The sequence below is a fragment of the Acuticoccus sp. I52.16.1 genome (assembly GCF_022865125.1).
Classification (GTDB): domain Bacteria; phylum Pseudomonadota; class Alphaproteobacteria; order Rhizobiales; family Amorphaceae; genus Acuticoccus.
In genome coordinates this window covers 4,848,135-4,962,582 of record NZ_CP094828.1, presented here as the reverse complement: position 1 = coordinate 4,962,582, position 114,448 = coordinate 4,848,135, and the positions used below count along the sequence as shown (strand labels likewise).

Sequence of the window (114,448 nt, the reverse complement as noted above, 5' to 3'; positions counted from 1 at the left end):
CGGGCGAAATCCCTTCAGTCGAACCTTCTGACGCATATCGTCGAGGTAGGCATTCAGACGAGCGTCGAGGGTCGCTGCGGGAACCGTCACTTTGAGTTCCCGCGCCAGACCCTCTGCACGGGTTTCCGTCACATCCATCGGGTTCACTTTCCGCAGCACCAATAAAAACGTTGTCGGGGAGGACGCTCCATGTCGCCCCGGGAAGCACCGGTGTCAATGCCGTTCGGTGCCATCGAGCCCGGCAAATCCAGCGCGGCGCCCGTCGGCGGGCCGAGCGCGGCGGCCACCCGGCCGCCCAGCACCTCCCGCCGCTCCTTTACGATGGAGCGCGCACCCACGGCAATCCACCCCCCGCCGATCGCCGAAACGTACACGAGCCCCGACCGATAGACGCGGCCGTTAGATAAAGCCGTGCTGACGAGCGCGCCACGCACAGGCATCAGACCCCGCGCCCCAGCAGGCCGAAGGCCGGTAGCGCACGCACCCGCGCTCATGCAGGCCGAAGGCCGGTAGCGCACGAAAAAACCAATCCACAGGATTGGTGCGGGTGGAGGGACTCGAACCCCCACACCTTGCGGCGCCAGAACCTAAATCTGGTGCGTCTACCAGTTCCGCCACACCCGCGCGCGGCTCACCTCTAAGGCCGGCGACCGCCTGCGGTCAAACATGATCGAACGCTGCGCGCGCGTGCCTCAGATTGGCGATGAGATCGGTCGCGATCAGCGCCGGGCCGACACGCTGGGCGAGATCTCCGTGGAGCCACACGCCCATCGCCGCGGCCTCGAACGGCGAGGCGCCCTGGGCGAGGAAGGCGGTGATCATGCCCGCCAGAACGTCCCCCGCCCCGGCCGTCGCGAGCCAGGGGGGCGCGTTCTCGGAGATGGCGGCGCGGCCGTCCGGCGCGGCGGTCACGGTGTCCGCCCCCTTCAGCACCACGGTGGCGCCGACCCGGGCGGCCGCCCGCCGCGCCGCTTCGAGCTTGCCCAGCCGCGGCAGCTCGTCCCGGCCGAACAGCCGCGCGAATTCGCCCGCGTGCGGGGTCAGCACCGCGCCGCGCCCACCCATCGCCGCGGCGAGCGCGTCGGCATCGTCGGCGAAGGCGGTCAGGGCGCCGGCGTCCAGCACCGCGGCGGCCTCGGAGGCGAGCGCCGCCGTGACCAGCTCGCGCGTCGCGACGTCGGGAGGGAGGCCGGGGCCGATGCACACCGCGTTGCGCCGCGTGTCGGCAAGCACCTCGGCGAGGCCCTCCGGCCCGTCGGCGCGGGTCAGCATCACGGCCGTCAGATGATTGGCGTTGACGAACAGCGCGTCGGGCGGCGAGGCGACGGTGACGAGCCCCGCCCCGGTCCGCAGCGCCGAGGCCGCCGCCATCCGCGCCGCCCCCGTGGCCGTCATCGGCCCCGACACCACCACCGCGTGGCCGCGATCGTACTTGTGGCCGGCCATCGCCAGGATCGGCCGCGCGCCGCGCCACAGCGCGGGCGTGTTGACGAAGGTCCGACAGCCGGCCGCTTCGATGATCGCGTCCGAAATGCCGATGTCGGCGACTTCGACCTCGCCGCACAGGTCGCGGCCCGGCAGCAGCAGGTGCCCCGGCCGCCGGCGCTGGAATGTGACGGTCCGGCGCGCCTCGATGGCGACGCCCCTCACCTCGCCGCTCGCCCCGTCGACCCCGCTGGGCACGTCGATCGCGACGACCTCCCGCGGGCGGGCGTTCACGCGGCGAACCACCTCGGCGAAGACCCCGTCGACCGCGCGCGACAGGCCGCCGCCGAAGAGCCCGTCGACCACCACCTCGGCGCGGTCGATCGTCTCGTCGTCCGCCGCCACGCGCGGGCCGTCGTAGACCGCGCGGGCCGCGGCCGCCGCGCCGTCCGGACGGTCGCCGGAGAGGTCGAGCACGGCGACGGCATGCCCGTCATCGAGCAGCTTATGAGCGGCGACGAACGCATCGCCGCCATTGTTCCCCGGTCCGGCGAGAACTAGGATCGGCGCACCGGCCGGGGCATGCTTGGCCACCACCTCGGCAACCGCGCATCCGGCCCGCTCCATGAGGGTTTCGAACGACGTCCCTTCCGCCACGGCCGCGCGGTCGCATGCACGCATCTCGTGCGGCGTCGGCAACTCAAAATCGTTGGAGACTTTCATGGGTGCACAAACGACGGGCAGTCCGCCTTCCAAATCAGCACTGGCGTTGCCCTTCTATGCGGCATCTGCTCGGAAACAGGACAATTCAAAGGTGGCGCCGTTGGCATGGTCCCTGCATCATCGCGCCAGTCCAGCGGGCCGGGTCGTCCGTCCGCCGCTGAGCGGGGTGTCATGAAGAAGATCGAAGCCATTATTAAGCCGTTCAAGTTGGACGAGGTGAAGGAGGCGCTGCAAGAAGTCGGGCTCCAAGGGATCACCGTCCTCGAAGCACGCGGGTTCGGCCGCCAGAAAGGCCACACCGAACTCTATCGCGGGGCCGAGTACGTCGTCGATTTCCTGCCTAAAGTGAAAATCGAGCTGATCGTTCCCGACAGCCTCCTGCCCGCCGCCGTCGACGCCATCCGCAATGCCGCTCAGACCGGCCGGATCGGAGACGGCAAGATCTTCGTCCTCCCCGTCGAGGACGCAATCCGCATCCGCACCGGTGAAATCGGTGAGGACGCCATCTAACCTGAGAAGCGCAAGAGAGAGAGCCCACTGCTAATGAGCACAGCGCAAGAAATCCTCAAGGACATCAAGGACAAGGACGTCAAGTACGTCGACCTGCGCTTCACCGATCCGCGAGGCAAGATGCAGCACGTCACGATGGATACGTCCATCGTCGACGAAGAGCTGTTTGCCGACGGCACCATGTTCGATGGTTCGTCCATCGCCGGCTGGAAGGCGATCAACGAGTCCGACATGATCCTCATGCCGGATCCGGAAACGGCCTACATCGACCCCTTCTTCGCCCAGACTACGATGGCTGTCGTGTGCGACATCCTCGAGCCGGGCACGGGCGAGGGTTACAACCGCGACCCGCGTTCCACGGCCAAGCGCGCCGAGGCCTACGTGAAGTCCGGCGGCTTCGGTGACACCATCACCATGGGCCCGGAAGCCGAGTTCTTCGTGTTCGACGACGTCCGCTTCGCGGCCGACCCGTACAACACCGGCTTCAAGCTCGACTCCACCGAGCTGCCGTCCAACATGGACACCGAGTACGAGACCGGCAACCTCGGCCACCGTCCGCGCACCAAGGGCGGCTACTTCCCCGTCCCGCCGGTCGACTCCTGCCAGGACATGCGCTCCGAGATGCTCTCGGTCATGGCCGAGATGGGCGTCGCCGTCGAGAAGCACCACCATGAGGTGGCCGCGGCCCAGCACGAGCTTGGTCTGAAGTTCCAGACCCTGACCAAGGTCGCGGACAACATGCAGATCTACAAGTACGTCGTTCACCAGGTGGCGAACGCATACGGCAAGACGGCGACGTTCATGCCGAAGCCCGTCTTCGGCGACAACGGCACCGGCATGCACGTCCATCAGTCGATCTGGAAGGACGGGCAGCCGACCTTCGCCGGCAACCTCTACGCCGACCTCAGCGAGAACTGCCTCTTCTACATCGGCGGTATCCTGAAGCACGCCAAGTCGCTGAACGCCTTCACCAACCCGTCGACCAACTCCTACAAGCGTCTGGTCCCGGGTTACGAGGCGCCGGTGCTGCTGGCCTACTCGGCGCGCAACCGCTCGGCCTCCTGCCGTATCCCCATCGCGTCCTCGCCGAAGGGCAAGCGCCTGGAGGTTCGCTTCCCGGATCCGGCCGCCAACCCGTACCTCGCCTATGCGGCGATGTGCATGGCCGGCCTCGACGGCATCAAGAACCGCATCCATCCGGGCGACCCGATGGACAAGGACCTCTACGACCTGCCGCCCGAGGAACTCGCCGGCATCCCGACCGTCTGCGGCTCGCTGCGTGAGGCGCTCGCTTCGGTCGACGCCGACCGCGACTACCTGAAGGCGGGCGGCGTGTTCGACGACGATCAGATCGATGCCTACATCGAGCTGAAGATGGAAGAGAACATGCGCTACGAGATGACCCCGCACCCGGTCGAGTTCGACATGTACTACTCCGTCTGATTCGCCGCGGGGCGTCCTCTCCGGTCGCCCCAAACGCCTCGGACAACCGGCCGGCCCATCCCCGATGGGCCGGCTTTTTCGTGTCCGCGGGCGGATCGTCCCTCCCGGCTGCGGCCCGGCCTCGTGCGGTCGCGCCGCGTGGGGGATCGCGGCTTGGAGGGGCGGCATCGGCGGCATAGTATCCGCGCCATGTACGCACGCTCCGGCCCGTCCTCGCCCTCGCCGACCCCTCCGTCGCCCTTCGCACCGCAGCGCGGCCTTGCCGTGCGTGCGCGATCGCCGGAGCGGCCGGCCCCGTGAGCGGCGTTCCCCACGGCGGCGACCTCGCGGACGCCGCCGCCCTCGCCGGCACGCCCGCCGATGACTGGCTCGACCTGTCCACCGGCATCAACCCTCACGCCTATCCGGCGACGATATCGCCGGGATCACTGGCGCGGCTGCCGCAGCGTGTCGCGCTCGACGCGCTGCTGGCCGCCGCCCGCGCCGCCTACGCCGTCCCGGCGGAGGCCGCCATCGTCGCCGCCCCCGGCACGCAGGCGCTGATCCAGTGGCTGCCGCACCTCCTGGCGCCCGAGCGCGTCACGATCCTGGCGCCGACCTACGCCGAGCATGCCGCCGCCTGGCGCCGGCGCGTCCCCACGGCCGAAGCGGACGGCTTGCCGCAGACGGGCCTCGCGGTCGTGGTGAACCCCAACAATCCGACGGGGACGGTCCTGCCGCGCGAGGCGATCGCCCAGGCCGCGGGACGGGCCCCTCGGGGCGGCGTCGGCGTCGTCGTCGACGAAGCGTTCGGCGACGTCGCACCCGCGACCAGCGTCGCCGGGATGCCGGGGACGCTGGTGCTGAAGAGCTTCGGCAAGTTCTTCGGCCTGGCGGGCGTGCGCCTCGGCTTCGCGATCGGCGCGCCGGAGGTGGTGCAGCCGCTGGCCGAGGCGCTCGGTCCCTGGGCCGTCGGCGGGCCGGCGCTGGAGATCGGCGCGGCCGCCCTCGCCGACCGGACCTGGATCGCGGCGATGCGCGCCCGGTTGGCGCACGAGCGTGCGGCGCTGGACGCGGTCCTCGCCGGCGCGGGGCTCGCGGTGATCGGCGGGACGGACCTCTTCCGGCTCGTCGCGACGCCGGACGCGGCCGGGCTGCACCGCGCCCTCGCCCGTCACGGCATCTGGACCCGCCGGTTCGAGACGGAGCCAGAGTGGCTGCGCTTCGGCCTGCCGGGCGCCGCGCTCCCCCGCCTCGCCGCCAGCCTCGCCGCCATCACCGCCGACGCCCGGCCGTGAGCCTCGCCGCCGTCCCGCTCGCACTGGCGCTGGATGCGGCCATCGGCGATCCGGCCGGGCTGTGGCGCCGCATCGGCCATCCGGTCACGTGGATGGGGGCGCTGCTGACCCGGCTCGAGGCGCGCCTCAACCGCGGCCGACGCCGTGACGGGGTCGTGGCCCTCGGCGCGCTGGTCGGGAGTTTCGCGGCCGGCGCCGCCGCCGTCTCGGCGCTGCTGCCGGACGGTGTCGTCGGCCTCCTCGCCGAAGCCGCAATCGCCTCCACCCTGATCGCCCAGCGCAGCCTGCACCAGCACGTCGCCGCCGTCGCCGCCGCGCCCGACCTCGCCGCCGCCCGGCACGCGGTCGCGCAGATCGTCGGCCGTGAGACCGCCGCCCTGGACGAGGCGGCCGTCGCCCGCGCCGCGCTGGAGACGCTGGGCGAGAACTGGTCGGACGGGGTGGTGGCGCCGGTCTTCTGGTTCGCCCTTGCCGGGCTGCCGGGGATCGTCGCCTACAAGGCGATCAATACGGCCGATTCGATGATCGGCCATCGCACGCCGCGCTACGAGAAATTCGGCTGGGCGGCGGCGCGGGTGGACGACGCGGCCAACCTCGTCCCGGCCCGTCTCGCGGCGGTGCTGATCGCGGCGGCGCGCCCGCACACCTTCCGCGCCTGGCGCACCGTCGCCGCCGGAGCGCGCGCCCACCTCTCCCCGAACGCCGGCTGGCCGGAGGCGGCGCTGGCGGTCGCGCTCGGCGTCGCCCTCGGCGGCCCGCGCCGCTACGGCGCACGCGTCGTGGAGGGGGTGCGTCTCAACCCCGGCGGCCGGCCCGCCCGCCGGCGGGACATCCGCCGCGGCCTGGCGTTGACTTCGGCGGCGGGACTGCTGCACGGCGCCGTCTACGTCGTCCTCGCGCTCCTCGCCTAGGTCCGGCCCCGGGCGAGCGCGAGCAGCCCGTCGACATCGAGTGCGGCGGCGACGTGTTCGGCCAGCGCGTCGAGGGTGTGGTCGACGTCCGCGTCGTAGGCGAGCGAGGCGGCGACGCCGAATCGGCCCAGCACGGCGGCGCGGAAGGCGTCGCTGGCGAAGAGGCCGTGCAGGTAGCACCCCATGACGCGCCCGCTCGGGGTGACCGCACCGTCCGCGCCCTCCTCCACATGCACCAGCGGCCGCGCGCGGTCCGGGCCGGTGGTGCGGCCCATGTGGATCTGGTAGCCGGCCACCGGGATACCCTCCAGGCCGGCCAGCGCGCAGGTGCCCTCGCTCTGGCGCGTCACCTTCGGCGCGGCGATCTCGGTCTCCACGTCGAGAAGGCCGAGGCCGGGGGTCTCCTCCGGCGGTCCCTCGTGTCCCGCCGGGTCCCGAATCACGCGTCCGAGGAGCTGGTAGCCGCCGCACAGGCCGATGATCATGCCGCCCCGCCGAGCGTGCGCGGCAAGGTCGATGTGCCATCCCGCGGCCCTCAGCGCCTTGGCGTCGGCGATGGTCGACTTCGAGCCCGGCAGGACGACGAGGTCGGCCTCCGGCATCGGCGCGCTGAGCGGTGCCAGGGTGAAGGCGACCCCCGGCTCCAGCCGCAGCGGATCGCAATCGTCGAAGTTGGAGATGTGCGGGGTGCGGGGCATGACGACGCGCAAGCCCGGCCGCACCGCGTTCGTCGGCAGGCCGAGCGTGTCCTCGGCCGGGAGCGCCTCGGCCGCCGCGAACCAGGGGACGACGCCGAAGGAGCGCCAGCCGGTGCGCTCCGTGATTGCGGTGAGGCCGCCGTCGAACAGGCGCACGTCGCCCCGGAATTTGTTGACGATGTAGCCCGCCACCATCGCCCGGTCCGCCGGGTCCAGCACCGCCGCGGTGCCGACGAGGTTGGCGATCACCCCGCCGCGGGCGATGTCGGCCGCCAGCACGACCGGCACCCGCTCCGCCCGCGCAAAGCCCATGTTGGCGATATCGTCGGCGCGCAGGTTGATCTCCGCCGGGCTCCCCGCCCCCTCGACGATGACGATGTCCGCCCCGTCGCAGACCCGCGCGAAGCTGTCACGCACCGCGGGCATAAGGCTGGGCTTGAGGTCGGCATAGGCACCGGCGCTGGCGCTCTGCCACAACCGTCCCTGGACCACCACCTGCGCCCCCGTCTCCGACTGTGGCTTCAAGAGCACAGGGTTCAGATGAACTGTTGGAGCGATGCGTGCGGCCCGCGCCTGCAACATCTGCGCCCGGCCGATCTCGCCGCCGTCGGGCGTCGCCGCCGCGTTGTTCGACATGTTCTGTGATTTGAATGGCTTAGCGACCAACCCGCGGTGATGAAAGTGCCGGCACAGGCCCGCCACCAGGAGCGATTTGCCCACATCCGAGCCCGTCCCCTGCACCATGATCGCGGCAGTGGCGGGTTTTCGCAGACCGCTCTGCTTCATTTCCCATTCATCCGCCGGCACTCTAGTCGAGAGGGCCGGAAGGCGTTCGGATTCAGGCGGATCAACTTGGAGTATAGCATGAGAAAGATCCTTATCGCGGTGGCGCTGGCCGCCGGTCTCGCGGGTTGCAACGCGAACAACTCGGGCGATCGCGCGCTGGTCGGCGGTGCGCTGGGCGCGGCGACGGGTGCGGGTATCGCGGCGATCGCGGGCGGTGGCGCCGGTGCCGTGGTCGCGAGCTCGGTCGTGGGTGGTGCCGGTGGCGCGCTCGTCGGCGCCGCGACGACGCCCAAGTGCGTCAACCAGTACAACGAGCCGGTGCAGTGCCCCTGAGGCACCGCCCGTCTGGCGCGGCCGGGGCCACCTGACCCCACGCGCGCCTCGCGATCACCACGCCGCCACGCCCCACGGGGTCATGGCTGCGTGATCCGCCCGCGACGTCGGACGACCCCGGCGCGCGGAAGGCGGACGACCGGGCCGCCATCCCCCGGGCCCGCGGCTAGAACTCGATCCCCGCCTGCGGCTTCACGCCCGAGCGGAACGGGTGCTTCACCTGCGTCATCTCGGTGACGAGGTCGGCGATCTCGATCAGCTCGTCCTTGGCGTTTCGGCCGGTGATGATGACGTGGACGTCCTCCGGCTTCTCGTCGCGCAGGAAGGCGACGACGTCCTCGAGGTCGATGTAGTCGTAGCGCAGGACGATGTTCAGCTCGTCCAGCAGCACCATCCGGTACTCGCCCGAGCGGATCATCTCCTTGGCCATCTCCCACGCGCCGGTCGCGGCGGCGATGTCGCGCTGGCGGTCCTGCGTCTCCCAGGTGAACCCCTCCCCCATGCGCCGCACGGTGACGAGGTCGGCAAAGCGGTCGAGGACGCGCTTTTCGCCCGTCTCGATCCGGCCCTTGATGAACTGCACGACGCCGACCTTCATGCCGTGCCCCACGGCGCGCATCACCATGCCGAAGGCCGCGGTCGACTTGCCCTTCCCCTTGCCGGTGTGGACGACGATGAGGCCCTTCTCGATCGTCTTGGTGGCGAGGATCTTGTCCCGCGCCTCCTTCTTCTTGCGCATCTTCTCGGCGTGGCGGGCGTCGAGGTCGCGTTCGTCCATAGTGCACTCCATCCGGCTGCCGTGCCGGCGGGCGCACCATAGACGAAGCGTCGGAGGTTGAGCGAGGGCCTCAGCCGGTCGCGGCGTAGCGCGCGCCGCCCGCCGTCTCGTTCCCGGAACGGGCGGGCGCGCGGTCGTCGTCCGGGTTCTCTTTAGCGAGGAGCGCGACCAGCTCGTCGTAGGGGACGGCCTTGGAGTAGTAGAACCCTTGCAGGAAGCGGCCGCCCATCTTCGTGATCATGCTCACCTGCTCGGCCGTCTCCACCCCCTCGACGATCAGCCGCAGCGACAGGGTGCGCGCCACGTCGATGATGCCGCGCAGCACCTTCTGCTTGCCGCCGTCGGTCTCGATACCGTCGACGAAGCGGCGGTCGACCTTCAGCTCGGAGATCGGCAGCGTGGAGATGTGGATCAGCGAGGCGTAGCCGGTGCCGAAATCGTCCAGCGAGAAGTTGATGCCCTGGGCGTTGGCGGCGTGGATCTCCTCGGTCAGCTTGCCGCTGGGGTCGTCCAGCACCACCCCCTCGGTGATCTCGACGGTGATCGGCGCGCCTTCCGCGCCCATGGTGGCGATCTGGCTGCCGATGCGTTTCAGGAAGCTCTCGCGCAGCAGCTCGCCCGCCGATGCGTTGACCGCGAGCGCCAGCTTCTCGGTGCGGCCGCGGTTGATCTGCGCCATCTCGACGATCGCACGGTCGGCGACCGCGAGGCCGATCTGCACGCCGAGCTCGTGGTCGGCCAGAGCGCAGGAAAAATCCGACGCGGTGCGAACGGCGCCGGTGTCGTCGATCCATCGCGCCAGCGCCTCGACGCCGACGATGCGCCCGCTCGCGATGTCGATCTGCGGTTGGTAGAAGGGCACGATCGCGCCGACCTTGATGGCCTTTCGCGCCGCGACCATCATCTCCGCCCGCTCCTGCTGCGCCTGGCCGAAGCTGGGGTCGTAGAGTGCCAAGGCCGAGCAGCTCTCCTCCTTCATGCGGTAGAGGGCGAGGTCCGCCGCGCAGGTGAGGTCATGCTCGTTGAGGGCGTGCTCGGGCGCCAGCGCCGCCCCGGCCGACAGGTTCACCAGCACCGTCTGCTCGTCCCAGGTGAGGTAGATGTCGAGATTGGCGCGCAGGCGATCCAGCACCGCCTCCAGCGCCTCCATCGATTCGACGTCCTCCAGCAGGATCGAGAACTCGTCCCCCCCGGTGCGGGCGACGGTGTCGTTGGTGCGCACGGTCTTCTTCAGCCGCTCGGCGACGAGGCACAGCAGGCGGTCCCCGGCGGCGTGGCCGAGCGTGTCGTTCACCTGCTTGAAATCGTCGACGTCGACCAGGACGAGGCAGACGTAGTTGCTGGTGCGCTTGCGCCGCTCGAGCGCGGTGTGGAAGCGGTCGGCGAAGAGGGCACGGTTGGGAAGCCGCGTCAGCGCGTCGTGGTTGGCGGTCCACCAGAGCCGCTCGTTGGCCTCGTGCGCGGCGGTGACGTCCTGCAGCACGCCGGCGAGGCGCTCGGTGCCGCTGTCGTCGGGGGTCTGGCGCTGGGCGATGACGCGCACCGTGCGGCGCCGGCCGGCCGCGGTCTCGATCGGCATCGTGACGTCGAGCGGGTCGGACGAGACGGCGGCCGACAGGAGCAACTTCTCGAGCTGCTTGTCGTACGGCGGGACGAAGTAGTGCAGCGCCTGGCTGACGCTGGGCATCGCCTCGCCGGGCGAGCGGTCGTGGATGCGGAACATCTCGTCCGACCAGAACATCGAGCCGGAGATGAGGTCGCACTCCCACACGCCGATATTGGCGGTCCGCTCCAGATGGTCGAACATGAGGATGTAGCGCTTGAGGTCCGAGCGGTAGCGCTGGGTGAGCGCGTTCTCGGCGACCTGGCGCTTGGCGGCGTTGACGAAGCGGGCGACGCGCCGCGGATCGAGCCCGCGCTGCGGCACGAAGACGAGGAAGGCGAGCCGGCGCCCGCCCCCGACCATCGGCAGCATGATGACCGCGTTCCACGGCGCCTCGAACGGCAGCGAGGCGCCCGCCAGCGGCAGGCCGAGGTCCTCGAGGTCGGCGGCGTCGACCGGGTCGAGGTCGCACGCCATCCGCACGACCTGCTCGCGGATCGTCATGGCATCGTCGCTGCACCCGATGACGGTGGGTGCGGGGGTGAGATCCACCAGGGTCACCGGCCCGGAATCGAGCGCGAGCTGGGCCATGCCGGCCAGGTGATCGAACGGTTGCGCGCGCCCCAGTTTGGTCAATGCGGCGTTGAAATACTTCAACATGTCACGCGCCCCAATGGCTGATCAGTCTGGCGAAAGGTATGTGAAATCGCAGGTGTCGGGCTTGCATCGAGCCGTCGTCGGACGTGCATGGAGGGACCTGCCGGGCAAATGGCCGTGTCTCCCTCCATGGTCGGCATGGGTCTTTTCCTCCATCAGCCTCGCGGCGGGGCCCGGCGGACGGCGGCTGCGGCCTGCGCGATCGGAACCCCGGTCCCGGCCGCCAGGTAGCCGCCGTCGACCGACAGGGTCTGCCCGCTGACGTAGCCCGAATCGGGGCTGGCGAAGAACGACACGGCGTTGGCGGTCTCGTCCTCCTCGCCGTAGCGCGCCATCGGAATGGTCCTGGCATAGTCGGCGCGCATCTCGGCGGTGTGGGCATCACGCGACATGGGCGTGTCCACCGGGCCGGGCGAGACCGAGTTGGCGGTGATGCCGTAGGGCCCCAGCTCCAGCGCGAGCTGCTTCATCAGGTGGATCGAGGCGGCCTTCGACGTCCCGTAGGCGGTGCGGCCGAAGCCGGCACGCATCCCCGCGATCGACGCGATCATGACGAAGCGGCCCGCCAGCCCCTCGTTGACGAGGTCGCGCGCGGCGAGCTGGTAGACGGTGAAGCCGCCCAGGAGGTTGACCTCGATCGACTTGGCGAAGGTGGCGAGGTCGACGTCGAGGAAGGGGGCGATCGGGGCGACGCCGGCGCAATGCACGACGATGCCGGTCGGACCCATCGCGTCGCGCACGGTGCGGTAGGCGTTGACGAGTTCGGCGGTGTTGGAGACGTCCGCGGTGAGGCCCATGCCGCCCGGCAGCTCGCCGGCCCGCTCGGCCGTCTCGGCGCCGATGTCGACGATGGCGACGCGGTTGCCGTCGGCGGCGAGGCGGCGGGCCACCGCGAAGCCCAGCGCGCCCGCCCCGCCGGTCACGATCGCGGTGCGCGGCAGGACGCCGGGCCGCACGTGGATGGCGCCGTTGCCGATCATGCGGCGCGCCCGTGACGGCGTGAGCAAGGCGAGCCGGACCCCATCGACGCAGCATGTCCGATCCAAGGAATAAACACGTAGGCAAGCACGATCGTGGTGGTCCTTTCAGGAGAGGAGCATGCCGGATCCGGTGGCATGGGGCGCGGCTGATCGAGGTGGCGCCTCCCGCACCGCTGGTGCCTTCGTCGGGCCGCACCGCCCCGATCACGGTGCAACCAACGTGACGGAACGGTGGCGACGGGGTCAAGAACTAAAGCCGTCTTACCGCGTCCGCCGGCCTTTACAGCACCATAATCGCGATCGCGCCTGCATAAATGATCAACATCAATGCGCTCTCAAATCCTATGTTTGCCACACCGTGTTCTTCGCGCCGGATCAGTCCGAGGAGCAGGACCGCCGTCATCAACAGCCCGACCAGCGCCCAGAACAGGCTCGCCTGATCGATCGCGTGGTAGATCGACCCGTCGCGGTAGGCGACGTCGGCGGCCGAGAGGAACAGGACGTCGAACACGTTGCCGCCGATGATGCCGCCGACGGCGAGCTGCAACGCCCCGTGGCGCACCGCCGCCACCGTCGTCACCAGCTCCGGCAGCGAGGTCGCGACGGCGGTGAACAGCGTGCCGACGACTGTCTCGCCCACTCCGGTCTCGTCGGCGATGACGATGCCGGAGCGTGCCACCGCGAAGCCCGCCGCGCCGATCACCGCGGCAAGGGCCATGAACGCGGCGAAGAGCTGCCACAGGGGGCGCGTGTCGTGCTCGTCCTCCGGCTGGTCGCGGCGGGTCTTGCTGGTGAGGGTCGGTTGCCACATCGGGTTGTCGCGGTCCCGCCCGGCCATGCGCAGGCCGGCGACGTAGGCCACCAGCAGCGCCACCGTCGCCGGGTGGACGCCGAGCACGGTGGTCGCCGGCGTATCTGCCGCCACCAGCGGGATCGCCAGCATCAGGATCAGCAGCGTCGCCTGGGTGAGGTTGGCCACGGAGGCGGCGGCGTGCTCCAGGTTGGCCCGGCGGTAGGCCATGTCGGCGATGGCGAGGAAGGCTGTCTGCGCCGCGATGCCGCCCAGCGCGTTGGACGCCGCGAGGTCGACGTTGCCGCTCGACGCCGCGACCACCGACGTCACCGTGCCCGGGATGGATGTGGTGGCGCCCAGGAGGACGGCACCGGCCATCGCCTCGCCGAGCCGGGTACGGTCGGCCAACCGATCGGCCAGGTGCGACAGGCGCGAGCCGGCGACGGCGATGACCGCGGCGGAGAAGGCGAAGACGGCGATTGCCGTGGTGACTGATAATACAAACATATTGTAGGAAGCTGGAGGCTCGAGCCGGTGGTCCCTTGTCGATTGCGTCAAGGCGGGCACATCTGTTCGAGACCCACCGCGCCCGAACGACGCGGCAACATGCATCAAGCTCGACGCCGGGCCCGCGGGACGGACCTTCGATGCACCGAGCGACACAGGACGGAGGCCTCATGGCGATCGCAACAATCAACCCCGCGACCGGCGAAACGTTGCAAACTTTCGCGGCGCATACCGACGCGGAGGTCGACGCCAAGCTCGCCGCCGCCGTCGAGGCGTTCGATCGCTGGCGCCTCGTTCCCATCGCCGAGCGCGCCGCGATGCTCAACACCGTCGCCGACGTCCTCACCCGCGACCGCGACGCCCTCGCCCGCCTCGCCACCCTCGAGATGGGCAAGACGCTGGCCTCTTCGTTGGCCGAGGTCGACAAGTGCGCCTTCGTCTGCCGCCACTATGCCGAGAAGGCCGAGCAATATCTCGCCGACGAGCCGATCGCCTCGAACGCGTCCAAGAGCTGGGTCAGCTACCAGCCGCTGGGGCCGGTGCTGGCGGTGATGCCGTGGAACTTCCCCTACTGGCAGGTCTTCCGCTTCGCCGCGCCGGCGACCGCGGCCGGCAATGTCGGCCTGTTGAAGCACGCGTCCAACGTGCCCCAGGTCGCGCTCGCCATCGAGAAGATCTTCAAGGAGGCCGGCTATCCCGACGGCGTCTTCCAGACGCTGCTGATCGGCGGCTCCAAGGTCGAGCGGGTGCTGCGGGACGATCGCGTTCAGGCCGCCACGCTGACCGGTTCGGAGCCGGCGGGCATGTCCGTCGGCAAGATCGCCGGCGAGGAGATCAAGCACGTGGTCCTGGAGCTGGGCGGCTCGGACGCCTTCATCGTCATGCCGTCCGCCGATGTCGAGAAGGCGGCGACCACGGCGGTGACCGCACGCATGATCAACAACGGCCAGTCCTGCATCGCGGCCAAGCGCTTCATCGTCCACGCCGACGTCTACGACGCGTTCGCGCAGGCGTTCGTCGCCGGGATGGAGGCCCACGTCATGGGCGACCCGATGGAGGAGGCGACCACCCTCGGCCCCCTCGCCACCGAGGCGATCCGCGACGAGCTGGCCGACCAGGTCGACGCCTCCGTGCGCGAGGGCGCCACGGTGCTGACCGGCGGCAAGAAGGTCGACGGCAAGGGCTGGTTCTACGCGCCGACCGTGCTCGCCGACCTCCCGGACGACAGTCCGGCCCGCAAGGAGGAGATGTTCGGTCCCGCCGCGATGCTCTTCAAGGTGACCTCGCTCGACGAGGCGATCGCCGTCGCCAACGAGACGCGCTTCGGCCTCGGTTCCGCCGCCTTCACCAACGACGAGGCGGAGATGGCCCGCTTCGGGCGCGACCTCGACGCCGGCTGCGTCTTCATCAACACGATGGTCGCCTCCGACCCGCGTCTGCCTTTCGGCGGGGTGAAGAAGTCGGGTGTCGGTCGCGAGCTCGCAGGGCACGGCATCCGCGAATTCGTGAACGTAAAGACGATCGCCATCGCCTGAACGAAAAGGCCGGGGGTCGCCCCCGGCCTCGCTCGCGGCCAACTCGGCAGCCCGGCCCCCGTCCGGCCCTCGCCCCGTCCCGCGGTCAGCTCGGGGCGAGATCCTTCAGGCAGCTGCCGAGCCAACGCTCGATCCGGGTGCGCTCCACGACCGCGGCGAGGCTGCGGTGGCGCTCCCGGCGCTCCCCTCGTGACATGGTGCGCGCGGCGGTGATGGCGGCGGCCATCTCGTCGAGATCGTGCGGATCGACGATCAGCGCGTCGACCATCTCCTCCGCCGCCCCGGCATATTTCGACAGGACGAGCACGCCCGGATCGTGCGGGTCCTGCGCGGCGACGAACTCCTTGGCGACGAGATTCATGCCGTCGGCGAGCGGGGTCACCATGGCGATGTCCGCGTTGGCGAGCATGTGGGCGACGCCCACCCGGTCGAGCGGCCGCGTCAGCAGCGTCAGCGGGCTCGACGCCAGGTCCCCGAACGCGCCGACGATGCGGCCGGTGATGCGCTCCACCTCGGTGCGCACCGCCGCATAGGCCGCGACCGCCTCCCGCGACGGGGGCGCGATCTGGGTGAAGAGGGTCGACCCCGCACGGCTGCGGTCGCCCTCGAGGTGGCGCTCGTAGGCAAGCAGGCGGTTGGGAATGCCCTTGGAGTAGTCCAGCCGGTCGACGCCGATCAGCTTGGTCCGACCGGCCGCGCGCGCCAGATAGGCCTCGACCTCGGCCGGCCGCGCCGTCTCGAGGCTGCGGCGGATTTCCGCCGGCTGCGTGCCGATCGGTTTGACCGTGATGTGCACGCTTCCCCCGCAAGCGTCGACCCGCAGGCCGCCGCGGCTGGTGCGGATGGTCCCCTCGGCGGTCGCGGCCATGCACTCGGCCAGCCGCGCGGCGTCGCGGCGGGTCTGCACGGCGATGGTGTCGAACGCGGTCAGCGCGCGCACGATGGTGCGGGCCTCGGCCAGTCGGCGGAAGACGTCGAGGGGGGGACAGGGAATATGGATGAAGAGGCCGATGGTTCCGGCAAGTCCGCGCGCCCGCAGCGCCTCGGCGAGGATGAGGAAGTGGTAGTCGTGGACCCAGATGGTGTCGCCGGGTTGCGCCGCCTCGGCGACGGCGTCGGCGAACTCGGCGTTGACCGTGCGGTAGGCGGCGAAGTCGCCGGGCGTGCGCTCGGCGAGGTCCGGGCGGGAGTGGAACAGCGGCCACAGCACGCTGTTGGCGTAGCCCTCGTAGTAGCGGTGATAGGTGTCTTCGGCGATGTCGACGAGGCCGAAGGTGATGTCCCCGTCGCGCTCGATCTCCAGATCGGATCCGGGACGGGCGAAGTCGCCGGACCAGCCGATCCACATCCCGTTGCTACCGCGCAGCGCTTCGGACAGCGCCTGGGCGAGGCCGCCGGGGGACGCCCCCTTGGCCGGCCGCGAGATCCTGTTCGATACGGCGATCAACCGCCCCTCGAACGTTGCCGGAACCACCGGTTGCGCGGGCAATTCCCCCCGCGCCTGGTCGAGCCACAACATAGTCCATGCCCAACGCGTTTCTGCTTTGTCGCAAAGGAAACGTCCCAGGGCGGGGTTCGGTTGCCGATTTAATGTGCGTTAAAGTCCGACTGCTTTCTTTCGCGCCGCCGTCAGACTCTGCCGCACATCCTCGATCCCCGCCCAGGGGTCGTCCCCGGCGATGTCTCCCACATGCACCGGCTGCGGGACCTGGAGCTTGTCGAGCGCGTCCCAGCCGACGGGCAGCGAGAACGGCGCCCCCTCGCGCGAGCGCACCGAGTAGGGCGCGACGGCCGAGGACTTGGTGTCGTTGCGCAGGTAGTCGAGGAAGATGCGGCCGGTGCGCTTGGACTTGGTCATCTTGGTGAGGAAGCGGTCCGGCTCGGCCGTCGCCAGCTCCTCCGCGAGCGCGCGCGTCCAGGCTTTGGCCTCGTCCCACGGCGTGCGCCGTTCGATCGGGACGACGACGTGGAGCCCCTTGCCGCCGGTCGTCTTGACGAACGAGACGAGGTCGAGCCGGGCGAGGCGGTCGCGCACGGTGTGGGCGGCGTCCTTGATCGCCTCGAAGGGGACGCCATCGCCCGGGTCGAGGTCGAAGACGAGGCGGTCGGGCTTGTCCGGCCGGTCGGCACGGGCGCCGCGCAGGTGGATCTCCAGGACGCCCAGCTGCACCAGCTCCATGATGTCGGCCGGCTGCTCGACGACGATGGCGGCCCCGTCCGCCTCGCCGATGTCGCGCCGCATGCGCTCCGGCATCCCCTCCGGGTGGCGCTGGTAGAAGCATTTCTTCGCCCGCCCCTGCGGGCAGCGCACCAGTGTCAGCGGCCGCCCTGCGACATGGGGAAGCATCCGCTCCATATGCGCCGCATAGTGCTGGGCGAGGGCCAGCTTGGTCACTCCCTGCTCGGGAAAGAGCATCTTGTCCGGATGGCTCAGCGTCACGCCGTAGGTCTCGACGTCCTGCGGGCGCAGGCCGAGGGGCGTCGGCCCACTCGCCCGCTCGGCGCGCGCGGGCGTCTTGGTCGGCGCGGCCGGCGGATCGGTGGCGCGGTCGGTCTCGGTGTCGGGGTGGTCGGACGGGAGGGCGACGTCGTGCGGGTCCATCTCGGTGAGCCCCTTGTAGGACGGATGCCGCAGCAGTCCGTCGTCGGTCATGGCGAGGTAGGCGACCTGCGCGACGAGGTCGGGCCGGACGAAGTGATGCCCCTTCCCCTCCAGCTTCCGCGAAAACGGCGACGACTTGCGCCCCCGCTCCCGCAGCTCGGCCAGGAGCCGGGTCGCCTCGCTGCGGTTGAAGCCGGTGCCGACGCGGCCGACGGGGACGAGCTTGTCCCCTTGATACGCGCCGAGGAGGAGCGCGCCGAGGCCGTGCGCGCCGCCCTCGGTATAGCCGCCGACGACCAGGGGGGCGGCGCGCACGGCGCGGACCTTCACCCAGCTCTCGTGCCGGCCGGAGCGGTATCGGCTGCCGGCGCGTTTGGCGATGATCCCTTCCAGCCCGTTCGCCTCCGCCTGCCGGTAGAGGGCCGCCTGCTTGCCGGTCGCGACGTGGTCGCCGTAGACGATCGGCCGGTGGCGCCGGGTCAATAGCGATTGCAGCTCGGCCTTGCGCGCCTCGATCGGCCGGTCGCGCCAGTCCTCGCCGTCGAGGAAGAGGAGATCGAACGCCACATAGGCGGCCTCGACGGCGCCGGCGGCGCGGAAGGCGCGCTGTAGACGTCCGAAGCTGGTGCGCCCGTCCTCGTCGAAGACGACGAGTTCGCCGTCCAGCACGAGGTCGCGCTCGGCGAGCGGTCGGGCGGCGGCGGCAATGTCGGGAAAACGGTGGGTCCAGTCCTTCTCGCCGCGGGTGAGGATCGTCACCGCACCGTTCGCCGCGCGCAGGATACCGCGGTATCCGTCGTACTTGACCTCCGCGATCCAATCGCCCGCGGGCGGCGTGGACCGGCTGGCGCACAGGGCCGGGGCGACGAAGGCCGGCACCCCCTCGCCGCTCTCGCCCTTGGCAGCGGCGCGTCCCGCCGCGGACCGCCGCTTGGCTTTCGCGGTCGGCTTTGCCGGCGCCGCGAGGGGCTTCAGCGCGGCGTCGGGCTGGTCGTCGGCCGGGCGGTCGGAGTGCCACACGCTGTCGGACCCGGCGATCTGCGCCATCGTGCGGCCGGTGGCGACGCTCTTGGCCGCGGCGGTCACGTCGACGCTCTCGCTCGCCGCCGCGTCGCGCGTCTTGATGAGGAGCCACTGCGGCGGGCGGCCCTTTTCGGCCTTCATCCGCTGCAGGTGCCAGCGGCCCTTCAATCGTTCGCCGTGGAGGTCGAACGTCAGCGCCCCGGCCTTCAGCCCCTCGTGGACGTCCTTGTCGTCGGCCATCGCCCAGGTGCCGCGGTCCCACAGCATCACCGTGCCGCCGCCATACTCCCCCGCCGGGATAGTCCCCTCGAAGCCGCCATAATCCAGCGGGTGATCCTCCGTCTCCACCGCGAGGCGCTTGTCGCCGGGGTCGAGGCTGGGCCCGCGGGTGACGGCCCACGACTTGAGGACGCCGTCGACCTCGAGCCGGAAGTCGTAGTGCAGCCGCCGGGCATCGTGCTTCTGCACCACGAACGACAGGCCGCCCGAGCGCCGGAACCGCTTCGCGGGGGCAGGCTCCGGCGTGACCGAGAAATCGCGCTTGTCGCGATAGCGCTGCAGGGTATCGGCCACTTAGGCGCTCTTCTTCTGCCGCGCCCCCGCGGTCGACTTCGCGGACGACTTTGCGCCGGAGGACTTGGTCGCGCCGCTCTTGCGGGTGGACGCGGCCGATGGCTTGGCGGACGACTTGCGCGCAGCGGTGGCCTTGGCGCTAGCGGCGCGGGGGCGCCGGGTGCCCGCCTCGCCCCCCTCCTCGCCCTTGCCGCCTTTGCCGCCCTTATCGTCGAGGCTCGCCTTCAGCGCGTCCATCAGGTTGATGACGTTGGAGGATTTGCTCTTGGCGGATTTCGGCGGCGCGGTGTCCTTGCCCTTCAGCTTGGCGTTGATGAGCGCGCGCAGCTCGGCCTGATAGTGGTCGACGAAGGTGTCCGGATCGAACGAGCCGGAGCGCGCCGCGATCAGCGTTTCGGCCATGTCCACCTGATCCTTGGAGACCTTTACGTTCTCGATATCCTCGAAATAGGCGTTCGATTCGCGCACCTCGTCGGCGAACCGCAGCGTCTCCAGCAGCATCCCGTCGCCGCACGCCTGGATGGCGACGATCCGCTCGCGCTTGGCCAGCACGATCTGCCCCAGCGCGACCTTCTTCGAGGCGCGCAGCGCGTCGCGGATGGTGACGAACGCCTCGGTCGCCATGTCACCGTCCGGCGCCACGAAATAGGGCTTGTCGAAGTAGATCGGGTCGATCTCCTTCAGATCGACGAAGCGGGAGAGGTCGATGGTGTGTTTGGATTCGACCTCGATCGACTCCAGCTCCTCCTCCGTGACCGGCACATATTTGTCCCGGTCGTATTCGTAGCCCATGACGATGTCGTCGCGTTCGACCGGTCCCTCGTCCGGCACCACGTTCTGCATGCGCACGCGCTCGTGCGTGTCCTTGTGGATGCGGTGCAGGGAAATTCGCTCGGTCGACGTCGTGGCCGCATAGAGGCGGACCGGGAACGAGACCAGTGCGAGGCGGACGTGACCCTTCCAATATGCGCGCGGGGCCATGGCGCTCAGTGACTCCGCAGCGCGTGAATGAGTTCGTCCTTGGACATCTTGGAGCGGCCGTCGATGCCGATCTCCTGGGCGCGGGCGTAGAGGTCGTGCTTGGACATGTCCTCGTAGGCGGATGCCTTGCCGCCCTTCTTGGACGGTTGCGAGCCGTTGGCCTTGGCGTTGGCGATCCGCGCCGCCTTCTCCTTGCTGGCGCCCTTGTCGCGCATCGCTTCGTAGGTCTCGTCGTCCTTCACGGAGGGGCCGGGATTCTTCCGTGTCGAGCTGGATTTCTTTGCCATCGCAACCTCCGCAGCGGGCGGACCACAAACGTTCCGCGGAACGAATCATCAACTGCGATTCGCGGCGGAAAGTTCCGGAGCGATGTCAACCCCGGCCGCGCGCGGCGAGCCGGGGCCAGGTCGGGACCGAAACGCCTCAGTCGACGGTGTCGACGAGGTCGCGGTCGAGGTGGCGGGCGAGGATGTCGCCGAATTCGCCGCTGGCACGCAGCGTGTCGAGGGCGGCGTTGATCTTGTCCACCAGCGCCGGGTCCTGTGCGCGCACGCCGATCGCGGCGGTGCGGGCGAGGTTGGTCTCGCCGTCGCTAGCGGCGGGGGCGAACTTGAACGTCTCGCCGATCGGGGTCGACAGGAACTCACGCCGGGCGGTGATGGCGGGGACGAGCACCCCGTCGAGCCGGCCGAGGGCGAGGTCGATCCACATGCCGTCGGCGTTGGAATAGAGCCGCACGGCGCCGGGCGACGTGTAGGTGCGGCGCAGGTAGGCGGCCTGAGCGGTGCCGCTGATGGCGCCGTACTGGGCGTCGTCGTCCTCCACGTCGCGTTGCGGGCGGCCGGGCGTGACGAACCGGACGCTGAGGCTGAGGTAGGGCTTGCTGAAGGCGACCGGGGCATTGGGCTGCGCGGTGATCGCCGAAGTGCCGACCGCGAAGGCGACGCGCCGGTCGATCAGCGCCTGCACCATGTCCTCGGCCGGCATCGGCGTCACCTCGCAGCGGGCGCGCAGGGCGCGGCAGAGCGCGTTGACGAGGTCGACGTCGAAGCCGGTGCGCACGCGGAAGCGGCCGGTGAAGGAGAACGGCGGCGCGTCGTCGAGGATGGCGACCTGGTAGATGGCGGCGACAGCGGCCGCGGCGGGTTCGGCCGTCGTCGGGGCGACGGTGATGCCGAGCGCGCCGGAGGCGGCGGCCGAAGCGTCGGGCGAGAGGGTACCGTCGCTGGACGAGGTCTCCGGCGGCGAGGTGATGCCGAGCGCCCCGGCCGCTGTCGCGGCGGCGTCGTTCGCGTCGTCCGGGTTCTCGGGCGGCGAGGTGAGGCCCAGCGCGCCCGCGGCGATGGCGGCGCTGTCGGCGGCGGCGTCGTCGTCCGCGGTCTCGGGCGGCGAGGTGAGCCCCAGCGCGCCGGCAGCCGTTGCCGCATCGCGCGCGGCAGCCGCGTCGTCGTCGTCCGCGGTAGCGGGTTTGTCGTCGACCGCGGTGGCGGGTGCGTCGCCGGTGCCGCCGGGTGCGGTTCCGGAGGGCGGCGACGGCGGGGCCCCCTCTTCGGCGGCCGGCGACGTGCCGCTGCTCCCCGCAGGGGGCGCGGAGGGCGCGGCAGGTGTCGTCGCGACCTCGCCGGCGCCGGCCGGCGCGGCGTCCGAGGTTGCGACGCCGGAGGTTGCGACGCCGGAGGGTGCGTCGCCCGGGGACACGTCCGTGGCGGGCGTCTCCGGCGCTTGCGACGGTGTGTCGCTGCTGGGCGCCCGCGTGCTCTCGGCCGGCTGGGAGGTGGCGGGGGCCGCGGCGGCGTCGCCATCCTCCTCGCCCTCGCCCTCGCCCTCGTCCTCGGGGGCGAGGTTGCGGTGGCTCTGGCTCGGCGGCCCGTCGATCCCGAGGGAGCGGGCGCCGATCGCCGCATCCTCGGACAGATCGGCGGTCTGGGCGTGCGACGAGGGGACCGGCAGCGTCAGCGCCACCGCGAGGATCGGCGAAAGGGTCAGGGCGACGAGGCCGGCACGGAAGCTACGCATCAATCCACCTGTCGGCTGGCACGGCGGACCGAGGCCTCGATGACCCGCGCCGTCGTCTCCGGGTCCGCCTCCCCGTTGAGCATCTTGCGGACCGCCGTGGCGACATCGTCGGCCAGATCCAGGTAGTTCACGCCGTAGCGTTTGATCGGCGGGGGAACCATCACGTCGATATTCTCGGCGATGCGGCGCACCACGGGGCTGATCTCCTGCACCTTCGGGTCGGTGTAGACCGCCTGCCAGGTGGGTGCGAGGCCGTGCTCCTCGGCCGCCCGGCGCTGCTCCGGCTCCGACGCGACGAATTGCGCCAGCTGGGTCGCTGCCTCCTGGTTGCGCGAATGACGCGAGACGCCGGTGAACCACGTCGTCACCATCATCGGCGCCTGGGGCGGCGCGTCGGCGGCTTGCGGGCGCAGCCTCGTCACCACGCTCTGCGCGATCGGCGAGCTGTTCACGGACTTCAGCGCCGTGGACCGGGCGATCAGGGCCGCGCTGGTGCCGCCGGTGAAATCCGCGATCGCCTCCTGCGGGCTCGCCGAGACGACGGATGCGGGCGCGATCGTCCCGATGGCGCCGTTCATCAGCGTCAGCGCCTCGACCAGCGGCTCGTGATCGTCGAGGCTCTCGGCGCCGAACGAATAGACCCAGTCGAGGAAGAGGGGAAAGAGCGTCGGCCCGGCGGCGCCCACGGCGAGCCCGTTCGCCCCGTCCGCCGGCGCGGCGAGGAGGCTCTGGCGCAGGTCCGACCACGCGTGCGGGTCGTCCGCCACCACGTCGCCACGCAGGAAAAGGAGCGTGATCGCCAGGTGCTGCGGCAGGCCGACGAGGCGCCCCGCGTCGCGCCCGGCATCGAGCACGGCGGGGATCACCGCCCCCTCCTCCGGCTCCGGCATGGTCGACAGGTCCGCACCCAGCGCCGGGATCCAGCTGTCGGGGAACTGCAGCACGTCGATGCGGCCGCTCTGGACGTCGAACAGGGCACGGTAGCGCTCCAGCGCGTAACGGCCGGTGCTGTCGGCCGAGACGACCCTGACATTGTGCCCGGTCGCCTCGGAGAAACGGGCGGCACTGTCGGCACAGGCCTCCACCGCCTCCCCGACGGACAGGCACACCAGCGTCAAATCCGCCGCACGGGCTGGCAAAGTGGCAAGAAGGAACGCGGCAAAAAACAGTACACGCACGCGAAGATGACTCCAATCCATCCGACGGGGACGGTCCCGGTCCGCAGCCCGCGGCACCAGCAATCCGACCGGCAGCAGTTGTATGTGGCGCGCTGTCGTCTTAGTCCCACTTTCGCCGTCGCCACAAGGTACCCGGCCCGCACCAGTTCTGATCGCGTCACGAGTTCAATATGATCGCCACTGCATTTCGAACGGGCATCGCGCTCGTGTTTTCCGTGCTCTTCATCGGCACGGCCACGGCCCAGACCGTCGATCTCGCAGGGCTCAAGCGCCAACTGGCGGGACTCGAACGCGACCTGCGCAACATGGACACCGCCATCGCGCGCCAGCAGGAAGAGAACGCCCGCCTCGTCCACGATCTGAACCAGGTCAACGACGAGCCGGCGAACGTCACCTTCGAGCACCTGCGTCAGGCCCAGTTCGAGGTCGACATCGCCCGCACGCGGCTCCTCACACTGGCCCACCGCATCACCGAGCAGAGCCAGCGCGTGGCGCTTCAGAACTCGGTGATCGTCAGCTCCACGGCGGCGCTGCGCTCCAATGAGCGCGACACCTTGCAGCGCCTCGTCGAGGTGGCGGCGATCGACTGGCGCGAGCGCATCCGCACCACGGAGAACACGCTCCTGGAACGGCTCCAGCGGTATGAGGAATTGTCGCAGGACTACCTCAACCTGCGTGAAGAACAGCTCGACATCCTCCAGCGGTACATCACCCTGGACGCGCTCGACGGGGTCGGCGACCAGGAGGAAAACCCGCTGGTGACCCGCCTGCGCCGGCTGGTGGACCAGTTGTCGCAGCAGGCGCTGACGCTTTCGAACGAGGCGTCCGAGATCGACGACGGCAACGCATCCGCGGTGCAGCGCCGCAACCTCCTGCGCCTGCGCTCGGACGAGGCGTTGCTGCGCTCCAACACGCGCCTGACCGATATCGCGATCGTCGAATCGCGCAACATCCTCGGGGCGCTGCGGCCGATCCGCACCGAGCCGGCCGTCCCCACCCGCCTCTTCGAGGACGCGATCGACGCGCTCGTCGCCGCCGACGCCCGGCTGGCGCAGCGGGCCGAGACGATCGAGCTCAACCGCGACGGGCTGTCGGACCTGACCCGCATCCTCACCGAGCCGACGCAGGACGTCGGCCAGGCGGAGGCGCTTCGCGAGCGGATCGCCAGCCTGCGCAGCCTGCTCGATTCCCAGACCGACGAGATCGACGACCTGCGCGAGGAACTGGGCAACGAGATCGCCGCCCTCGACCGCGAGCGCGGCGTGCGCGACCGGGCCGGCCTCCTCACCCGCGAGACCGCCCGGACCGACAAGGCCGCGCGCGCCCGCATCGCCGCCGAGGTGCAGACCATCCCCGGTGAGCTGCGCGACATCTACGAGGGTCGCTACCTCGAGGTCGTCACCGCGATCGACGTCACCCCGCAGCGCCGGCTCGTCGTCTTCGGCGTGATCTGCGTGGTGCTGTTCGCGCTGACGGTCTACCTGCGCCAGCGCCTGCTGCGCGCCTTCATCGGATCGGAGGCGACGCGGGCGACCGAAATCCCGCTGGAGGTCATCCGCCGCAACCTGTTCTGGCTGTACCCGGTCGCCGTCTGGTACGTGTTCGCGACCATGTTCGCGATCTCCAGCGACACCACCCTCGCGGTGCTGAAGCTGATCGCGATCCCGGCGCTCGCCGCCTCCCTGCGCGACTTCACGCAGGTCATCGTGTCGCGCCAGACCTACGGGCAGCAGCGGCGCATCGGGACCATCATCACCCGCGCGACCGAGATCGCGGTGGTGCTCTCGGCGGTGTTCGTCATCGCCTACGTCGTGCTGGGCGAGGTCGACCTCCTGCCCACGACCGAGACCGCCATCAACCGCCTCGCCTATTCGGTGTTCGTCCTCTCCGGACTGCCGATGCTGCTCTTCGTGTTCTTCTTCACCGCCTCGCGCGGCGGGGGCTCCTACGGGCGCATCCGGCGGGTGATCGCGGCCTTCCTGTCGCTCCTGCCACCGGCGGCGCTGATCGCGACCGGCATCACCGGGCTCATGGGGTACACCCAGCTCGCGGTGGTGATGCTGGAGAACCTCGGCCTCGCGATCCTCATCATCGCCGCGCTCGCCCTCACCATCGGCGTCATGAACGACGTGCTGGAAGGGATCACCGCCCGGATCCGGGCGAAGGATCCGGCCAAGGCCTACTTCGCCCGCGCCAACTTCCTGCAGCCGCTCAACCGCCTGGCGCAGGCCGTCCTCGTCGTCATCACGATCCTGGTGTGCGTGCGGGTCTTCGGCTGGACCATCGAGACACCGGTGATCCGCGAGGTGGTGGGGCTGTGGCGCACCACCGTCTTCACCGCCGGCAGCACCACCTACACGGTCGGCAAGATCCTCATCGCCGGGCTCGCCTTCGCGTTCGTCTTCTGGGTCGCCGGGTGGAGCCGCCGCGTCGCCTACACGGTCGTCTTCGGGCGGCTGAAGGACATCGGCATCCGCCAGTCGCTGTCGGTGTTCGCGCAATATGTCGTGGTGGTGCTGGGCGTGCTGCTCACCCTCTCGGCCATCGGCTTCGACGTCACGACGCTGACCGTCTTCGCCGCGTCGCTGGGTGTCGGTATCGGCTTCGGTCTGCAGAACGTCGTCAACAACTTCATCTCCGGCCTGCTCCTCCTGGTGGAACGGCCGCTGCGGATCGGCGACATCGTCACCGTCGGCGCCAACTCCGGCACGGTGATGCAGATCGGCATCCGCTCGATGCGCATGAAGACGTTCGACGAATTCGATCTCATCGTTCCGAACTCGGCGCTGATCTCGGACACCTTCACCAACTGGACCCGCACCAACTCGGTGATGCGCGTCCTCCTCATGGTGGGGATCGGCTACGAGGACGATCCGGATCTGGCGATCGGGCTCATCCACACCGCGCTGGATGAGCATCCGGGCGTGCTGCGCTCGCCGGCGCCGATGGTCACGGTCGAGGAGTTCGGCGACAACTCGATCAACCTGCGCATGTGCTACTACATCGATCTCTATGGCAGCTATTCGGGCTTCACGGTGAAGTCCGAGGTGCTGACCAGGGTTGTGAAGAGCTTCGCCGCCAACGGCGTGACGATCCCCTACCCGCAGCGCGACGTGCACGTGATCGCGCCGAAGGCCGCCCCGACGGCGCCCGAGGTCGCCGGCCCGGTGCCGGAGAACGTCTCCACCCGCGAGCGCGAGGGCAACGAGTGGATCGGCGACGCGATCGAGGCCGCCACCGGGAGCGAGGGCTCGAAGGATCCGTTCTGACGGATCCCGCCCCCGCGGCACGAACGAAAAAAGCCGCCCGGTCGCCCGGGCGGCTTTCTCGTTCGCGGGGTGGCGGTGGCGGTCAGAGGCTCATCAGCATCCGGATGGCGGTGATGGCCAGGAAGATGGCGAAGAGCGTGCTGAGCCATTCGGACGGGATCGTGTGGGCGAGGCGGGCCCCCAGCGGCGCGAAGGCCATCGACAGCGGCGCGATCAGCGCGAAGCCGATGAGGTTGACGTAGCCGACGCTCCCCGGCGGCAGTCCCGGCACCCCCCACCCGCCGATGGCGAAGCCGATCACCGCCGGCACCGCGATCACCAGGCCGATGGCCGCCGCCGTCCCCACCGCACGGCGGATCGGGATGCCGCACAGGGTGAAGGTCGGCACCGAGAGCGAGCCGCCGCCGATGCCCATCATGGTGGAGAAGCCGCCGATGACGACGCCGATGGCCGAGATCCACGGCTGGCCCGGCAGGGCCGACACGAACTGCTTGCCCTTCAGGAACGCCATGTGGCCGGCGACCAGCAGCGCCACGCAGCCGAACACCGCCGTCAGCACGTCGCCGCCGACGCGCGAGCCGATCACCGATCCGATCAGCGCGCCCACGACGACGCTGGGCGCGATGTTGCGCAGGAGTTCGACGTCGACGCCGCCGCGCTTGTAGTGGGAACGGGCCGAAACGATGGAGGTTGCTATGATGGTGGCCAGCGAGGTCGGGACCGCGACGTGCATACGCAGTTCGTCGGGGACTCCGGCGAACGGAAGAAGGTAGAAGAGAACCGGGACGATGACGATACCACCGCCGACGCCCAGAAGGCCGGCAATGATACCAGCCAGCGAACCGGCGACGGCGAGGATGACGGCAAAGAAGAGTAAGTCGAGCACATGGACCTCAAACGGCGGGCGTTTCGCGTTTTGCGCCCGAGCCTCCAACGGCGCAAGGACCAGAAAGACATTTACTGGACTGGATTGACAAACGCCGCGCTCCCGGACGGCGTCCGCGTTTATGCCATCGGTGACATCCATGGCCGGATCGATCTGCTGGAGCGCCTGCTCGACGTGATCGACACCGACCTCTCCGTCGCCCCGGCGCAGAGCGTCGTCGAGGTCTTCCTCGGCGATTATGTCGACCGTGGGCCCGACTGTGCCGGCGTGCTGAAGCGTGTCGGCGAAGAGGTTCCGGGCCGCACCCGCGTGCGACTGATGGGCAATCACGAGGCGGCGATGAACGCCGCGCTGGTCGACGGGACGGCGATGGGCCGGTGGCTCTCCTTCGGCGGCGACGCCACGCTGCGCTCCTACGGCATCGAGCCGAACGAGTGGGCGCACGACCTGCAGGCGCTGCAGCCGGTGGTGCAGTCGCTCCTGCCCGAGCGCGATCTCGCCCTCCTCGCAGGGCTCGATTATTCGCACCGCATTGGCGACGTCTTCTTCGCCCACGCCGGCATCCGGCCGGGGGTGCCGCTGGACGAACAGTCGAGCCACGACCTGCTCTGGATCCGCGAGGAGTTCCTCAACCATCTCGGGCGGTTGCCGGCCTTCGTCGTCCACGGCCACACACCGGTCGAGCGTCCGCAGATCGGACCCTGGCGCGCCAACGTCGACACCGGCGCGGTCTATGGCGGGACGCTGACGGCGCTGGTGCTGGAGAACGGGCGCTACCGCCTCCTCAGCGTCGCCGGAGCCTAGCTGGTGCTCAGGTGATCGCGCCGAGGGCCACGAGCTTGCGCCGCACCGCGAGGAGGTCCTGCCAGGCGCGCCGCTTCTCGCCGGGGGTGCGCAGCAGGTAGGCGGGGTGGAACATCGCCACCGCGTCGATCGGGTGTCCGTCGGCATCGAACGTCACCCAGTGGCCGCGCTGGCGCATGATGCCGGTGTCGGTGGCGAAGAGGGTCTTGGCGGCCGACCCGCCCAGCGCCACCAGCACCTTGGGCCGCACCAGCGCGATCTCGCGCCGCACGAACACCTCGCAGGTCGCGGTCTCGATCGGGCTCGGGGTGCGGTTGGCGGGCGGGCGCCAGGGGATGACATTGGAGATGTAGACCGCCTCGCGCGACAGACCGATCGCCTTCAACATCTTTTCGAGGAGCTGGCCCGAGCGGCCGACGAAGGGGCGCCCCGCCTCGTCCTCGTCGCGTCCCGGCGCCTCGCCGACGAACATCACCGGCGCGCCCACCGGCCCCTCGCCCAGGCAGGTGGTGCGGGCGAGCTGCTTCAGCGGGCAACCGTCGAAACCCGCCAGCAGCCGGTGCAGCGTGGCGACGTCCGGCGCCGTGCGGGCGACCTCCCGTGCCGCCTGCACCGCGTCGTCCTCGTCCGCCGGCGGCGGAAGGAGGTCGTCGTCGAGGTCGTCCGATTGGGCGAGGAGCAGGTCCTCCGGCTCCGAATCGACGGTAGTCTCGACCTCGGCGAATCGGTTCTGTGGCGTTTCGGCGAGGACGGCCGTGACTCCGCACGCGCCGAGAAATGCGGCGAGCGGATCGCGAAAATGTTGAGGCTCTTCCATCGCGGCCTACCTTCGACGTAGACAAAGCTAAATCATGATGACGCGGCCGGCAAAGCCGCGCCGACAGAAGGGGAGCCCATGGCCATCGAGCGCGAGCGCATGGACTACGACGTGGTGATCGTTGGCGGAGGCCCGGCGGGCTTGTCCACCGCGATCCGATTAATGCAGCTCGCCGCCGAACGCGAGGAAGAGCTGACCGTCGTCATCGTGGAGAAGGGCTCCGAGGTCGGCGCCCACATCCTCTCCGGCGCCGTGATCGACCCCTCCGGCCTCGACGCGCTGCTCCCCGGCTGGCGCGACGATCCGGACTGCCCGCTGAAGACCGCGGTGACGAAGGACGTCTTCCGCTATCTCGGCCCCGCCGGCAGCCTCACGCTGCCCGGCTTCGCGATGCCCTCCTTCATGCACAACCACGGCAACTACGTCGGCTCGCTCGGCGACCTGTGCCGCTGGATGGGCGCCAAGGCCGAAGAGATGGGCGTCGAGATCTACCCCGGATTCGCCGCCGCCGACGTCGTGCGCGGCGAGAACGGCGAGATCATGGGCATCGTCACCGGCGACATGGGCGTCGCCCGCGACGGGTCCGAGAAGGACAGCCACACCCCCGGCATGGAGCTGTGCGGCAAGTACGTCGTGTTCGCCGAGGGCGTGCGCGGCTCGCTGTCGAAGCGGCTCATCGAGGAGTTCAGGCTCGACGAGGGGCGCGAGCCGCAGAAATACGGCCTCGGCATGAAGGAGATCTGGCGGGTACCGGACGCGGTGTTCGAGCCCGGCATGGTGGTCCACACCATGGGCTGGCCGCTGGACAATCAGACCGGCGGCGGCTCCTTCATGTACCACTACGGCGACAATCTGATGGCCGTCGGTTTCGTGGTTCACCTCAACTACAAGAACCCGAACATGGACCTCTTCCGCGAGTTCCAGACGTTCAAGACCCACCCCGACATGGCACCCTATTTCGAGGGGGCGACGCGCGAGGCCTACGGCGGCCGCGCCATCTCCGAGGGTGGCTACCAGTCGGTCCCCAAGCTCGCCTTCCCCGGCGGCTGCCTCGTCGGCTGCGCGGCCGGCTTCGTCAACGTGCCGCGCATCAAGGGCAACCACAACGCGATGCTGACCGGCAAGATGGCTGCCGAGCACATCACCCAGGCCCTCGCCGAGGGCCGCTCCGGCGACACGCTGCAGAGCTACGACGACGCCTGGCGCGGCTCCGCCGTGGGCCGCGAGCTCTTCAAGGTGCGCAACGTCAAGCCGCTGTGGTCGCGCCTCGGCACGGCGCTCGGCGTCGCGGTGGCGGGGGCGGAGATGTGGGTCAACCAGCTCCTCGGCACGTCTCCGCTCGGCACGCTCAGCCACAAGGGGCCGGACTTCGCGCAGCTCAAGCCCGCCGCCGCGTGCAAGAAGAAGGTCTACGCCAAGGTCGACGGCACGCTCGTCTTCGACCGGCCGTCCTCGGTGTACCTGTCCAACACCAACCACGAGGAGGACCAGCCGGTCCACCTCAAGGTCCAGGACATGGAACTGCAAAAGAATTCCGAGCTGGAGGTGTACGCCGGGCCGTCCGCACGCTACTGCCCTGCGGGCGTCTACGAGTGGGATCTGGAGGGGCCGGAGCCGCGCTTCGTCATCAACGCGCAGAACTGCGTGCATTGTAAGACATGCGACATCAAGGACCCCAACCAGAACATCACCTGGGTCCCGCCCGAGGGTGGCGGCGGCCCGAACTACGTGGGCATGTAAGGGCTGTAAGGAACGGACGATGGCAGATCACGCGACCCCGCTGTTTCACAACACGATCGGTGTCCGGAAGGTGACGATCGGCGCCAAGCGCTTCATGTGCATGGGCGCCCTGCCCCCGTTCGACCACCCCCACGAGTTCCTCGACATGGGCGGCGATACCGAGGCGATCTGCCCCTATTGCTCCACCGTCTACGCCTACGACCCGGCGCTGGGCGAGCACGATGCCAACCCGCCCGAATGCATCACCGACGCCAAGGTCGCCCGCGGCGCCACCGTCTGACGGCGACGACGGTGACGGCCTCGCCGCGGTGCGCGATGCCGCGCATTGCCTCGGATTGAGGGGGCGTCCGCCATGTTCGTCGTCATCGGTGCCGGGATCGCCGGGCTCGCCGCCTCCATTGCCCTCGCGGAGGCCGGCCCCGTCGTCGTCCTGGAGCGGCGCGGCGAAGATGCGGCCAACGCCGGGGCGGGGATCCAGATCGCGCCCAACGCCGTCAAGGCGCTGAGCGTCCTGGGCGCGCTGGAGGACGTCGCCCGCGTCGCCACGGCGCCCGAGGCACTCGTCGTGCGTGCGCCCGAGCAGGCCGCGCCGCTGGTGCGCCTCCCCTACGGTCCCGCCATCGTCGCGCGCTACGGCGCCCCCTACTACACGCTCTCGCGCGCCGCGTTGCATGGCGCCCTCCTCGCCGCGGCGCTGCGCCGGGGTGTCGTCGTGCGGCACGACCACGCGGCGCGCCACGTCCACCAGACGGACACCGGGTGCACCGTCGCGGGCGCCGAAATGGACGCGGCGCTCGTCGTCGCGGCGGACGGCGTCAACTCCTCGACACGGCGCGCCTTGGTCGGCGATGCGCCGCGTGACACCGGCTGGATCGCCTGGCGCGGCACCGGCGACACCGCCGGCGGCACGACCGAGCTCGTCATGGGCAGCGGCCACCACCTCGTGCGCTACGCGCTGAGCGACGAGGACGCCAACTACGTGCTCGTCGCCCCGCAGAAGAGCCGCGGCCCGGCGGGGATCGCCCGCACGCCGACCGGCCGCCTCATCGCCGACGTCGCGCAGTGGACGCCCTGGCCGATCGCGGTGCGCCCGCGCCACGTCTTCGCCGCCGGCCGGGTCGCCTTCATCGGCGACGCGGCGCACGCGATGGTCCCCTTCCTCGCCCAGGGCGCGGCGATGGCGCTGGAGGACGCCGCCATCCTCAAGCTCGCCGTCGCCGCTCTGGGGCCGACGCCCGCGGCCCTCGCCCGCTACGCCGACGCGCGCCGCCCCCGCACCCGCCGCATCGCCGCGATGTCGGAGCAGCAGGGAAGCGTCTACCACCTGCCCTTCCCGCTCGACCGCGTGCGGAACGCCACCATGCGCACCCTCGGCCCCCGCGCGATCCTGCGCCGGGTCGACCCGGTCTACGCCTGGTCGGTGCCGGAGGACGGCATCGCCTGAACCCGCTTCGGCGATGCCGCGTCCACCGCCGCGACGCGGTCTTCACGCAAGGTTAAATTTCGTCCAACCTCGCTCGAGGCGCTGGTAATCCGCAGCGAGATGAGATTGTCTCGCCCTCCGCGCCGAGGACCGCATCGCACGACCATGCCCCGAGGCTGCCGGACGCCTCAAATTGCGATCGGGACGATGTCATGCCGACTTTTTATTCCAACTACCGCGGCATCCTGCTGGAGGATGGCGCCCGGCATGGCGACACCGGCCCCATCGGCACCGCGACGGCCGTCAGCTACAGCTTCCCCACCGGCGGCGATCTGCCGACGCGGGGCGAACTGAGCGACGGGGAGAGCGTCAACCGCGTCGCGGCGATCTCGGCGGCCGACCAGCGCGTCGTCCGTGCGGCGCTGGCCGAGTACAGCAAGGTGTCGGGCATCCAGTTCGTGGAGATCAACCGCGGCGGCACGCTGGAGTTCGTGCGCGCCGCCACCGCGGACAACGCCTCCTGGGGCGAGGAACCCTCCGGCGGCACGCAATACGTCGTCCTCGCCAGCGCCCTCGGCAGCCTCGCCCAGAACGACGGCGCGTTCGACGAGGTGCTCCGCGCGATCGGCTTCGCCAGCGGCCTGGGCGACCCCGGCACCGGCGCCAACCGCCTCGTCGAACAGCTCGACGACCGGGCCTACACCGTGATGGCCGAGAGCTACGGCGACCCGGACGACTTCACCACCGACCATCTGGAACGGCTGGACGTCGCCGCGCTCCAGCATCTCTACGGCTCGCCGATCGACGACGACCTCGTCGTCACCTGGAACGCGGCGCGCGGGGCCGTGGTCATGCGCGGAACCCCGGGGGTCGACACCTTCGCCGCCGCGCTGGAGCCGACCGCAATGGGCGGCCAGGCCGGCAACGACCGCTTCTACGGCAACGTCGGCGACGACACGATCCGCGGCGGCACCGGCAAGGACTATGTGGAAGGCGGCGCCGGCGACGATCAGCTCTTCGGCGACGGGGGCAACGACAGCGTCTTCGGCGGCAGCGGCGCGGACCGCATACTGGGTGGCGCCGGCGCCGACCTCCTCAGCGGCGACGATCCGATCCAGAGCGGCGACCTCGCCGCCTACGACGACACGCTCATCGGCGGCACCGACAACGACAAGCTGTTCGGCTGGGGCGGCGGCGACTTGATGGACGGCGGCACCGGCAACGACAGCGTCGTCGGCGGCGCGGGCAACGACACCATCAACGGCGCCGACGGCAACGACACCGTCGAGGGTGGCGCCGGCGACGACGTCGTCCGCTCCGGCGCCGGCAACGACGTCGTCTCGCTGGGCGCGGGCATCGACCTCTACGTCTCGACGCCGGGCGACGGGAGCGACGTGATCCGCGATTTCCTCGTCGGCGTCGACGAGATCAACGTCACGCGACACGGCATCGACCTCGCCGACGCGCGCATCGTCGGCCGCGGCGACCACACGTTGATCGCCTTCGACGACGGCACCCAGCTCCTGCTTCTCGACGTCGATCGGGCGGACTTCCTCGCCTCGCTCTGACGCCCCTGCCGCATCGCCGGCGGATGACGGACGGAACCGTGCAGGCGGCGCCGGTCCTGCCGCGCGCCGGGGCGCTCCGGTTGTTCCTGCGGTCGATAAATGGTTAGCTCGTGGCCGTTTGCACCGAAAGGACGACGGAATGACCCGCATTCTCGCCGCGCTGACCGGCGCACTGGCGCTGTCGCTCGCCCTCGTTCCCGGCGGTCCGGCGACCGCGCAGACCCCGCCCGGCGTCCTCGTCGTCGGCCAGGTGGCCGAGCCGAAGTCGCTGGACCCGGCCGCCGTCACCGCGGTCAACGACTTCCGCATCCTCGTCAACGTGTACGACGGGCTGGTGCGCTTCGCCGACGGGACGCTCGACGTCGAGCCGGCGCTGGCGGAGAGCTACGAGGTCTCGGACGACGGCCTGACCTACACCTTCGAGCTGCGCGAGGGGGTGGAGTTCCACGACGGCACGCCGTTCGACGCGGACGCGGTCGTCTTCAACTTCGAGCGCATGCTCGACGAGAACCACCCGTTCCACGACACCGGCCCCTTTCCGCTGGCCTTCTTCTTCTCATCGGTGGACACCGTCGAGGCGGTCCACCCGTCGACGGTGAAGTTCACGCTGAAGGAGCCTTACGCCCCCTTCCTGTCGAACCTCGCCTATCCGACCGGCCTCATCGTGTCGCCGGCGGCGGTGGAGGAAAACGGGGCGGACTTCGGGCGCAATCCGGTCGGCACCGGGGCCTTCGAGTTCGCGGAGTGGCAGTCCAATTCGCGCGTCGTCGTCGAGAAGAACGCCGACTGGTGGGGCGGTGAGCCGAAGCTCGAAGCGATCGTCTTCCGCCCGATCACCGACGGGAACACCCGGCTGGCCGAGATGATGTCGGGCGGCATCGACGTGATGGTGGAGACCCCGCCGGACGCGCTCGCCCGGTTCGAGAACGACCCGAACGTGAAGGTCTACGAGCAGGCCGGGCCGCATCTGTGGTTCCTGATCCTCAACACCAAGGAAGGCCCGTTCGCGGACAAGAAGGTGCGCCAGGCGGTCAACTACGCCATCGACAAGGGCGCGCTGGTCGATTCCATCCTCCAGGGCACGGCCGAGGTCGCCGCCGGGCCGACGCCGCCCGCCTTCGCCTGGGCTTACAACGAGAGCCTGGAGCCCTACCCCTACGACCCGGACAAGGCCAAGGCGCTTCTCGAAGAGGCGGGATACGACGGCGCGGAGCTGACCTTCTACGTCACCGAGGGCGGCTCGGGCATGCTGGACCCGGTCGCGATGGGCACCGCCATCCAGGCGGACCTCGAAGCCGTCGGCATGCCGACCAAGATCGAGACCTACGAGTGGAACACCTTCCTCGGCAACGTGAATCCGGGCCTGGAGGGCAAGGCCGACATGGCCGAGATGGCCTGGATGACCAACGACCCCGACACGCTCCCCTTCCTGGCCCTGCGCACCGACGCGATGCCCGACAAAGGCGGCTTCAACTCCGGCTACTACTCCAACCCGCAGGTGGACACGCTGCTCGAGGAGGCCCGCACAGCCACCGACCAGGCCAAACGCGCCGACCTCTACAAGCAGATGCAGGAGATCGTGCACGACGACGCCCCCTGGGCCTTCATCGCCAACTGGAAGCAGAATGCGGTGACGAGCGCGCGCGTCGAAGGCTTCGAGCTGCAGCCTTCGTTCTTCCTGATGCTGCAGGAGGTGGCGAAGAACTAGGTCGGTGCCGAGCCCGCTGCAAACCTCGACGCGTGCGCCGGTGATCCCGGCCACGTCGCCGGTCGGCGCCGCCGAAACGACGGACCGCTGATGGGCGCGACCATCCTGTGGCGGCTCCTCACCGCGATCCCGGTCCTCATGGGCCTCACCGTGATCGTCTTCACGATCATGGCGATGATTCCGGGTGACCCGGCGACCGCGATCCTCGGCTCCTACGCGACGCCGGAGAACGTGGAGCGGATCAACGCCCAGCTCGGCCTCGACCGCTCGTTGCCGGAGCAATATTTCATCTGGCTCGGCAACATCGCGCAGGGCGACTTCGGCCGCTCCTATTCCCTCAACCGCCCGGTGCTGGACGAGGTGCTGGAGCGCCTCTCGGCCACCATGCTGCTGGCCGGCACGGCGCTGGTGGTCGCCACCGTCGCAGGGCTCGCAGCGGGCGTCGTCTCGGCGGTGCGGCAATACGGGCTGACCGACAAGGTGCTGACGCTCTTGGTGCTCGTCGGCATCTCGATGCCGGCCTTCTTCCTGGGGCTGCTCTTGATCCTCGGCTTCGCGGTTCGCTGGCGGCTCTTCCCGGCGAGCGGGATGACGGCGATCTACGGCGGCGGCGGGCCGATGGACATCGCCCACCACCTGGTGCTGCCCGCCTTGACGCTGGCGGTGGTCGCGACCGGGGTGATCGCGCGTCTCACCCGCACCGCCATGCTGGAGGTGCTGCGGCAGGACTTCATCCGCACCGCACGCGCCAAGGGTGTCTCGGAAGGCAAGGTCATCGCCAAGCATGCCGTCAAGGCGGCACTGGTGTCGGTCATCCCGGTGATCGGCATCCAGGCCGGGTTCGTGCTGGGCGGCGCGGTTTACGTCGAGACGGTGTTTCAGTGGCCCGGCATCGGCTCGATGCTCGTGACCGCGATTTCCACGCGCGACATCCTGCTCGTGCAGGGCGGCGTGCTGATCGTCGCGGCGGCCTACGTCCTGTTCAACCTGGCGGCCGACGTCCTGCAGATGGCAATCGACCCGAGGCTGCGCGGATGAGCGTGACCGACGCGATCGCGCCCGCCACACAGCCGAGCCGCCCGTCCTCCTGGCAGCTCCTCTTCAACAACACGCTGGCGACCATCGGCCTCGCCGTCATCGTGCTGGTGCTGGCCGTCGCACTCGCCGCGCCGTGGCTGCCGCTCGCCGACCCCAACGCCACCGCCCCCGCCGCCCGCCTCGCCCCCCCGCTCACCGACGGTCATCTCCTCGGCACCGACGCGCTGGGGCGCGACATCCTCTCGCGGCTCGTCTGGGGCACGCGCATCAGCCTCGCCGTGGGGCTGACGGCGACGGCCATCGCCGCCTTCTTCGGCTCGCTGATCGGCCTCGTGGCGGGATATGCGGGCGGGCGGGTCGACGCGGTGCTGATGCGCGGCGTCGACATGGTGCTGGCCTTCCCCTACATTCTGCTCGCGCTCGCCATCGTCGCGGCGCTGGGACCGGGGCTCATCAACGCCCTGTATGCGATCGCGATTGTCAACGTGCCCTTCTTCGCCCGGAACGTGCGGGGGCTGGCGCTGGGCCTCGCCCGGCGCGAGTTCGTCGACGCAGCGCGCCTGTCGGGGCAGGGCAACGTCGCGATCCTCCTGTCCGAAGTGCTCCCCAACGTCCTGCCGGTCATCGTCATCACCATGTCGACCACGGTCGGGTGGATGATCCTCGAGACGGCGGGGCTGTCGTTCCTGGGTCTCGGCGCACAGCCGCCGCAGGCCGACCTCGGCTCGATGCTGGGCGACGGGCGCACGGTGCTGTTCAATGCGCCGCACGTGGCGATCATCCCCGGCGTGATGATCTTCGTCGTCGTCATGGCGATCAATCTCCTCGGCGACGGGGTGCGCGACGTGCTGGACCCGCGGCTGAAGTCCGGCGCGCTGGCCCGCCCCGGTGCCCGCACGCGCGTCGCTCGCGACCACGTGCCCGAGCCCGCCCGCCTCGGTGCCCTGCTCGACGTGACCGGGCTGCGGACGAGCTTCCGCGTCGGCCGCAGCCGGGTGCAGGCGGTCCGCGGGGTGGACCTTGCCGTCGGCGAGGGCGAGTGCCTCGGCGTGGTGGGCGAATCGGGCTCGGGTAAATCGGTCACCGGCATGTCGGTCATGGGGCTGGTCCCCTCGCCGCCGGGCGAGATCGTGGCCGGCGCGGCCTACTTCCGCGGCCGAGACCTCTTCGGCCTCGGCGACGGGGCGCTGCGGCGCATGCGCGGGGCGGCGGTCGCATACGTCTTCCAAGACCCGCTGTCGACGCTTCACCCGCAGTTCACCGTCGGTCAGCAGATCGTCGAGGCGTTGCAGGCGCATGCCCCGATCGGCCGGCGCGCTGCCCGCGAGCGGGCCGAAGCGCTGCTGGCGCTGGTGCGCATCCCCAACCCGGCCCGCCGGCTCGACGCCTACCCGCACCAGCTCTCCGGCGGCATGCGCCAGCGCGTCGGCATCGCCATGGCCCTCGCCAACGAGGCGGACGTGCTGGTGGCGGACGAGCCGACGACCGCGCTCGACGTCACCGTTCAGGCGCAGATCCTGGGGCTCATCAACCGCCTGCGCCGGCAGGAGACGGTGGCGGTGATCTTCATCACCCACGATTTCGGCGTGGTGTCCGCCGTCACCGACCGCGTCGCGGTGATGTATGCCGGCGAGGTGGTGGAGACCGGGCCGACGGCCGAGATCCTCGCGGCCCCGGCCCACCCCTACACCGAACGCCTCATCGCCTGCGTTCCCGTCCTGGGCGACCCGGACCGCAAGGTGAAGGCGATCCCCGGCCGTCCGCCCTCGCTGGTCGATCCGCCGCCGGGCTGCGCCTTCGCCCCCCGCTGCCTGCGCGCCGAGGACGATTGCCGCGCCGGGCCGATCCCGCTGCTGGAGCGTGCCCCCGGCCGCGCCGCGCGCTGCATCCACCCGCTGGACGCCCCGGCGTGACCGCGATGCTCGAGATCGACGGCGTCGTGCGCCGCTTCGGCGGCGGGCGCACGCTGCTGGGCCGGCATAAGCCGGTGGTGCACGCCGTGCGTGGCATCTCGCTGTCGGTCGCGCGGGGCGAGACACTGGGCGTTGTCGGTGAATCGGGCTGCGGCAAGACCACCTTCGCGCGGATGATCGTCGGCCTCGACAGTCCAACCGAGGGGACGATCACCGTGGCCGGCGCCGGCGAGGGCGCCGCCAGGCTCGCCACGGTGCAGTACGTCTTCCAGGACCCGGTGGCCGCGCTCAACCCGCGCAAGCGCATCCGCCAGCCGTTGGCGGTGACCCTCGCCAAACTCGCCGGCATCCACGGCAAGGCGCAGAGGGCACGTCTCGACGCGCTGATGGAAACGGTGAACCTCGACCCCGCCTTCCTGGAGCGCTACCCGCACGAGTTGTCCGGCGGGCAGGCCCAGCGCATCGGCATCGCCCGTGCCCTGGCGGCCGAGCCGCAGCTCCTGGTGCTCGACGAGCCGGTCTCCGCGCTCGACGTCTCGATGCAGGCGCAGGTGCTGGAACTGCTGGCCGACCTGAAGGCGCGGCTGTCGCTCACCTACGTCTTCATCAGCCACGACCTTTCCGTGATCGAGGCGGTGAGCGACCGAGTGGCCATCCTCTACTTCGGCAAGCTCGTCGAAATCGGTCCTGCGCGGGAGGTGTATGCGCGGCCGCAGCACCACTACACCTCGCTGCTCCTCGCCTCGGCACCGGCGCCCGGCCGCGCCCTCGCCCCGCCGGAGGAGGGCGACGGGACCCTCCCCGACCCGTACGACCCGCCGCCGGGCTGCGCCTTCGCCGCCCGCTGCCCGCGCGCCGAAGAGATCTGCCGGCGCGAGGAGCCGCCGCTCACCGCCCCCACCGCCGTCGCCGCGCACCGCAGCGCGTGCCATTTTCCGCTGAACGCGTGAGCAGCCGGCGCGTTGTCTCCTCGGGAGTGCGGTGGAACGATTGTATCGCCTCCGTCGCAGTTCCTGAATAATATGATCAGAACGACAACCCGAGGAGCATCGACATGAACGCATACGGCAAGGCCACCCTCGTCGCGGCGGCACTTCTGTTCACGGCGCCCGCCTTCGCGCAGACCGAGGCGGACTGCGAGGCGGCCGTGCAGCAGACGCAGAACGACGCCGACAACAACGCTGAGCTGCAGACCAATGACGGCCGCGCGGAAGAGCTGGCGACCAACCTCGCCCGCGCCTCCACCGCCGGCATCGACGGTGACTACGAAAAGTGCCTCGAGATGGTGCGCGACGCACGCGGCGCCGCCGGCCTGCGGGTCGACTGACCACCCGCCGCCCATCGGCAGGGACACTCGAAAATGGTCGCAGGGATGCGGCCATTTTTTATGCCGCGTGTCCCATGCTGCAACTCTAGGACGTTTCGTGGGTCTGTAAAAACTCTAAGGCGCTACCCGTCCGCGCTGAAACCACTAGCATGACCTTTGAGCGTCACGACCCGTCGAGAAGGCCCCTGTCCCATGATGAACCGTCCGGTTCGTATCGTCTTTCTCGATCGTGAGACGCTTCCGCCGCAGATCGTCCTGCGCCGGCCCGATTTCCCGCACGAGATCGAGATCCACCAGAGCACCGCCGCCGACGAGATCGCCCCCCGTATCCGCGAGGCGGACGTCGTCATCACCAACAAGGTGCCGGTGCGGGGCGCGGCGCTGGAGGGGGCGGCCAATGTGCGCCTGATCGCGATCGCGGCGACCGGGTACGACGTGGTCGACACCGAGATGTGCCAGGCGCGCGGGATCGTGGTCTCCAACATCCGCGACTATGCGGTCAACACGGTGCCGGAGCATACCTTCGCGCTGATCCTGTCGCTCAAGCGCAGCCTGCCGGCCTACCGCCCCTCGGTCGCGGCGGGCGACTGGCAGAAATCCGGCCAGTTCTGCTACTTCGCCGGCCCGATGAACGATCTCGCGGGCTCCACCATCGGCATCATGGGCGACGGTGCGCTGGGCAAGTCCGTCGCCCGCCTCGCCGAAGCGTTCGGGATGACGGTGCTGTTCGCGGCCTACAAGGGCACCACCACGATGGGTCCGCTCTACACCCCGTTCGAGGAGGTGCTGGAACGCGCCGACGTCATCACCCTGCACTGCCCGCTGCTGCCGTCGACGCGCAACATGATCGGCGCGGCCGAGTTCGCCAGGATGACCCGCCGGCCGATCGTCATCAACACCGCGCGCGGCGGGCTGGTGGACGAGGCGGCTCTGGTGGAGGCGTTGAAGGCGGGCCGGATCGGCGGCGCCGGGTTCGACGTCGTCACCACCGAGCCGCCGCCGGAGGACCACCCCTTCATGCAGATCCTCGACCGGCCCGATTTCATTCTGACGCCGCACGTGGCATGGGGCAGCACCGAGGCGATCCAGACGCTGGCCGATCAGCTGATCGACAACGTCGAGGCCTGGCACCGCGGCACGCCGACGAACCTCGTCGTCTGACCGCCGCCCTCGCCGGACGGCCGGGTCGACAGACGACGTCAACGCATGGAGAGCCGGCGAACGGCTCCCTGGGAGGAGCACCTTGAGGCACACATCGATCCACCGCCGTCAGCCGGACCCCGCCGCGTGAGCATCGAGGGCGAGTACGACTACATCATCGTCGGCGCCGGCACGGCGGGCTGCATCCTCGCCAACCGCCTGACGGCCGACGGCAAGAGCCGCGTCCTCATCCTGGAGGCGGGCGGGAACGACAACTGGATCTGGTTCCACATCCCCGTGGGCTACCTCTTCGCCATCGGCAATCCCCGCTCCGACTGGATGTTCCGCACGGTGGAGGAACCGGGGCTCAACGGGCGCTCGCTCGCCTACCCGCGCGGCAAGGTCATCGGCGGATGCTCGGCGATCAACGCGATGGTGGCGATGCGCGGCCAGAGCGCCGACTACGACGGGTGGCGCCATCTCGGCCTCCCCGGCTGGGGGTGGAGCGACGTGCTGCCGGCCTTCCGCTCCATCGAGGACAGCTTCCTGGGCGACAGCGAGCATCACGGCATCGGCGGCGGCTTCCGCGTGGAGGCGCCGCGCCTCTCCTGGGCGGTGCTGGACCGGATCCGCGACGCCGCGATCGAGATGGGCATCCCCGCGACGCCGGACTTCAACACCGGCGACAACGAGGGCGCGGGCTACTTCCACGTCAACCAGAAGGTCGGCCGGCGCTGGTCGGCCGCTCGGGGTTTCCTCAAGCCGGCATTGAAGCGCCCCAACCTGCGGCTGGAGATGCATGTCGAGGTCGAGGGCCTCGTGCTGGAGGACGGGCGCGCGACGGGCGTCGTCTACCGCAAGGGCGGCGAGCGGATCACGGTGAAGACGAAGGGCGAGGTGATCCTGTCGGCGGGGTCGATCGGCTCGGCGAAGATCCTGCAGCTCTCGGGCATCGGCGACCCGGCGTGGCTGGCCGAGGCGGGCATCGAGTGCAAGCACTACAGCCCCGGAGTCGGTCGCAACCTGCAGGATCACCTGCAGCAGCGCGCGATCTATACGGTGAAGGGCATCAAGACGCTGAACGAGGGCTACAACTCACTCGTCGGCCGTGCGCTGATGGGGCTCGACTACGCGGTGCGCCGGCGCGGACCGCTGACGATGGCGCCCTCGCAGCTCGGCATCTTTACGCGGTCCGACCCGCAGCAGGCGCGGCCCAACATCCAGTTCCACGTGCAGCCGCTCTCGCTCGACAAGTTCGGCGACCCGCTGCACACCTTCCCGGCGATCACGGTGAGCGCCTGCAATCTGCGCCCGACCGCGCGCGGCACGGTGCGCCTTGCTTCGGACGACGTGTCGGCGCCGCCGATGATCTCCCCCGCCTACCTCAGCACCGACGAGGACCGGCGCGTCGCGGCCGACGCGATCCGCGTGACGCGGCGGCTGATGGCGCAACCTTCGCTGAAGGACATCCACCCCGAGGAATACCTCCCCGGCCCGGCGGTGGGGGACGACGAGCAATCGCTCGCCCGCGCGGCGGGCGACATCGGCACGACGATCTTCCACCCCGTCGGCACGGCGAAGATGGGCGACGACGACGATCAGATGGCTGTCCTGGACGCGCGCCTGAAGGTGCGTGGCGTCGCGGGCCTGAGGGTGATCGACGCCTCCATCATGCCCACCATCACCTCGGGCAACACCAACACGCCGACGGCGATGATCGCCGAGCGCGGCGCCGCGCTGGTCCTGGAAGACCGCCTTTGACGGCCGCCCGGCACCGTCGTTGCGGTCCGCGCACCCCGGCACGGCGTTGCCTGCCCTTTGTTCCTCGGTGGGCTCGGAGCGCCTCTCGCGGCGCTGCGGTTCAGCTCTGCGCCATTCCGAGCCCCGGCCGCCATGCGCCCGGAAACGGGTTGCCGGCGACGTAGACGTGCTCGATCGCGTCGAGCTGGCACCAGAGCATGCCGCACTTGAATTCCAGCGCCTGGAGGGCGGCGCGTTGGGTCTCCGGCGTGCGGGCGTGTTCGGTCACGTAGCCGAGGGCAAACTCGGCGTCTCGGGGGGCCTGGTCGAGGCGGTGGCCGAAGTAGCGCAGGACGCTCTCGTCGACGAAATCGTAGTGGCGCAGCATCCCGGAGACACGCTCGGAGATGATCTGCGGCGAAAACAGCTCCGTCAGGGACGAGGCGATCGCCTCCAGCAGCGTACCCTTGGAGACGAACGACACGTAGGCGTCGCAGGCGAAGCGCACGGCGGGGAGTGCGCCCTGCATGCCCTCCACGTAGGCGCGGTCGAGGCCGAGACCGTCCGTCAGGGCGAGCCAGCGGCGCAGGCCCCCTTCCGGCGCGTCGCCGATCTCGCCGTCATGGTCGACGATGCGCTGGCGCCAGATGCGGCGCAGCTCGACATCGTCCATCCGGGCCAGGATCGAGGCGTCCTTCACCGGGATGATGCGCTGGTAGCAGTATCGATTGAGCGCCCAGGCGCGCACCTCGTCGATGGTGCATTGGCCGGAGTGGAGGCGGCGGTGGAAGGGGTGCAGGTTGTGGTAGCGCTCGGCGCCGATGCGGCGGAGCGCGGCGGCCATCTCGTCGGGGGCGAGGATGTTCATAGGGTGAGCTCCATGCCGTCGTGACCGATCTGCCAGCCCGCGGCCTCGGTCTCGGCCCGCTCCGGTCCGTCGCGCCACAACGGGTTGGTGTTGTTGAGGTGGACGAAGACGCGGCGTCCGATACGGGCCGGCGCCCAGGCGGCGACCGACCCCTCCGGCCCCGAGACCGACATGTGCCCCATCCGCCGGCCGGTCTTGGTGCCGACGCCGGCGCGGACCATCTCGTCGTCGACGTAGAGCGTCCCGTCGAACAGGAGCGCGTCGGCGCCGTCGACGCGGGCGCGCAGGCCGGCGTCCACGGCCGCGCAACCGGGAATATAATGCAGTGTCGCGCGCCCGTCGGAGATGGCGACGCCGACCGTCTGCTCGCCGACGAGGTCGGTCGCTACTTCGCCCGATTCCATGAACAGCGGCACCTTTCCGGGCACCGGGTAGACGGTGACCGAGAGGCCGGGCAGCGCCTCGAACGTGGTGTCGAGGTGGATCGGAGTGCGGGGGACGACCGTGGCGGCGAGCGCGTCGAACACCGGGTTGGCGGCGAGGACGCCGAGGATGGCGTCGGTGGCGTAGAGGGTGAAGGGCTGGCCCTCGCGCAAGGTCAGCAATCCGGCGATATGGTCGAGATCGCCGTTGGTCAGGAGGACGGCGGCGATCGGGCTGTTGCGCAGCGCAGTGCCGACCCGCGGCTGAAGCTGCGGCAGGGCGATGATCTGGCTGCGAAGGTCCGGCGAGGCGTTGATCAGGAGCCAGCGCTCGCCGTCGGCGCTGACCGCGAGGGAGGATTGCGTGGCCGCCGGGTGAGGCGGCGCACCGAGCCAGAAGCCGGCGCTGTTGGGGGCGGCGCAGTTCCACTGCGGCAACCCCCCGCCGGCCGCGGCGCCAACGACGAGCGCACGCATCACCCGGCCCCGTTGCGGCGCGTCACGCGGCGGGAGGTCACGCGCGGCGGCACGCAGGAGCGACGCGCACGCCTGCCGTTCCGCGCGGGTTCGCGGGCAGTGACGGCGCGGTGCGAGCCATGGTGCGGCCTCCTCGATACGGCTCGCCAAGGAATAGAGAACGCCACCACGCCTCGGCAAGCCGAATACCATGAGACAATGGTCGCACCGGCGCGCGGACGCCGTCCGGCATGGCGGCGCTTGCAAACAGGCAGTGGTCGCGGCCGGCGCGGCGCTACGCGGTTGGGGGCGCTGGGTGCCTGCGGTAACATACGACCAACGTCGCATTTCAGCGCGTAACCGCACAGGCCGATACTCGACCGACCGCTCGGCGCCGTGACGCCGGGCCCGAATGCGAGATCACGACGACTTCACAAACCGGCAGGGAGAGACGAATGGCAGGCAGCTCGTGGACCGAACGGCACACGCCGCGCCTCAATCGCCCCGCCTTGTCGCCAAAATGAACCAATCAGCGGGCGATCCTGTCGGGCTCGCTGTGACAGGCCCAACCGGTGTCCGCGGTATGACAATAATGCCTTCGCCAGAGCTGACACCCGCCCTCGCCTCGTTCTCCTCGGCCCTCATCGTCGAGGACCACCCCCTGTTTTCCGATGCGCTGGCGATGACGCTCCAGGCCGCCTGCGGCATCACCGTCATCGCCACGGCCGAGCGGCTGAACCAGGCCCTCGCCCTGATCGAGGAGGGTGTGGCCGCCGACGTCATCGTCCTCGATCTCCAGCTTCCCGACATCGAGGGGCTGGAGGGCCTCGCCCGGATGAAGGCGCTGGCGCCGCAGACGCCGATCCTCATCGTCTCCTCCGTGACGGACGCGCGCGTGATCGCCTCGGCGATCCGCATGGGCGCAGTGGGGTACGTCCCCAAACACAGCGCGCGCGACGTCTTCCGCGAGGCGTTCGACACGATCAGCCGGGGCGAGCCCTACTTCCCGGCCGAATCGCTGGAGCTGGCGCAGACCGCGGCGCACAAGGCGGACGGGATCGTCGCCAAGCTCTCGCGCCTGACGCGGCAGCAGGGACGCATCCTCGACCTGATGTGCGAGGGCAAGCTCAACAAGCAGATCGCCTACGACCTGTCGATCGCCGAGACGACGGTGAAGGCGCACGTCACCGCGATCATGCGCAAGCTCGGCGTGCAGAACCGCACGCAGGCGGTTCTCCTGGCTCGCGAGGCGGGGCACCCGCTCCACTTGCATGAAGGGCCAGACAAAGCTTAGGCTTGAACAAAAGATAAAACAGCAAGTCTGAGTGAGGAAACCCCGTGGACGCGGCCATTGGTCCGTCGATCAGGGAACGGACTGTCCGTCGGGCCACCGTCTTTTGTGACGACCCGGCGCCCGTGGCTCGGCTCAAGACCGGGCTGGGGCCAGGACCGTTCGCGCTGATCGCACTGTTCGTCTCGCCCCGAGCCGACTTCGCGCGGGTCGTCGCAGACGCTCGCGCCGCCTTCGAGGCGGCGGAGGTCATCGCCTGCACCACCGCAGGCGAGATCGCCGACGACGGCTATACCGACGGCACCATCGTCGCCGTCGGCTTCCCCAGCGCCAACTTCGCGGCGCGGGTCGTGGTGGTGCCCGACCTGTCGGATTTCTCGCACCCCGCGTTGATCGACCGCGTGACCACCACGCGCGCCGAGCTGGCCCGCGAGCACGCCCGCTTCACCGAGGAATTCGCCTTCCTCATGGTGGACGGGCTGTCGCGCATGGAGGACCAGCTCACCGCGACGCTGGCGATGGGCCTCGGCTCGACGCCGGTGTTCGGCGGATCGGCCGGCGACGGGGCGGACTTCCGCAAGACGCTGGTGTCGGCCGGCGGCCGAACGCTGCGCAACGCCGCGGTGGTGGCGCTGGTGCGCACCTCCTGCCGCGTGAAGGTCTTCAAGACCGACCACCTGCGTCCGACCGAGAAGCGCATGGTGGTCACCGAGGCCGACCCGGAACGCCGCCTGGTGCGCGAAATCAACGCCGAGCCGGCCGCGCGTGAATACGCCCGCATCCTGGGCAAGGATCCCGAGCAGCTCACCACGTTCACCTTCGCCGCGCACCCGGTGGTGGTGCGCATGGGCGGCCAGCACTACGTGCGCGCCATCCAGAAGGTGACCGAGACCGGCGAGCTGATCTTCTTCTGCGCCATCGACCAGGGTCTCGTCCTCACCCTCGCGGACGCCAAGCCCATGGTGGAGCACCTGGCGGGCGAACTCGGCATCCTGGCGGCGGAGGGGCGACCGGACATCATCCTCGCCGCGGACTGCGTGCTGCGTCGCAAGGAGGCGGAGGAGAAACAGCTCGTCGGCGCCATCTCCTCGCTGCTGGCCGAGCACGGCGTCGTCGGCTTCTCGACCTACGGCGAGCAGGTCAACGGACTGCACGTCAACCAGACGCTGACCGGCGTCGCGATCTATCCGCCGGTGCCGACATGATCGAGATGAGCCTCGACCCCGAGGCCCCGCTACAGCAGCGCTACGAGAAGCTGCTCAAGATCACCAGCGCGCTGATGGCGCGAGTGGAACAGTCAACCACCGGCAGCGGTGCGGCCTACGCGCAGTTCGAGCGGTCGGCGCGGCTGGAGAAGGAGGTCCGCGCCCGCACCAGCGACCTCAACAAGGCGCTCGACCTCCTGAACGATTCCAATGCCCGCCTCGCCCAGGCGACCGAGACGGCGCGGCGCGCGCAGAGCGACCTCAACAACGCCATCGAGACGGTGAAAGAGGGCTTCGGCCTGTTCGATTCGGACGACCGGCTGGTGATGTACAACAGCCGCTTCTGCGCCACGATCGCCGACGTGAAGACCCGCCTCGTCAAGGGTCTGTCGTTCGACGGATATGTCGACCTCATCGCCGCCAGCGCGCATCTGGCGCTGCCGCCGGGCGAGACGCCGGCGACCTGGGCCGCCAACCGCCGCGCGCGCCACAAGGACGAGCACGTCAACTTCTCGGTCCGCCTGATGGGCGAGCGGTGGATCCAGGTGAGCGAGCACCGCACCTCGGCCGGCGGCACGGTGATCCTGCAGACCGACGTGTCGGACATCATCCGCATCGAGCGGCGCGAGCGCGAACGGCTGCTCGACGATCAGGCCCGGATCATCCACGCCACGCTGGAGCACATCAGCCAGGGCGTGTGCATCTTCGACGCGAAGGCGCGGCTCGTCGGCTGGAACACGCACGTCAGCGAGCTCTTGGCGGTGCCGATCACGCGGCTGTGGCTGGGGGCGCCGTTCGCGGCGGTCTTCGCCGGAATGCTGGACGGCGCGCCCATCTCCCGCGGCGGCAGCCTGATGCGCCTGCAGGCCTGGATGGCGCACGAGCCGCGCGGCACCGGCACCCAGTTCGACGCGCGCTGCGGTCCGCTGACGCTTTCCGTCTCCGCCCAGCCGATGCCGGACCAGGGCTTCGTCGTCTCCTTCACCGACGTCACCGCCGAGCGCGAGGCGGTGCGCGTCACCACCGAGGCGAACGAGACGCTGGAGCGCCGGGTCGCCGAACGCACGGCCGAGCTGTCCGAGGCGGTCGCCGCCGCGGAGCGGGCCAATGCCACCAAGTCGCGCTTCGTGGCGGCGGCGAGCCACGACCTGTTGCAGCCGCTGTCGGCGGCCAAGCTCTACCTGTCGGCGCTGGAGGCGGACCCGGCGAGCATCAACGTGCGCGACGTCGCCCGCAAGGCGCAAGGGGCGTTGGGCAGCGTGGAGGCGATCCTCGATGCGCTGCTCGAGATGTCGCGCCTCGAATCGGGCGCGACCACGCTGGAGATCGGCAACGTCTCGCTTGCCTCGCTGATGAGCCAGCTCGCCGACGAGTTCGGCCCGCTGGCGGCCCGCAAGGGGCTGGACCTGCGCGTCGTGCCCTCCTCCGGCGTCATCCGCACCGACGCCAAGACGTTCCGGCGTGTGCTGCAGAACCTCATCGCCAACGCGGTGAAATATACCACCTCCGGCCGGGTGCTGATCGGCGCGCGGCGGTGCGGCCCGCTGTGGCGCGTCGAGGTGCACGACACGGGGCCGGGCATCCCCGCCTCGCAGCGGCAGAACGTCTTCAAGGAGTTCCGCCGGCTGAACGCGTCGGCGAGCGCCAGCGAAGGCATGGGGCTCGGCCTCGCCATCGTCGAGCGGGCGTGCAACCTGCTGCGTCATCGGCTGGACCTCGAATCGGTGGAGGGGCGCGGCACGTGCTTTGCCGTCAGCGCCTACGCCGCCGCCCCCGGCGTGCAGCCGGTGGACAAGGCCCGGCGCGACGACGCGGACGAGGAGTCCGACCTCTCCGGCCGCGTCGCCCTCCTCATCGACCCGCAGGCCGCGACGCGCGAGGCGCTGACCGCGCTGATGGAGTGCTGGGGCCTCACCACGCTGGAGGCCGCCTCGGGCGAGGATGCCGAGGCTCTGCTGGAGGAGATCGGCATCGTGCCCGACGCGGTGCTGGTGGCCGCACGGCACGCGGAGGCGCATTCGGCCATCCACGTCATCCGCCGCCTGCGGGCATTGGCGGGACCGGTGCCGGCCTGCCTCATCACCTCCGACCGCTCGCGCCCCAACCAGGACGCGTGCGCGGCCGAAAGCATCGTCTTCATCCCCAAGCCGATCGACCCGGAGGCGATCCTGACCGCGCTCCGGGCCGACATGGTCGAGAAGCTCGAGGTCGCCTGAGCCGCTCAGTAGGTGGCGCGCCCGCCCGACAGGTCGAATACGGCGCCGGTGGTGAAGCTGTTGGCCTCACTGGCGAGCCAGACGATCATCGCCGCCGCCTCGTCGACCTCCAGGAAGCGCCCGCGGGGGATCTTGGAGAGCATGTAGTCGATATGCTCTCGGCTCATCTGGTCGAAGATGCGCGTGCGGGCTGCGGCCGGGGTCACGCAGTTGACCGCGACGTTCACGTCCGCCAGCTCCTTGCCGAGGCTCTTGGTGAAGCCGATCACCCCCGCCTTCGATGCCGAGTAGGCCGAGGCGTTGGGGTTGCCTTCCTTGCCGGCGATCGACGCGATGTTGACGATGCGCCCGTAATTGCGCGCCCGCATCGCCGGTACCACCACCTTGTTGGTGTGGAAGGTGCCGAGGAGGTTGATGGCGCAGATCTTGGCGAACTCGTCGACCGGATAGTCCGCCACGGTGGCGTTGAGCCCGGCGACGCCCGCCGAGTTGACGAGGATGTCCACCTCCGCGAGCGCTGCGACCGTCTCGCGGTGCGCCGCCTCGACCGAGGCGTAGTCCGACACGTCCACCTGCACCGCGATCGCCTTGCCGAGGGTGGCGGCGTGGGTCTCGGCCAGGGTGCGGTCCATGTCCCAAAGGGCGATGGTGGCGCCGGCGGCGGCGAGCTGGGTCGCCACCGCGCCGCCGATCCCCTGGGCACCGCCCGTCACGACCGCGACGCGGCCGGAAAAGTCCATCTGCATGAGCGCTTCCTTTTATGGTTGGCCGCGATATCACCCGCCGCGGCCTCCCGGCACAAGGTCAGCGCGGGCGCTGGTACTTGATGAACGGCGTCAGCTCGCCGATCCGGTCGTAGAGCAGGCGCGCGGTCTCGTTGAAGTGCTGCGTGGTCCAGTAGACGCCCGGCGCCCCGGCCTCGTCCGCCGCGCGGTAGACCGCCTCGATCAGTGCTCGGCCGACGCCGTGACCACGCACGTCCGGGTCGGCATAGAGGTCCTGGAGGTAGGTGATGCGCTCCTCGCGCCATGTGTGGCTGTGGAAGAGGTAGTGGACGAGGCCGGCCGCGCGCCCGTTCACCTCGGCGATGAGGCCGAAGGGCTGCCACGGGTCGTCGCCGAGGATGCGGGCGAACGTCGCCGTGTAGACGGCATCGGTCACGCTGGCCTCGTAGAACACGTGGTAGGCCTTGAAGAGGCGGCGCCACTCGGCCTCGTCGGCCGCGATCACCGGGCGGATCGTCACGCGGGTTGCCATCGTTTCCCCTTAAGCTGCGGCCCGTCGGCGGACCGGCGCAAGGTCTGGGAGAATTGGCGGCGCCGATCAAGTCCGCGCGTGCCGTGACCCCCCGTTCACAATCGCGATGTGGCCCCTAGATCCCCACGGGGCCGGCGCCGCGTCGCGCCGGGCGCGTTCGGAGGGCGCACGATGGGCCGGAGTGACACATGGGCGCCGCGGCTCATGCCGCCGGGGCTGCTGCGACGGCTGGACACGGCGGTCGCGCGCCTCTCGCAGCCCGACGATATGGCCGCGATCGACTTCCGCGTTCCCCCTGGAGAGGCCGCGCTGATCGCTCCCGATTCGCTCTCCTGGAAAATCTTCAAGAACCCGGTGGCGCTCTTCACCGGGGGTGTCGCGGCGGTGATCCTGGAGCTGGCCGAACCCTCAGTCCGTTCGGGCGTGTGGGAGCATTCGTCGTTTCGCCGCGAGCCGGTGCGGCGATTGCAGCGGACCGGCCAGGCGGCGATGGTCACCGTCTACGGCCCGCGCTCGAAGGCGGAGGCGATGATCGCCGGCGTCAACCGGATGCACGCGCGCGTCACCGGCGAGACACCTGCCGGCACGCCCTACCGCGCCGACGACGTCGCTCTGCTCGACTGGGTACAGGCGACCGCCACCTTCGGTTTCGCCAGCGGCTACAGTCGCTTCGTGCGCCCGCTCGACGATGCCGCGCTCTCCCGGGCGTTCGCCGAGACGCAGGCGGCGGCGCGGCTCTATGGCGCGACCGGCGCCCCCGCCTCGCTAGCCGAGTGGGACGGGCTGCTCGAGCGGACGCGGCCGCGGCTGGAGGCTTCTCCCATCATCTTCGAGTTTCTTGAGCTGATGCGCACGTCGCCGGCGCTGCCGCGCGGACTGCGGCCGCTGCAGCGCCTGATGGTGCGCGGGGCGGTGGAACTGATACCGGGTGTGGTGCGCCACCGGGTGGGCCTCGGCGACGCGTACGGCGCGAGCCGCGCCGAGGTGGCCGTGCTGCGCCGGATCGGCGGGGCGGCCGAGCGCATCCTCCTCCCTTCGGCACCGGCGGTGCAAGCCTGCCGCCGCCTCGGTGTGCCGGTCAGCACACTCACCGAAGTGTGACGCGGCACCCGCGTCCGTCTTCCGGTAATTATCTAAATAATTTCAATAAGATAAAAGATTTTGAGCGTGGATTCGCCGGGATTGTGCCGGGATCGATGGGGCCGTATCGCAGGGCATCTCGGCCGCCGGTTCGAGCGCGGAGTCATCCTCATTTCACTCGATCTTCTCGGAGAGTCCCATGCCCGGTCCCGCTGACGGATCCGCTTTTTTCATCGCCTTCGTCGGCCTCGCCGTCGTCTTCCGCCTCGTCACCCTCGCCATTTCGATCCGCAACGAGGCGGCGATGAAGGCCGTGGGGGCGGTGGAACACGGGGCCGCCAACTCACGGGCGATCGCGCTGGCGCACATCGGGTTCTATCTCGCGGGGCTCGCCGAGTATCTCGTCCGCCCCGCCCCGTTCGACTGGGTGAGCGTTACGGGTCTCGCGATCTACGCCTTCGGTGCGGTGATGCTGGTGGTCGTGATCGCGCTGCTGGGCCGGTTCTGGACCGTGAAGCTGATCATCGCCCGCGATCACGACCTCGTCACCCACCCGCTCTTCCGCGCGGTGCGCCACCCCAACTACTACCTCAACATCCTGCCGGAGCTGGTCGGTTACGCGGTGACCTTGCAGGCCTGGGTGACGCTGGTGGTGGGGCTGGCAATCTACATGGTGCCGCTGACGGTACGAATCCGCCAGGAGGAGCGGGTCATGCGCGGAACGTTCGCCCGCTACTGAGCCGGCCGCCGCTCGCCCCCTACTCCCACTCGATGGTGCCGGGGGGCTTGGACGTCACGTCGTAGACGACGCGGTTGACGCCCCGCACCTGGTTGACGATCCGCGACGCGACGCGGCCCAGGAAGGCGACGTCGAAGGGGTAGATATCGGCCGTCATGCCGTCGGTCGAGGTGACGGCGCGCAGGGCGAGTACCTTCTCGTAGGTGCGCGCGTCACCCATGACGCCCACCGTCTCGACCGGAAGGAGCACCGCGAAGGCCTGCCAGATGTGATCGTAGAGGCCGGCGGCGCGGATCTCCTCGATGAAGATCGCGTCGGCCCGGCGCAGCACGTCGAGGCCCTCGCGGGTGATCGCGCCGGGGCAGCGGATGGCGAGCCCCGGCCCGGGGAACGGATGGCGGCCGACGAACGTGTCGGGCAGGCCCAACTCGCGGCCCAGCGCGCGCACTTCGTCCTTGAAGAGCAGGCGCAGCGGCTCGACCAGCTTCAGCCCCATCTTCTCCGGCAGGCCGCCGACATTGTGATGGCTCTTGATGGTGACGGACGGGCCGCCGGTGGCCGACACGCTCTCGATCACGTCCGGATAGAGGGTGCCCTGGGCGAGGAAATCGCCCTTCACGGCCTTGGCTTCCTTCTCGAACACCTCGACGAAGAGGCGGCCGATGGTCTTGCGCTTCATCTCCGGATCGGTGACGCCCTCGAGCGCGCCGAGGAAGGTCTCGGCCGCGTCGACCTTGTTGAAGACGACGTCGTTGCGGCCGGCGAACATGCGTTCCACCTCGGCCGCCTCGTTCTCGCGCAGGAGGCCGTGGTCGACGAAGATGCAGGTGAGCCGGTCGCCGATCGCCTCCGCCAGCAGCACGGCGGTGACGGTGGAATCGACGCCCCCGGAGAGGCCGCAGATGACCCGCCCATCGCCGACGATGGCGCGGATCCTGGCGATCGCCTCCTCGCGGAACGCGGCCATGGTCCAGTCGCCGGTGGCCTTGCAGATGCGGCGCACGAAGGATTCGATGAGGCGCGCGCCGTCCGGCGTGTGGACCACCTCCGGGTGGAACATCAGCCCGTAGGCGCGCCGCTCCTCGTTGGCGATGATGGCGAAGGGCGCGCCGGGCGAGCGCGCGACGATCTGGAAGCCCGGCGCCGGCTCGACCACGCGGTCGCCGTGGCTCATCCAGACGGTGTGCGTCTCGCCGGGGGACCAGATACCGTCGATGAGGGGGCTCTCGGAGACGACCTCGATCTCGGCTCGGCCGAACTCGCGATGGTCGCTGCCTTCGGCGCGGCCGCCGAGTTGCTCGGTCATCGCCATCTGCCCGTAGCAGATGCCCATGAGGGGGACGCCGGCGTCGTAGATTTCCTGCGGGGCTCTGGGGGAGCCCTCCGCGTGGGTCGAGGCGGGACCGCCGGAGAAGATCACCCCGCAGGGCTGGTGCTCGGCGAAAGCGGCCGCGGCCTCCTGGAAGGGAGCGACCACCGAAAAGACCCCGGCCTCGCGCACGCGCCGTGCGATGAGCTGGGTGACCTGCGAGCCGAAATCGACGATGAGGATAGTGTCGTGCGCCATGGCGTCTGATGGCACAATTCGCGCCCGTCCACCACGTCCGGAAGCGCATTTCCGCCCCGCAATCCCCGCCGAAACACTACGCGCGGCGGCTCGCGCTCGCGCGCCCGGTCGCCCGCCGGATACCGCGGACGCCTCCTGCGCCCACCGGTGTTTCGACGGCCGGCGGCGGGACAGCGTCGGGTCGTCAGTCCAGCCGGTCGAGGCGTTTGGCGGCCCACCAGAGGTCCAGCTGCGTGCGCCAGGAGGCGGGGCGGCGCTCCGACAGGGGTGCGCGGGTGGCGAGGGCGCGGCGAGCGGTCATGGCAGGGAGGAAGGCGGCGCGCGCCTGCGGTGCGACCGCGGCGAGGTGGCGGCGCATCGCCTCGTCGGCGGCGCGGCCGTGGGCGGCGACGGCGCGGGCGGCGCGGTCCGCCCCCTCGGGCAGGCGCCCGGCGGCCATCGAGGCGGCCTGGTCCTCGCCGGTCGCCGCACGCCAGGCCGCCACGGGGATGAGACTGGACCCGCGTGCGAAACGGCGGGGCACCGTGAGCGCGACATCCGCCGCGGCGAGGGCGACGCCGGCGTAGCCCGCAGCGGTCGCCGCGGTGCGGGCGGCGGCGAGGCCGGCGGGCTTGCCGAGCGCTTCGACGCACAGCGTCATCGCGGCGAGCTGGACGGGGGCGGCGCAGGCCTCGCCGGCGTACCCGTCGAAGGCGTCCCAGTCGGGCAGCGGGTCGGCGTAGAGATCGTGGATGAAGGCTTCGCTGACGGCGCAGAGCGTGTCCAGCGGCCACTCGTAGCGCCTGGCGCCCTCGCGCAGGGCGTCGACCAGCGGGACCGAGCGGCCGGCGCCGAAGCCTTCGTCACGGATGGCGTCGCGCCACCATTGCAGGCGGATCTCGGCGGCCATCGGATCGCGGACGGTCTCGACGATGCGGCCCAGCTCGACCCGGTAGGCGGCCAGCGCGTGAAGTGCGGGCCGGGCCGGCTCCGGCGCGAACAGCGCGGCCAGCCAGGCGGTGCGGTCGCCTTGGCGGACCGCGTCTTCGATGCTCATCAGGATACGGCGATCAGCGCGGCCGCCACCCGCCGTTCCTCGGACACCATCACGTTGAAGGTGCGGACCGCGGCGCCGGTGGTCATCGTGTCGAACCGCACGCCGCCCGAGCGGAGCGCCGCCGCCACCTGCGCTTGCAGCGGGAACGGCACGGTGCCGACACCCAAGAGCAGCACGTCGATCTCGTTGCGCTCGTCCAAGACGCGGGCGAGCGAATCGAACGTGATCTCGCCCGATTCCTGCGGCTCCCACCCGTAGATGCCGGACGGCACGCACATCAGCGAGCCGCGGTGGCTCATCTGCGCGAAGCGGAAGCCGCCGTTGCCGTAGGCATCGATCGGCGCCCGCCCCGGAAAGTGCGCGTCACGGATGACGAGGCCGGCCATCAGGCTGCGGACGGCTCCGCGTCCCCGGCCGCGGCCTCGTCGTCGCCGTCGCCCGTTCCGCCGCCCGGCGCGCGGCCGGGACGCAGGTTCAGCGTGATCAGCAGCGGCGCGGCGATGAAGATCGACGAGTAGGTGCCGACCACGATGCCCCAGATCATCGCGAACGTGAACGAGCGGATGACCTCGCCGCCGAAGACGAACAACGCCGCCAACGCCAGCAATGTGGTGATCGAGGTCATCAACGTGCGAGACAGCATCTGGTTGACCGACAGGTCGATCAGCTCCGACATCGGCAATCGCTTGTAGCGTCGCAGGTTCTCGCGCACCCGGTCGTAGACGACGACGGTGTCGTTCAGCGAATAGCCGACGATGGTCAGCACCGCCGCGATCGAGGTGAGGTTGAAGTCGAGCTGGGTCGCCGAATAGAGGCCGATCGTCAGTACCACGTCGTGCAGGGTACACAGCACCGCGCCGATGGCGAAGTGCCACTCGAACCGCAGCCAGATGTAGATCATGATCGCCAGGAGCGCGGTCACGACCGCGATGAGGCCCGCCTGGGCCAGCTCGCCGGAGACGCGCGGTCCGACGACCTCGACCCGCCGGAACTCGGCGTCGTTGGCGTAGAGCTCGCGCAGCTGGATCACCGCGAGCTGCTGCGCCTCTTCGCCGCCCGGCTGCTCCTCGACGCGGATCAGCACGTCCGTCGGCTCGCCGAACTCGACGATCTGCACGTCGCCGAGGCCCAGGTTGCCGACCTCCTGGCGGATGTCGGCGATGGGCCGCGGCTCCTCGAACCGCAGCTCCACCATGGTGCCGCCCTGGAAGTCGATGCCGTAGTTCATGCCGACCAGCGCGAACAGCGCCAGCGACAGGATGCACGCGATCACCGAGCCGATCAGCGCCGGCACGCGGTAGCGCATGAACGGGATCTTGGTATCGCTGGGAAGGTTGAGACGCTTCATGACTTACACCGGCACTTCGGTCGGGCGACGGCGGCGAACCCACATCGCCACCATGAGCCGGGTGAACAGGAACGCCGTGAAGATCGTCGTCAGCACACCGATCGCCAGCGTGACGGCGAAGCCGCGCACCGGGCCGGACCCGAGCTGGAACAGGATCACCGCCGCGATCAGCGTCGTGACGTTGGCGTCGAGAATGGTGGCGAAGGCGCGGCTGAAGCCCGCGTCGATCGCCAGGATGGGACTGCGCCCGGCCCTGCCCTCCTCGCGGATACGCTCGTAGATCAGCACGTTGGCGTCCACCGCCATGCCCATCGTCAGGACGATGCCGGCGATGCCGGGAAGCGTCAGCGTCGCGCCGAGCAGCGACAGCAGCCCCATGATGAGGACGATGTTCACCACCAGGGCGATGTTGGCGATGACGCCGAAGAGCCCGTAGACGAGGACCATCGAGCCGGCGACGAGCACCGCCGCGACGATGGCCGCGGTCTCGCCGGCGGCGATCGAATCGGCGCCGAGGCCGGGGCCGACGGTGCGTTCCTCGACCAGCGTCAGCGCGGCCGGCAGCGCGCCCGCGCGCAGCAGGATGGCGAGGTCGTTGGCGCTCTGGACCGAGAACGATCCCGAGATCTGACCCGCGCCGCCGCAGATCGGCTCGCGGATCGAGGGGGCCGAGACCACCTCGTCGTCCAGCACGATGGCGAACGGGGTCCGGGCGGCGGCCTCGCGCGTGGTCACGTCGCAGAAGCGCCGCGCGCCGCTGGTGGTCATCTGGAAGGTGACGACCGGCTCGTTGGTCTGCTGCTCGAACGCGGGCTGCGCGTCGGTGAGGTCCTCGCCGGTGATCAGCGGCGCCTCGTCGACGACGTAGGGCACGCCCGGCTCGTACTCGTTCTCTTCCGACGTCATCAGGAGCATCTTGCCGGCCGGGGCGCGGCCCCGCTCCAGGATCGAGTTCGGATTGACCGAGGTGTCGACCAGATGGAAGGTGAGTTGTGCGGTGGTGCCGACGAGGCTCTTGAGCTGCTCCGGATCACCGCCCGGCGCCTCGACCAGGATGCGATCCTCGCCCTGGCGCTGGATGTTGGGCTCGGTCGTGCCCAACTCGTCGACGCGGCGGCGGACCACCTCGATCGACTGGTCGACGATCGAGCGGATGCGCTGGGCGAGCCCCTCCTCCGTGAAGGACAGGCGCATCAAGCCGTTGTCGCCCTGGGTGAAGGCGAACTCGTTGACGCCGCCTTGAGAAAACACGCCCTGGCCCAGCGGGTTGCGCAACTGGCTGAGCCGCTGCGCCGCCTCGTCGATCCGGGTGTTGTCGCGGATGCGGACCTCGACGCCGTTGTCGACGACGCCGAGACCGGTATAGCCGATGCGCGGGGCCTGGAGCAGCGTCTCGCGGACATCGTTGGTGACGGTGCGCAGGCGCGACTGGATGTAGTCTTCCTGGTCGACCTGGTAGAGCAGATAGGCACCGCCCTGCAGGTCGAGGCCCAGGACGATGCGCTCTTTAGGCAGCCACGACGGCAGCGCCGCCACCCACGAACGGGGGACGAGGTTGGGGATCACCGCCGCCACGCCCAGAATGACGGCGAGTACGATGAGAACCGACTGCCAGCGTGGGAAGTGAAGCATCAGTCGTTGGCCGCCGCCGCAGGCTCGGGCTTGGCGCGGACTTCGGTGATGGTCGAGCGCACGACGCGCACCGGCTCATTGTCGCCGAACTTAATCTCGAGCTCGCCGTCGTCGACCACCTTCGTGACCTTGCCGATCAGACCGCCGGCGGTGACGACCGTGTCGTTGCGCTTCAGTGCGGCGACCATCGCCTGGTGCTGCTTCATCCGCTGCCGCTGCGGCCGGATGATGAGGAACCACATGATGACGAAGATCAGCAGGAACGGGGCGAGCTGAACGATGAAACCAGCGCCACCACCAGCGCCGCCGGGAGCCTGCGCAAAGGCTTCTGTGATGAACATGACCTACCTTATGAACGGATGGCCGCGCGCGGGATGAACGCCCGGCTCGGGGTTCCGCCGGAGTTAGACGTTCCGACATTGGATTGCAACGCGGGCGCGGCAAGCTGCTCCAGTTGTGCCGTCATGCGAGCGCTTCGGGCCGCCATCGGAGCTGCCGGGCGGAGCGATCCGTCATCCCGATGGGCCGCGCCTGCGTATCGTCCTGCGGGGCGCTCGGTGGGTCGATGCGGCGGTGGATGAAGCGCCGGCGCGACCCTCCCTGCCGATTGACCCCGGCGGCTGTCGGGCTATGTGGGGCCCGTCGAACAAGAACTGGAGACCATCGGTGCCCGTGGCCACCCTCGCGCTCGGTAGCAATCTGGGCGAGCGCGCGGCGATGCTCGACCAGGCGGAGGCCGCGCTGACGGACCTCCCCGCGACCCTCATCGCCGCCTCGTCGCGCCACGTCACGCCCGCGCTGTTGCCGCCCGGCGCGCCGAAGGAGTGGGACATTTCGTACCTGAACGCCGTCGTGCAGATCGACACCGCGCTGGCGCCGGACGCGCTGCTCACCGCCACCAAGGAGATCGAGCACGCGCTCGGCCGCCGCCCCGGCCCGCGCTGGTCCCCCCGCCTGATCGACATCGACATCCTCGCCTGGGGCGACACCGTGCTGGAGAGCGAGCGGTTGACCATCCCGCATCCCGAAATCGCCGGCCGGCTCTTCGTGCTGCGTCCCTGGGCCGAGATCGATCCGCAATGGCGCCACCCGGCGAGCGGACGCACCGTCGCCGACATGCTCGCCGACCTCGAGGCCGGCGCGTGACCCGGATCGTCGGCATCGTCAACGTCACCCCCGATTCGTTCGCCAACGCCCAGCCCAGCCTGGCACCGGACGCGGCGATCACCGAGGCGGCGGACCAACTCGAGGACGGGGCCGACGTGATCGACGTCGGCGCCGAGTCGACGCGGCCGGGCGGCTCCGCGGTGACGCCGGAGGAGGAGTGGGACCGGCTCGCCCCCTGCCTGCCGGAGATCGTCCGCCTCGCCCACGCCCGCGGCGCCAAGGTCAGCGTCGACACGCGCAATCCCGCGACCGCCGAGCGGGCGATCGGCGCCGGGGTCGACTGGATCAACGACGTGTGCGGCGGCGGTCCGGAGATGGCCGCCGTGGTCGCCGGCTCGGACGTCGCGCTCGTCATCATGCATGCGCTGTCGGTGCCGGTGGTGAGCGGAGAGACGCTGCCGGCCGGGACCGACATGATCGCACACGTCGATGCCTGGTTCGCCGCGCGGCTCGACCGGCTGGCCGCCGCTGGCGTCGACCCCGCGCGGGTGATCCTCGATCCCGGCATCGGCTTCGGCACCACGCCGCGGCACGCCTTCGATGTTCTGGCGCGCCTGCCGCTGCTACACGCCCTCGGCCGCCCGCTGCTGGTCGGCCACTCGCGCAAGTCCTTCATGGCGACGGTGACGGACGTGCCGGCGTGCGAGCGCGACGACGTCACCCTCGCCCTCTCCGGCGTGCTGATGCTGCAGGGCGCGGACTATATCCGGGTCCACAACGTCGCCCGGCACGCCGCGCTCCGGGCGCGGCTGCGGGCTGACGCCGGCTGACCGTGCCGGCTGACCCGCGCAGGCTGCGGGTGCGCGGTGCGCCGCCCCGGCGCGCGCGGCACGGCGATCTGCGGCGGCATCGGCTTGACCGGCTCGCGCTGCGGGCGCAGGACGTGGAGGGTGCCGCCCGGTACGCTTCCTCCCCACCGCCGAGACCGAACTGCGACGATGACGAACGACGCCCTTATCGACCGCCTTGACCGGCTGATCGCGACCCTCGAGCGCATGGCCCCTCCGGCCACTCCGACCCCGGACTTCGAGGCCGCCGACGCCTTCCTCTGGCAGGCCGAAACCGGTCGCCTCATGCCGGTTGCGAAGGTCAGCCGCGTCGGCCTCTCCAACCTTAAGGGGATCGACGCAAACCGCGACCGCCTGCTCGACAATACGCGCCGCTTCGCCGACGGCCTGCTGGCCAACAATGCCCTGCTTTGGGGCGCCCGCGGGATGGGAAAATCCTCGTTGGTGAAGGCGATCCATGCCGAGATCGAGGGACTGAAGCTCGTCGAGATCCACCGCGAGGACATCTCCGCCCTTCCCACCCTGATGAGTGCGCTGCGCCCTGCCCCCCACCGCTTCATCATTTTGTGCGACGACCTCTCCTTCGACGCCGGCGAGACCTCGTACAAGTCGCTGAAGGCTGTGCTCGACGGCGGCATCGAGGGCCGCCCGGAGAACGTTCTCTTCTACGCGACGTCCAATCGCCGGCACATCCTGTCGCGCGAGATGGTCGAGAACGAGCGCGGCACGGCGATCAATCCGGGCGATGCGGTCGAGGAAAAGGTCTCCCTGTCGGACCGGTTCGGCCTCTGGCTGGGCTTCCACAAGTGCACCCAGGACGACTACCTCGCGATGGTGAACGGCTACGTCGCCGCGTTCGCGATCCCGGTCGACGCCGAAGAGCTGCGCCGCGACGCGCTGGAGTGGTCCACCACCCGCGGCAGCCGCTCCGGCCGCGTCGCCTGGCAGTACGTCCAGGACCTCGCCGGCCGCACGGGCGTACGCGCCACGCTGTGACGGCCTCCGGTTGGTGCTCGCCCCTGTTCTTCGGCGAGAACCGTGAAAACGGGGCGCGCGTGCCGCCGCACGCCCGCGCCCCTCGCAACTGTGAAGCTTGGCGCGATGCTGGGCTGGCAAGGTCATGTAGGCCAGAACGTCCTCCTCTGCGGTATCCATGAGGGTGGCGAGCTTCGGCAGCTTCGGGCACATCTGGCCGGCGACCAGCAGCTACACCACCTCCCGGGACGTCACCGCAACTCGCAACTCCTGACTGACAGGAGTTTGAATCATGGGCGCGATCATTTGGGAATCCCGGACCATGAGTTCACGACACAGGGAACCGGTCCAATTTTCCGGGAGCACCTCGGCCGCGACTTGCACCGCTCGGCTGAACGCAGTAACCGGGGCCAAGCGCGCCTGTAGCTCAGCTGGTAGAGCATCCGACTTTTAATCGGCAGGTCCCGGGTTCGAGTCCCGGCGGGCGTACCAAATTTCGCGAGAGCCGCTCCGTCACGCGGGACAGGTTCCTGTCGCTCGAAGAGCTGGCGAAGGTGTGGCGTTCCTTCGGCGGCAGCGACGTCGCCCCGGTCATCACGTCCATCCTCGGCATCATCGCCATAGGCGGCATCCGGGTGGAGGAGGTGACGCGTCTGCGGCGGGCTCAGCCGGTGGATCATTGAGGCATAATAGTAGTTGTCGCCCGGCTGCGGCGGCGGCGCCTCCACTAGCCCGACCGGGGATCCGTCGTTCGCGCGAGGCCGGCGACGGGCGGCTGGTGGTGCCGGGTGGCCTCCGACCGAGTGGGGCTGCGATAGTCGAGGGGAACCGCCCGCTGGGCATCCTCTATATCGACGATCGGCTGCGCAGTGGGACCGGCTGAACGGCAGCTCTGCTCAGTCGTCGCCAAAAATCTCCTGGATGCTGTCGCCAGGGCTGTGCGCGGTCATCACATGGCCTACGCAGTTTCCCGCGTCGTCGACGGCGATCCAGGGATGGCCGATATAGGTCGGCTGCCGGTAGTCCTGTCCGTGGTCCAGCTCCTGGTACAGCTGACGCTGGCCTTCGTGGTCGATCCAGTAGATACGTAGCGGCCGGAAGCTGCTGTTGGCGATGTGGAGCGTGGCCGGCTGGGAGGACGGCGCGGATCTCAGGCTGCCGGGAGCGGGGCAACCGTCGGCCCGGGCCGCCGCCGTGCGGGCGGGGGCAGCCCGGTCGCCAGTACCGGCGTCGCGGCCGCGCTCCACGCATTCCTGCACCTTGAGGCTCGCCGCGGTCACCCCGGTGAGCGGGAAGTCGTAATCGAACTTTTCCACGCTCAACACGGCCTCGTTGCCCTTGCGCAGACCGTCGAGCTCGGCTCGGCCGAGCCAGGCGATCGTCCATCCGTCCATGGATGTACCGGAGATGTAGTCGCCGCCCCGGCCGTAGCCCTGACCGCTTCCGTTGCCGTCGATCCGCAGCGTGCCCTGCCAGTCCGGCCGCGAGGCGACGGGAACCGCGAGCTGCCACTGAAGCCCGTCCCACCCCAGCCGGACCGGCGATCCGTCGCGCCGGTTGATCTCGGCAACGCAATAGGCGTGTCCGCTGCGTGATCCCGCCGTAAACACCAGCCAGCCGCGGGTCTCCGCGTAGTCGATCTCGTCGCGCTGCATGGGTCCGACGATGTCGTGACCTCCGTACGCGTTCTGCTGGGCTTGTGCTGGGGCGGCGACGCTGAATGCGAGAGCGGCGAAAACGGCGAGGCAGCGTAGCGTCATGGGACCTTCTCGGCAGAGGATGGACGCGCATGCGGCGCGGGTGCGCTACATTTACGCACGCATGAAAAGTGTCCAATCACGTCGCGTATCACACGGGCTCCGATGTCCTTAGAGCGCCTAACAAAAGAGCGCCTCGTGCAGAATCGGAGTGTGACCATAGCGGCGGCGAGCTTGGTGAAAGCGGCGTGGATGTCGGCGCGTCGATCGCAGCGGACGGTGAGCCGGCGGAAGCGCGAGAACGAAGCGATGGTTCGCTCGACCACCCACCGGCGGCGACCGAAGGCTGCGAGCTCTCGATCCCCTTGCGGGCGATCCGGTCGCCGATGCGGCGTTGCCTCAGCGCCCGGCGGCAGTGCTGGTAGTCGTAGCCCTTGTCTGCGTGAAATTTCGCCGGACGCTTGCGTGGGCGGCCGATTGTCTGGCGAACGGGAGTGGCGTCGACCATCTCTTCCAGCTTTCTGCTGTCGACCACGATGGCTTCGGTGATCCGCGCGGCGAGGGGAATGCCGTTCGCATCGCAGATCACATGGCGTTTCGAACATGCTCGGCCGCGATCCGTCGAGTCGATCCGTTTGTTCCGCCCCAGGCGATCAACGAAGGCGCGGTGAAGCGCATCCCAGACCCCGACCCTGCCTCCAGGAGAGCAGCCGCCGCCAGCAGGTCTTCCCCGAGCACTCGCACACCTCACGCGGAAGGTGCTCCCACGGCGTTCCTGTCCTCAGAACGAACACAATCCCCGTCAGGATTGCCCTTTCCAAAGCGGGACGTCCCAACAGCGGACATGCCCCTACCGCGATGAGTTGGCAAAAAGCGGACACTCGGCAACGCTGTTGCTGATCGTCCAAGAGGGCAGCAGCCGCCGCTAACCATCAGAAGATAGAGGATATTATCGTATCCCGACGATCTCGGAATGAAGAGCGGCCAATCGTTATCTTTGTTGTTGTGGAAGAGGGAATGTAAGCGGTCAGCGAGACGTCGCAGAAATGTCACTTGGTCCAGACTTAGAATTCATGTATCCATGAATAATGGATCACGAACTTGACGCAGAAGCCCTCACTGCCCTCGGCCATCCCGGACGCCTCGCCGTGTTCCGGCTGCTCGCCCGTCGCGCACCCCATGGCGTGCGACCGAGCGAGATCGCAGAGGCGCTCGACCTCAAGCCCAACACACTCTCGGTCTATGTCACGACGCTCACGCGTGCTGGAATCCTCACGACGTGGCGAGAGGGGCGTTCGGTGTACTATGGCATCGACCTGAAACGGGTCGGCACGCTGGTCGACTTCCTGGTGAACGACTGCTGCCGCGGCCGGCCGGACCTGTGCGAGCCGCTCGCCGCGCGTTCCCTGCAGCGATTGGCGGCGGTCCGCGCGGGCGGTGCGCGCAACGTCCTTTTCGTGTGCTCGGGCAATTCTGCGCGTTCGCAGTTTGCCGAGGCGATCCTCAATCGCAACGGTAACGGCCGGTTCCGCGCCTACTCGGCGGGGACGAAACCGAACCGGAGGCTCAACCCGGAGGCGGTCTCTGTCCTTACGGCGAGGGGCCACGACACGGACGGCCTGAAACCGAAGGCGGTCGCGGACTTCGAGCGACCGGGCGCGCCGGTCATGGACTATGTGATCACCGTCTGCGACCAGGCCGCGAACGAGGATTGCCCACCGTTGCCTGGGCTTCCCCTCACCGCTCATTGGGGAATTTCGCGGCCGAGCGCCGTCGAAGGGGCCGATCGGGCTGCCGCGTTTGCCACCGCCTACGACGCGATCCAGCAGCGTCTGGAACGCTTCGCGGCGCTTCCGGTCGAAACTCTCGACGCGCTGTCGCTGCAGAGCGAGCTCGACGCCATCGGCGGCAGCCGCGCCGGCAAAGGAGCCTGACCTTGGCAAGGATTGCGATCAACGGCCTCGGCCGCATCGGCAAACTCGTCCTGCGCTCGCTCGTCGAGGATGGAATCGCCGGGGACATTCTCCTTCTCAATGACCCGGTCGGCGACCCGTCCCAACACGCCATGCTGCTCGAGTTTGACAGCGTGCATGGTCGCTGGCGACAGGAGTTCGGCCACGAAGCCGACGCGCTAGTCGTCGCCGGCCGGCGCATGCACTTCACACAGGCTCGCGGTATCGAGGCGCTGCCGCTTGGCGAGTTGGGCATCGACCTCGTCATCGATTGCACTGGCGTCTTCAAGACGGGCGCCAAGGTGGAGCCCTATTTCTCCGCCGGTGTTAAGAAAGTCCTCGTCTCCGCGCCCGTGAAAGACGGCGGCGCGCTCAACCTCGTCTACGGCGTCAACCACGACCTCTATGATCCGGCCGAGCACCGGCTGATCACGGCGGCGAGCTGCACGACCAACTGCCTCGCCCCCGTGGTGAAGGTGCTGCACGAGGAGATCGGTATCTCCCACGGCTCGATCACCACGATCCACGACGTCACCAACACCCAGACGATGGTGGACCGGCCAGCGAAGGATCCGCGCCGCGCCCGCTCGGCGCTCCTCAACCTCATCCCGACGACGACCGGATCGGCAACTGCAATCACCTTGATCTACCCCGAGTTGAAGGGCCGCCTCAACGGCCACGCCGTGCGCGTGCCGCTCCTCAACGCCTCACTCACCGACTGCGTGTTCGAGATGCAGCGTGTGACCACGGTGGAGGAGGTGAACGGCCTCTTCCGCGCCGCCGCCGCCGAAGGGCCGCTCCAGGGTATCCTCGGCTTCGAGGAGCGCCCGCTGGTCTCGTCCGACTTCCTGAACGACCCGCGCTCGGCGATTGTCGACGGTCCCTCGACCATGGTCGTCAACGGCACGCAGGTGAAGGTCTACGCCTGGTACGATAACGAGTGGGGCTATGCTTGGCGCTCGCCTACCTCTTCCTGCTTTACGAGTTCATGGGGATCGTGACGAACCTGTCGGCCGGCTGGATCGCCGCCCGGTTCGGCCTCACCTCCACGCTCTATGCCGGCTTGGTGCTGCAGATCCTGGCGCTCGCGGCGCTGACACAGCTCGACCCTACGTGGCAGGTGGCGGTCTCGGTCGCGTTCGTGATGGCGGTTCAGGGCGTGTCGGGCGTCGCCAAGGACCTCGCCAAGATGAGCTCCAAGAGCGCGGTGAAGATCCTCGCCCCGGCCGGGGAGAAGGGCGCGTTGTTCCGCTGGGTCGCGGTGCTGACCGGATCGAAGAACGCCGTGAAGGGCGTCGGCTTCCTGCTCGGCGCGTTGCTCCTCGGCGTCGTCGGCTTCACCGGGGCGGTGGCGGTGATGGGGGCGGCGTTAGCGGTGATTTTTGCCGCCGTGGCGGTCTTCATGCCCTCCGGCCTGCCGGTTGGACGCAAAGGCGTGAAGTTCCGCGAGGTGTTCTCAAAGGATCCCAACGTCAACCGCTTGTCGGGGGCGCGCCTTTTCCTGTTCGGCGCGCGCGACACCTGGTTCGTGGTCGGGATCCCGATCTACTTCTACAGCGTTCTGTCGGACGGGACCGTCGACGGTAACCGCGCCGCCTTCTTCCAGATCGGCACATTCATGGCGATCTGGATCATCGCTTATGGCCTCGTGCAGGCTGCCGCCCCCCGTCTTCTCAAGGCGAGCAATCGGGAGCTGCCCGAGATCGTCGGTCTCGCCCGCACCTGGGCTGGCATCCTGACGCTGATTCCGACCGTGCTCGCCGCCGCGGCCTGGGCAGGAGATGCCCCCGATCCTGCGAACTGGCTAACCGTCACACTGGTCGCAGGGCTCCTCCTTTTCGGCGTGGTGTTCGCGCTGAACTCCTCGCTCCACTCCTATCTGATCCTCGCCTTCACCAACGCGGCGCGGGTCACGATGGACGTCGGCTTCTACTACATGTCGAACGCCGCCGGACGCCTCATCGGCACGCTGCTGTCGGGCGTCAGCTATCAGCTCGGTGGCCTCACCCTGTGCCTTGCCACCGCCGCCCTCATGTCGGCGCTGAGCTTCGTGTTTGCCGAACAACTTCAACGAACGATGGTCCTCGCGCCCGAAGGTGCCTGACGGACCCTCGCTGCTCTCTGGGAGGAGCTCATGAACCGCATCGTGCAATACCTTGCACCTGCGCTCGTAGCGATCTGCGCCTTTACGACTGCGGCCGATGCCCGCGATCGTCTCCACATCGTGGGATCGTCGACAGTCTATCCGTACACAAACGCCGTGGCCGACCAGTTTGCCGAACACGGTAAGTTTCCGCGGCCGGCAGTGGAATCGACAGGGACCGGCGGCGGCTTCGAGCGCTTTTGTGTCGGCAGCGGCATCGACACCCCCGACATCACCGGCGCCTCACGACCGATGAAGCGGGTCGAATGGGAGCGGTGCCGCGCAAACGGCGTCTGGCCGATCTCCGAAGTGCCGATCGGCTACGATGGCCTCACCCTCGCCATCTCCAGTTTCTCGCCCGACGACTTACAACTCACCCGAAAAGACCTCTACGATGCGCTCGCCGCCACCGTGCCGGTCGACGGCGAACTGAAGGCGAACCCCTACCGCTCGTGGTCCGACATCCGACCGGAGTTGCCAGACGTACCGATCTCGGTCATCGGTCCGCCATCGACCTCGGGCACCCGCGACTCGTTCGTCGAGCTCGCGCTACATGCGGGATGCCGGCACTATGCCGCCCTGACGGGCCTTGAGGCGAGCGATCCCGCGAAGTGGCTGGAGGTCTGCTCCACAGTCCGCACGGACGGCGCCTACATTGAAGCCGGCGAAGACGATGAAGCCATCGTCGCCGATATCGAGAAGGCCCCGCATACGCTCGGCATCATGGGCTACGGTTATCTCTTCGAGCACGACGAAACCCTGAAAGCAGTGCCGATCGAGGACGTCGAGCCGGACTTCACGACCATCGCGATGCTGTCGCCCGCCCGCTCTTCATCTATCTGAAGAACCAGCACGAAGACCTCGTCCCCGGCATGGCCGAGTTTGTCCGAGAGTACGTGAACGGCATGGATCCGGGCGGTTACCTCTTCGGATCCGGTCTTGTCCCGTACTTCGACTACATGGATTTCGAACAAGTTGCCGGCGATGCGATCGACGGCAAGCCTATGGCTTCACCGAGCAACTGAGACGCGCCTGGTATTTTCACGGCCGGGCCTCGCGGTCGCACGATCTCAGCAACCCATCGAGCCGGCAGTCCAGCCTATCAGAATCAGACGGTTCAGTCTCCGGCGTGATTTGTTGTTTGGCAAAAAAGGCTCAGCATTACCTTGGGGGGATGGGTGACCGGTGGAGGATGACGGATGGTTGGACGGTGAACTGTCAACGCCGATCCAAATCTGACCCACTTTCGGCGATCGCGCCGATCGTAATCTGACCCACCCCTCGTGTTCAGGCCGCCTCCCTATTCGGGGCCGTTGCGGCGATGAGGCCGGCCTTGCGTTTGTCCTTCAGGCGATAGCTCTCGCCCTGGATCGAGACGACTGTTGTGAACTGCACCGGGAATTCCGGAGGCCAGTTTGTCTTAGCTACGCGGCCATGGGCGTTAGTTCCAGCGCTGCGTGGTAGTGAGCTTCGGCCTCGGCAGGCGAGATGTTTCCGATCGGCTCGAGAAGGCGGCGGTTGTTGTACCAATCGACCCATTCGAGGGTCGCGTACTCGACGGCCTCGAAGCTGCGCCATGGGCCGCGCCGGTGGATGACCTCTGCCTTGAAGAGGCCGTTGATGGTCTCCGCCAGCGCGTTGTCGTAGCTGTCGCCGACGCTACCGACCGAGGGCTCGATGCCTGCCTCGGCCAGGCGCTCGGTGTAGCGGATCGCCAGGTACTGCGACCCCCTGTCGGAATGATGCACCAGGCCTTTTCCCCTTACCGGCCGACGCTGGTGAACGGCCTGCTCCAGGGCATCGAGGACGAAGCCGGTATGGGCGGTCCGACTGACCCGCCAGCCGACGATGCGGCGGGCGTATGCGTCGATGACGAAGGCGACGTGGACGAAGCCCTGCCACGTCGCCACGTAGGTGAAGTCGCTCACCCAGAGCATGTTCGGAGCCGGCACCCGGAACTGGCGATTGACGCGGTCGAGCGGGCATGGCGCGGCCTTGTCGGGAATCGACGTTCGCACCCGTTTACCCCGAACAATGCCTTCGATCCCCATCTCCTTCATCAGCCTGGCGACGGTGCAGCGCGCGACTTGGAAGCCTTCTCGACGCATCTGCCGCCAGACCTTGCGCACCCCGTAGACCTGAAAGTTGGCGTCGAACACGCGCCGGATCTCGGGCCGCAGTTCGGCATCGCGGCGCGCCCGCGGTGAGCGGCGCGTCGGATCGGCCCGCTTCATCACATGATCATGGTAGGTGGACGGGGCGATCGGCAGAGCCTTGCAGATCGGCTCGACCCCGTGCTCGGCCCGGTGATCGTCGATGAACGCGATCATGTCTTCGACCGGCGGTCGAGCTCCGCCTGCGCGAAATACGCCGATGCTTTGCGCAGGATCTCGTTGGCCTGGCGCAACTCGCGGTTCTCCCGCTCCAGCGCCTTCATCCTCTCGGCCATGTCGCTCGGCACACCCGCGCGCCTGCCGTTGTCAACCTCGACCTTTTTCACCCACTCGTTCAACGTCTGTGCAGCGCAGCCGACCTTCGAGGAGATCGACAGGATCGCCGCCCAGCGGGACACGTGCTGGTGTTCATTGTCCAACACCATCCGAACCGCGCGCTCGCGTACTTCCGGTGAATATTTGTTCGTCGTCCTGCTCATCGGGCTCCATCCTACTCAGGAGTTGGAGCCTCCGGCAGACCCGGCGCGGTTCATGTTCTATCCGCCCGAGCGTTTCGGTGGCTCGGCGATCCCAGCCCCACCCCGATGCAGATGAACGACCTATTGAGACTTCACAGCCAGCCGCCCGCGCCGTTCCGCATCGACGACCGCTACCGCGGTCATATTGAGTACACCTCGTGCCGTGGATGATTGAGTGACGATGTGTGCCGGTAGCGCGGTGCCCAGTAGCATTGGCCCCACGTGAAGCGCGCCTGTCACTTCCTTAAGGAGCGTCATCGAGATATGGGCCGCGTCGATGTTCGGGAAAACGAGGAGGTTGGCCTCACCGTCCAGTGTACTGTCGGGCATCGCCCGTTGTCGGACGACTTCGTTGAGTGCGTCTTCACCGGTCATCTCGCCGTCGACGATGAGGTTCGGCGCGGAAAGGCTCAATCGTTCCAACGCCTCGCGCATGCGCTGGGCGGATTCGGTCTCGCGTGAGCCGAACCGTGATGCCGACAATAGCGCAACCTTCGGGATGATACCGAAAGCGGCGATCTGTTCCGCTGCCAGGACCGTCATTTCGGCGATCTGGTCCGCGGACGGCTCGACGCACACCTGGGTGTCGAGCAAGAACAGCGTCGAGCGATCCCCCAGCAGCAACGACATGGCCGCCAACTCGCTCACACCATCGGCGACACCGATCACGTCTCGAACGGCCTTCACGTGCTGGTTGAAGGGGCTCTCCGCCCCGCACAGCATCGCGTCGGCCTCTCCCCGGCGTACCGCGAGGGCTGCAATTACGGTCGCATTGGTGCGCACGACGGTTCGGGCTGCTTCCGGCGTGATGCCCCGCCGGCCGACGAGACCGAAATAGGTGTCGACGTAGTCGCGGTAGCGCGGGTCGTCCTCCGGGTCGATCACCTCGCAGGCGTCTGGGACCCGCTTCAGGCCGGCCCGTTTCGCACGATGCTCGACCACCCGGCGGCGGCCGATGAGGATCGGTGAGCAGATCCCCTCTTCCAGCGCGATCTCCGCGGCGCGCAGAACGCGTTCGTCCTCTCCCTCCGCATAGACCACTCGGCACGCCGACCCTACGGCCTTGGCAAAAATGGGTTTCATCACCGACCCAGAGCGGAAGACGAACCGGTTCAATTGATCGACGTATGCGTCCATATCGGTGATCGGCCGGCGTGCAAGCCCCGCTTTCTCCGCCGCGCGCGCCACCGCGGGGGCGATCCTAAGAATTAGCCGCGGGTCGAAAGGCGCCGGAATCAGATAGTCCGGACCGAAGGTCTTCGCCGTTCCACCGTAGGCCTTGGCCACCTCTTCGCTGGGCCGCTCGCGCGCCAGCCCCGCGATCGCCTCCACGGCCGCCTTTTTCATCGATTCGTCGATGCCCGCCGCGCCGACGTCCAGGGCACCGCGGAAAAGGTATGGGAAGCAGAGAACGTTGTTCACCTGATTCGGATAGTCTGACCGCCCGGTGCACATCAGAGCGTCCGGCCGGACGTCTGCGACCACCTCCGGCATGATCTCCGGGTTGGGGTTGGCGAGTGCCAACACCAGAGGGTTGGGCGCCATCTTTGCGACCATCTCCGGTTTGACGACCCCCGCCGCGGAAAGGCCGAGGAAGATATCGGCCCCCTCCATCGCCTCGGACAAGGTGCGCAACGGCGTCTCGCGCGCGAATTTTGCCTTCCAGGGATCCATTCCCGCATCCCGGCCGGCATAGACCACGCCATCGATATCGGTGACTATGATGTTCTCCAGCTTGGCGCCGAGCTCGACCAAGAGCTTCAGACACGACAACGCAGCCGCACCCGCGCCGGCCGTCACGATTCGAACGTCCGAAAGGCTTTTTTCCTGGATCAGCAGTCCGTTGCGGATCGCCGCCGAGACGATAATCGCAGTGCCGTGCTGATCGTCGTGGAAGACCGGAATGGCCATCCGCGCCTTCAGCTTCTCTTCGATCGCGAAACAATCCGGCCCGCGAATATCCTCCAGATTGATGCCGCCGAAGCTCGGCTCCAGTGCCGCCACGACCTCGACGAACTTGTCGATGTCCGTTTCGTCAACTTCGATATCGATCCCGTCGATATTGGCGAACTTCTTGAAGAGGACGGCCTTGCCTTCCATCACGGGCTTCGACGCGAGTGCGCCGATCGCCCCCAGGCCGAGCACCGCCGTACCGTTCGTCACCACGGCGACGATATTTCCGCGTGATGTGTAGTCGTACGCCGCGTCGGGGTCTTTGGCGATCCTGAGGCACGGCGCTGCTACTCCGGGCGAGTACGCCAGGGAGAGGTCGCGCTGTGTCGACAGCGGCTTCGTCGCCCTGATCTCGAGCTTTCCAGGGGGATTGAGCTTGTGGTAGGCGAGTGCTGCTTCTTCGGCAGCGGTCGGTTCGTCGGTCATGGGCCCTCCGTCTCCCCTGGATAAGCCCAGCCGCAGACGCCAGCAACACACGAACTTCCATCCGAGAGGTTTCATGCCGAAGATCGACGAGAGCATCCCTTTCGAGCCGGTCGGATTTGCGGTGGTCATCGTTTCCGATACGCGCGATGCGACCAACGACAAGTCGGGTGATCTCCTCGAGGCCCGGATTCTCGAGGCCGGCCACGAGGTCGTCGAGCGCCACATTGTGAAGGACGATCCCGAGGCCATACGCGTCGTGGTTGAATCGGCGGTGCAAAACCACGCGATCGACGCTCTGATCACTTCGGGCGGTACTGGGTTCACCGGTCGCGACGTTACACCCGAGACGATAGAGCCGCTCTTCGACAAGCGAATGGATGGCTTCTCGGCGGTCTTCCATCGTATCTCGTTCGATGTGATCGGAACCTCGACGGTGCAATCCCGCTGCACTGCCGGGCTAATCGGAACGACATTCGTGTTCGTTCTCCCGGGCTCGCCAGGTGCATGCCGCGACGCATGGGACCAGATCCTGAGAGACCAATTCGACATCCGCTTCCGCCCCTGCAACTTCGTCGAGATCATGCCGCGTCTGTCGGAACGTTGACCGATCTCGTGGCGCAAATCAAGAACAAAAGATGATTGACCGCTACTAGGGGTAGTGATATCTCGTCCGGATCGAGAGGGGTGTTCATGGCTGTAACGCTCTACGTTCCGCGAAAGGGCGCCGACGGTCGGCGCTTGGAAAAGCGCTCCCGCGGGGCGACCATCAATCCGACACCACGTTACGAGAAGGAGGCACGCGAGGAATTCGACGACGGTTGGACGACGGACGCGACAGTGCGTCCGATGACGACCGTGATGGAGGAGCGCGCCAAGACGATCATTACGCGCAATTCCTCGCCCGATATCGGCTTCGATCGATCGATCAACGCCTACCGCGGCTGCGAGCACGGGTGCGTTTACTGCTTCGCGCGCCCGAGTCACGCCTATCTCGGCTTCTCCCCCGGCCTTGATTTTGAAACCCGGCTCACTGCCAAGCCCGACGCGGCCATCCTGCTGCGAAGAGAACTGTCGAGTTCCTCATACCGCTGCCGCCCAATCGCGATTGGTACGAACACGGACCCTTACCAACCCATCGAACGCACGCGGAACATTACGCGGTCGATTCTGGAAGTTCTTGCCGAAACACGCCATCCGGTCGGCATTGTCACAAAGTCGGATCTCGTGGTTCGCGACATCGACATCCTGTCGCAAATGGCTGGGGAACAGCTGGCAAAGGTTGGTCTGTCCGTCACCACCCTCAATGCGCAACTGTCGCGGACTATGGAACCGCGGGCGCCGCACCCCGCAAAAAGGCTTGCGGCAATCGAAGCGCTGGCGAAGGCTGGGATTCCGGTCTCGGTGCTCGTCGCGCCGATCGTACCGTCGATTAACGATCATGAGATCGAAGCTATTTTGGCCGCGGTCGCAAGCCGCGGTGCGACCCATGTGAATTTCGTCCTGCTCCGCCTTCCGCACGAGGTGAAGGACATCGTACGCGACTGGCTGGCGCGCCATTTTCCCGACAGGGCGCGCCGCGTGATGTCGATCATGCAAGCAATGCGTGGGGGCAAGGACTATGATGCGGCCTGGGGTCTGCGGCAGCGGGGAGAGGGCCCGTTCGCCAAGGCTATTGCGGCCAGATTCGAGCTTGCGGCCAAGCGACATGCGCTGACGATCGGCACCGTCAGGCTTCGCACCGATCTCTTTTGTGCCCCGCGCACACCCTCCCCTCAGCTCGAGCTCTTCGGTTAGAGGACGATGCGGAGCACTCTCATTTCATTGCGGCCGACATACGTTGCGGCGCAACTCCCGGAGCGCTGTGGACGAGTTCGGGTTCAGCGGTGCGTGCAGAAAGACCCACGCGGGAGGCGTGGCCCAGGCCAGAGCTCCGGCCTGGGATTCGGGGCGGCGTGCAGCGGCGAAGGCACGTGCCGCGGTCGAGGAGATCGCAGGCAGCGATGCGCCGGGCCGGTCCACCACCGCAACCGGAACGGTACGCACGATGCGCCTCCATCCCTGCCACCGATGAAGCGTTGCCAGATTGTCGGCGCCCATCAGCCAGACGAAGCGGACGGCGGGATAACGTCTCGTCAAATACCCGATCGCATCTGCGGAGTAGCGCACCCCCGCCGCGGCTTCGAAGGCGGTGACGATCATCCGGGGATGATCGGCAAGCCGTTCAGTGAGCCGGATCCGCTCCAGGAGGGGAAGCAGTTCCTTGTTGGACTTCAAGGGATTGCCGGGTGTCACCATCCACCAGACGCGATCTACGCCGAGTCTGCGAAGCGCGGTGTCGGCCACTGCGCGATGCCCCGGATGCGGTGGATTGAACGATCCGCCGAACAAGGCGATCCGCTGGCCGAACCCGGCCCCAGGTGGCTTCAGATATGACCGCGGAACGTCCGCATACCCCGTCGGCAATAGCGCACCAGTCACGGACGGATCTGGCCCGCCCCACGGACGCGGTAGTTGAAGGTGGTCAGCTGCTCCACCCCGACCGGACCTCGGGCATGCATTCGGCCGGTCGCAATGCCGATCTCGCCGCCCATTCCGAACTCGCCTCCGTCGGCGAACTGGGTCGAGGCATTGACCATCACGATGGCCGAATCGACCTCGGCGAGGAAGCGTTCGGCGGCCTCTGCTTCACTGGTCAAAATGGCGTCGGTGTGATGCGAGGAGTAGCGCGCGATGTGCGAGAGCGCGCCGTCGATGCCGTCGACGACAGCCACCGAGATGATCGGCGCCAGATATTCTGTGGCGAAATCGACGTCGGTCGCGGGCGCCATGGGTGCGAGGCTTTGAGCGCGCGCGTCACCCCGGACTTCACATCCGGCGGTGGCGAGAGCCTCCACGATTGCAGGGAGGTGGGTCGCCGCACATGCCGTGTCGACGAGCAAGGTTTCGACCGCGCCACAGATCCCGGGGCGACGCATCTTGGCGTTCACGACGACCTCGCGCGCCATATCGAGGTCGGCGGTTCCGTGAACGAAGATGTGGCACAGCCCCTCGAGGTGCGCGAAGACCGGAACCCGGGCCTCGGACTGCACCCGCTCGACGAGGGATCGACCGCCGCGCGGTACGATGACGTCGATTCCACCATGGGCGCCGGCCAGCATGGCACCCACCGCGGCGCGATCCTTCGTCGGCACGAGCTGGATCGCGTCGGCCGGCAAGGCATGGGCGAGGAGACCGCGTCGCAGCGCATCGGCGATTGCCGCAGCGGTCGAGAGGGTCTCCGAACCGGAGCGCAGGATCACGGCGTTGCCGGCCAGCAGGCACAGCGCCGCGGCATCGGCGGTGACGTTGGGCCGACTCTCGTAGATCACGCCGACGACTCCCAGCGGGGTCGCGACGCGGTCGATCTTCAGCCCATTGGGCCGCTCCCACGAGGCCAGCACGTGACCGACCGGGTCCGGCAGCGCCGCAATGACATCGATCGCAGCGGCCATCGCTTCGATACGCTCGGCCGTCATGGACGCGCGATCTCGGAAGGCGCTGGCGGTGTCCATGTCGGCGATATCGTTGGCGTTCGCGGCCAGTATGGCGTCGGCCGCGGTCCGGACCTCGTGCGCCATCGCGGCGAGGGCTGCGCGTTTGGTGGCGGTCGAGGCGAGCGCGACCACGGCCTGGGCGGCGCGCGCCTTCCGGCCGAGTTCTGCGATGTGAGTGTCCGCGTCGAACCCGTCGCGGGCGAGAGGGATGACGGTCACAAATCCTCCGGAGGCGCGGCATTCAGCGCCATGTCGTCCCGATGAACCATGGTGCGGCGCATGCGTGGGCCCACGCGCTCGGCGATTGTTCGTGTTTTCTGGCCGGCGATCAAGCGCGCGTCCCGGGCATCGTAGGCGACGAGGCCGCGGCCGAACTCGCGCCCCTCGGAGTCCAGGAGCCGGACGGCATCGCCGCGCGCGAAGTCGCCGTCGACCGCGGTCACGCCGGCCGGCAAAAGGCTCCGGCCCGCACGAACGGCGGCGACCGCACCCTGATCGAGGTGCAGTGCCCCGGTGGCGTGCAAAGACCCGGCGATCCAGACCTTTCGCGCGGTCTGCGGATCGGAGCGCGGGCGGAACCACGTGGCACGTCCGCCGCGATCGACCGCGTCGAGTGGATGATCGACGTGGCCGGAGGCGATGACCATCGTCACGCCGGCTTCCGTGGCGATGCGTGCGGCGTCGATCTTCGTCTTCATGCCGCCGCGCGACAGGGCCGATCCCGCGTCGCCGGCCATCGCCCAGATCTCCTCGGTGAGGTGCGGGACCTCGGCAACAAAGGTGGCGGTGGGGTCGGTCGCCGGCGGGGCGGTATAGAGGCCGTCGACGTCCGAGAGCAGGACGAGGCAGTCGGCCGAGATCATCGCGGCGACGCGCGCCGCCAGGCGATCATTGTCGCCGTAGCGGATTTCGGTGGTCGCGATGGTGTCGTTCTCGTTGATCACCGGGACGACACCGGCGCGCAGGAGCTCGGCGATCGTCGATCGCGCATTGAGGTAGGCGCGGCGCTCCTCGGTGTCCCGCAGCGTCAGCAGGACCTGCGCGGCGCGCATGCCCTGCGCGGCCAGCGCGGCGGACCATTCGGCGGCCAGCGCGATCTGCCCGACAGCAGCGGCGGCCTGGCTCTCCTCCAGACGCAGCGGGCGCAGTCCGTAGCCGATGGGCCCTCGCCCCAGGGCGATCGCGCCGGAGGATACGATGACGACGTCTGACGCTGCGTGCAATTTGGCGAGGTCGGCGGCGAGGGTGGCGAGCCATGCGGCCCGTACCCCGTCTTTGCCGACCATCAGCGCCGACCCGAGTTTGACGACGATGCGCCGGGCCGTGGAGAGACGGCCGGCGGCGATCGACGCTTCGGGAGCGGTCAGGGCCGCCATGTGGTGTCCTCGGGCTCGTCCTCGGCGCGTTCGTCGGCCACGATACGCACCAGCGCGCGCAGGACCTCGGTCATCCCCTGCCCGCTCGCCGCCGAGATCAGGAGGACCGGCCGATCACTCGCCGCGGCCAGCTCCGCTACGGTTTGGTCCGGATCGGCGACGGCGTCCGCTTTGGAGACGACGACGACGCGGGGTTTGTCCGCCAGACCGGCGCCGTAGAGTTCGAGTTCGCGCTCCACCGTGAGATAATCGGAGGCGATGTCGTCCGACGTGCCGTCGACGAGGTGCAGGAGCACGGCGCAGCGCTCGATGTGGCCGAGGAAGCGGTCACCGATGCCGATGCCTTCGCTGGCACCCTCGATCAGCCCCGGAATGTCGGCGACGACGAGGCGCCGGCTGTCCACGGTAGCAATGCCGAGATGGGGATGCAGCGTGGTGAACGGGTAGTCGGCCACCTTCGGCTTGGCGGCGGAGACTGCGGAGAGGAAGGTGGATTTGCCGGCATTGGGCAGACCCACGAGGCCGGCGTCGGCGATCAGCTTGAGGCGCAGCCAGATCGCCAGCTCCTCGCCCTGAAGGCCGGGGTTGGCGCGGCGTGGGGCCTGGTTGATGGAGGACTTGAAGCGCTGGTTGCCAAAGCCGCCGTTGCCGCCGCGCAGAAGGCAGACGCGCTGGTCGGCCTCGGTGAGGTCGGCAAGGATCGTTTCCTTGTCCTCCGACAGGACGACGGTGCCGACCGGGACACGCAGCACCGCGTCCTGGCCGTTCGCGCCGGTGCGGTTGCGCCCTGACCCGCCTTCGCCGGCACCGGCCCGGAAATGCTGCTGGTAGCGGAAGTCGATCAGCGTATTGAGGCCTTCGACGGCCTGGACCCACACGTCGCCTCCGCGTCCGCCGTCGCCGCCGTCCGGGCCGCCGTGCTCGACGAATTTCTCGCGCCGGAACGAGACGGCGCCGTTGCCGCCGTTGCCCGAGCGTATGTAGACTTTGGCTTGATCGAGAAATTTCATGGCCGTCGAACCGATTGCCGTGCCGAGGTCTTGTGGCCCAACGGGGATCGGTTGGGAAGGACGCGCGGCACACAGGAGTTGAAATGATCGCCGAGCGGGCGACTGCGGGGGCGCCGGTGCGGCGCGATGTCGGGCATGGCGCGGCATGCCGCATTGGCCGCCACCCACCGCGGGTTTTCGGGGCGCTGCCGGGCGGCACACACGGTAGATCGCGCCGGTTCGTCCGCCGGATGCGGCGACACGCTCGGGCAACGGCTCGGTTCGGCCATCGCGTAACACGATTGGACGTGATTCCCGAGGCGGTGCACGTCGCGCGTCGGCGGGCCGAGAGAAGGACTGAAGGTGAGAGCGTGCTCGTGGCCGCCGTTGGGCGCCTTGAGCCGCGGGTCGCGATCCGGCGCCACCTCGGAGCCGTTCGACCCTTCAGGCCGGCATCGAAATCTCCGCTGTGGCCGCAGCTCCAGACATTGCCGAACACGGAGTCGGCCGCGGCCCGCACCTGGGGCGCGTCGGCGAGGCTGGCGGCTTGAGCCGAGGTCTGCGGATGCGCCGACCTGTGCCGCCGTGTCCCGACAATCGGGCGCGGGCGCAATGGTGGAGAGCGCAGGACGGGCGACCGGCCTCTCCGCCAGCCCGTGGGTCCGGACGGCGGGGGACGCGGCTGTCACATGTGCGTCGAGGTGTGCTTCGGGGCGGGCGACATGCGCCTGCCGTCGGCGGTGGTGCCGCGGCGGCATGAGGCCGGCGTCGCTCATGTGTGTGGAAGCGCTCGCCATCGGCCCGCCGTCGCGTTGCAGCGTGTGGCCGCTGAAGTGGGGGCGCAGGTGGCCCGTCAGCTCGCGGCGCCACCAGGCACCAGCGGGGCGGTGAGCGTGGATCCGCGGAGCACAGGCCCCACCGAACCGGTGCGACCGCTCCCAAAGTCCGGGGCGGCGCTGGGCGCGAAATGCGTCCCGTCGCGTCGTCCCGGCGATTTTGCTTCGTGTACCTTCGACGCTTATTCGGCCGCAGCCGGGACGTCGCCCGTCGCGCGTGCCGACGTCACCGATACGAACGTACGACCGAGGCGCTTGCGGAACGCGACATACCCTTCGGTCAGGGCGAACAGGGTGTGATCCTTGCCCATGCCGACGTTGTCGCCCGCGTGCCAACGCGTACCGCGCTGCCGCACAATGATGTTGCCGGGTTCCACGGCTTCACCGCCGAACTTCTTGAACCCGAGGCGTCGGCCCGCTGTATCACGACCATTGCGTGAGGAGCCGCCAGCCTTCTTATGAGCCATGTCGATCTCTTGAACTATGAGGAGCTCGCGCTCCAGGACAACTCTCGGGGCTCGCGCCCCGAATCAACGATCCGATCAGGCGCTCGCCTGAATATCGGTGATGCGAATCACCGTCAGCGGCTGCCGGTGACCGTTGCGACGACGGGAATTCTGCCGACGGCGCTTCTTGAAGATGATGATCTTCCGGGTACGGACGTGATCGACGATCTCCGCCTTCACCGACGCACCCGAAACATGCGGTGCGCCGACGTTGAGATTGTCGCCGTCACCGACCATGAGGACGTCGTCAAAGGAGATCGAATCACCAGCCGACCCCTCGACGGTCTCGACCTTGAGCTCGTCCCCGGGCGACACTTTATACTGCTTGCCGCCGGTCTTGATTACCGCGAACATATTCCCTCTCGTTCGGCCCACGCCACGCGCAATTGCCCGCCCTGCGCGGCGTCGCCATGTGGCGCAGCGCATGCGGGAACTGGACTTAGGACGCGTGCATGTACGGCCTCGCAGCCCCTCAGTCAAGCGCTCCAAGCCGATGTGCTCGAACAATTAGATGATCATTGTCCACATTCTGTGACATCGCGCGTCAAACGATGCTGAGCGCGGCGACGTGGGCGCCGAGCGCGCGCACCAGGCTCATCGCCGCCAGCGCCGACGAGCGCGGGTTGCCCGGCAGCGGCGCCGCCTCGAACGTCGCCGTGAAGCGCCCGAACGCGCCCTCGGCCTCCAGCGTATGCGTGTTGGCCTCGACGCCGGGGTCGGCGATCAGCCGGACCGTCGTCCCCTCGAAGCCGATGCCGGCGAGCGCCGCCGTCGCCGCGACGTTGGCGTTCTTCGGATAGGCGAGCGCGGCCTCGCGCGCCGTCCCCTCGAAGTGTACCAGCGGCCCGGTGAGGTTGGCGAGGTCGTGCGCCTCCGCCGGCGTTCCCGCCCAGCCCGCGGGGGGCTTGCGGCCAGTATAGCGCACCGCGCTCAACCCACCCACCTTCGCGGCGGCCAACGTGTCGATCGCGCCGATGGCGCCGGCCGCCAGGATGATTCGCCCGCCGCCGCGCTCGGCCGCCGCCCGCAGCGCATCGCCCAGCGCAGGATCCGCGAAGGCCGCCGCCGACAGCGTGAACACGCGGTGCCCCGCCTCCAGCAGCGCCGGGCCGTGGGCGCGCAGACCTTCCAGCCCGGCGCAGTCGGCGACGAGATCGGCGTCGACGTCGGCCGCGTCGGTCACCACCGGCACGTCGTGCGGCGCCTCGGCGCCCGGCCGCAGCAGCAACTGGGCGAGCGTCAGTGGCGGCGCCAGGTGGCCGGCGACGAATCGCGCGATCGGCCCCCGACCGATGATGGCGACCCTCACCGTCTCACCGCCCACGGTTGTCACGCGGCTTGCATGAAATTCGACAACCGCCATGATGCGGCAATGCTTCAAGGAGAGGACGCATGAGAAAGTTCCTGATCGCGATGAGCGCGCTGGCCCTGGCAGGCCCCGCCGTCGCCCAAGACAAGATGCAGTTGAAGATCGGGACCGAGGGGGCCTACCCCCCGTTCAACTACTATGATTCCGACCGTAACCTGATCGGCTTCGACGTCGATATCGCCAAGGCGCTGTGCGACAAGATGAACGCCGAGTGTACCTTTGTCGCGCAGGACTGGGACGGGATCATCCCCGCACTGCGCGCCGGCAAGTTCGACGCCATCATCGCCTCCATGTCGATCACGCCCGAGCGTGACGAGGTCGTGGACTTCACCAACAAGTACTACAATACCCCGCCCGCCATCGCAGTCCCGAAGGACAGCGACCTGACCGAGGCGACGCCCGAGGCGCTCGCCGACATCATCATGGGGGCGCAGTCCTCCACCACCCACGCCAACTATGCCGCGGCGCACTTCGCCGATACCGAGCTTCGCCGCTACGGCACCCCCGAGGAGTACAAGCTCGACCTCGCCTCCGGTCGCATCGACGCGGCGATCGACGACGTCGTCGTCCTGTCCGACTGGCTGAACTCGGAAGACGGCGCCTGCTGCAAGATTCTCACGACGTTGACGCTCGACCCCGAGATCAACGGCGCGGGCGCCGGCATCGCCGTGCGCGAGGGCGAGACGGAGCTGATCGGCAAGTTCAACGACGCCATCGCCGCGATCCGCGCGGACGGCACCTACGACGAGATCCAGAAGAAATACTTCGAGTTCGACGTCTACGGCGATTGACCGCCCTGCCCGCCGGGTCAGCCGGCGGGCGCCTCCCCCTCCGGCGCCGGCGGTGCGTAGAGGCGTGACAGGAAGTAGAGGAGCACCAGCGCCGGGATGGCGAGGAGCGCCGTCGCCATGAAGAAGCCCGGCCACCCGAGCCCCTGCGCCAGCCAGCCGGACGAGGCCGCCAGCATCGTGCGTCCGAACGCCATCAGCGACGTCAGCAGCGCGTACTGCGTGGCCGTGAAGGCCAGATTGCACAGCGAGGACAGGTAGGCGACGAACGCGGCCGATCCGAGCCCGCCGGTGAAGTTGTCCGCACCGACGGCGATCGCGAGGGCGGTCATGTCGTGCCCCAAGGTGGCGAGCCAGGCGAAGATGAGGTTCGTCGCCGCCTGCAGCACACCGCCGATCGCCAGCGCCGGCAGGATGCCAAGCCGCGCCACCAGCGCCCCGCCGAAGAACACCCCCACCATCGTCATCACCACCCCGAAGACCTTGGTGACGCTGGCGATCTCGACCCCGCTGAAGCCGAGATCGACGTAGAATGGGTTGGCCATCGCCCCCGCGACCGAGTCGCCGTACTTGTAGAGAAGGACGAAGGCGAGGATCAGCACCCAGCCCTTGCGGGTGGCGAAATCCTTCAGCGGATCGAGTGTCGCGTGGCGCAGGAAGGCGAGCGGCTTGTCGGGCGCGGCCGGGCGGCGACTGACCGGCTCTTCGGCGATCAGCGTCCCCAGGATGCCGATGACGACGAGCCCCGCCATGATGGCATAGACCCAGCCCCAACCCATGAAGTCCGCCAGCGCCAGCGCCCCCGCCCCGGACGCCAGCATGCCGACGCGATAGCCCGCCTGCGTCATCGCCGCGCCCGCGCCCTGCTCGTGTTCGTCGAGGATCTCGATCCGGTAGGCGTCCACCACGATGTCCTGCGTGGCCGAAAGGAACGCCATGACGAGCGCCGCCATGGCGAGGAAGCCCAACCCGCCGGGCGGCTCGGCCTGCCCCACCACGACGATCGAGCCCATCAACAGGAGCTGCACGACGAGGAGCCAGCTGCGCCGCAGCCCCAGCCACCGCGTCAGAACCGGCAGCCGCACATGGTCGAGCAGCGGTGCCCACAGGAACTTCAGGCTGTAGGGCGTCGCGACGGTGAGGAGGCCGCCGATCGCCGCGAGGCTGACGTCGGCCTCCCGGAGCCAGAAGGACAGTGTCGAGAAGCCCAGCAGCAGGGGCAGCCCGCTGGAGAACCCCATCAGGAAGATGACGAGCTGCCGCCGGCTGGTGTAGACCGCCACCGCCTCGCGCCAGCCGCCCGCCTCGTGGGAGATGTGATCGCTCATCGTGCCATGGTGCCTCGTGTTGGGCGGGGCCGGCATCGGGCGGCGGGCAGTGCGGTCCGGCCCGGCATGGCGTCGCGCGACCGCGCATACCCTCCCCGCGCTTCACTCCGGCCGTGGCCTTCCGCCCCGCGGGTCCGCGAGCGATCGGCTCGCGGTGCGCGGCGTTCGTCTGGTCGCGCGCCGGGCCGGGGTGCGGGCGCGTCCCTCCCCCGGTCCTTCGGAAGCCGGCGTGGATCGGCCATCAGGGCGCGAACGCGGTATAGGGGATGTAGCGCACCGGGGTGCCGGGCTGGATCGACATGCCCTCGTCGGGAAGCTCGACCAGCCCGTCGGACCATGTGAGGCCGCTGATGAGGCCCGAGCCTTCCGAGCGGAAGACCTCGGCCGTGCCCTCCGTGCCGAGGCGCGCGCGCAGGTACTCCCGCCGGCCGCGCTTCTTGTCCTTGGCGAAGCCGGCCGGCACCATCCAGCCGCGCGGCAGGCGCCACTCGCCGCCCGCCAGCACCCGCAAGGCCGGAGCCCCGAAGACCAGCGTACACACGAACGCCGCGACCGGGTTGCCCGGCAGGCCGAACACCGGCACCCCGCGCCACAGCGCCATCGCCAGCGGGCGCCCGGGCTTCACAGCGATGCGCCACACCGCCAACAAGCCCTCCGCCTTCAGGAGCGCCGCCACGTGGTCCTCGTCGCCCGTCGACGCGCCGCCGGACGTCAGGATCACATCCGCCGCCGCGGCCCCCGCGTCGAGCCGCTCGCGCACCACCACCGGCGCGTCGGCGGCGTGGCCGAGGTCCACCGCCTCGAAGCCCCAGGCGGCGATCTGGGCGAGGAGCATCGGGCGGTTGGCGTCGTAGACCTGGTGCTCGGCCGCCGGCGCGCCTGGCGCCTCGATCTCGTCTCCCGTCGACAGGACGCCGACGCGCAGGCGCGCGCGCACCGGCGCCCCGTCGTGCCCGCACGCTGCCAGCAGCGCCAAGTCCTGCGGCCGCAGCCGTGCGCCGGCGGTGAGGATGGTCTGCCCCTGTGCCGCATCCTCGCCGGCGCGGCGCGTGTTGGCCCCGGCCTTGGGGAGCGCCGCCAGCGTCAGTGCCGCGCCGTCGATCGATGCGTCCTCCTGCATGGCGACGGTGTCGACCCCCTCCGGCAGCGCCGCCCCGGTGAGGATGCGCACGGCGGCCCCTGCCGGAACCGCGCCGGCGAAGGGCCGGCCGGCAGCGGCGCGGCCGGCGACCAGTCGCATCGTCGGCGTGGCGGCGGCACGCGCGAAACCGTAGCCGTCGACCGCGGAGTTGCCGGCGGCAGGGTTGGCGCGCCGCGCGCCGACGTCCTCGGCGAGGAAGCGGCCGGCGGCCTGGGCGAGTGACACCCGCTCCGTGCCCGTTACCGGTGCGAGGCGGGTGCGCAGCCGCTCCAGCGCGACGTCGACCGGCGTCCAGTCGATCCCCGGCGGCAGGGCGAAGCAGTCGTGCGGCAGCCGCCCGCTCACCGCGCCGCCTCCACCCGGGCGAGGCCGACGTCGGCGAGGATGAAGTCGGCGATGCCGGCGATGTCGTCGAGCCCCAGGAGCGGGCGGGCGAGGCCCGTCAACGCGGCGTCCGTGACGACGGCGCGCACGGTCTCGTCCTGCTGCGCCAGCAGCGGCCCGCCGCTCGCCACCCGGTGGATCTCCACCTTGGCATGCCCGCCCCGCTTGAAGCCCTCGACGATCACGAGGTCCACCGCGCTCATCTGCCCCAGCAGCATGTCGAGCGACGGCTCGGCCTCCTCGCGCAGCTCGTGCATCAGCGCCCAGCGGCGGCTGGAGGCGAGCATCACCTCGCGCGCTCCCGCCTGGCGGTGGCGCCACGAGTCGGTCCCCTCCTGGTCGACGTCGACCCGGTGGTGCGCCCGCTTGATGGTCGACACGGTGAGGCCCCGCCCGGCGATCTCCGTCACCAGGCGTTCCACCAGCGTCGTCTTGCCGGCGTTCTTCCAGCCGACCACGCCGAACACCTTCATGAGGCGCGCTCGCCGGCCACCATCGCCTCCGCCTGCGCGAAGTCGTCCGGGGTATTGAGGTTGAAGAAGGGGTCGCCGTCGAACATCGCGCTGACCGCCCCGTGTGCGTCCGTCCACACGACGATCTTGCGCGTGCCCTCCTCCAGCGCCGCCGCGAGGTCCGCCGCGAGGTCGACCGACCAGAGGCCGAAGGTGGGATGACGCCGGCCGTCGGCGTGCGTCGCCGCCAGGGCGATCGGTGCGCCGGCCGCATCCGCCGCCGCCACCAGGCGGGCGACGAGGTCCATGGGGAAGAAGGGCGTGTCGGCAGCGACGGTGACGACCCGCGTCGCGCCCTCGCCCGCCGCCCACTCCATCGCCGCCAGGATGCCGGCGAGCGGACCCGGCCGATCGGCCACCCGGTCGGCGACGAGGGGCAGGTCGACCCCCGCCTCGCCGGGCGCGACGTTGGCGTTGAGCGCGATCGCGCCCACCTGCGGGCCCAGCCGCTCGATCACGCGTGCGATCACCGGCCGGCCGCCGAGCGGACGCTGCCACTTGTTGCCGCCGCCCATGCGGCGCGAGAGGCCGCCGGCCAGAATAACACCCGGAACGTTAATCGCGCGCCCCCTTGCGACGATGCCGCGCCTCCTCCGCGCCGGCGTGCGCGGGATCGGCGTCACGCACCAGCCGCGCCTCGCCCGAGACGCACATGAACCGCTCGCCGCGCATCCGCCCGATCAGCGTCAGCCCCACTTCGCCCGCGATCTCGACGCCCCAGGCGGTGAAGCCGGAGCGCGAGGCGAGCACCGGGATCCCCATGAGCGCGGTCTTGATGACCATCTCCGAGGTCAGCCGGCCGGTGGTGTAGAGGATCTTGTCGGCCGCCTTTATCCCTTCGGCCACCATGTAGCCGGCGATCTTGTCCACCGCGTTGTGGCGGCCGACGTCCTCCATGTAGACGAGCGGCCGATCCTGCGCGCACAGCACCGTGCCGTGGATCGCGCCCGCCTCCAGATAGAGGCTCGGCATCGTGTTGATCTGCCGCGCCAGCGCGTAGAGCCAGGAGGTGCGCACCGGCGTCGCCGGCAGGGTCAGCCCCTCGAGCCCCTCCATCATGTCGCCAAAGACGGTGCCGACGGCGCATCCGGAGGTGCGCGTCTTCTTGGCCAGCTTCTCCTCGAAATCGGTCGGCGCGTCGGTGCGCACGACGACGGTCTCCAGCTCTTCGTCGAAGTCGACGCCGGTGACGCTCTCGCCCTCCCGTAGCATCCCCTGGTTCTTGAGGAAGCCCAGCGCCAGATATCGGGGGTAATCGCCGATCGTCATCGTGGTGACGATCTCGCGGCCGTTGAGGAAGATCGTCAGCGGCCGTTCCTCGACGACGCGGATCTCGCGCCGCGTGCCGGTCTCGTCGGTCGCCGCGATCGTACGGGTCAGGCGCGGGTCGGCGGGATCGGGCGCCACGACCAGCCCCGGTGCGGTCAGCCCCTCGCTCATGTTGCGGCCCAGCGCGTGGTTGCCATGACGTCTCCCTTCGCGCTGAGATATGAAGCGATCGGCCCCCGGGTGGCAACCACCCCACCCCGCCCGGCGGCAAGGGGTCCAAGGAGCGAGACGATGGCCGACCCTCCCCCCTTCGACGCAGACTGCGACACGCGCGGCCAGCGTTGCCCCATCCCCGTGCTGAAGGCCCGCAAACGGCTGAAGCCTCTCCCCAGCGGCGCCGTTCTGCGCCTGTTGAGCGACGACCCGCTCTCACGCCTCGACGTTGCCAACTTCTGCCGCGAGGACGGCCACACCCTCTTGGAAACGACCGAGGCTGACGCCACGCTGGCATTCTTCATCGCCAAGGCTTGAACGGCCCGCGGCGTCACGTCGCGAGCACCACGGCGATGCCGCAGACCGAAATGGCGACACCGGCGACGGTCGCGAGCGTGAGCGGCCGGCCGCGGTGGATCAGGCGGTCCAGAACCAGGGTGAAGATCGGATAGGTGGCGACGATGGGCGCGACCATCGTCACCGGCCCCAGGGACAGCGCATTGTAGAGGAGCAGAACCGCCGCGCCGTTGCACAGCCCCACCGGCACGTACCACAGCGCCCCGCGCCCCACCGCCACCCCGCGCGGCGCCACGCCGAGGCGCACGCCCCACAGCACCAGCGCCGACATGACGTAGCCGATGGTGACCGCCGCGAACGGGTCGGGCCAACTCTCCATGCCGAGCTTGATCGACGGCTGCACCCCGCCCCGGATCATCGCCGAGAGAACGGGCAGCGCCAGGAACAGGAGCGCGGCCCGCGGCACCGCGCGCGAGCGCTCCAGCGCCAGCAACGTCAGCCCGCCGATCAGAGCGACGATGCCCACGATCTGCGTCAGGCGCGGCACGTCGCCGAAGATCACCGCCGCGATGGCGATGGCGAAGATCGGCGAGAGGTTGCCCATCGCTCCGGTGAGGTTCGGGCCGTTGTGCCGGTTGCTGGCGAAGGAGAGCAAGGTCACCGCCGCGGGGAAAAGCGCCCCGGTGGCGACGAAGATCGCCGCCCCCGGCATCGCCCAGGCCGACCAGTCGACCGTCAACGGGGAGAGCGCCAGGAAGAGGATCGCCGAGGTCGGCACGCTGATGCTGCCGCCCACCAGCGGCCCGGCGCCGCGCAGCGCGAACGGGGTCAGCACCAACGACAGCGCGAAGAAGAACGCCGAGACGAGGGCGACGAGGACGAGGAGCGGCTCCACGAGCTCAGCCGTGCCCCGCGGCCCGAGCTGGGCCGTTCCGCGTGCAGCGTCCCGCGCGCGTCATGCCCGCACCCGTCATCCCTGCGCCCGTTACGCTTCCACCCGTCACGCCCTTACCCGTCACGACCAGAGGCCCTTGACGATGAGCGCCGCGCCCGCGACCGTCAGCACCACGAGGATGGCGCGGCGGAAGGTCGTCTCCGGCAGCCGCCGGCGCACGCGCGAGCCGAGCCGCACCCCGCCGACCGACAGCGCCACCCCCGCCAGCGAGACGGCCGCGGCGGGCACCGTCATCAGGCCGATGCGCGTGAGCGCCGTCGCCATCGCCGCGCTGGAGATCGTGAACGAGAGGTTCATCACCTGGATCAGCATCGCCGGGGCGAGGCCGAGCGCCATCACGAACGGCGCCAGCGGCATCACCTGGCTTCCCGTCAGCCCGTTGACGAGGCCGGTTGAGAAACCGACCGCGGGGGCGAGCGGACGCTCCAGTTGCGGCGGCAGGCGCCAGTCCATCCGCCGGAAGGAGAACGCACACCAGGCGATCAGCGCGGCGCCGAGGGCCGCGCCCGCCGTCGCCCCGTCCACCGAGCCCAGCAGCGCCGCGCCGAGGAAGACCCCGACCGGCGCCAGCAGCAGCATCGGCCAGAACCGGCGGATGGTGGGCAAGACCGGCCCGGTGGAGACGAGCAGCGTGAAATTCGACGCCACCGACGGTGCCAGCACCAGCGGCAGCGCCGTCTTGATGCCCAGCACCAGCGCCAGCATCGGGATGCACGAGGTCGCGTAGCCGAGGCCCGTGGCGCCCTTGACGACGCCCGAGACGAAGAAGGCGAGGCCGACGAAGGCGAGCGTCGGCGCATCGTAGTCCATGGGGCCGGCCCTTTCTCGATCAGCGGGCCGTTGCCTCCGCCCGGCGCGCGGGGTCGCGCCGGAATTGCCGTAGCCCGGCGCGCGAGGACGCGCGCCGACGTTCATAGGGCGCCCGGCGGCCGTACCGCGTCAAGGCCGCCGGGCAGTTGCGCACATGGCCGTGCCGCGCCTCAGGCGTCGACGCCGCCCCACACCGCCTCGGCGGTCTGCACCACCAGCTCCAGCTTGCGGCGCTGATCCTCGGGGGTGATGTTGTTGCCCTCCTCGGTGGAGGAAAAGCCGCACTGCGGCGCGATGCCGAGCTGGTCGATGTCGGCGTATTTGCCCGCCTCGTCGAACTTGGCCTTCAGGTCGTCGAGGCTTTCCAGCGCACCGGTCTTGGTGGTGATGAAGCCCGGCATCACGCGCTGCTTGCCCTTCGGCAAGAGGCGCAGCGGCTCCAGCCCGCCGGCGCGCTCGGTGTCGTACTCCATGAAGAAGATGTCGACGCCGGTCTTGTTGAAGATCGCGTCCGCCGCCGGGTCGTAGCCGCCCTCGGCGACGTGGGTCGACTTGAAGTTGCCGCGGCACATGTGCATGCCGATGACGAGGTCCGCCGGGCGGTCCTTGATCGCCTCGTGCATCATCCAGGCATACTTGTCGATCAGCATGTCCGGGTCCTGGCCCATGTCGGCACGGACCTGGCGCTGCTTCGGATCGCAGAGGTAGGCGAAGAAGATGTCGTCCATCTGGAGGTAGCGGCAGCCGGCCTTGTAGAAGGCGTCGACGGCCTTCTTGTAGGTGGCGGCGATGTCGGCACAGAAGGCGTCGACGTCCTGGTACTCGGCCGGGCCGATGTCCTTCGGGTTGGTGCGGAAGTGGACGCACGACGGGCCGGGGATCGAGATCTTCGGCGTCACCTTGGTGTTGGCGGCGACGAACTCGAAATGCTTAAGGTGCGGGTGGTCGGCCGGGAAGTCGAGCTTGCCGGTGATCGTCGGGCGGATCGCCTTGGTCTGCACCCCGGCGAACTGGATCCCCTCGTCGGAGGAGACCATGTCGAGCCCGGTCAGCTCGCCCATGAAGTCGAAGTGCCAGAACGAGCGGCGGCACTCGCCGTCGGTCACGGCCAGCAGGCCGACGTCTTCCTGCATCTTGACGAGGTCGACGATGGCGGCGTCCTCGGCCGCCTTCAGCTCGGCCTTGGCCTCCGCGCTCGGGGCCTCGGCGACACGTTTGCGCGCGTCCTGGACCGGCTTGGGGCGCAGGAGACTGCCGACATGGTCGGCGCGATAAGGTGGCGTGGGCATGGGTTCCACTCTGCTAGTTCGATAGGAGACGCGGCAGGAGCAGCGTGATCGCCGGAAACGCGACCAGAAGCACCACCCGCACGATCTCCGTGGCGAAGAAGGGCATGACGCCCGCGAAGGTCTGGCGCATCGGCACATCCTTCGCGATCTGGTTGATGATGAAGACGTTGAGGCCGACCGGCGGCGTGATCAGCCCCAGCTCGACCACGATCAGGATGACGATGCCGAACCATATCTTGGTGTCGTAGGGCGTGAGGCCGAAGTCGAGCCCGGCGATCACCGGCCAGAAGAACGGGATCGCCAGAATGACCATCGACAGCGAGTCCATCAGGCAGCCGAAGATCAGGAAGGCGACGATGACGAGGGTGAGGATCTCGTACGGCCCCATCCCCGAATTCATCAGGTAGTCGGCCGCCGCCTGCGGCACCCCGGCCCGGGCCATGAAGATCTTCAAGAGCTCGGCGCCGAAGAGGATGAGGTAGATCATCCCGGTGGTGCGCGCGGTTTCCAGCAGCGCGTCGACGAAGGCGCGCCAGGAGAGGCCGGCGTGGACGATGCCGTAGAGCGCCACCAGGACGACGCCGATCGCGGCCGCGGGCGTCGGGTTGTAGATGCCGGCATAGATGCCGCCTATGACGATGCCGAAGATCACCACCACCGGGATCACGCCGAGCGTCGCAGCCACCAGCTCGTGCCGCGGGACCTTCTCCCCCTCCGGCCCCGAGCCGGGGAAGACGCGCACGTAGATCGCCACCGTCACCATGAAGAGGACGAGCGCCAGGAGGCCCGGAATGAGCGCCGCGGCGAACATCGTCACGATGTTGGCCTCGACGATGATGGCGTAGACGATCAGCACCACCGACGGCGGGATGAGGATCCCCAGCGTGCCGCCGGCGGCGACGGTCCCGGTCGCCAGCGCGTTGGAGAACTTGTAGCGCTTCAGCTCCGGCAGCGCGACCTGGCCCATGGTGGAGGCTGTCGCCGTCGACGAGCCGCACAGCGCGCCGAACCCCGCGCAGCCGACCAGCGCGGCCATCGCCACGCCCCCGCGCATACGCCCCAGCCACGCGTTGGCGGCGCGGAAGAGATCGCGCGACAGCCCGGTGCGCGAGGCGAGCCCACCCATGAGGATGAACATCGGCAGCACCGACAGGTCGTAGTTGGAGAACTGCGCGTAGCCCAGGTCCTTGAGCTGGTTGAGGACGATCCGCAGCCCGATCTCGGCCCGCGGCATGGCGAGCACCGTTCCCACCAGGCCGACGAGGATCATCGAGTAGGCGATCGGAACGCGGATCGCGATGAGCAGGAACAGCGCGCCGAGGCCGCCGAACCCGAGGACGAGATTGTCCATCAGACGCCGTCCTCCGCGGCCGCGGCCTCGCCCGCCTCGCCGAACCAGGTCGGCAGGCCGCGCATGGCGCGGAGCGCGTCCACCAGCGTCAGCACCGCGGCGACGACAAGCAGCGCCAGCGAGACGAGGATCGGCGGAAAGGCCGTCCAGAGCGGCAGCTTCAGCACCGGCGTGATCTCGACATATTGGCGGTAGTCGAGAAGGCCCAGATACATCTGGCGCGACAGCACCGCCGCGAAGGCGATGGCGATCAGCGCGGCGAACGCGGCCATCAGCGCCTTGGTCCGCGCGCCCATCCCCTCGGTGAAGATGTCGACCGTGACGTTGGCGCCGGCGAGCTGGCAGTAGGGCAGGAACATGAAGATGACGACGGCGATGACGTGCTTGATGAGTTCGTGATCGGCCGCGAAGGGTGCCGCGAACACGAGGTTCGAGACCGCGCTCGCGGCCGTCATGAGGGCGAGCGCGGTGGCGCCGAGGCCGCCCAGGATCGCCCACAGGCGGATCGCCGAGGCGGCCACGCGCGCCAGGCGCCCGGCCCCGCCGGTCGGGCGAGGCTCGCCCGACCCATGGAAGGTGGTGCGCAAGGGGCGCCTACGACCCGGACGCGTGCGCCGCGATCGCCTCGCGCGCCTTCTCGACGAGGCCCGCGGCGTCGAAGTCGGGATGCGCGGCGATCCACTGGTCGACCACCGGCTTCATCGCCTCATTGAAGGCGTCCATCTCCTCGCGCGTCAGCACCACGTGCTCGTTGCCCGATTCGACCGCGACGCCGATCGCCTTCTTGTCGGCGTTGACCCACACGTCGGCGACTTCGGCGAGCCAGTCCGGCCCGGTGTTGTCGATGAAGACCTGCTTCAGATCGTCGGGGAGCGAATCCCAGCGGTCCTGGTTCATCGAGACCTGGAACACGGTGGTGCCGAAGCGCTCCATGTCCGGCCCTTCGATGTCGTACTGCGTCACCTCTTGGAGTTGCAGCGGCAGGATGATCTCCCAGGGGATCAGCGCCCCGTCGACCGCGCCGGTGGACAGCGACTGCGGCAGGTCGGGCACCGGCATGTTGACCGGCGTCGCGCCCAACGCCTCGACGACGGTGGTCCCCGTCGGCCCCGGCACGCGCAGCTTCAGCCCGGCGGTGTCGGCCGGCGAGCGGGCCAGCTTGTCGCGCATCTGCAGCGCCTGCCCGGCGTGGACGTGGTTCCACAGGACGTGCATGCCCTCGTAGTCCTGCGACAGGTCCTCCTCGAAGAGGTCACGCATGGCGAGGTTGGTGGCCTTCACGTCGTTGGTGAAGACCGTCGGCAGCTCGAACACCTCCGAGCGCGGGAAGAGGCCCGGCGTGTAGCCGTTCACGGTCCAGATGATGTCGACGACGCCGTCGCGCACCTGGCGGATCAGCTGGGGCGGCGTGCCGCCGAGCGACATCGCCGGATAGATCTCGATCTTGATGCGCCCGTCGGAGGCCTTCTCGATCCGTTCGGCCCAGGGAACCAGCATCTGCGAGTGGGCCGGTGCCTTGGGGCCGAGGAGATGGTGAAGCGTGAGCGTCACCTCCTGCGCCGAGGCGGGCGTCGCGAGCGCCACGCCGACGAGAGCGGCGGCGGCCGCGATGAGTGTGGTCTTCATAATCGTCCTCCCGTTTCGTTGTTATGGGTCTTGTCGTTCAGGTCGCCCCGTCGAGCACGGTGCCCTCCGGCGCACCCATCTGCTCGATCGCCGAGAGGAGCCGCGATCCGGTGAGCAGCGACGCCCCCGTCGCGGCGCACATCTGCGGCAAAATCATCCACTCCAGCGCCCAGGAGACGCCCGAACGCTCCTGCTCGTGCATCAGCGACTGCGCGAAGCCGCCGAGCTGCGCGGCATTGAACCGGGCGAGCGTGACGAGAAGCTCGCCGTCGATCGGGTTCTTCTTGTGCGCCATCGCCGAGGAGGCGCCGCCGCCGGCGAGGCGGATCTCGCCGATCCCCTGCTGCGCCATGAGGAAGACGTCCTCGCCGATCTTGCCGAGCGCCGCCGAAATCTGCGTCAGCCAGCCGACGTAGGCGCCGAGGCCGTCGCGCGCGGTGTGCCAGGCCGCGCCGGGGTCCGCGAGACCGAGCGTGCCGGCCATGTGCGTCGCGATCGCGTCGCCGTGCCCGTTCCAGCCGCGCCGCGTGCCGACCGGGCCGCCGAACTGCACGATCTCGAGGCGTGGCCGCAGGCGGACCAGCCGCTCGCGTTGGCGCTCCAGCGGCAGCGACCACTCGCGCAGCCGGTCCGCCACGGTGATCGACAGGGCCGCCTGCATGCGCGTGCGCCCCATCATCGAGCGCGAGCCGTGCGCCCGCGCCAGCGCCTGCAGCTTGGAGAGGATATCGATCAGCCGCGCGTCGAAGAGGTTGTTCACCTCGACGAGGGTCAGCGCCAGCGCGGTGTCCATGATGTCCTGGCTGGTGGAGCCGAGGTGGACATAGCGCGCGTTCTCGCCGGCGGCGGCCTTGATCTGGGCGACATAGCGCGGCAGCGGGATCCCGTCCTTGACCGTCCCCGCGGCGAGGTCGGCCATGTCGGGCCGGAAGCGCTCCAGCATGGCGCAGATCGCGTCGGCCGCCCCCTTCGGCACCAGCCCGACCGATTCGGCCCCGCGGGCCAGCGCCATCTCGACGAGGTTGTAGCGCGCCAGCGTCGCCTCGGCATCGAACGCGGCCGCCACCTCCGGGTCGCCGAAGAGGCCCTTCAGCAGCGGGTCTTGGAAGACGCTGATCGACATCAGATATCCAGGAACACGGTTTCGGCTTCCCCTTGCAGGTGGATGTCGAACACATAGACCCCGTCGCGCCGTTCGGCGACCAGGGTGTCGCGGCGCACCTTCTGCTCGATCCGGCCGAGCACCGGGTCGTTGGCGTTCGCCTCCGCCTCGTCGGGAAAATACATGCGGGTGTGCAGGCCGATGTTGATGCCGCGCGCGACGATCCACAGCGCGACGTGGGGGGCCTGGACGCGCCCGTCCGGCCACGGCACGCGTCCGGGCTTGATCGTCTCGAACGTGAAGACCCCGTCGGTCCCCATGGTCGCGGCGCGGCCCCAGCCCTTGAACTTCGGGTCGGCCGGCCCGCGCGGCTCCATCGGCGAGTTGTAGAGCCCGTCCGCGTCGGCCTGCCAGATCTCGACGATGCCGTCGAGCAGCGGCGTGCCCGTCCCGTCGATGACGCGGCCGCGGATGGTGATCCGCTCGCCTTTGGCGCCGTCTTCATAGAGCGGGCCGGATCCCAGATCCTGCGGATAGACGCCGTCGAGGCCCGCGAAGGTCGGCACCGCGCCGATGTGGACGTAGGGGCCGGCCGTCTGCGACGGGGTCTCGCGCAGCCTCGCCATCAATTCCCCTCCAGCTTGTTTTCGAACGGTGTGGAGCGGCGACCGCGCAGGACGATGTCGAACCGGTAGGCGCGCGCGTCGAACGGGACGGTGTTGTCCATGTCGAGCGTCGCGGTCAACAGGTCGGCCGCCTCCGGGTCGGGCAGTGTGCCGACGATGGGGCACTGCGCGATCATCGGGTCGCCCTCGAAATAGAGCTGCGAGATGAGCCGCTGCGCGAACCCAGAGCCGAACACCGAGAAGTGGATGTGCGCGGGACGCCAGTCGTTGGCGCGGTTGGGCCACGGATAGGCGCCCGGCCGCACGGTGCGGTACCAGTAGTAGCCGTTCTCGTCGGTGATGACGCGCCCGCACCCGCCGAAGTTGGGATCGAGCGGGGCGAGGTAGCCGTCGCGGATGTGGCGGTAGCGCCCGCCGGCGTTGGCCTGCCACACTTCCAGCAGCGCCCCCGGCACCGCCTTGCCGTCCCCGTCGACGACCCGGCCGTGCACGATGATGCGCTCGCCGATCGCGCTTTCGCCGGGCGCGGCGTAGTTGACCGCGAGGTCATGGTCGTCGGGGCCGAGCGTGGCGTGGCCGAAGACCGGCCCGGTCGCCTCGGTCAGCGAGTTGGTGAACGAGACCAGCGCCAGCCGCGGCGAACGCAGCACGCTCGTCTTGTATCCGGGCGCGTAGGACGGCGGATGCGCGTCGAGATCGCGGGGGACGAAGGGCTTGGCTTCGGTATAATTTCGCATGACGGTCAGGCTTCGGTGTCCGCGTTCAGCGTCGCCTTGGCGAGCTTGATCGCGTGATTGGCGGCCGGCACGCCGGCATAGATGGCGACATGCATCAGCACCTCGGCGATGTCCTTTTCGCTGGCGCCGGTGTTGCGGGTGGCGCGCAGGTGCATCTGGAACTCGTCCCAGTGGCCGAGCGCGGCGAGCAGCGCCAGCGTGATCATCGAGCGCTCGCGCATCGGCAGGCCCCCGGAGGACCACGTGCGGCCCCAAGCCGCCTCGGTGATCATCCGCTGGAAGGTCTCGTCGAAGGCGGTGATGCCGGCGGAGGCACGATCGACGTGCGCCTCCCCCAGCACCTTGCGGCGGGTGGCGAGGCCGGTCTCGTAGATGTCGTCAGGCACCGGCGATCCCCTTCTCGGCGATGAAGCGCGCGATCGCCCCGGCGAGCCGGTCCGGATCCTCGACGCACGGGATGTGTGCCAGCCCCTCGAGCTCGACGTATGTGCCGTCGGCGATGCCCGCGACGGTTTCCTTCAGCAGATCGGGCGGGGTCGCCTGGTCGAGGCTGCCGGCGATCCCCAGCGTCGGCACCGCGATGCGGCCGGTCTCGGCCGTGAGGTCGGTGTCGCGTAGGAGCGCGCAGAGCGACGCATAGCCGGCGACGGGCTGGCGCTCCAGCATCGCGCGCATCCCGTCGATCACGTCGGCGGCGCCGGCGCGGAAGGCGGGCGAGAACCAACGCTCCATCGTCGCCTCGCCCAGCACCGCGAGCCCCTGCGAGCGCACGGTGGCGATGCGGGCCTCCCAATCGTGCCGGGCGCCGATGCGCGCGCCGGAGCAGGTGAGGATCAGCCCCGCCACCCGGTCCGGATGGTCGAGCGCGAACTTCAGGACGATGAGCCCGCCGATGGACAGACCGCACGGCACGACCTTGTCGAGCTTCAAGGCGTCGCACAGGCCGGCGAGGTCGTCCGCGTTGGTCGCGACGTCGCCGGAGGGCGAGAGCGTGGACAGCCCTTGCCCGCGCGTGTCGTACCGCAGGATGCCCCATGCGGCCGGCAGCGCGGCGACGACGCCGTCCCAGATGCGCATGTCCGTTCCCAGCGAGTTCGAGAACGCGATCGTCGGCGATCCGGCCTCCGCGGGCCGGTGGTCCACGTGAAGCGTCGCGCCGTTGGTTTTTATGAAGCGCATGTTTCCTCCCAACGCGTTGGCGAGATTGCCATCATCGCCCGCAGATAGGAAATGACATTCTGAGCCGGATCCATAACAATAATGGTATGAATTCACCCAGCCGCCTGCGCCTGCGCCACCTGGAAGTCTTCGTCGAGACCGCCCGTCTCGGCAGCGTCAGCCGGGCGGCCGAATGGCTCAACCTCACCCAGCCCGCCGTCAGCCGCACCCTGCGCGAACTGGAAGCGACGTGCGGCGCACCGCTGGTCGAGCGCTTCGGGCGCGGCGTGCGGCTGACGGCGGGGGGCGAGGTCTTCCTGCGCCACGCCATCGCCGGTCTCGACGCGATGCGCGGCGGGGTGGCGGCGGTGGCCGGCGAGCGGGACGCCGCGCCGGTGCGCGTCGGCGCGCTGCCGACGGTGGCGACCGCGCTGGTGCCGGACGCGGCGTGGCGCTACCTGCGGCTCAACCCGTCGGCGCGGCTGTCGATCGCGTCGGGCGAACAGGACATGCTGATCGACCGGCTGCGCCGCGGCGGGCTCGACCTCGTGGTCGGCCGCCTGCCGGCGCCGGAGGACATGGTAAGCCTCGCGTTCGAGCCGCTGTCGCACGATTCGGTCGTCTTCGTCGTCGCCGCGCGCGACGTGGAGCGCTTCCGGACCGCCCCGCGCGAGGCCCTCGGCGACGTCGTCACCCTCCTGCCGCCGGCGGGGAGCATCATCCGCCCGGTCGTCGACCGCCTCTTCATGGAGCTTGGCCTGCCGCGCCCGCGCCACGTGATCGAGACTGTGTCCGACAGCTTCGGCCGCGCCTTCCTGCGACGCTACTCGGCGGTGTGGATCATCTCGTCCAACGTCGTCGCGCCCGAACTCGCGGCAGGCGAGTTCGCCGCCCTCCCGCTCGACACCGCGTCGACCCTCGGCCCCATCGGTCTCACCACGCGCGCGGGCGACACGTTGTCGCCCGACGCCGCCGCCTTCGCCGACAGTTTGCGCCGCGCGGCCCGCGAGCGCCAGACCAGCGCCGCCGCTGCCGGCGCCGCCGGATAATACCGCCGGTCGCCGCGCCCTGCCCGCTTCATGGCACGATCACGCCAACCCACGGTATGCTCGCGGCATGTTGAATAGGGCGTGAGCACCCCCCTCCACCACGTTGGGTGCAAGGCGCGTCCATCAAAAAACATCACCGCGCCATCAGGAGACGATCGCATGAGCAAGACGATATCCTACGCCGCGCTCGCCGGTGCCGTGGCCGCCGCCGCGTCGATGGCCGCGGCCCCGGGGCTGGCCCAAGCCAAGGAGAAGTGCTTCGGCGTGTCGCTGGCCGGCGAGAACGACTGCGCGGCCGGCCCCGGCACGACGTGCGCGGGAACCTCCACGGTCGACTACCAGGGTAACGCCTGGACCCTGGTGCCGGCGGGCACCTGCGCCGACACCGAGTTGCCGGGCGGGCGCGCCGGCGCCACCAAGGCCGAACTCGACGCCGGCGGGTTCGAAGGCCTGGCGCGCGACCTCCCCGACGGCACCGACGCCGCCAAGCTGAAGCCGGTCGCCCAGCCCGCCTGACGCCGGTCTCGTTTCACGCCGTGCCGCCTCGCCGGAGGCGGCACGGCCGGAGGTGCCATGGACATCATCGACGCCACGATCCCCGCCCGCGCCGGCATCGGCTTCAAGCTCGCCCACGCCGACGCGCTCCTCGCCGATCCCACCGCGGTCGGCTTCGTCGAGGTCCACGCCGAGAACTATATGGGCGAGGGTGGCCCGCCGCACCGCGCCCTCGCCGCCGTCCGCGAGAAGCTGCCGGTGTCGCTCCACGGCGTCGGCCTGTCGATCGGCGGCGAAGGCCCGCTCGACGCGGCGCACCTCGCCCGCCTCGCCGCCCTCGCCGCGCGCTACGACACCGGCCTCGTCTCCGAACACCTCGCCTGGTCCACCCACGAGGGCGCCTACTTCAACGACCTCCTGCCGGTTCCCTATACCGAGGCGGCGCTCGCCCGCGTGGTCGCCCATATCGACCAGGTGCAGGAAGCGCTCGGCCGGCCGATGCTGCTCGAGAACCCGTCGAGCTACGCCGCCTTCGAGGCCTCGACGATGGACGAGGTGACGTTCATCCGTCGGATCGTCGCGGCGACTGGGTGCGGCCTGATCCTCGACGTCAACAACGTGGTGGTGTCGGCGGTCAATCTCGGGACGCCGGCCGAGGCCTATCTCGACGCCTTTCCGCTGGAGGCGGTCGGCGAGATCCACCTCGCCGGGCACGCCGAGGAGGTCGACGCCGCCGGCGCCCCCCTCCTGATCGACGCGCACGACCGCGAGGTCGGCCCGTCGGTCTGGGCGCTCTACCGCGCGCTCATCGCCCGGATGGGCCGCCCGGTGCCGACGTTGATCGAGTGGGACAATGCCGTGCCGTCCTTCCCGGTGCTCGCCGCGGAGGCGGCCAAGGCGGACCGGACGATGGCCGCCGCCCTCGCCGATGCATCCGACGCGCGGGCCGATGTCGACTGACAGGGAGATCTTCGAGACCGTAGCGGCGCCGGACGCAGCCACCGAAGCCGGCTTCGTCGCCGCGCTCGCCCGTCGCGGCGGCCCCGTCGCGGGGCTGGTCGACGGGCACGGGTGCCCGGCCGGCGACCGCTTCGCCGTTTACCGCAACAACGTCGCCCACTCGCTCGCCGAAGCCCTGGCAGCGACCTTCCCGCAGACACGCCGGCTGATGGGCGCGGACGACTTCCGCGGCGCCGCGATCGCCTACGCCGCCGCGCACAGGCCGCGCAGCCCGGTGCTGCTCCGTTATGGCGACGCGTTCGCCGATTTCCTCATGCGCCCCGGCCACCTCGCCGCGCACGTCGGCGAATGCGCGCGACTCGAGTATGCGCGCGTCGCCGCCTTCCACGCCGCCGACGCCGCCGCGCTGCGGCCCGAGCGCCTCGCCCTGGCGCCGGCCGCGCTGGCTGCCCTGACCCTCGCGCCGCACCCCGCGGCCCGCCTCGTCGCGACGCCGGGCGGCGGTCACGGCGCATGGCGTGCGGGGAGCCCGTGCAGCGCCGCTGCCGCCCTCGTCACCCGGCCGGCGATGGAGGTCCACGTCGCCCCGCTCGACCCCGCCGGCGCCACCTTCGCCGCGGCGCTCATGGCGGGCGAACCGCTCGCGCAGGCCGCGGCGGTCGAGGGCCTCGCCCTCGCCGAGACGCTGGCCGCCCTCCTCGCCGCCGGCGCCTTCGCCGACCGGCCATGACCGCTCGATCCACCACCGCGCGATCCACGACCGCGCGATCCACCACCGCGCGATCCACCACCGCGCGATCCGCCACCGCGCGACCGACGACCGCGCGACCGACGACCGCGCGTCCGACGACCGCGCGACCGACGACCGCGCGTCCGACGACCGCGCGACCGGTGCGGCACCGCCCGACCATCACCAAAGACCCGAGGACCGCGACATGCTGGTGCGTCTCCACAACTCCGTCTTCCGCTCGGCTGAACGGCTGTTCGGTCCCTGGCTGCTCGGCACGCTCGGGCGGATCGTCTTCGCGGGGGTCTTCCTCGTCTATTTCCTCAACAGCGCGCGCACCAAGCTGGGCGACGGCGTGTTCGGCTTCCTCACCCTCAGCGACGGCGCCTACGTCCAGATCCTGCCGCTGACGTTCGAGGCCGCCGGCTACGACCGGGCCGCCCTTTCGGGGCTCGACGTCGCGATCGTCGCCGCCGGGACCTATGCGGAGATCGTCCTGCCCATCCTGATTGTGGTCGGCCTCTTCACGCGGCTTGCGGCGCTCGGCATGATCGGCTTCATCGCGGTGATGACGTACGTGGACATTCGAGGGCATACAGTCGATGCGACGACGATCGGTTCCTGGTTCGACAACGTGGCGACCTCGGCCATCGCCGACCAGCGCGCGCTATGGGCCTACCTCTTGCTGACGCTGGTGATGACGGGGCCCGGCCCCATCTCGCTCGATCGGTTCTTCACTCGCCGAGGTCACTTTTGATTTCCTTCGCTTCCGACAACTGGGCCGGCGCGTCCGAGCGCGTCATGGCCTGCCTCGCGCAGGCCAACGCCGGCCCCGCCCCCGCCTACGGCAACGACCCCTGGACCAGGCGCGCGAGGACCGCGCTCGCCGCGCTCTTCGAGCGGGAGGTGACGGCCTTCTTCGTCGCCACCGGGAGCGCGGCCAACTCGCTGGCGCTGGCGGCCTACAGCCGGCCGGGCGGCGTCGTCCTCACTCACCGCGATTCGCACATCGCCCGCGACGAAGCCGGCGCGCCGCTTCAGTTCGCCCCGCAGCTGATCGACACGCTCGACGGGCCGGGCGGACGGATCGACCCGGCCGCGCTCGCCGCCCGCCTGGCCGACTATCGGCCCGCCAACGTGCACAACGGGCGCCCGACCGTGCTCAGCCTCACCAACGTCACCGAGGCCGGCCAGTGCTACGGCGCGCAGGAGGTGGCCGCCCTCGCCGCGATGGCCAAGGCGCAGGGCGTCGCCGTGCACATGGACGGGGCGCGCTTCTTCAACGCGTTGGCGCACCTGGGCGTGTCGGCCGCGGACCTGACGTGGCGCGCGGGGGTGGACGCCGTGTCGCTGGGGCTCACCAAGGTCGGCGGCTGGGCGTGCGAGATCGTCGTCCTGTTCGACGATGCGCTCGCCGAGGACACCGCGTACCGCCACAAGCAGGCGGCGATGCTGTTTTCCAAGAACCGCCTCGCCGCGGCGCAGGCCTGCGCCCTGCTGGAGGACGGCCACGCGCTCGACCTCGCCACCCACGCGAACGCGATGGCGGCGAAGCTCGCCGCGCGGCTGGCCGCGGCCGGCGCCCCCGCCGCCTACCCGTCGCAGTCGAACGAGATCTTCGTCTGGCTGAGGCCGCAGATGGCCGAGCGGCTGCGGGCGGCCGAGATCACCTTCGCCCCCTGGGCCGACATGCGCTCCGCCCACGCGCCGACCGCACCGGCCGACCTGCCGGGCGCCGGCCTCCACCGCTTCGTGGCGAGCTTCCGCACCACGGACGAGGAAATCGACGCGGTCGCTCGGACGCTCGGCGCCGACGACTGACGCCTCCCGGCCGGAGCCCTCCGGCGGGCGTGGCGCGGGCCGGCGCCCGGGGCGGGGCGGGGCGGGCCGGGGGCGGGGCGGACGTGCGACGCAAAAAAGGCGCCCCGGTCTCCCGGGGCGCCCCGACGACGACAACTCGGCGTCTGGCCGTCAGGCCACGTTACGCGGCCTGGGCGTCGATCGCCTTGGGCTGCCCGGCGCCCTCGATCGCGATGGTGCGGGGCTTCTTGGCCTCCGGAACCTCGCGCCGAAGCGAGACGTGGAGCAGGCCGTGATCCAACGACGCGCCCGTCACATGGACGTGATCGGCGAGCTGGAAACGGCGCTCGAACGCACGAGCGGCGATACCACGATACAGGAAGTTGTCGTTTTCGCTCTCGGTCTCGGCCTTCTGACCGGTTACGGTGAGGGTGTTTTCCTTCACCTCGACGGTGAGCTCGTTCTCGGTGAACCCGGCGACGGCCATGGTGATCCGGTACTCGTCATCGGCGGTACGCTCGATGTTGTACGGCGGATAGGTCTGGGTCTGATTCACGGCCGACGCATTGTCGAGCAGCGAGAACAGGCGGTCGAAACCGACGGTGGAGCGATAGAGGGGGGTGAGATCGAATTGACGCATTGTGTCCTCCATGAGAAGCAACGTTTGCGATACTGCCGAACGGCCAGTATCCCAGTCTTCGGTGCGGCCCCGAGTGTGGCGACCGCACCGGTGATTTGGTGGCCCCCCGTACCCTCTTCAAGACCTTTTCGTGTGGAGTGACAGTGGCCGGACCTGCGAGTTGGGGATCCATCGACCTCGGCGGAACCATCGGAATCCTGAACGCCGGCGCCCCGCTGCGCCTGGCCTTCTGGCCGGGTGCGACGGAGGGTCCGGGGACCGTCATCCTGGTCCAGGGCCTGGGCGAATTCATCGAGATCTACGGCGAGACGGCGGCCGACTTTTGCCAGCGCGGTTTCGCGGTCGTCGCCTATGACCACCGCGGCCAAGGCGGCTCGAAACGGCCTCGTCAGAACGGCGGCCACATCGGCAGTTACAAGGCTTATGCCGACGATCTGAGCGCCGTGGTGCGCTTCGCCGCGCAGCAGGGCCTGCCGCGCCCGTTCTACGTGGTGGCCCACTCCATGGGCGGGCTCGTCGCCCTCACCGCCGCCCCCCGCCTCGCCGACGAGGTGGAGCGCATGGTCCTCCTCGCCCCGGTGCTGCAGATCTCGCAACTGCCGCTGCCGGCCGGGCTGATCGGATTGATCGGCGGCGCGGCGGCTCTGTTCGGGCTCGACCGGATGCGCGTGCGCCGGTCGCCGGAGGGACCGACTCCGTTCGAGGAGAACCGCATCACCAGCGACCCGCAGCGCTACCAGCAGCTGCAACGCCTCGCGGACGCCAACCCGGACCTCGCCATCGCCGGGCCGACGCTGGGCTGGGTGCGGGCGACGATCGCCGCGGGCCGCAGGGTCCAGCGCCAGGTGGGGTTGCCGCTGCCGATCCCCTCTTTGTTCGTCGCCTCGGGGCGGGACGAGATCGTGTCGACCCCGGTGATCGACCGGTTCGCCCGGTCCGCGCCGGGTGGCGGCGCGGTGCTGATCCCCGGCGCACGCCACCAGGTGCTGCTCGAGCGGGACGAATTGCGCGACCTCGCCTTCGCGGCGATGGACGCCTTCATCCTCGACGCCCCCCCGGCCCGGAGCCGCGCGCAGGGTGCCGCGCGTCGTTCGTCGCGCCTCGGCCGCGCCCTGCGTTTCGACGCCGCGCCGGGCGCCCGCGTCGCCCCGCCACCGGTGATGCCGCGCGCGCGCATCTCCGCCGCCCCGGCTCCGACGGCCGCCGCCGCCACCATGCCGACAGCGGCCGCCGCCGCGGCGCTCGCCCCCCGCGCGGCGCCGAAGGCCCCGGCTACCGCCGAGGCATTCGTTCCGCCCCGCCCCGCCCCTCCCGCGGCACCGTCGACAGCAGCGCCTGCGACCGTGGCGAAGACGACGCCCGCCACGAGTGCGAAGACGCCGGCCGGCTCCGAGGAGATGGCGACATTTACCCCCGAGGGGGATGGCTCCGTGCCGTTCGCCGCAGCGGCGACGGCCTCCGCCGGTATCGACGCGGCACCGAACGGCGCCCGAGGGATGCCGGGTGCAGTTCCCGGCGCGCGTCCGGCCGCCTCACCACGACAGTCATCGTCGCCACAGTCATCGCCGCCGTCATCCTCGCCAGAGACGTCCCCACCGGTGGCCTCGTCGCCAGAGGCGTCGCCCTCGCCCGCCGCGCCTCCGTCCCCCAGCGAGGCGGCCACGGTGTCGACCCCCGCGATGCCTGCGGTGTCCCAGCCCGCGGCCGCCGATGTCGCGCCACCGCTGCGGGCGGAGCCGAAGCCGGCGTCCGACGACGCCGCCCGGACTGCGCCCCCCGCAACGCTGCCGAAGTCGGCGGAGGCCGCCTCGGCGACGGCGACACCCGGCAGGACGCCCCCGCCCGAGGGGACGAAATCGGGCGCCACCTCCGGCGAAGGCCTTCCGGCCGCGACCTTCCAGGCGGGCTCGGAGCGGCTGCGCAAGCGGCTTCTGGCGCGCAAGAGCATGGCGGCCGAATCCCGCCCGCGCGCGCGCTCCAGCGGCAAGCCCGCCGCAGAGCCCAAACCGGAGCCGAGCGCCACCGAGTTGATCGCAGCGGCCCAACGCGTCGTCGCCGATACGGCGCGCAAGACCCCGCCTCCCCGGACGCCGACGAAGGCCGAGGCCAGGATCGACCCGAAGGTCGAGCCGCCGCGGCGCGCAGACGCGGCTGCCTCACCCGGCTCCGAGGCCCCACCCCCGGCCGCGCAGTCCGCAAAGGCCGAAAGCGGCCGCCCCGGCGTGCCGCCGTTGGATCCCGTGGTCGAGAAGCGCCGCGCCGCTGCCCGCGCCTTGCGCCGCCAGAAGGCCGCGGAGCGTCAGTCGGGCGACGAAACGCCCGCGCCGGGCGCCGATACCGCGAAGGCCGCCGCCGCCCCGCAGGCGCCCCCTCCGCGGGACGTGCCGACCGCCGCGGGGCGCGACAGTGCGCCCGCCCGCCCGGCCGCGGCAGCGATCGGATCCGCGAAGGCTGCGGCACCCGAGGGGGTGACGCCGCCGCACGCCGCCCCCGACGGTGAGGCCCAGCGCGCACCGCATCGGGCGAGCGCCCGAGCCGCCGCCGCACCGAGCACCGAACCCGCTTCGACCACGCCGCGCGCCCCGACCGCGACCCACGCGTCGTCCACGGCCGAGAACCGAGGCGGACACACGGTTGCGCCCACGCCGAAGGCCGCCGCCAGCGGAACGTCCGCAAACGGCGCGCCAGAGCGACCCGCCCCGGCGGCCGGAGGGCCGATCCCGGAATCGCCGTCACCGTCGACCCGCGTCGGCGCCGGCGAAGCCGCTCCCGCTCCGGTCGCGCCGCCAGCCGGCCGCGCGGAGCCCGGCACGGCCGCGCCGTCGACCTCACCTGCGCCGCCCCTCCAGGCCGGGACGCCCGCCGGAACTCGGACAGCGCCCCCGCAACCGGCCGGCACCAGCGCCCCCGTCGCCACGACACCGTCCGTCAAGACACCCACCGAGCCTGACGCACCTCACGCGAAGCCGGACAGGGTCGCCAAGGTCGCAGCCAGCGAGACGCAGCCCGCGCGTGCCGCCGCCGAGGCGCCGCCGGCCGCTGGCGTGCCGACGCCGCGCGAGGGGGCGCCGCGCGAGGGGGCGAAGCCGGGCGGAGCGCGTCCCCCCGCGACCGCGGCCGAGCCCCACGCAGCGGACGGCACCTCGCCTAGCGGGCATTCGGCGCCGGATGCCCCTGCGGCGAGACCGACCGTCCCGGAGGCGACGACGCCGCCGGCCGGGCAGAGCGGGGCGCAGCGTTCGCGCGAGCCATCGCCCGCTGCGCCGGGCAATCGTCCCGCTGCGCCCGCGCCGCGCCCGATGTTCGTCGCGGCGAAACCCGGCACCACCACGGCTCGCCCGGCCGTGCCGGAAGCGCCCCGACCCGCCGCCGCGCAGCAGCACACCGCGCCGCCTCCGCACGAACCGGCCCCGTCCGCCGCACGCGTGGACGCCGCGGTGCCACAGGACGAGCCGAGCCAAGGGATCGTCCAGGAGCCCGAGCCGTCGATCCCGCCGATGCGGGCCGAGACGCCGTCGCCTGATCACCGCCCGTTCGGCGAGGTTCACGGCAATTTCGACGCCGGCACCGCCCAGGCGCCCGGCTTTGCCGAGAGCCCGATCGCGACCGACGAGGACGCCCCGACCTTCGGCGACCCCACCGTCGGCACCGCGATGGACGGCTCGGTCCCCATTCCGGGGGGCGAGTTCGCCAACGACGCGCTGCCGGCCGGGTTGGAGGACCTGAGCGGCGCGCACGGCCTGTTCTCGACCGACTGGCTCGGCACCCATCACCCCGTCGCCCTCGGTTCGCATGGCGACGATGCGCGCGGCGGCGATGTGCGCGGCGGCGACGACGCGATGGTCTGGGTCCCGCTGCCCGGGCGCCAGGCCGCGAGTGCCGCCGCCCCCGCCGAGCCCGGCCCGTTCCGTGCCATCGACGAGCCGGCGCCCGCCGCGCCCCAGCCCGAAGCACCGGAGGACGACGACGAGACGCCGCATCGCCCGCGCGGCCCCATCCGCCCCGGCCGGCGCCTGTTGCCGTCGCGCCAGCGGCTACCCCGGCGCCGCTGACATGGCCGTCTGGGAGACGATCGGACAGGCGGTGCAATCGGTCGGCGCGGTCGGCGCCGACATCTTCGATCGCATGCGCGGCGTCACCGGCTCCGGCCCGCAGAGCCGCCAAGCCGACTTTTCGATGGCCGTCGTCGCGCTGGCGGCCAAGATGGCCAAGGCCGACGGCGTCGTCACGATGAGCGAGGCCGCCAGCTTCTGGAACCGGTTCGACGTTCCCGACAGCGCGCAACGGCCGATCCGGCGCCTGTTCGACCTCGCCCAGCAGGACGTCGCCGGGTTCGAGGCCTATGCGCGCAAGATCGCCCGGCTCTTCCCCGACGACGACGCCGTGCACGAGGACATCCTCGACATCCTCTTCACCATCGCCGCCGCCGACGGCGTGATCCACGAGAATGAACTCGACTTCCTGGAGCGCGTCGCCGAGATCTTCGGCGTCGACGGGGTCATGTGGAGCCGCATCAAGGCGCGGCACCTGGAGCCGGACGGCGACCCGTTCGCGGTGCTCGGCCTGGCGCGCGACGCGGACCGGGCGACGATCACGCGCCGCTATCGCGAGCTGGTGCGCGAGCATCACCCCGACCGCCTCATCGCCCGCGGCGTTCCTGAGGAGTTCGTCCGCATCGCGACCGACCGTCTCGCCGCGATCAACAGCGCCTACGACGCGGCGATGGCCCACCTGTCATGAGGACGGCCACGGCCCAGCGGCGCCTCGGCGACGGGCGCCCGGTGCGCTGGGTGCCGTCCCCCAATCACAACGAGCGCAAGGGCGTCGCCGCGCCCGACATGATCGTCATCCACTATACCGACATGACCAGCGCCGAGGCCGCCGTGCGCCTCCTGTGCGACCCGGACGCGAAGGTCTCCGCGCACTACCTCATCGGCGCCGACGGCGCGGTCGTGCAGATGGTCGAGGAGGATCGGCGGGCGTGGCACGCGGGGGTGAGCGCCTGGTTCGGCGCGCGCGACCTCAACAGCCGCTCCATCGGCATCGAGCTCGACAATCCCGGCCACCGCCCGCACGCGCCCACTTTCCCCGACGTTCAGGTGGAGGCGCTCCTGGCGCTGCTGGCGGACCTGCGGGCGCGCTGGGCGGTCCCGCCATGGAACGTCGTCGCCCACTCCGACATCGCGCCGACCCGCAAGATCGACCCCGGCGAGGCCTTCCCCTGGCACCGCCTCGCCTGCGCCGGCCACGTGCTGGCGGCCGAGCCGGCGGCGGGCGATCAACCCACGGGCGACATCGTGCCGCCGCTCGTCGAGGTGCTGGCGGCCTGCGGCTACGTGCTGGAGAGCGGCGACGACCCGGCGCCGGTGATCAACGCCTTTCACCGCCGCCATCTGCCCGAGCGGGTCGGCCGGGACGCCAGCGGTACGACGCTCGCCGCCGCGCGGGCGCTGGCGGACGCGCTCGCCGCCGCGCGCGCCGTCTGGACGAGGCGGGACGATGCACAAGCTGTGGACAAGCCGCTCCGCGTAACGGCCGGCGCGCCGGCGTCCTGCGTCAAATCGGGCTGACTGAGCCTGACTTTTCGGCCCATTTCGCGGTGTGACGCTCTTGTGTCGGCGGCGCCGTCTCCCTATAACGCCCGGACCGGCTGGTCCGGCCCTGCGCGCCCTTCGTCTATCGGTTAGGACGCCAGATTTTCATTCTGGAAAGAGGGGTTCGACTCCCCTAGGGCGTGCCAAAATTCCCCCCGATTGCGTGCGACAGCGGCTCGGACGCCCCGTCTCGGGCGCGCGCCGGGGCAGCGATTTGCGACGACACCCAACATCCGACGCACCTCTCAGGCACCTCTCCGTGACCGCGCGGTCGACGCATCGGCTGGCGGCGGCTCGCAGCGTCGCGGCTCAAACGCCCGGGCGGCGACGCTGGCCCCCGCCGCCGGAGCCTAGAGCACGTTCAATGAACTTGCGTTCACCGCCCGCGCTCCAGACGTTTGGTATGCGCGCGTTCCGGGCGGAAAACCGGCTCCACTTTTCCTGAACGCGCTCTAGAACCGGTATTCCAGGCGCAGGCTTCCTGATTGGGTGAGGTAGTCCTTGCCGGACTGCAGGTCGTATTCGACCTTCAAGTCGAAGTTCTGCGGGGCATAGATCTCGGCGCCGAGGCGGAGGCGGCCGAGGACGTCGGGCGCGTCGCTCTCGACCTCGAACGTTCCGGCACCTTCCGGCGCACCGACCAGACCGGCGTGCGACGCGTAACCGTCCTGCGAGAGCAGCACCAGCCCCGCTGCCGCATAGGGGCGCAACCGCCACCCGTCGCCGAGATCGATCCGCCCGCCGGCCTCCAGCATCGGCGAGACGCCGATCGTGACCTCGTTCTCCTCCTCGAGACTGAGCGCGACGCCCGGCGGACCGCTCTCGGTGTGCTGCGGCAGGTGGCTGAACAGGACGTCGAGATCGGCAAAGGGGCGGAGGTAGACCCTGTCGAACGCGAACTCGTAGGCGGCGCGCACCCGGCCGCCGACCGTCAACACGCTGGAGTCCCCGTCGAGGCGATAGGTGACACCGCCGACGGTCGCCATCCTCGCCTCGTCGTACCAGTTGTAGCCGACGTTGGCGCCCGCGGCGAAATACCAGGGGCCCGCCGAGCGCTTGAGGGCGACGCCGCCGTCGATGCTGTCGCCGGTGCTGCTGCTACCGCCGCCGGAGGCGCTGTCGAACCCATAGGCGCCTGTCGCTCCGAGGTACCAGCCGTCCGCGATCTCGGCCTGGCCGCCGATGCGGAAGCTCATGGCGTCGCGCCGATAGCTCGGCTGGCCCCAGCGATTGGCGACGCCGCCGGACACGTTCGCCCAGGCGCATTCGTCCTCGCCGAGCAGCGTCCCCTCGTCGACGAAAACGGGGCAGCTGAACGTGGCGTCCAGCGCTTCGCGGCTCGCGAAGATCTGGTCGCTGGCATGGGCGGCCCGGTTCTCCCCGGAGAGGTTTTCCAGCAAGGCTTGATAGTCCGGCCCCGACGCGACCCCGGCCAGGGTCCCGAAGAGCGGCGCCAGCGCCGCCGATCCGCCGACATCCCACGTGCGTTGCAGGTAGGCGCCGACCGAGGCCGCGTTGTCCGGCAGCGCCGCCGCTTCGGATTGGAAACGGGCATCGGGCGTGAGGGATAGGGTCGCGGCATCGCGCGCCACCTCCCAATCGACGAGGAGCGAGGAGAGCGCCGTGGCCTCCGTTGTGAGGGTGCCTGCCGAGATCACCGCATAGCGGCCGGGCAGGAGGTTCGCCGCCACCGGGGCGATGGTGCCGTCGACGCGCGCGGTCCCGCCCACCGAGAGGCTGTCGCTCGGTCCGTCTTCGGCGAGGACGTCGATATCGATCTCGAGCGTGCCGCCGCGCTCGTGCGTGAAGTCGCCGGCGATGGCGGTGGTGCCGATCGTCCCCGCGCCGAAGGGCGACAATATCCCGGTGTTGGTGAACCTGGCCGCGCTCACCCTGGCGCCGCTCTCGAAGAGCCCGGCGTTCGCGACGGTGCCGCGCAACCGGGCGGGACCATCGTGGGCGCTCAGCGTGGTGGTTGCGGGAGCGGCGCGCGTTCTCCCGCTCGCAGTGAGGTCGACGCTGCCGGTGAGAGTGCCCTCGTTGCTCAGCGACGTGATGCTGTCGTAGGCCACCACGGCGGTGCCGGAGGTGCCGTCCGCGGTGGTGACCGTGCCGCCGGCGTCGATGGTGATCGTGTTGCCGGCGGACGGCTCGAGGGTCGTCCCGCCGGGCGATACGCCGCCCGACACCACGATGCCCGCCGCCCGTCTTCCGGTACCGCCCGAGACGGTGCCACCCACCGCGATCGCGATCGCGTTCTGCGTGATGGCGTTGCCGCTCGACTGGGCGAAGATGCCGATCGCCCCCGCGCCGCTCGTGCTGATCGAGCCTCCGGTCTGGTCGACCGTGATCGCTCCACCGCTGCCGAGCTGGCCGGGCGCGGTCCGGGCGTTCCCCGCCACCAGGGCGGACGCGCGGCCCAACGCGCCGCCGGCACCGCCGATGGATTGGAGGAACAGGCCGTGCGCGTTGGCACCGGACGTCGCGATCGTGGCGCCGGTCGTGATCGACACCGCATTCGCCGCGGAGGTGGCCGTGCCGGACGCCGCCACGTTGACCCTGCCGACCCTGAGCGCCTGGGACGTATCGCCGGCCAAGCCGCCGCCGCCGCCGATCGATTGGGCGAGAACGCCGAACGCCCCGTCGCCGTAGGTGGTGACGTCGACGCCGCTCGATAGGTCGATGCTGACCTGGCCGCCCGTACCGCTGGACGTTCCGTCACCATAGCCGACGCCCGCGACGTTGTCGGACGAGGCGGCGACGAGGCCGCCGCCGCCGCCGATCGACTGTGCCGCGATGGCGATCGCGCGCGCACCGGTGGTCACGATAGACCCCGCGCTCTTGGCGATCGCGACCGAGCCGCCGTCGCCGTTCGAGCCCTGCTTGCCGCCGACGTCGAGGGTGAAGTCCGACGGATCGCTCCAGTCGCTTCCCGACACCGTGACGCCGACGCGGGAATTGCCGAGGCACAGCGTCGCACTGTAGCGCTGCTTGCTGTTGGCGGCCGAGTTGGTGCAGCCGGCGCTGGCGTGCCCGCCGCCCGCGCCGATCGACTGGGCGAGGACCGCGTAGGCGTCGTCTCCGGCGGTCGACATTGCGCCGCTGTCGATGACGTCCACGCTGCCCCCGTTGCCGGAAGCGCCGTCCGCCAGCGTCGCGCCGCCGCCGATCCCGATGGTGGTGGAGTTGTCGACGGTGCCCTCGCCGGCGCTGCCGCCGCCGCCGCCGATCGACTGCAGCAGGAGCCCGTGCGCCGAATAGCCGGAGGTCAGGATGGTGCCCGTGTTCGTGACGGTGACCGAGCCACCGTCGCCGGCCGCCGCACCGTAGCCGCCGACGGAGACATCGGCGGAATAGGTCCCGCCCGCGCCTTTGCCCTTGGCGGCGTTGGAGGTCGAGGTTGCGGCGCCGCCGGTACCGCCGCCGCCGCCGATCGACTGCGCCTCGATGCCGAAGGCACGGGCCCCGAGGGTGGTGATGGTGCCGGAATTGGTGACGGCGAGGGTTCCGCCATCGCCGCCCGCCCCGCCGAAACCGCCGATCGCGAGGTCCGCCGAATAGCTCGCCGACGGCGCGTTGAGCGCATTCTCCACCTGGCCGGCGGTGTCGATGGTGGCGGCCGCGTCGGACGTGCCGGCCACCCCACCGCCGCCGCCGATCGACTGCGCCAAGATGCCCACGCTGTCGCCGCCCATCGTAACGCCGAGGTTGGCCGCGTTGGTGTAGACGGCGCCGGTCGAGATGGTGCCGTGATTGGTCACGGTGACGTCGCCGCCGGCGCCGGCGGCCCCGCCGCTCCCGCCGACGCTGGTGTTGATTTCGTAGTTGTCGCCGCTCGCTGCGGCCTGGCCACCGCTGCCGACGCCACCGCCGCCGCCGATGGACTGGGCAAGGATGCCCTGCGCGGCGGGTCCCACGGTGATGATCGTCGAGCCGGCCTGGTTCGTCGCCATGACGGTGCCGCCGGATCCGCCGCCCCCGCCGCTCCCGCCGATCCCGAACGTGGCGGTGACGGAGGTGCCGGTTTTGCCGCCGAGGTTGGGGCTCGATGCGCTGGCGTTGCCGGTGCCGCCGGTCCCGCCGCCGCCGCCGATGGACTGGGCGAGGATGCCGGTCGCGGACTGGCCGAAGGTGTAGATCTGTCCGTCGCAACCGGGACACTCGGCCGAGGCGCCGTTGGTGACCGTGACGGCGCCGCCGCTGCCGCCGATCCCGCCGGTCCCGCCCAGCGCGGCGCTCAGCTTGATCGACGGCGCGCCGCCCTCGATGGCGTAGCTCGCCGCGGTGGAATCGCCGCCGTTGCCACCGCCTCCCCCCACCGACTGGGCCAGAATGCCATAGCCGCCGTCACCGCCCGTCCAGACCTCGCCGGAGTTGGAGACGCCGACCCCGGCGCCGTCCCCACCGCCGCCGCCGGTGCCGCCGCTGGCGAAGCTGGCCGCGAAGCTCACCGGGATATCGTCGGACGGAAGCGACAGCGACTTGGCGGTCGCTGCCCCCCCGGTGCCACCGCCACCTCCGACGGACTGGGCGAGGATCCCGATCGCGTCCGCCCCGTCGGGCGACTGGGTCGCCGCAATGCGATAGCCGCATGCGACGGTGCCGGGATCGGCGCAGCCGGTATAGATGTGGTCGTTGTTGTAGACGGTGACGGCGCCGGCTTGCTGGCCGTTGCCGCCGCTTCCGCCGACCGCGAGCGAGACCGACAGCACCCCGGCGCTGTAGGCGTTCGCCGCACCGCCGTTGCCACCGCCCCCCGCGACCGACTGCGCCACCACACCGTGCGACTGGTTGCCGGCGCTGGTGATGACGTAGCCGTTGGTCACGGTGACGCTGCCGCCTTCGCCGCCGTCGCCACCCGTCCCGCCGATGGAGGTGCTGATGGCCAAGCCCACCGAATCGCTGTAGCCGCCGTTGCCGCCCCCGCCGCCGACCGACTGGGCGATGACGCCGGCCGCGAAATCGCCGTAGGTGGCGATCCCGCTTCCCGGCGCGTCGGAGAGGCTGACCGACACGGCGCCGCCGTCGCCGCCGGTGCCGCCGGCGCCGCCCGTCGGCACGAAGATGCCGGAGGCGTTGCCGCCGTTGCCGCCGCCCCCGCCGACCGATTGCGCCAGGATGCCGATGGCGCCCTTGTCGTAGGTGGTGATGGGGCTCGCCCCGGTGGTCGTGACGGTGACCGTGCCGCCGTCGCCGCCGGTCCCGCCGCTGTCGCCGACGAGGATCGGCGCCGAGGGGCCGCCGGTCGTGCCCCCGCTGCCGCCGAGCGATTGCGCCAGGATGCCGATGGCGAGGTTGCCGCCGCCGGTCCCGTCCCCGGTCACGATCGTGCCCGAGTGGGTCACGCTCACGGTGCCGCCGTAGGCGCCGGTGCCGTCGAGACCGCCGACATAGACGCCCGAGGCCGGAGTGGTGGCGTCGGCCCACTGGGCAGCCTGCGCGATGTTGATGATGCCGCCGGCTCCGTTGCTGGCGGCATAGATGCCGAACGCGGAGCCGCCGTTGGTCGTCACGCTGCCGGTATTGACGACGGACACGGTGTTCTGCGCCCGAATGAGCGGGGCCGGCGCATAATTGCCGAAATCGCTGACACCGCCGCTGTTGCTCGTCATGACGGTGGACCCGCCGGCGGAGAGCGCGAGGATGCCGATGGCGAGCGAGCCGGAGGTTTCGATGGTGCCGCCGTTGGTCACGCCGACGGCACCGCTGTAGCCGCTGCCCGCGGGGCTGACGACGGAGGATTGGAACGGTCGCAGGATGTCCGGGCTGCCGGTGCTGATGGCGGCGACGCCGATGCCGAACGCGCCGTTGCTGTTGACGCTGATGCTCGCGCCTTCCTCGATCGTGACACTGACGGGGCCGCCGGAAATGGCGCTGGTCACGTTGGATTGGGCGGACGGGCCGACCGAACTCGCCGCCAGCACACCGATGCCGCTCGCCCCCTCGAGCGCGATCGTCGAGCCGCCGTGCAGCGTGACGTCGACCGAGCCGCCGGATCCCGAGATCCCGGGTGCGGAGCCGACGCCGTGCCCGGTGTCGAGCCCACCGTCGCCGCCGATCGAGAACGCGCCGATGCCGATGGTGTTGATCGCCGATCCGGTGATGGTCCCGTAATGGTCGACGCGAATGGCCCCGCCGGCGCCGGAGTTGCCGTAGAGATTGGCGTGGTCACCGGAGGTCAGCGCGCCCGGCGCCCCACCCCGCGACACGGCCAGCATGCCGACGTTGGGCATCAGCGTGTCGGCGGTGTTCGAGATCGAGATGGTCCCGGTGTTGGTGAGATCGATGGTGCCGCCGTCGCCGCCGTCGCCGGCGAAGTCGTCGTCGTGGGTCTTGTTCGCGGCACCATTGCCGCCGAGCGAATAGGCGGCGATCCCGGCGAGGGAGACGACGCCGGTGCCGTTGCCCGACACCGAGAGGGCGCCGCTATGGGTCATGGTGACCGCGCCGCCGGCCCCGGCGTTGAAGTTGGCCGCGTTCGGTTCATCGTCGGCGATGCCGGGCGCCCCTTGCGACAGCCCCACCACGGCCCCGCCTCCCGAGCCGCCGAAGACGAACTGCAGACCGTCGTTCTCGGTCCCGACGATCGTCGTCAACGGCGGGCCGCCGACCGCGTTCGTCCAGGTGAGGTCCGCGGTGTTGGTCACGGTGACCGACGAACCGTCGGTCCAGATCGGCAGGAACTTGTAGGTGTCGTTGGGCGGCTGACCGAAGGAGCCGTAGAACAGCATGTAGTCGTTGCCGGAGGACGCGCCGACGCCGGAGACGTTGCCGCTCAGGGCGTAGATCGTCGACGGCGAACCGAAAACGTCCTGCCCGTTCGAGTAGGATGCGGTGAACGGCAGGGCGCCGCTCTGCGACACGTCGTTCTGACAGGTCGCGAGCTGGGTGACATAATCCGTGCCGCCCTGCGTTGTCTGGGTGCAGTCGGCACTCTGCGGATAGAGGACCGGGTTCTGGACCTGGGCGTGTGCGGCTTGGGTGAGCGCGATCCCCGCGCCGGCGACGCACGCCGTCAGGACACGTCGGCCCCGGCGGAGGGCCGAGAAGAAGCGGAGGCGCAATCCGTCGTCGGCCATCAAGTCCCCCTCCCGACGGCCAGCGTTCCGGCGGATGCTTCGATCGTTTCTATATTGGCAGCAGGAAAGCAGAACTTCCCTCGCCAATACATTCATCCAAAATCATTTTTCCGGAATGTGACCGTGGCGCTACGCCGCCCGCCGCGCGGCACGGAAGGTCGCCGTGTCCGCGCACACTCCCGCCGACGCGCAAGCCGCGCCGACCTCGCCGCGAAGGCGGTGACGGTCGACCGGCCGGGCTCAGGCGCCGGTCAGCGGCCGGGCGCGGGCTCACCGGAGAGGGTGAGGTCGTGG

Annotated in this window: 100 protein-coding genes, 3 tRNA genes, 3 pseudogenes and 1 other annotated feature (2 of these 107 only partly in view); of the genes and pseudogenes, 48 read left to right on the top strand and 58 right to left on the bottom strand. The window is 69.9% G+C overall.

Annotated elements, in window-relative coordinates:
• The 4 genes from tig to MRB58_RS22160 form a co-directional block, all read right to left on the bottom strand.
• A protein-coding gene (gene tig / locus MRB58_RS22175; protein WP_244779276.1) for a trigger factor crosses the window boundary here: on the bottom strand, positions 1-138 show its beginning. 1,296 nt of this gene lie to the left of the window's left edge; 138 of the gene's 1,434 nt are visible here — the first part of the coding sequence; the start codon lies at positions 136-138; the stop codon falls past the left edge of the window.
• A gap of 5 nt (positions 139-143) precedes the next feature.
• Positions 144-440, bottom strand: a complete 297-nt coding sequence (locus tag MRB58_RS22170; protein ID WP_244779275.1) for a hypothetical protein — start codon at positions 438-440, stop codon at positions 144-146.
• 99 nt (positions 441-539) lie between these two features.
• A tRNA-Leu gene (locus tag MRB58_RS22165) sits at positions 540-624 on the bottom strand.
• Positions 625-660: 36 nt separating this feature from the next.
• Positions 661-2,106: an NAD(P)H-hydrate dehydratase gene (locus MRB58_RS22160; protein WP_244779274.1), complete on the bottom strand. Its 1,446-nt coding sequence runs from the start codon at positions 2,104-2,106 to the stop codon at positions 661-663.
• Positions 2,107-2,319: 213 nt separating this feature from the next.
• On the opposite strand from MRB58_RS22160, the gene MRB58_RS22155 reads away from it, so the two are divergent.
• From MRB58_RS22155 to cbiB, 4 genes are all read left to right on the top strand, one after another.
• Positions 2,320-2,658, top strand: a complete 339-nt coding sequence (locus MRB58_RS22155; RefSeq protein ID WP_111346413.1) for a P-II family nitrogen regulator — start codon at positions 2,320-2,322, stop codon at positions 2,656-2,658.
• Positions 2,659-2,691: 33 nt separating this feature from the next.
• Positions 2,692-4,101, top strand: coding sequence for a type I glutamate--ammonia ligase (gene glnA / locus MRB58_RS22150; protein ID WP_244779273.1), 1,410 nt, complete (start codon positions 2,692-2,694; stop codon positions 4,099-4,101).
• Positions 4,102-4,397: 296 nt separating this feature from the next.
• On the top strand, positions 4,398-5,378 hold the full coding sequence (gene cobD / locus MRB58_RS22145; protein WP_244779271.1) for a threonine-phosphate decarboxylase CobD: 981 nt from the start codon (positions 4,398-4,400) through the stop codon (positions 5,376-5,378).
• Positions 5,375-6,289, top strand: a complete 915-nt coding sequence (gene cbiB, locus MRB58_RS22140) for an adenosylcobinamide-phosphate synthase CbiB (RefSeq protein WP_244779270.1) — start codon at positions 5,375-5,377, stop codon at positions 6,287-6,289. Before cobD ends, cbiB begins: the two co-directional genes overlap by 4 nt.
• On the opposite strand, the gene MRB58_RS22135 is transcribed toward cbiB, so the two are convergent.
• Entirely contained in the window at positions 6,286-7,773 is a 1,488-nt protein-coding gene (locus MRB58_RS22135) for a cobyric acid synthase (protein ID WP_244779268.1), read from the bottom strand. The two genes, cbiB and MRB58_RS22135, sit on opposite strands and share 4 nt — an antisense overlap.
• Positions 7,774-7,851: 78 nt before the next feature.
• On the opposite strand from MRB58_RS22135, the gene MRB58_RS22130 reads away from it, so the two are divergent.
• Positions 7,852-8,106 carry a hypothetical protein gene (locus MRB58_RS22130; RefSeq protein WP_244779266.1) on the top strand — a complete coding sequence of 85 codons (255 nt, stop codon included), beginning with the start codon at positions 7,852-7,854 and terminating at the stop codon, positions 8,104-8,106.
• Between the two features lie 166 nt (positions 8,107-8,272).
• Here MRB58_RS22130 and cobO read toward each other — a convergent pair whose 3' ends face one another.
• The 4 genes from cobO to MRB58_RS22110 all read right to left on the bottom strand — a co-directional run bounded on the left by cobO (position 8,273) and on the right by MRB58_RS22110 (position 13,424).
• The gene (gene cobO / locus MRB58_RS22125; RefSeq protein WP_244779264.1) at positions 8,273-8,884 is read right to left on the bottom strand and encodes a cob(I)yrinic acid a,c-diamide adenosyltransferase; all 612 of its coding nucleotides are present in this window, start codon (positions 8,882-8,884) and stop codon (positions 8,273-8,275) included.
• 70 nt (positions 8,885-8,954) lie between these two features.
• On the bottom strand, positions 8,955-11,147 hold the full coding sequence (locus MRB58_RS22120; protein WP_244779263.1) for a bifunctional diguanylate cyclase/phosphodiesterase: 2,193 nt from the start codon (positions 11,145-11,147) through the stop codon (positions 8,955-8,957).
• A gap of 152 nt (positions 11,148-11,299) precedes the next feature.
• Positions 11,300-12,124, bottom strand: coding sequence for an SDR family NAD(P)-dependent oxidoreductase (locus tag MRB58_RS22115; RefSeq protein WP_244779262.1), 825 nt, complete (start codon positions 12,122-12,124; stop codon positions 11,300-11,302).
• Positions 12,125-12,404: 280 nt separating this feature from the next.
• Positions 12,405-13,424 carry a sodium:calcium antiporter gene (locus MRB58_RS22110; RefSeq protein WP_244779261.1) on the bottom strand — a complete coding sequence of 340 codons (1,020 nt, stop codon included), beginning with the start codon at positions 13,422-13,424 and terminating at the stop codon, positions 12,405-12,407.
• Between the two features lie 170 nt (positions 13,425-13,594).
• Between MRB58_RS22110 and MRB58_RS22105 the strand changes: the two genes are divergently transcribed.
• Positions 13,595-14,959, top strand: a complete 1,365-nt coding sequence (locus tag MRB58_RS22105; RefSeq protein ID WP_244779260.1) for an NAD-dependent succinate-semialdehyde dehydrogenase — start codon at positions 13,595-13,597, stop codon at positions 14,957-14,959.
• 85 nt (positions 14,960-15,044) lie between these two features.
• Here MRB58_RS22105 and MRB58_RS22100 read toward each other — a convergent pair whose 3' ends face one another.
• The 6 genes from MRB58_RS22100 to MRB58_RS22075 form a co-directional block, all read right to left on the bottom strand.
• Positions 15,045-16,406 (bottom strand): trehalose-6-phosphate synthase, encoded by a 1,362-nt coding sequence (locus MRB58_RS22100; RefSeq protein WP_244779259.1) that lies wholly within the window; start codon positions 16,404-16,406, stop codon positions 15,045-15,047.
• Positions 16,407-16,556: 150 nt separating this feature from the next.
• Complete coding sequence (gene ligD, locus MRB58_RS22095) at positions 16,557-19,157, bottom strand: DNA ligase D (protein ID WP_244779258.1); 2,601 nt, start codon at positions 19,155-19,157, stop codon at positions 16,557-16,559.
• On the bottom strand, positions 19,158-20,138 hold the full coding sequence (locus MRB58_RS22090; RefSeq protein WP_244779256.1) for a Ku protein: 981 nt from the start codon (positions 20,136-20,138) through the stop codon (positions 19,158-19,160). It abuts the gene before it with no gap.
• A gap of 5 nt (positions 20,139-20,143) precedes the next feature.
• Entirely contained in the window at positions 20,144-20,425 is a 282-nt protein-coding gene (locus MRB58_RS22085) for a Rho termination factor N-terminal domain-containing protein (RefSeq protein WP_244779255.1), read from the bottom strand.
• A 136-nt stretch (positions 20,426-20,561) separates the two neighbouring features.
• A complete protein-coding gene (locus tag MRB58_RS22080; RefSeq protein WP_244779254.1) occupies positions 20,562-22,154 on the bottom strand; it encodes a transporter substrate-binding domain-containing protein in 1,593 nt (530 codons plus the stop codon).
• On the bottom strand, positions 22,154-23,263 hold the full coding sequence (locus MRB58_RS22075; protein ID WP_244779253.1) for an extracellular solute-binding protein: 1,110 nt from the start codon (positions 23,261-23,263) through the stop codon (positions 22,154-22,156). Before MRB58_RS22075 ends, MRB58_RS22080 begins: the two co-directional genes overlap by 1 nt.
• Before the next feature lie 239 nt (positions 23,264-23,502).
• Between MRB58_RS22075 and MRB58_RS22070 the strand changes: the two genes are divergently transcribed.
• The gene (locus MRB58_RS22070; RefSeq protein WP_244779252.1) at positions 23,503-26,601 is read left to right on the top strand and encodes a mechanosensitive ion channel domain-containing protein; all 3,099 of its coding nucleotides are present in this window, start codon (positions 23,503-23,505) and stop codon (positions 26,599-26,601) included.
• 82 nt (positions 26,602-26,683) lie between these two features.
• Here MRB58_RS22070 and MRB58_RS22065 read toward each other — a convergent pair whose 3' ends face one another.
• Positions 26,684-27,487 (bottom strand): sulfite exporter TauE/SafE family protein, encoded by an 804-nt coding sequence (locus tag MRB58_RS22065; protein WP_244779251.1) that lies wholly within the window; start codon positions 27,485-27,487, stop codon positions 26,684-26,686.
• A gap of 84 nt (positions 27,488-27,571) precedes the next feature.
• Between MRB58_RS22065 and MRB58_RS22060 the strand changes: the two genes are divergently transcribed.
• Positions 27,572-28,291: a metallophosphoesterase family protein gene (locus MRB58_RS22060; protein ID WP_244779250.1), complete on the top strand. Its 720-nt coding sequence runs from the start codon at positions 27,572-27,574 to the stop codon at positions 28,289-28,291.
• A 7-nt stretch (positions 28,292-28,298) separates the two neighbouring features.
• Here the strand turns inward: MRB58_RS22060 and MRB58_RS22055 are convergent, their stop codons facing one another.
• On the bottom strand, positions 28,299-29,108 hold the full coding sequence (locus tag MRB58_RS22055; RefSeq protein ID WP_244779248.1) for a uracil-DNA glycosylase family protein: 810 nt from the start codon (positions 29,106-29,108) through the stop codon (positions 28,299-28,301).
• Between the two features lie 78 nt (positions 29,109-29,186).
• Between MRB58_RS22055 and MRB58_RS22050 the strand changes: the two genes are divergently transcribed.
• The 11 genes from MRB58_RS22050 to MRB58_RS22000 all read left to right on the top strand — a co-directional run bounded on the left by MRB58_RS22050 (position 29,187) and on the right by MRB58_RS22000 (position 42,726).
• Complete coding sequence (locus MRB58_RS22050) at positions 29,187-30,848, top strand: electron transfer flavoprotein-ubiquinone oxidoreductase (RefSeq protein ID WP_244779246.1); 1,662 nt, start codon at positions 29,187-29,189, stop codon at positions 30,846-30,848.
• Between the two features lie 19 nt (positions 30,849-30,867).
• Complete coding sequence (locus MRB58_RS22045) at positions 30,868-31,128, top strand: zinc-finger domain-containing protein (RefSeq protein WP_244779244.1); 261 nt, start codon at positions 30,868-30,870, stop codon at positions 31,126-31,128.
• Positions 31,129-31,200: 72 nt separating this feature from the next.
• On the top strand, positions 31,201-32,292 hold the full coding sequence (locus MRB58_RS22040) for an FAD-dependent monooxygenase (protein WP_244779243.1): 1,092 nt from the start codon (positions 31,201-31,203) through the stop codon (positions 32,290-32,292).
• Between the two features lie 191 nt (positions 32,293-32,483).
• Positions 32,484-33,839, top strand: a complete 1,356-nt coding sequence (locus MRB58_RS22035; protein WP_244779242.1) for a hypothetical protein — start codon at positions 32,484-32,486, stop codon at positions 33,837-33,839.
• 139 nt (positions 33,840-33,978) lie between these two features.
• A complete protein-coding gene (locus MRB58_RS22030; RefSeq protein WP_244779241.1) occupies positions 33,979-35,547 on the top strand; it encodes an ABC transporter substrate-binding protein in 1,569 nt (522 codons plus the stop codon).
• Between the two features lie 90 nt (positions 35,548-35,637).
• Positions 35,638-36,585 carry an ABC transporter permease gene (locus tag MRB58_RS22025; protein WP_244779240.1) on the top strand — a complete coding sequence of 316 codons (948 nt, stop codon included), beginning with the start codon at positions 35,638-35,640 and terminating at the stop codon, positions 36,583-36,585.
• Positions 36,582-38,498 (top strand): dipeptide/oligopeptide/nickel ABC transporter permease/ATP-binding protein, encoded by a 1,917-nt coding sequence (locus MRB58_RS22020; RefSeq protein WP_244779239.1) that lies wholly within the window; start codon positions 36,582-36,584, stop codon positions 38,496-38,498. Before MRB58_RS22025 ends, MRB58_RS22020 begins: the two co-directional genes overlap by 4 nt.
• Positions 38,499-38,503: 5 nt before the next feature.
• On the top strand, positions 38,504-39,448 hold the full coding sequence (locus MRB58_RS22015; RefSeq protein WP_244782079.1) for an ABC transporter ATP-binding protein: 945 nt from the start codon (positions 38,504-38,506) through the stop codon (positions 39,446-39,448).
• 104 nt (positions 39,449-39,552) lie between these two features.
• Positions 39,553-39,825: a hypothetical protein gene (locus MRB58_RS22010; protein WP_244779238.1), complete on the top strand. Its 273-nt coding sequence runs from the start codon at positions 39,553-39,555 to the stop codon at positions 39,823-39,825.
• 192 nt (positions 39,826-40,017) lie between these two features.
• On the top strand, positions 40,018-40,986 hold the full coding sequence (locus tag MRB58_RS22005) for a D-2-hydroxyacid dehydrogenase (protein ID WP_244779236.1): 969 nt from the start codon (positions 40,018-40,020) through the stop codon (positions 40,984-40,986).
• 126 nt (positions 40,987-41,112) lie between these two features.
• Positions 41,113-42,726, top strand: coding sequence for a GMC family oxidoreductase (locus MRB58_RS22000; protein WP_244779234.1), 1,614 nt, complete (start codon positions 41,113-41,115; stop codon positions 42,724-42,726).
• A 112-nt stretch (positions 42,727-42,838) separates the two neighbouring features.
• Here the strand turns inward: MRB58_RS22000 and pqqC are convergent.
• Both pqqC and pqqB read right to left on the bottom strand, forming a co-directional pair.
• Positions 42,839-43,573, bottom strand: a pseudogene (gene pqqC, locus MRB58_RS21995) (pyrroloquinoline-quinone synthase PqqC); the annotation flags it as partial.
• Entirely contained in the window at positions 43,570-44,472 is a 903-nt protein-coding gene (gene pqqB, locus MRB58_RS21990) for a pyrroloquinoline quinone biosynthesis protein PqqB (protein ID WP_244779231.1), read from the bottom strand. The pseudogene pqqC and the gene pqqB, both read right to left, overlap by 4 nt.
• A gap of 571 nt (positions 44,473-45,043) precedes the next feature.
• Between pqqB and MRB58_RS21985 the strand changes: the two genes are divergently transcribed.
• From MRB58_RS21985 to MRB58_RS21975, 3 genes are all read left to right on the top strand, one after another.
• On the top strand, positions 45,044-45,745 hold the full coding sequence (locus tag MRB58_RS21985; protein WP_244779230.1) for a response regulator transcription factor: 702 nt from the start codon (positions 45,044-45,046) through the stop codon (positions 45,743-45,745).
• Between the two features lie 122 nt (positions 45,746-45,867).
• On the top strand, positions 45,868-46,947 hold the full coding sequence (locus MRB58_RS21980; protein ID WP_244779229.1) for an FIST N-terminal domain-containing protein: 1,080 nt from the start codon (positions 45,868-45,870) through the stop codon (positions 46,945-46,947).
• Positions 46,944-49,163 carry a PAS-domain containing protein gene (locus MRB58_RS21975; RefSeq protein WP_244779228.1) on the top strand — a complete coding sequence of 740 codons (2,220 nt, stop codon included), beginning with the start codon at positions 46,944-46,946 and terminating at the stop codon, positions 49,161-49,163. The genes MRB58_RS21980 and MRB58_RS21975 overlap by 4 nt, the downstream gene beginning before the upstream one ends.
• Before the next feature lie 5 nt (positions 49,164-49,168).
• Here MRB58_RS21975 and MRB58_RS21970 read toward each other — a convergent pair whose 3' ends face one another.
• Complete coding sequence (locus MRB58_RS21970; RefSeq protein WP_244779226.1) at positions 49,169-49,909, bottom strand: SDR family NAD(P)-dependent oxidoreductase; 741 nt, start codon at positions 49,907-49,909, stop codon at positions 49,169-49,171.
• Between the two features lie 58 nt (positions 49,910-49,967).
• Positions 49,968-50,420, bottom strand: coding sequence for a GNAT family N-acetyltransferase (locus MRB58_RS21965; RefSeq protein WP_244779224.1), 453 nt, complete (start codon positions 50,418-50,420; stop codon positions 49,968-49,970).
• A 171-nt stretch (positions 50,421-50,591) separates the two neighbouring features.
• Here MRB58_RS21965 and MRB58_RS21960 point away from each other — a divergent pair, with 171 nt between their 5' ends.
• Together MRB58_RS21960 and MRB58_RS21955 are read left to right on the top strand one after the other, a co-directional pair.
• Positions 50,592-51,521 carry an oxygenase MpaB family protein gene (locus tag MRB58_RS21960; RefSeq protein ID WP_244779223.1) on the top strand — a complete coding sequence of 310 codons (930 nt, stop codon included), beginning with the start codon at positions 50,592-50,594 and terminating at the stop codon, positions 51,519-51,521.
• A gap of 178 nt (positions 51,522-51,699) precedes the next feature.
• Complete coding sequence (locus MRB58_RS21955; RefSeq protein WP_244779221.1) at positions 51,700-52,239, top strand: isoprenylcysteine carboxyl methyltransferase family protein; 540 nt, start codon at positions 51,700-51,702, stop codon at positions 52,237-52,239.
• Positions 52,240-52,258: 19 nt separating this feature from the next.
• On the opposite strand, the gene guaA is transcribed toward MRB58_RS21955, so the two are convergent.
• The 6 genes from guaA to yajC all read right to left on the bottom strand — a co-directional run bounded on the left by guaA (position 52,259) and on the right by yajC (position 58,163).
• Positions 52,259-53,806 (bottom strand): glutamine-hydrolyzing GMP synthase, encoded by a 1,548-nt coding sequence (gene guaA, locus MRB58_RS21950; protein ID WP_244779219.1) that lies wholly within the window; start codon positions 53,804-53,806, stop codon positions 52,259-52,261.
• A 184-nt stretch (positions 53,807-53,990) separates the two neighbouring features.
• On the bottom strand, positions 53,991-54,842 hold the full coding sequence (locus MRB58_RS21945; protein WP_244779218.1) for a squalene/phytoene synthase family protein: 852 nt from the start codon (positions 54,840-54,842) through the stop codon (positions 53,991-53,993).
• The gene (locus MRB58_RS21940) at positions 54,842-55,231 is read right to left on the bottom strand and encodes an Mth938-like domain-containing protein (protein WP_244782078.1); all 390 of its coding nucleotides are present in this window, start codon (positions 55,229-55,231) and stop codon (positions 54,842-54,844) included. Before MRB58_RS21940 ends, MRB58_RS21945 begins: the two co-directional genes overlap by 1 nt.
• On the bottom strand, positions 55,228-56,190 hold the full coding sequence (gene secF, locus MRB58_RS21935) for a protein translocase subunit SecF (protein ID WP_244779217.1): 963 nt from the start codon (positions 56,188-56,190) through the stop codon (positions 55,228-55,230). The genes MRB58_RS21940 and secF overlap by 4 nt, the downstream gene beginning before the upstream one ends.
• A 3-nt stretch (positions 56,191-56,193) precedes the next feature.
• Positions 56,194-57,822 carry a protein translocase subunit SecD gene (gene secD / locus MRB58_RS21930; RefSeq protein WP_244779216.1) on the bottom strand — a complete coding sequence of 543 codons (1,629 nt, stop codon included), beginning with the start codon at positions 57,820-57,822 and terminating at the stop codon, positions 56,194-56,196.
• Complete coding sequence (gene yajC / locus MRB58_RS21925; protein WP_244779215.1) at positions 57,822-58,163, bottom strand: preprotein translocase subunit YajC; 342 nt, start codon at positions 58,161-58,163, stop codon at positions 57,822-57,824. Before yajC ends, secD begins: the two co-directional genes overlap by 1 nt.
• Positions 58,164-58,488: 325 nt before the next feature.
• Between yajC and folK the strand changes: the two genes are divergently transcribed.
• The 3 genes from folK (at position 58,489) to MRB58_RS21910 (ending at position 60,773) form a co-directional block, all read left to right on the top strand.
• Positions 58,489-58,968: a 2-amino-4-hydroxy-6-hydroxymethyldihydropteridine diphosphokinase gene (folK, locus tag MRB58_RS21920; RefSeq protein ID WP_244779214.1), complete on the top strand. Its 480-nt coding sequence runs from the start codon at positions 58,489-58,491 to the stop codon at positions 58,966-58,968.
• The gene (gene folP, locus MRB58_RS21915) at positions 58,965-59,759 is read left to right on the top strand and encodes a dihydropteroate synthase (RefSeq protein ID WP_244779212.1); all 795 of its coding nucleotides are present in this window, start codon (positions 58,965-58,967) and stop codon (positions 59,757-59,759) included. Before folK ends, folP begins: the two co-directional genes overlap by 4 nt.
• A gap of 168 nt (positions 59,760-59,927) precedes the next feature.
• Positions 59,928-60,773: an ATP-binding protein gene (locus MRB58_RS21910; protein WP_244779210.1), complete on the top strand. Its 846-nt coding sequence runs from the start codon at positions 59,928-59,930 to the stop codon at positions 60,771-60,773.
• Between the two features lie 87 nt (positions 60,774-60,860).
• On the opposite strand, the pseudogene MRB58_RS21905 reads toward MRB58_RS21910, so the two are convergent.
• A pseudogene (locus MRB58_RS21905) lies at positions 60,861-60,980 on the bottom strand (IS256 family transposase); the annotation flags it as partial.
• A 188-nt stretch (positions 60,981-61,168) separates the two neighbouring features.
• Here MRB58_RS21905 and MRB58_RS21900 point away from each other — a divergent pair.
• Positions 61,169-61,244: transfer RNA gene (locus MRB58_RS21900), tRNA-Lys, on the top strand.
• A gap of 62 nt (positions 61,245-61,306) precedes the next feature.
• Complete coding sequence (locus MRB58_RS24860) at positions 61,307-61,435, top strand: hypothetical protein (RefSeq protein ID WP_256461691.1); 129 nt, start codon at positions 61,307-61,309, stop codon at positions 61,433-61,435.
• A gap of 213 nt (positions 61,436-61,648) precedes the next feature.
• Here MRB58_RS24860 and MRB58_RS21895 read toward each other — a convergent pair whose 3' ends face one another.
• Positions 61,649-62,512, bottom strand: coding sequence for a hypothetical protein (locus tag MRB58_RS21895; RefSeq protein WP_244779208.1), 864 nt, complete (start codon positions 62,510-62,512; stop codon positions 61,649-61,651).
• Positions 62,513-62,643: 131 nt separating this feature from the next.
• Positions 62,644-63,291, bottom strand: a pseudogene (locus MRB58_RS21890) (IS5 family transposase); the annotation flags it as partial.
• Positions 63,292-63,537: 246 nt separating this feature from the next.
• Here MRB58_RS21890 and MRB58_RS21885 point away from each other — a divergent pair.
• The 5 genes from MRB58_RS21885 to MRB58_RS21865 are packed head-to-tail and all read left to right on the top strand — an operon-like array spanning position 63,538 to position 67,569.
• Entirely contained in the window at positions 63,538-64,383 is an 846-nt protein-coding gene (locus MRB58_RS21885) for a helix-turn-helix domain-containing protein (RefSeq protein WP_244779207.1), read from the top strand.
• A gap of 2 nt (positions 64,384-64,385) precedes the next feature.
• On the top strand, positions 64,386-65,402 hold the full coding sequence (locus tag MRB58_RS21880; protein WP_244779205.1) for an ArsJ-associated glyceraldehyde-3-phosphate dehydrogenase: 1,017 nt from the start codon (positions 64,386-64,388) through the stop codon (positions 65,400-65,402).
• The gene (arsJ, locus tag MRB58_RS21875; RefSeq protein WP_244779203.1) at positions 65,342-66,505 is read left to right on the top strand and encodes an organoarsenical effux MFS transporter ArsJ; all 1,164 of its coding nucleotides are present in this window, start codon (positions 65,342-65,344) and stop codon (positions 66,503-66,505) included. The genes MRB58_RS21880 and arsJ overlap by 61 nt, the downstream gene beginning before the upstream one ends.
• A 30-nt stretch (positions 66,506-66,535) precedes the next feature.
• A complete protein-coding gene (locus tag MRB58_RS21870) occupies positions 66,536-67,387 on the top strand; it encodes a substrate-binding domain-containing protein (protein WP_244779202.1) in 852 nt (283 codons plus the stop codon).
• A gap of 29 nt (positions 67,388-67,416) precedes the next feature.
• Entirely contained in the window at positions 67,417-67,569 is a 153-nt protein-coding gene (locus tag MRB58_RS21865) for a hypothetical protein (RefSeq protein ID WP_244779201.1), read from the top strand.
• 399 nt (positions 67,570-67,968) lie between these two features.
• On the opposite strand, the gene MRB58_RS21860 is transcribed toward MRB58_RS21865, so the two are convergent.
• Positions 67,969-69,197 (bottom strand): IS3 family transposase gene (locus MRB58_RS21860; protein WP_244777129.1). Its coding sequence is split into 2 segments (ribosomal slippage): positions 67,969-68,903 and positions 68,903-69,197, totalling 1,230 coding nucleotides; the frame shifts between segments, so codons are not numbered across the junction.
• Positions 68,800-68,916: a sequence feature (AL1L pseudoknot), on the bottom strand. It overlaps the preceding gene by 117 nt.
• Positions 69,198-69,317: 120 nt before the next feature.
• Positions 69,318-71,615, bottom strand: coding sequence for an NADP-dependent malic enzyme (locus MRB58_RS21855; RefSeq protein WP_244779200.1), 2,298 nt, complete (start codon positions 71,613-71,615; stop codon positions 69,318-69,320).
• Between the two features lie 73 nt (positions 71,616-71,688).
• Here MRB58_RS21855 and moaB point away from each other — a divergent pair, with 73 nt between their 5' ends.
• Positions 71,689-72,219 (top strand): molybdenum cofactor biosynthesis protein B, encoded by a 531-nt coding sequence (moaB, locus tag MRB58_RS21850; RefSeq protein ID WP_244779199.1) that lies wholly within the window; start codon positions 71,689-71,691, stop codon positions 72,217-72,219.
• Positions 72,220-72,305: 86 nt separating this feature from the next.
• Positions 72,306-73,409: a PA0069 family radical SAM protein gene (locus MRB58_RS21845; protein WP_244779198.1), complete on the top strand. Its 1,104-nt coding sequence runs from the start codon at positions 72,306-72,308 to the stop codon at positions 73,407-73,409.
• Positions 73,410-73,433: 24 nt separating this feature from the next.
• Here MRB58_RS21845 and MRB58_RS21840 read toward each other — a convergent pair whose 3' ends face one another.
• The 7 genes from MRB58_RS21840 to MRB58_RS21810 all read right to left on the bottom strand — a co-directional run bounded on the left by MRB58_RS21840 (position 73,434) and on the right by MRB58_RS21810 (position 80,164).
• Complete coding sequence (locus MRB58_RS21840) at positions 73,434-74,078, bottom strand: nicotinate-nucleotide adenylyltransferase (protein ID WP_371747309.1); 645 nt, start codon at positions 74,076-74,078, stop codon at positions 73,434-73,436.
• An 11-nt stretch (positions 74,079-74,089) separates the two neighbouring features.
• The gene (locus tag MRB58_RS21835) at positions 74,090-75,367 is read right to left on the bottom strand and encodes a glutamate-5-semialdehyde dehydrogenase (RefSeq protein WP_244779197.1); all 1,278 of its coding nucleotides are present in this window, start codon (positions 75,365-75,367) and stop codon (positions 74,090-74,092) included.
• Positions 75,364-76,494: a glutamate 5-kinase gene (gene proB / locus MRB58_RS21830; RefSeq protein WP_244782076.1), complete on the bottom strand. Its 1,131-nt coding sequence runs from the start codon at positions 76,492-76,494 to the stop codon at positions 75,364-75,366. Before proB ends, MRB58_RS21835 begins: the two co-directional genes overlap by 4 nt.
• Before the next feature lie 17 nt (positions 76,495-76,511).
• Positions 76,512-77,534: a GTPase ObgE gene (gene obgE, locus MRB58_RS21825; protein WP_244779196.1), complete on the bottom strand. Its 1,023-nt coding sequence runs from the start codon at positions 77,532-77,534 to the stop codon at positions 76,512-76,514.
• Between the two features lie 997 nt (positions 77,535-78,531).
• Positions 78,532-78,816 carry a 50S ribosomal protein L27 gene (gene rpmA, locus MRB58_RS21820; RefSeq protein WP_244779194.1) on the bottom strand — a complete coding sequence of 95 codons (285 nt, stop codon included), beginning with the start codon at positions 78,814-78,816 and terminating at the stop codon, positions 78,532-78,534.
• 75 nt (positions 78,817-78,891) lie between these two features.
• Positions 78,892-79,209, bottom strand: a complete 318-nt coding sequence (gene rplU / locus MRB58_RS21815; RefSeq protein WP_371747212.1) for a 50S ribosomal protein L21 — start codon at positions 79,207-79,209, stop codon at positions 78,892-78,894.
• 190 nt (positions 79,210-79,399) lie between these two features.
• Entirely contained in the window at positions 79,400-80,164 is a 765-nt protein-coding gene (locus MRB58_RS21810; protein WP_244779192.1) for an aspartate dehydrogenase, read from the bottom strand.
• An 83-nt stretch (positions 80,165-80,247) separates the two neighbouring features.
• Here MRB58_RS21810 and MRB58_RS21805 point away from each other — a divergent pair, with 83 nt between their 5' ends.
• Positions 80,248-81,015: a transporter substrate-binding domain-containing protein gene (locus MRB58_RS21805; protein WP_244779191.1), complete on the top strand. Its 768-nt coding sequence runs from the start codon at positions 80,248-80,250 to the stop codon at positions 81,013-81,015.
• Positions 81,016-81,032: 17 nt separating this feature from the next.
• Here MRB58_RS21805 and MRB58_RS21800 read toward each other — a convergent pair whose 3' ends face one another.
• The 5 genes from MRB58_RS21800 to MRB58_RS21780 form a co-directional block, all read right to left on the bottom strand.
• On the bottom strand, positions 81,033-82,340 hold the full coding sequence (locus tag MRB58_RS21800) for an AmpG family muropeptide MFS transporter (protein WP_244779190.1): 1,308 nt from the start codon (positions 82,338-82,340) through the stop codon (positions 81,033-81,035).
• A 241-nt stretch (positions 82,341-82,581) separates the two neighbouring features.
• The gene (locus MRB58_RS21795; RefSeq protein ID WP_244779189.1) at positions 82,582-83,826 is read right to left on the bottom strand and encodes a molybdopterin-binding protein; all 1,245 of its coding nucleotides are present in this window, start codon (positions 83,824-83,826) and stop codon (positions 82,582-82,584) included.
• A complete protein-coding gene (gene mobB, locus MRB58_RS21790) occupies positions 83,823-84,338 on the bottom strand; it encodes a molybdopterin-guanine dinucleotide biosynthesis protein B (RefSeq protein ID WP_244779188.1) in 516 nt (171 codons plus the stop codon). The genes MRB58_RS21795 and mobB overlap by 4 nt, the downstream gene beginning before the upstream one ends.
• Complete coding sequence (gene mobA / locus MRB58_RS21785; protein WP_371747308.1) at positions 84,335-84,916, bottom strand: molybdenum cofactor guanylyltransferase MobA; 582 nt, start codon at positions 84,914-84,916, stop codon at positions 84,335-84,337. The genes mobB and mobA overlap by 4 nt, the downstream gene beginning before the upstream one ends.
• 16 nt (positions 84,917-84,932) lie before the next feature.
• Entirely contained in the window at positions 84,933-85,817 is an 885-nt protein-coding gene (locus MRB58_RS21780; RefSeq protein WP_244779186.1) for a formate dehydrogenase accessory sulfurtransferase FdhD, read from the bottom strand.
• Between the two features lie 120 nt (positions 85,818-85,937).
• Here MRB58_RS21780 and MRB58_RS21775 point away from each other — a divergent pair, with 120 nt between their 5' ends.
• The gene (locus MRB58_RS21775; protein ID WP_244779185.1) at positions 85,938-86,177 is read left to right on the top strand and encodes a sulfurtransferase TusA family protein; all 240 of its coding nucleotides are present in this window, start codon (positions 85,938-85,940) and stop codon (positions 86,175-86,177) included.
• Between the two features lie 13 nt (positions 86,178-86,190).
• Here MRB58_RS21775 and MRB58_RS21770 read toward each other — a convergent pair whose 3' ends face one another.
• The 11 genes from MRB58_RS21770 to pcaD all read right to left on the bottom strand — a co-directional run bounded on the left by MRB58_RS21770 (position 86,191) and on the right by pcaD (position 95,831).
• Positions 86,191-87,051, bottom strand: coding sequence for a DMT family transporter (locus MRB58_RS21770; RefSeq protein WP_244779183.1), 861 nt, complete (start codon positions 87,049-87,051; stop codon positions 86,191-86,193).
• A gap of 120 nt (positions 87,052-87,171) precedes the next feature.
• Positions 87,172-87,921: a sulfite exporter TauE/SafE family protein gene (locus tag MRB58_RS21765; RefSeq protein ID WP_244779181.1), complete on the bottom strand. Its 750-nt coding sequence runs from the start codon at positions 87,919-87,921 to the stop codon at positions 87,172-87,174.
• 170 nt (positions 87,922-88,091) lie between these two features.
• A complete protein-coding gene (locus MRB58_RS21760) occupies positions 88,092-89,210 on the bottom strand; it encodes a 5-methyltetrahydropteroyltriglutamate--homocysteine S-methyltransferase (protein ID WP_244779179.1) in 1,119 nt (372 codons plus the stop codon).
• A 13-nt stretch (positions 89,211-89,223) separates the two neighbouring features.
• A complete protein-coding gene (locus MRB58_RS21755) occupies positions 89,224-90,561 on the bottom strand; it encodes a TRAP transporter large permease (protein WP_244779177.1) in 1,338 nt (445 codons plus the stop codon).
• Positions 90,561-91,148, bottom strand: coding sequence for a TRAP transporter small permease subunit (locus MRB58_RS21750; RefSeq protein ID WP_244779175.1), 588 nt, complete (start codon positions 91,146-91,148; stop codon positions 90,561-90,563). The genes MRB58_RS21755 and MRB58_RS21750 overlap by 1 nt, the downstream gene beginning before the upstream one ends.
• 7 nt (positions 91,149-91,155) lie before the next feature.
• Entirely contained in the window at positions 91,156-92,187 is a 1,032-nt protein-coding gene (locus MRB58_RS21745) for a TRAP transporter substrate-binding protein (protein WP_244779173.1), read from the bottom strand.
• 37 nt (positions 92,188-92,224) lie between these two features.
• Complete coding sequence (locus tag MRB58_RS21740) at positions 92,225-93,310, bottom strand: 3-carboxy-cis,cis-muconate cycloisomerase (protein WP_244779172.1); 1,086 nt, start codon at positions 93,308-93,310, stop codon at positions 92,225-92,227.
• Positions 93,310-93,915, bottom strand: a complete 606-nt coding sequence (gene pcaG / locus MRB58_RS21735) for a protocatechuate 3,4-dioxygenase subunit alpha (RefSeq protein WP_244779171.1) — start codon at positions 93,913-93,915, stop codon at positions 93,310-93,312. The genes MRB58_RS21740 and pcaG overlap by 1 nt, the downstream gene beginning before the upstream one ends.
• Positions 93,915-94,652 carry a protocatechuate 3,4-dioxygenase subunit beta gene (gene pcaH / locus MRB58_RS21730; protein ID WP_244779170.1) on the bottom strand — a complete coding sequence of 246 codons (738 nt, stop codon included), beginning with the start codon at positions 94,650-94,652 and terminating at the stop codon, positions 93,915-93,917. Before pcaH ends, pcaG begins: the two co-directional genes overlap by 1 nt.
• Positions 94,653-94,657: 5 nt before the next feature.
• Entirely contained in the window at positions 94,658-95,038 is a 381-nt protein-coding gene (gene pcaC, locus MRB58_RS21725) for a 4-carboxymuconolactone decarboxylase (protein ID WP_244779169.1), read from the bottom strand.
• Positions 95,031-95,831 (bottom strand): 3-oxoadipate enol-lactonase, encoded by an 801-nt coding sequence (gene pcaD / locus MRB58_RS21720; RefSeq protein WP_244779168.1) that lies wholly within the window; start codon positions 95,829-95,831, stop codon positions 95,031-95,033. The genes pcaC and pcaD overlap by 8 nt, the downstream gene beginning before the upstream one ends.
• 86 nt (positions 95,832-95,917) lie before the next feature.
• Between pcaD and pcaQ the strand changes: the two genes are divergently transcribed.
• The 6 genes from pcaQ (at position 95,918) to MRB58_RS21690 (ending at position 100,862) form a co-directional block, all read left to right on the top strand.
• Positions 95,918-96,859 carry a pca operon transcription factor PcaQ gene (gene pcaQ, locus MRB58_RS21715; RefSeq protein WP_244779167.1) on the top strand — a complete coding sequence of 314 codons (942 nt, stop codon included), beginning with the start codon at positions 95,918-95,920 and terminating at the stop codon, positions 96,857-96,859.
• 159 nt (positions 96,860-97,018) lie between these two features.
• Positions 97,019-97,375: a DUF2282 domain-containing protein gene (locus tag MRB58_RS21710; protein WP_244779166.1), complete on the top strand. Its 357-nt coding sequence runs from the start codon at positions 97,019-97,021 to the stop codon at positions 97,373-97,375.
• Between the two features lie 57 nt (positions 97,376-97,432).
• Positions 97,433-98,314, top strand: coding sequence for a DUF692 family multinuclear iron-containing protein (locus MRB58_RS21705; RefSeq protein ID WP_244779164.1), 882 nt, complete (start codon positions 97,433-97,435; stop codon positions 98,312-98,314).
• A complete protein-coding gene (locus tag MRB58_RS21700; protein WP_244779162.1) occupies positions 98,304-99,044 on the top strand; it encodes a DNA-binding domain-containing protein in 741 nt (246 codons plus the stop codon). The genes MRB58_RS21705 and MRB58_RS21700 overlap by 11 nt, the downstream gene beginning before the upstream one ends.
• A gap of 205 nt (positions 99,045-99,249) precedes the next feature.
• The gene (locus MRB58_RS21695; protein WP_244779160.1) at positions 99,250-99,798 is read left to right on the top strand and encodes a DoxX family protein; all 549 of its coding nucleotides are present in this window, start codon (positions 99,250-99,252) and stop codon (positions 99,796-99,798) included.
• The gene (locus MRB58_RS21690; RefSeq protein WP_244779158.1) at positions 99,795-100,862 is read left to right on the top strand and encodes a low specificity L-threonine aldolase; all 1,068 of its coding nucleotides are present in this window, start codon (positions 99,795-99,797) and stop codon (positions 100,860-100,862) included. The genes MRB58_RS21695 and MRB58_RS21690 overlap by 4 nt, the downstream gene beginning before the upstream one ends.
• Positions 100,863-101,022: 160 nt before the next feature.
• Here MRB58_RS21690 and MRB58_RS21685 read toward each other — a convergent pair whose 3' ends face one another.
• A complete protein-coding gene (locus MRB58_RS21685) occupies positions 101,023-101,481 on the bottom strand; it encodes an Hsp20 family protein (RefSeq protein ID WP_244779156.1) in 459 nt (152 codons plus the stop codon).
• A gap of 143 nt (positions 101,482-101,624) precedes the next feature.
• Here MRB58_RS21685 and MRB58_RS21680 point away from each other — a divergent pair, with 143 nt between their 5' ends.
• The 4 genes from MRB58_RS21680 (at position 101,625) to MRB58_RS21665 (ending at position 107,221) form a co-directional block, all read left to right on the top strand.
• The gene (locus MRB58_RS21680) at positions 101,625-105,533 is read left to right on the top strand and encodes an alpha/beta hydrolase (RefSeq protein WP_244779154.1); all 3,909 of its coding nucleotides are present in this window, start codon (positions 101,625-101,627) and stop codon (positions 105,531-105,533) included.
• Position 105,534: 1 nt separating this feature from the next.
• Positions 105,535-106,221: a DnaJ family molecular chaperone gene (locus MRB58_RS21675; protein ID WP_244779153.1), complete on the top strand. Its 687-nt coding sequence runs from the start codon at positions 105,535-105,537 to the stop codon at positions 106,219-106,221.
• Positions 106,218-107,051, top strand: coding sequence for an N-acetylmuramoyl-L-alanine amidase (locus tag MRB58_RS21670; RefSeq protein WP_244779152.1), 834 nt, complete (start codon positions 106,218-106,220; stop codon positions 107,049-107,051). Before MRB58_RS21675 ends, MRB58_RS21670 begins: the two co-directional genes overlap by 4 nt.
• Before the next feature lie 95 nt (positions 107,052-107,146).
• Positions 107,147-107,221: transfer RNA gene (locus MRB58_RS21665), tRNA-Glu, on the top strand.
• A 306-nt stretch (positions 107,222-107,527) separates the two neighbouring features.
• On the opposite strand, the gene MRB58_RS21660 is transcribed toward MRB58_RS21665, so the two are convergent.
• Both MRB58_RS21660 and MRB58_RS21655 read right to left on the bottom strand, forming a co-directional pair.
• Complete coding sequence (locus tag MRB58_RS21660; RefSeq protein ID WP_244782090.1) at positions 107,528-114,250, bottom strand: autotransporter outer membrane beta-barrel domain-containing protein; 6,723 nt, start codon at positions 114,248-114,250, stop codon at positions 107,528-107,530.
• 155 nt (positions 114,251-114,405) lie between these two features.
• On the bottom strand, positions 114,406-114,448 hold the 3' portion of the coding sequence (locus tag MRB58_RS21655) for an alpha/beta hydrolase domain-containing protein (RefSeq protein ID WP_244779151.1). It continues 1,979 nt past the right edge of the window; only the last 43 of its 2,022 coding nucleotides appear in the window; its start codon lies beyond the right edge, outside the window — the gene reads right to left on this strand; it ends in the stop codon at positions 114,406-114,408.

What these genes read in the sequence shown, in the direction of transcription:
- MRB58_RS22170 (WP_244779275.1), bottom strand. Translation starts at nt 440, where the DNA reads ATGCCTGTGCGTGGCGCGCTCGTCAGCACGGCTTTATCTAACGGCCGC.
- MRB58_RS22160 (WP_244779274.1), bottom strand. Translation starts at nt 2,106, where the DNA reads ATGCGTGCATGCGACCGCGCGGCCGTGGCGGAAGGGACGTCGTTCGAA.
- MRB58_RS22155 (WP_111346413.1), top strand. Translation starts at nt 2,320, where the DNA reads ATGAAGAAGATCGAAGCCATTATTAAGCCGTTCAAGTTGGACGAGGTG.
- glnA (WP_244779273.1), top strand. Translation starts at nt 2,692, where the DNA reads ATGAGCACAGCGCAAGAAATCCTCAAGGACATCAAGGACAAGGACGTC.
- MRB58_RS22135 (WP_244779268.1), bottom strand. Translation starts at nt 7,773, where the DNA reads ATGAAGCAGAGCGGTCTGCGAAAACCCGCCACTGCCGCGATCATGGTG.
- MRB58_RS22130 (WP_244779266.1), top strand. Translation starts at nt 7,852, where the DNA reads ATGAGAAAGATCCTTATCGCGGTGGCGCTGGCCGCCGGTCTCGCGGGT.
- cobO (WP_244779264.1), bottom strand. Translation starts at nt 8,884, where the DNA reads ATGGACGAACGCGACCTCGACGCCCGCCACGCCGAGAAGATGCGCAAG.
- MRB58_RS22120 (WP_244779263.1), bottom strand. Translation starts at nt 11,147, where the DNA reads ATGTTGAAGTATTTCAACGCCGCATTGACCAAACTGGGGCGCGCGCAA.
- MRB58_RS22115 (WP_244779262.1), bottom strand. Translation starts at nt 12,124, where the DNA reads ATGATCGGCAACGGCGCCATCCACGTGCGGCCCGGCGTCCTGCCGCGC.
- MRB58_RS22110 (WP_244779261.1), bottom strand. Translation starts at nt 13,424, where the DNA reads ATGTTTGTATTATCAGTCACCACGGCAATCGCCGTCTTCGCCTTCTCC.
- MRB58_RS22105 (WP_244779260.1), top strand. Translation starts at nt 13,595, where the DNA reads ATGGCGATCGCAACAATCAACCCCGCGACCGGCGAAACGTTGCAAACT.
- MRB58_RS22090 (WP_244779256.1), bottom strand. Translation starts at nt 20,138, where the DNA reads ATGGCCCCGCGCGCATATTGGAAGGGTCACGTCCGCCTCGCACTGGTC.
- MRB58_RS22085 (WP_244779255.1), bottom strand. Translation starts at nt 20,425, where the DNA reads ATGGCAAAGAAATCCAGCTCGACACGGAAGAATCCCGGCCCCTCCGTG.
- MRB58_RS22080 (WP_244779254.1), bottom strand. Translation starts at nt 22,154, where the DNA reads ATGCGTAGCTTCCGTGCCGGCCTCGTCGCCCTGACCCTTTCGCCGATC.
- MRB58_RS22070 (WP_244779252.1), top strand. Translation starts at nt 23,503, where the DNA reads ATGATCGCCACTGCATTTCGAACGGGCATCGCGCTCGTGTTTTCCGTG.
- MRB58_RS22055 (WP_244779248.1), bottom strand. Translation starts at nt 29,108, where the DNA reads ATGGAAGAGCCTCAACATTTTCGCGATCCGCTCGCCGCATTTCTCGGC.
- MRB58_RS22050 (WP_244779246.1), top strand. Translation starts at nt 29,187, where the DNA reads ATGGCCATCGAGCGCGAGCGCATGGACTACGACGTGGTGATCGTTGGC.
- MRB58_RS22045 (WP_244779244.1), top strand. Translation starts at nt 30,868, where the DNA reads ATGGCAGATCACGCGACCCCGCTGTTTCACAACACGATCGGTGTCCGG.
- MRB58_RS22040 (WP_244779243.1), top strand. Translation starts at nt 31,201, where the DNA reads ATGTTCGTCGTCATCGGTGCCGGGATCGCCGGGCTCGCCGCCTCCATT.
- MRB58_RS22035 (WP_244779242.1), top strand. Translation starts at nt 32,484, where the DNA reads ATGCCGACTTTTTATTCCAACTACCGCGGCATCCTGCTGGAGGATGGC.
- MRB58_RS22030 (WP_244779241.1), top strand. Translation starts at nt 33,979, where the DNA reads ATGACCCGCATTCTCGCCGCGCTGACCGGCGCACTGGCGCTGTCGCTC.
- MRB58_RS22025 (WP_244779240.1), top strand. Translation starts at nt 35,638, where the DNA reads ATGGGCGCGACCATCCTGTGGCGGCTCCTCACCGCGATCCCGGTCCTC.
- MRB58_RS22020 (WP_244779239.1), top strand. Translation starts at nt 36,582, where the DNA reads ATGAGCGTGACCGACGCGATCGCGCCCGCCACACAGCCGAGCCGCCCG.
- MRB58_RS22015 (WP_244782079.1), top strand. Translation starts at nt 38,504, where the DNA reads ATGCTCGAGATCGACGGCGTCGTGCGCCGCTTCGGCGGCGGGCGCACG.
- MRB58_RS22010 (WP_244779238.1), top strand. Translation starts at nt 39,553, where the DNA reads ATGAACGCATACGGCAAGGCCACCCTCGTCGCGGCGGCACTTCTGTTC.
- MRB58_RS22005 (WP_244779236.1), top strand. Translation starts at nt 40,018, where the DNA reads ATGATGAACCGTCCGGTTCGTATCGTCTTTCTCGATCGTGAGACGCTT.
- pqqB (WP_244779231.1), bottom strand. Translation starts at nt 44,472, where the DNA reads ATGCGTGCGCTCGTCGTTGGCGCCGCGGCCGGCGGGGGGTTGCCGCAG.
- MRB58_RS21985 (WP_244779230.1), top strand. Translation starts at nt 45,044, where the DNA reads ATGCCTTCGCCAGAGCTGACACCCGCCCTCGCCTCGTTCTCCTCGGCC.
- MRB58_RS21975 (WP_244779228.1), top strand. Translation starts at nt 46,944, where the DNA reads ATGATCGAGATGAGCCTCGACCCCGAGGCCCCGCTACAGCAGCGCTAC.
- MRB58_RS21970 (WP_244779226.1), bottom strand. Translation starts at nt 49,909, where the DNA reads ATGCAGATGGACTTTTCCGGCCGCGTCGCGGTCGTGACGGGCGGTGCC.
- MRB58_RS21965 (WP_244779224.1), bottom strand. Translation starts at nt 50,420, where the DNA reads ATGGCAACCCGCGTGACGATCCGCCCGGTGATCGCGGCCGACGAGGCC.
- MRB58_RS21960 (WP_244779223.1), top strand. Translation starts at nt 50,592, where the DNA reads ATGGGCCGGAGTGACACATGGGCGCCGCGGCTCATGCCGCCGGGGCTG.
- MRB58_RS21955 (WP_244779221.1), top strand. Translation starts at nt 51,700, where the DNA reads ATGCCCGGTCCCGCTGACGGATCCGCTTTTTTCATCGCCTTCGTCGGC.
- guaA (WP_244779219.1), bottom strand. Translation starts at nt 53,806, where the DNA reads ATGGCGCACGACACTATCCTCATCGTCGATTTCGGCTCGCAGGTCACC.
- MRB58_RS21945 (WP_244779218.1), bottom strand. Translation starts at nt 54,842, where the DNA reads ATGAGCATCGAAGACGCGGTCCGCCAAGGCGACCGCACCGCCTGGCTG.
- secF (WP_244779217.1), bottom strand. Translation starts at nt 56,190, where the DNA reads ATGAAGCGTCTCAACCTTCCCAGCGATACCAAGATCCCGTTCATGCGC.
- secD (WP_244779216.1), bottom strand. Translation starts at nt 57,822, where the DNA reads ATGCTTCACTTCCCACGCTGGCAGTCGGTTCTCATCGTACTCGCCGTC.
- yajC (WP_244779215.1), bottom strand. Translation starts at nt 58,163, where the DNA reads ATGTTCATCACAGAAGCCTTTGCGCAGGCTCCCGGCGGCGCTGGTGGT.
- MRB58_RS21910 (WP_244779210.1), top strand. Translation starts at nt 59,928, where the DNA reads ATGACGAACGACGCCCTTATCGACCGCCTTGACCGGCTGATCGCGACC.
- MRB58_RS21895 (WP_244779208.1), bottom strand. Translation starts at nt 62,512, where the DNA reads ATGACGCTACGCTGCCTCGCCGTTTTCGCCGCTCTCGCATTCAGCGTC.
- MRB58_RS21885 (WP_244779207.1), top strand. Translation starts at nt 63,538, where the DNA reads ATGGATCACGAACTTGACGCAGAAGCCCTCACTGCCCTCGGCCATCCC.
- MRB58_RS21870 (WP_244779202.1), top strand. Translation starts at nt 66,536, where the DNA reads ATGAACCGCATCGTGCAATACCTTGCACCTGCGCTCGTAGCGATCTGC.
- MRB58_RS21865 (WP_244779201.1), top strand. Translation starts at nt 67,417, where the DNA reads ATGGCCGAGTTTGTCCGAGAGTACGTGAACGGCATGGATCCGGGCGGT.
- MRB58_RS21855 (WP_244779200.1), bottom strand. Translation starts at nt 71,615, where the DNA reads ATGACCGACGAACCGACCGCTGCCGAAGAAGCAGCACTCGCCTACCAC.
- moaB (WP_244779199.1), top strand. Translation starts at nt 71,689, where the DNA reads ATGCCGAAGATCGACGAGAGCATCCCTTTCGAGCCGGTCGGATTTGCG.
- MRB58_RS21845 (WP_244779198.1), top strand. Translation starts at nt 72,306, where the DNA reads ATGGCTGTAACGCTCTACGTTCCGCGAAAGGGCGCCGACGGTCGGCGC.
- obgE (WP_244779196.1), bottom strand. Translation starts at nt 77,534, where the DNA reads ATGAAATTTCTCGATCAAGCCAAAGTCTACATACGCTCGGGCAACGGC.
- rpmA (WP_244779194.1), bottom strand. Translation starts at nt 78,816, where the DNA reads ATGGCTCATAAGAAGGCTGGCGGCTCCTCACGCAATGGTCGTGATACA.
- rplU (WP_371747212.1), bottom strand. Translation starts at nt 79,209, where the DNA reads ATGTTCGCGGTAATCAAGACCGGCGGCAAGCAGTATAAAGTGTCGCCC.
- MRB58_RS21805 (WP_244779191.1), top strand. Translation starts at nt 80,248, where the DNA reads ATGAGAAAGTTCCTGATCGCGATGAGCGCGCTGGCCCTGGCAGGCCCC.
- MRB58_RS21800 (WP_244779190.1), bottom strand. Translation starts at nt 82,340, where the DNA reads ATGAGCGATCACATCTCCCACGAGGCGGGCGGCTGGCGCGAGGCGGTG.
- mobB (WP_244779188.1), bottom strand. Translation starts at nt 84,338, where the DNA reads ATGAAGGTGTTCGGCGTGGTCGGCTGGAAGAACGCCGGCAAGACGACG.
- MRB58_RS21780 (WP_244779186.1), bottom strand. Translation starts at nt 85,817, where the DNA reads ATGAGCGAGGGGCTGACCGCACCGGGGCTGGTCGTGGCGCCCGATCCC.
- MRB58_RS21775 (WP_244779185.1), top strand. Translation starts at nt 85,938, where the DNA reads ATGGCCGACCCTCCCCCCTTCGACGCAGACTGCGACACGCGCGGCCAG.
- MRB58_RS21765 (WP_244779181.1), bottom strand. Translation starts at nt 87,921, where the DNA reads ATGGACTACGATGCGCCGACGCTCGCCTTCGTCGGCCTCGCCTTCTTC.
- MRB58_RS21760 (WP_244779179.1), bottom strand. Translation starts at nt 89,210, where the DNA reads ATGCCCACGCCACCTTATCGCGCCGACCATGTCGGCAGTCTCCTGCGC.
- MRB58_RS21755 (WP_244779177.1), bottom strand. Translation starts at nt 90,561, where the DNA reads ATGGACAATCTCGTCCTCGGGTTCGGCGGCCTCGGCGCGCTGTTCCTG.
- MRB58_RS21745 (WP_244779173.1), bottom strand. Translation starts at nt 92,187, where the DNA reads ATGAAGACCACACTCATCGCGGCCGCCGCCGCTCTCGTCGGCGTGGCG.
- MRB58_RS21740 (WP_244779172.1), bottom strand. Translation starts at nt 93,310, where the DNA reads ATGTCGATCAGCGTCTTCCAAGACCCGCTGCTGAAGGGCCTCTTCGGC.
- pcaG (WP_244779171.1), bottom strand. Translation starts at nt 93,915, where the DNA reads ATGGCGAGGCTGCGCGAGACCCCGTCGCAGACGGCCGGCCCCTACGTC.
- pcaH (WP_244779170.1), bottom strand. Translation starts at nt 94,652, where the DNA reads ATGCGAAATTATACCGAAGCCAAGCCCTTCGTCCCCCGCGATCTCGAC.
- pcaD (WP_244779168.1), bottom strand. Translation starts at nt 95,831, where the DNA reads ATGCGCTTCATAAAAACCAACGGCGCGACGCTTCACGTGGACCACCGG.
- pcaQ (WP_244779167.1), top strand. Translation starts at nt 95,918, where the DNA reads ATGAATTCACCCAGCCGCCTGCGCCTGCGCCACCTGGAAGTCTTCGTC.
- MRB58_RS21710 (WP_244779166.1), top strand. Translation starts at nt 97,019, where the DNA reads ATGAGCAAGACGATATCCTACGCCGCGCTCGCCGGTGCCGTGGCCGCC.
- MRB58_RS21705 (WP_244779164.1), top strand. Translation starts at nt 97,433, where the DNA reads ATGGACATCATCGACGCCACGATCCCCGCCCGCGCCGGCATCGGCTTC.
- MRB58_RS21700 (WP_244779162.1), top strand. Translation starts at nt 98,304, where the DNA reads ATGTCGACTGACAGGGAGATCTTCGAGACCGTAGCGGCGCCGGACGCA.
- MRB58_RS21695 (WP_244779160.1), top strand. Translation starts at nt 99,250, where the DNA reads ATGCTGGTGCGTCTCCACAACTCCGTCTTCCGCTCGGCTGAACGGCTG.
- MRB58_RS21685 (WP_244779156.1), bottom strand. Translation starts at nt 101,481, where the DNA reads ATGCGTCAATTCGATCTCACCCCCCTCTATCGCTCCACCGTCGGTTTC.
- MRB58_RS21675 (WP_244779153.1), top strand. Translation starts at nt 105,535, where the DNA reads ATGGCCGTCTGGGAGACGATCGGACAGGCGGTGCAATCGGTCGGCGCG.
- MRB58_RS21670 (WP_244779152.1), top strand. Translation starts at nt 106,218, where the DNA reads ATGAGGACGGCCACGGCCCAGCGGCGCCTCGGCGACGGGCGCCCGGTG.
- MRB58_RS21660 (WP_244782090.1), bottom strand. Translation starts at nt 114,250, where the DNA reads ATGAATGTATTGGCGAGGGAAGTTCTGCTTTCCTGCTGCCAATATAGA.